The sequence below is a fragment of the Maribacter polysiphoniae genome, assembly GCF_003148665.1.
GTDB classification, from domain to species: Bacteria; Bacteroidota; Bacteroidia; order Flavobacteriales; family Flavobacteriaceae; genus Maribacter_A; species Maribacter_A polysiphoniae.
The window spans coordinates 288358-403700 of sequence record NZ_QGGQ01000003.1; the positions used below are offsets into that span (position 1 = coordinate 288358).

The window sequence follows — 115343 nt, forward strand, 5'->3', positions numbered from 1 at the left end:
AAATCGACCTGGTCAAAAGTGATGGTAGTGTTGGCCGTTCGCGTAACGTCCGATCCCGATTCGACACTGAGAACGATAGTATGCTGTCCGGGTTCCGATCCGGTATAGGAAATATTGTTGACCCCGGCACCCAAAGGAAATTGTTCCCCCGGACCGTAAGTTATACCATTAATGGACATCGACCCGTTTTGACTAGAGGAAAAGAAAGCCGTGTAACTGTCGTTCGCTCCGTCGGGAACTTCGTCGATATCCACAATCATACCCACCGGAATGTTGGAAAACTCAGTAGCCTTGGACGGGGTCATATTGACCGTAAAGTCGTTGTTGCCAACGACAACGGTAACCTTATCTTCAAGAATCTGACCGTTGCTGTCACGAAGCAAAAAGGTTATTTCGTAGGTTCCTGCCTGGTCCCCAACGAAATCATACGCAAAGCTTCCCGGACTTACCGAAAAATATTGGCTAGGGATTATTGGCGAATTTCCATTGTACAATTGTGCGCCGCCACCTGAAATAAAGTAATTCAGTTCATAGGAAACCCCATCGTAATCCCCTTGTTCGATAAGGCTCAATGAAATCGTACCACGCTGGCCTACCAATACCTCGTTACTATTGGCCGAGGCATTGAATTCCAGTTCAAGGGGATTGGCATCCAGATCGATCTCCACAGGTCCGACCGCTTGCCCGTAATTGTCCGTAACGAGAAAATTGATGCGATGCGGGCCCAAGGTTTCCGGCGTATAAAACAATGGGAAATTACCCAAGTCGACCGGATAGTCAGTATTGTTCCGGATCGTATTTCCATTGACCCCAGTAACCCTTCCGTTTCCTTCTTCTAGGTCATAGGTCAGGAAATAATCGATATTGGATGTGTTACCGTTCGATTTAATGTTGAAATTAAGCTGTGTCCGTTGGTTTACGAATACCTGGTTGCTTTCCGAATTTCCACTAAACGTGAAGGGAATGTTGGCAATCTCGATCTCGACACTGTCCCTTTTCCTCTGGCCATTGCTGTCTCGTATATCAAAATAGATTTTGCGCTGCCCCAATTCATCGTCCTCAAAAGTATAGTTATAATTCCCGGGATCAATGCCGCGAAAAGTCCCGGGGTCCATGACCCCGCCATTCTGGTCCCGTACGGTTCCCGCGCCTTGGCTATCGGAAGAAAAGGAATGGCTAATATCATAGGTAACTTCGCTTTCCTCGTCCTGTGTCTGCAAATCGATATTGATTGCCAGGTTGGTGTCCAGCTCCACCTGTGAGGATGCCGCGGTTGCCCTGAACGTGAAATTAACATTTCCGACCGTCAGCAGCAACTCGTTCGTCAGGGATGCCCCATCGGGAGCCTTGGCAACCATGGTCAATTTGTGCTCGCCCAAGGTTTCTGGTAAGTAGCCAAATTCGGTAACGCCCTTGGGCAACTTAAAGGGGTTTCCAGCATCGTAGGTAACATCGTCCAAATGAAGCTTGCCCGAACCATCTTCCAGTTGGTAGGTGATCTCAAATTCCTCGGTCGATTCCCCATTCGGAGCTACCGTGTTCTTGTCCCGTAGCAAGGTTACATTTACGGGATTCCGACTATTGATAATGAAATCCTCGGTACCCTTTCCCAAGAGAAAGCTGAAACTGGCGTACTTGACATTGTAGGCCAACTCCAACTCCTTTTGCAATTGGTTTGAATCCCAGGCCAATACCTTGACTTTGTGAATACCCGTATCGATGGGCATATACCGGTAGGATAGGTCAAAGTCCTTGACCAAAATGGTGTCATTTTCGCGGATGGTATCGTTTTCCGTACCTAAATAATAGCCTTTTCCGTCAAGGATATTATATTTCATGAAATAGGAAACGGTGGAGACCATCCGCTCTGGTTCCAAGCTGAAATCCGTTCTTGCAGTTTCAAATACAAAACCGTTTTCCTCGTTGTTACCATCAAAGGTAAAATCAAAGGAATCCTGGACTATTCCTTCAAAGTCCTTGCTACAGGCAATTATAAATATCATGCATAGCGAACCTATGGCGACTATGCGTTGTGGGGTATTGAATTTCATAACGTCGCTTTTTAAAACAAAAAATACCGTAGGCCGACGCCGACATACGGATAAAAATTTCCCACGTCCGAATTGACATGGTAGTATTCGTTGGCCTTGACCAATAGCGAAAAATCATTGCTCAAGCCTATTTCCATTTCAGCACCGAGATATAGGCCGTAAATAAATTGGCTTTTGCCATTGATAAGCGCACCGGTGGGCAGTTCATTGCTCCCGTTGTTGATGACCTCGTATCCGAACAGCCCACCTCCACCGAGGAAGAGACTAAAATTTTTTCTTCGAGGGGCCATAAATACACGATAATACAGCCCCGGCTGGATAGTGAAAATATTGTACGGAATATTTTGGGCACCCTTGTCCTCGGCAATTGCGGCCAAAACACTTATCTGAAAATATTGGAACCGATTGGGATGAAAATTGAACGTTCCCATAATACCATAACCATCCTCGACATAGCCACCGCTCACGCCGACCGAAGAAGCAAGGTTGCCCCGCATTTGGCCTGAAACGGCTGAACCCGCAAGACAAAACAGTACCGTAATGAAAAATAACTTTGTTCTCATCTATTTAAAATTTAGCCAACCAGTGATGACAGTTTTTTTATTATATCTATTGGAGTTGGTCATTATCTTATAAATGCGCATTATGGCCTTTCATAATTTAAATCTTGATGGGTTATTGATGACAAGTTGGTCTATATCCAAGGATAGGTTTCGATTGCCCTTTTCCTCATCTAGATTCACCATGAGGGACTTTCTCCGGTCAAGGGTAAACTTATCGAAGACCACCATGAAATAGTTCTCGGAATTCCCCTCGACTTTTTTGGGAACTTTGTACCTGAACAAGGGTTTGTGTTCCGTCTTGACATTGCTCGAACTATTCTTGTAGTTGGTGGCGATGCTGAACTTTATAAAATTGACGTCATAGTCTATATGTTCCTTGTTCTCCAAGCGAAACTGTAGGTATATTTCGTTATTCTCATAGTACACGTTCTCCAGCCAGAGAAATACATCATCGTATTTGGAAAAATATCGGATGATCTTGCCCTTGTTGAACTGGTTGTAATAACATCTCCGCCGTATATATTCCATTCTATCCAAGACATACAATTCCTGGGTAAGCGGCAAGGGTTCCCCATCGATTTCCTTTTCGAGCTTAATCTCCAATTTTTCCCCAACTGTTTTGGTAGTTGCTAAAGTGTCCTTTATGTCAGGATGTGAGGCAAAGTCGGATTCATCCAATTCAGTAGCACTTTTTTTATGGGATAGCTCTACGAGGTTATCGACCATGTCGGTGGTTATGGTCCATCGCTTCTTGGCGGGGATGTCCACAAGTTGCAGGATAAAATCATAGGCACGACCGTCACGGGTATAAATGGTATAGTTCGTAAAATCGGAGGTGTCGGGCGCCACATCGTTATAGATAAGCAAAACGATACGCTCTGAGGTTGCGGAAGCACTTTTCGTCGGGAAGGACTCCAAAAAATTCAGCTCCTTCCCATTGATGGAAAAATCATAAGGGGCGGGCAGTACCAGAATGGTCTTATAGTTCCTTGAAACCGGAATGGTGTCCATTTTCGCCATAACCGATAGGGAACCCGATAGCCCAATTATTGTAAGTACAGCTTTTATTTTCATTGTGTTGCCAATAAGAGTTCATAATCATCCATCAATAGGATTTTTTCTTTTTCCCGTAACCTTTTTTTTCGAAGGAAAGTCCCCAACCCTTGGGCGATGCCTTTTAAAACATTCGGTGCGCCGCTGGTGATTTCGTCGGTGGCCCCTCGCAGTGCATCGCCTCCCATTTCGGCCTTGTACTCCCTCCAGAGTTCCCCGGCCCTTTTGTTGTAGATTCCTTCCCTGCCATCGTTGAAGTCCCTGACGGAGATATCGACCGGATGGTGCTCGATATTGTCTATATCCAAATACACCCTGTTTCCCTGTATCGAAGCCATAGCGTAGATGAAGGTATTCTTCGGAAATCGTTTTTCGCTAAGGACCATATCTTCCATGAGTAGAAGCCTTACGTTCTCATTGGGCAAGATGAACTGGTCGCCATATACCGTTGCCCTAAAGAAAATCGGCTTTTTGGTAACGGGCATCCGTTCCCGTTGAGGCTTGCGGTTTCCGCTCAAGGATTCCCCGACTATTTTCCTTTTTCCCTCCAGCAGCATTTCACGGTAGGCCAAGCGGTTCTCCACGAATTTTTGCTTCTGCTCTTCAGCGGTCATCGCGCTCTTCTTTTCCCTTTCTGCGGTTTTCTTCCTATCTGGAAGGTTGGCCTGCACCACTTTCTGTGGTTTAGTATCCAAGGATAGCCCTTCCAATCGCTTCAAGATTCTTTGGAGCGAATCGTTTTGCGAATCATTCATTTGGGTCATGTCCGGTAAGGACGAAGATTTCCCTGCCTTTTTCTTTTCTGTTGAGTCCTTTAATTTCCAAGGCTCGGCGATAGCTTCGGATTCCAAGGTCGGAACCTTGCCGGGAAGTTCTGGATTGAAGCCATTCGTGGGATCGGTAGTGTTGCCGAACCCCATTTGGAAATCCTTGACGTTCTCAATGACAAAAAAACTGGTCAGTACCAGAATAAAAGGTAGGGCCATAGCAAAATTTCTGTGCCTTACGACCCATCGCTTCAAACGCTTTATGTTGCCACTGAATTTCATGTTACCTACGCTCGAGATCGGAATTGTCCACGACCTCAAAGTCGATAATCTTGATTCCGTTCAGGTTGTTCGGGGTAATGCCCGCTTTTTTCAGGTGCCCCTTAGTGACCAAGTTCCTATACGTTGTGGATTTGCCTTTTTCTATGGCCTGTTTGCCGTAAAAAGTAAACGGAAACGGATAGGTTGCATAGTCGATTTGAATCGAATCAAGTTCCACAAAGTAGTGATAGTCACGCATTACCACATCATGGAAGTATTTTTTTTCGACCAAACGGGCATATAAACGGTTGCCTGACCAATCGACCATGAACAAGGCTTTTTCCTCTATGTTTCTTTTGATCAGGTTCAGATCGGGTTCCAAGGAAAAAAACAGCTCATGAAAGTTTTGGACATGACCTTCGCAAAGGATTTCGAGGTTTTCCTTGGCATCCCTGATCGGTACCATGGGGAGGCGTTGCCCACCATGCAGCACATAGGCGTTATTGTTGGCACGCTCATGGGCCGATACTACGAAATAGATAGCGATCGCGAAGACCGCTATCATCAAGACCAAGCAGCTATAGACGAGCCTGTTGTTGTGCCTTCTACTTTGGGCGATATCATTGAATATCTCGTATTTTCCCTTCATAACCTTGTTATTGTGTAAGTGTCCTAACCGCTTTTGTGGCCCCGCCGCTCTTTGCATCGATGACCGTTTGTATTGCTTTTTTGCCGTAATGCTTGGGCTTGGAGACGATCCCGCCGCCCGATATGTTGAGTCCTTGCACTACAAAGTTGGCCAGTGTAGGGGCCTTGATATAGAAGAAGGAAGTCATTAGAATCAGGAGTGAGGAACTCAGTATCAACCCGAGGTCGTAGGCGCTGTTACGCAACAAATGGTCCACGAGTGCGTCGACAAGGTTGACCATGAACATATCCACTACATATAACATGGGAAGCCATAGGCAGAGGCTCATGAACTTTTGCAACCAGGCTTTCCAAAGGCCGGAAATGGCGGGAATGAACGAAAGCCCGATATTGATCGGCCCGAAAATGATAAGGATGAACAGGTAGATGGTGGCCAATGCCTTGATGCCCACGAAAATCAACGTGGAGATGATATGGGCAAAGGCCGTTATGGAACCTGCCAAACCGGTAAGTGCAAAGGATTGCAACGCATCGATATCCAAACTGAACATGTTCCATTCCACTGCATTATTGGCCGCCACGTCGATTTGCGCCAAGGCCACCTTTTGCCCGATGGTATCCCAGTTCTTTTGGGTGCTGACAAACGAGGAACCAAGGTTGTTGTAAAATTCAAAGATGGCGTGTGCAAACTCCGAGTAGTTGAAAAGGATGAACATCAACGGAAACCACTTTAGGGCCTTGAACACATCGGCGCGATCATTGCCCACAAAATGCATGATGGCGAAAATGCCCAACCCGATCTTTGCCATTTGAAAACCAATGCCCAAGGTGGGCCCCAAATTCGCAAAGGCATCATCGATATATTGGTCGAATATCGTGTTGACCGTTACCCTAAAACCTGTATCCGATTGCATAACGTACATCAATTGGTCTTGATCAAGGAATAGACCGCTTTTCGGTGTTCGTTTTTCTGTAAAAGGGAGGTGTTGACCTTTATGATGGTTTCCAGCACGCTGTCCATTCTGTCCAAGATCGACCGTAAGGCAGAAAGTCTATCGGCCGATTCGATGATCTCGCCCGTGGAGGCGATATGCGATCCTTGTGAGACCAAAGACGTAACCTGCACGAGGGCATCGGCCAACGCTTCGGTCGCCCTTTCCTTTTCCACCTTTTCCAGATTGGCGAACGAACGCAGGTTTTTCTGCGTGCCCTTATAGGCTTCCACAATTTTGTCCTTCAGGTCATAGAGTTCGGTCATTTCGGGACTTCCCATGACATAGCTGGCAGGAGTCCTTTTTGCCGTAAGGTCTTGGCTAAGGATTTTGGAGGCACTGGAATTGGCGGTAACGTTCCGTTCCATTTGTGCCAAAAGCTTGCCCATGGTCGAGTTCAAGGTGACCAGTTGCGAATTCAGCGTGGCCACATTTTGATTGAGGATGACCAGTTGGGCGTTGGCCGCTACATCGGTCACCGGAATCTGGGCGGCCCCGAAATAAGGGAGTAGCCCGATTAAAATTCTTAGGCATACAAGTTTTGGTTTTAAGTACTTCATCGTTTTCTATTTTTAGGGTTAATGTCGCTGCCGCTCAAATTCCCAAAACCGGATTCCGCCAGTTCGTTCTGCAGCTGTTTGTAGGCGTTGGCCGTTCTTTGCCAAACACGACCGTGTTTTTCGTGGAGACGGTTGATCTTTGCTTTTTCGTTGGGGTTGGTCTCGAACAGGCATTTGGTCGGCAACGAGGTCTCCAATCCGAACACCTTGACGCGGTCCTTCCAACAAATGGCCATTTCCCTTAGCTTTCGGCCCATGGGCAAATCTTTGTTGATGGAAAGGATCAGTTGCTTCTGTTTCTCGTTCAGGCCCAATAACCGTTGGATCTCCCCAAAGGAATTGCCGAATTCGCCGAGGTCCAGCAACACTTTGATATGGCTGTTGACCACGATGGTATTGCCGATGTACTTGGATTTGACAAAGTCGCTTACCTTCTGTGAGATAAAAATGGGTTGGCCCCCATATTTCCGGGCCATTCTGGACTTGGCGTCAAAATAATTGGCCATAATCGGATTGTCGAACAGGTTCCACGCCTCGTCAACGACCAATATTTTGTTTAGGGAAAGTTTTTTGGGATCCTTCAGTTTTTTGTCGAACACATCGATCATCAGGAACGCCAGGATCGGAAAGAGCTGCTCGTTTTCGATCAGGTTTTCAAGTTTGAAGTATACCAACCTTTCACGACCCAATTGGGCTATCCTTTTGTCCCTGCTGTTCAACAGGTATGCCCTGGGGCCATCTTGGGCATATTTGCCCAAGAGCAGTAAAAACAGATTGGGGTCGAAGACTTCCTTTCGTATGCCCTTGGAATCCATAAGCCGCTCCAAATGCCTTTCCGAATACCCATAAAAAGAATTGAAGGAGTTATCGGGATTATCCTTAAGGAACTGGTCCCTATAATATCCCTGTACCAACAATTCGATAATGGTCTGGATTACGGCACTGTCATGACCGTCGTCCGTTGTAGTATCCTTTCGCCCCAATAGAAGATAAACCAATGCGATAAGCTGGGTCAGCTTGTGCTCGGTAAGCATCTTTTGGCCGTCCTTTTCTACCATATCCCCTGAATCCAGCATAAAGGGGTTGAACGTAAAGGGCTTTTGGTCGTCGTTCTCTATGACGACGCCGTCCAGATGGTCCAGCAACTTGTCATAGGAATTCCCGTTCTCAAGAATGAGGATTTCCGCTCCCTCGCGATATTCGGAGAACAGATAGGCATTGGCATAAAAGGTCTTTCCGCCACCGGATCCCGAGGCGATGAGCATGCCCCGGTTAAAGATCCAGTCCTTTGCCTCGGGATCACGGTAGAGACTTACCAATAAAGGTTTACCCGTGGCCCTATCGACCATGCGTAGGCCGTGGGGGCCGTGCATCCTGTTTCGATAGCCCCCTTCAAAATACCAAAGGCTGGCCGCCATCTCCGAGGAAAAGGGACTGAAGAGTTCCATGCTCAGTCCGATGCCGTTGCCAAGGATACCCCCGAAAAAGAGGTTTTTTCGGTCCACGTTATTTTCCGTGGCATGGATGCCCAACTTCCGAAAAGCCGACCGGACGGAATTGCACATCGACCTAAAGGACTTTTTGGAATTGGAAAGGCCCAATACGTTCAAGTGATAATAGACCAGTTCCTTATGCTCGTTCAGGATATGCTGCTGGAAATCATAGATTTGGTCCCGGTAGGTGCTGTTCTTGTCCCCCTTGCGGTTTCGGGCATATTTGTCCAGACGTTTCGCCTTCGACCTAAGTTTGGCCATGGCCTTCTCCTTTTCGGGGATATAGATATATTGGTTGATAATATGCTCCTGCGGAATCCGAAAACCCAAGGAAAACAGGTTCCCTATAGGGAACAGGTTGTCCCCGGCACTATATTTTCCAAAATACTCATGAAAGGCCATATCCTCCTTGGAGAACTGGTCCAGATTTTCCAAAGTGAAGTATTGCCCTTGTTTGTCGCCGACCCGCAGCCCGTGTTCGGAAAAGTCGATATCCCTGCCCGTACCTTCCCCGTAGCCCGCTTCCAGATAACAATCGTAATAGCCCGCTCGACCGAAAAGTCCCTCGGAATCAAGGATTTTCGAGGTCATCAGACCCGAATCGTTGATAAGATCGTTGACGGCACCGACCCTGGCCTCGAAATCCGCCATTGTGTCCCCATCGAGGTATTCTTCGGGAACATAGCTTTGGCCATAGAACCGTCGCTCCTTTTTTAAGAAGGAATTGGCCCCGATAGGCGTGCGCCCGATATAGTTTTTCGGCACTTTATGGATGGCCAGATAGCACCGGTGCTCCAAAAAAGGCCTGTCCTTGAAATAGAGCTCGTCCTCGGTCTCGAAAAAATCCCGTTCCAACCGTTGTCGGTCCATTGAATAGGTTTCCCCGAAGAAGAGGTCCTGTTTGTGCAAAAGACAGTTCTCGCCCAGGATTTCCATGATACCCGAGACCATCCGGTTCAGGTTCAGATAGTCCTTACTATCCAAAGTGTAGATCTCGGGAAGTTCCAATTGCAGCGGAATGCTCAGGCAACCTCGTTCCTTTGATACCAAGATCGGTGCCTCATAACCATAAATGGGAAAGGCATCCATAAGATTCAATCTTTTTTCCATAGCACCAACATTTTTTTGTTGACATGGCCCTTAATGGTATCCGGCCCCTTTCTGTCCGCTTGGGACTTGATAAAGCCATTTTCCCCGTACGCCTTTGAATAGAAAAGCATGAGTGCGATATAGAGGGCCGCGGTACAGAAGGAAAGCAAAAGGCTAAGAAAGGTCGGGATGACCGTACTGAGGAACAGTCCAACCATCAGGGACAGGAACGAGCCCTTAAAGGCTTGATCCACATATTTGGCGCGAAGCCCAAGGAAGGAAACGTCCTTTTGCAGGGCCTTTGGAATTTTGACCATCTTGTTTTCCATGATCAGTTGGCCAAGTTTTCCCCGATCTCGATAAGGCCGTAGAAAATGACCAGCCCAACAATGGCGTTGCCCACTTTACGGGCCATGTCCTGGTTCTGTTCCCTGATGATGAGAAAGGCCAGTGCCGCGATGGCCAGAAGTACGCCTGCGGCAATCTTGATGATGCGGAAAATACTGTTCCCTATCTGTGCCGTACCCTGTTCCGCTTCGTTGACCTGATCGACCAGTTCATCGATCTGGGCAAAGCCGGCCGAATGGAAAGCAACAATAAGGAGTAGGGTCAGGAAGACGTTAATCGGAGTCGTCCACCTCCGGTTCCGGAGGGGACTCGGAATTTTTGATAATCTTGAATTTTTCATGTTCTGGAATTAAGGATTCATTCTGAACATCTTTATCGGACGCATTGAAAATATCCAACAGCTCGGAGCTGGTTTCATTCTCATCGACACGGTTGAGTAACTGGTCCATATCTTTATCCTTTGAAGATGTATTTTTTACAAATATATGTGATTTTTGCATATATGAATCATTTTCCTGAACATTTTTTTTGTTTTTGGATTTTTTAAGTATGACAAAGACCCATAGGTACCACAACAGGCACAGGATACCGATGACGGCATAGACGATATGTTCCCACTGCCAATTCAAATCTTGTCGATAATTCGTTGAAGTTCCCGAATGTTTTCTTGGTGGTAAAGCTCCAAGGCCTTTCGCATGATATCGTTGCGCGAGACCTTTTTTTCCAACTTGTAGCTGCATGCGCTGGCCAGTCGCTCATAGTCCTCGAAACAGGTCTTGCTCAATCTAAAGATAAATTGCTCCTTTTTGTCGGTATAATTGTCTTGCTCCAGCAACGTCTCGAAATCCATTACCTTCTTTTGTTCCCTACGGCTTAACTTTGCCAAGGGAAATGTACGTCCCGTGGCCCCATGGGTGTTACCATCTTTAACGTAATCATCGTTTCTTTCGTTTTTCCGGACCGTACTTTTTCCAACTTTTCCGACCGTGCCGTGCCGTTGTTCCCTGAGTCCCTCGACGGCTGACTTGGTATCCGTATTCTCTAGAATGGCCGATTCCAGCAAGTCCTTAACGTTTACTTTTTTGCCCATTTTTAATTTTTTGAAATTTTCATAACCTCTTCCATAAATCGTTTTAGCCCCAGTTCCCCGTTCTCTTTTGTTGCGGGAATAGGAATTAGGGTATTCCGGTATCGCTCCCTGTATACGGTCCGTTCCATGACGACCTGTTCCATCATCGGCATTCCCGCTTTTGCCAGGGTTTTTCTTACCGCATCGAACTTATTGACCTTGACCAGCTCGTAGCGGTTGAAGAACAGGTTGACGGAACGCAGTACCCGATTTTCGTTCCATAGATAGTTCTTCTGCAGTGTTTTGTAGAACACCGCCGTACTGTCGATTTCCAGTTCGTCAAGGAAAAAGGGAATGAAGATATGTTCGACATACAGCAGCCCCCTTACCATTTCCTCGTTAAGGTTTCCGGGGAAATCGACGATGATAAAATCCACGGTACCATAATATTTTTTAATCAACGGTTCCAAGGTCTGGACCGTTGCCCGCTCCACGGGAAATATCGGCATTTCGGTCGAACCTACCTGTCCAAGATCTCGGTTCCTCTTTTTGTACACAGAGTACTGGGGATTGTCCATGTCGATCAATACTACTTTCTTCCCGTACAGGTGGAAAAGGTTGGTGGCCAAGATGATATTCAGGGTCGTCTTGCCACAACCGCCCTTTTCCCCTGTACATGAAATTATTTTTGTTTCCATAAATATACTTTTTAAAACCATAGTATCATATGGCCATATGATACTATGAACATTTGAAACTATATCCCTATATAGCATTGAATATCCATTGCATTATAGGTTGCTATATAGCAATGATTGTATAATGCCATGGACATTGCTATACAGCAATTGAACAAAGCACAGGTAGATTGTTGCGGACAATAATGGGGATATTGAACCTAAATCTTTTTAACGGCAAGAAATTACTTCGAATGCAAAATTTACAAGGACGATTTGAAATCCTTCATGGCCTCTGAAACCCGTTCCTCCAGCTCAAGGTATTTCTCGCGAAGTCCTTCTTGGTAGACCATATTTTCCCCGAGATTACGCTTTTGCACGAACTCGTTATCGGGTAACAAAATCCAAATGGGATTATAGCCCAAACTGTAAAAATAGAGGATGATCTTGATGGAATTGACCATTGAGGAACCGCGCTCCACATTGGCCAAAGTTGTACGGTCCATGTTCAGGTAATCGCTTAGGTTGGTCATCGAAAACTGACTGAACCTTTTGTCCTCGACATCGTCCAATTCCACCAGTTCAAGACGTATTTCCTTTAAGCGTTCCCCGATATACCCCAGATCCTTGGAGTCCAGATTGATGATCGATTCAATGTCCATTATTCAAAATTTTCTATGGGATACGAGGAAAATTCCTCATCAAAATTATACTCCGTCTCTTCCTGCAAAGCTGCCAAACTTTGGGACAGGGACTCATCAAGTTCCTTCCCGAAATCGTCCATGAACTTTTCTACGGCCGCCTCGGAGTTGTCGATTGATCTTGCAATTTCACCATTTATTTTCTTTTCGTCAAATATGGCGCTCTCAAGCTCTTTTCCCGTAACTGCCTTATATTCCTCTTTCACCAGGCTGTCCACTTCATTGATAATCTTGTCAAATTCGGCTTGGGCCACACGGTCCATTTCCGTACGCACCAAAAATTCCTCCACAATATGGGCCAATAACCTTTGCCAATCGGCACCCCTTGCACCCGTATTCAGCAGTTCCAGAATATCCTCCCTAAAATCGAACAGGCGAAGCTCCTTGACCACATCCTTAAAAATTCGGCGTTTGGTACCATTGGTAAATGCATTTTTGGCCGTTTCTTCCAGACGCGTACCATAAAATTCGATGTACCCGATTTCCTTGGTAAACAGGCCCGAGACGTTCTTCGGTAAATCCAGCTCCTCTATGAGCTTCATCTGCGCTTGGAACAGTTCCCCGAAATTCTCCGGCTTGAAATCGTTGACAACGGGCAACTTGTGCTTCATGGCCCTTCGCTTGCCTTCGATGTCGGGGAGCAACTGGCCATAACATTTCTTTTCCTTGATCTGATGTTCGAAGGTGTCGGCCACCAATCCTGCGAAATGCCCAGTGGACATGGACGCGATCTTGCTTCTGGGCAAGAGTTCCATCATCTGTGTGCTCAGGTTGGTACTGACATCGGAGCTGCTCGTGTTCTTTGAGACCTTTTCTTGATGGATCTTTCCGAAAAGCTCGCTCAACCGTTTGGCCGTCTCGCCTTTGGCCGCGCCACAGATAAGGTTCGCACAGTTGTCATAGATGACATCGGCCAGTTCCCGGCCGTAATCCAGGATAAGCTGTCCGACGCTCTGAAGCCCCAAAATGGTAGCGATCTTGTTTTCCCTCCCGGTATCGATTATGGTCCGCAACAACATGATGAACAGGGTGGGTACCTCGTCGATAAGCAATGCCATGTGCCGCTTGCCCGGTTTGTTCACCCGTTTGAGGATGGTGTTCATGTACAGGCCCAAGGGTGCGGAATAGACTTCCTTCCGTTCGGGATTGTTCTGTAGCGACACGATTTTGGGATATCGGGGATCGTTCACCTCCAGACTGAAGTCATTGCCGGACATCACATAGAAGATTTCCTTGGTCGCAATGCTGGAAAGGCTTATCTGGACCGTACTGGTCTGGCCCGACAGTTGTTCCATGGCCTCCTTTTCCAAAGCGTCCCGAAAGGGGACCAATATCTGGCGTACTTCCACGTCCTCGGTCATGATCTCCATCAAAATGTCGATTTTTACCGTGGTCAAAATGGCCAAATGCCCGGGGGTACAGAGATACTTGCCCGTTTCTTCCGATTTTTTCTTGAGGTACCAGATACAGCCCCCTGTATAACTGATGGCACTGCGCGAAAAATAGTCCTGCCGTTTTATCCATTCGGGATTCAGGTTTTTCATAAGGGTCGTGGCCGTATCGATGGCATCGGATTGGTTGACCAGGCCATAGGGATCCATGGGGTTGTTCCGGTGGGTCATCCGGAGGTCGTCAAAACAGATCCGGTACAGTTTAGGAAAGGGCATTTTGGAATCGCTACCTTGCCTTTTTAAGGCTTCCTGTAAATAGCCATAAGCTTTACGGGTCAGCGTATCGAACTTAAAATCGTAGATGACCATGGCGAATTTCTTGTCGATGAACTGGGCCATGATTTCCTCGATAACGGAAAAGGACTTGCCGCTCCCTGGAGTGCCGATGACCAGCAATGCCCTGAAAAGATTGACAAAATTGATCCATCCTTTTCGTTGTTTTCCATGATGGGAATAGGTGTATGGGATATTGGCGGAATAGGGCGTATCGATTCGGTTGCCTGTCTGCTCGAAGGTTTCCTTCGTATCGTTAAAAGGGTCATTTTTAGCCGGGTTCATAAAGTCCAAGAACTGGAATAACCGCATCCCGTAGGTCATCAATCCCAAGTAGGCCAAGGAAAGAAGTACCATAGCGGCCCACATCCCCAATACGAAAATACCATGGCACCACCAAGAAACGAACAACAGGGCCAAGGACACGAGAAAGCCTGCAACATTTTTTTGACGATCCAACTCCTCCTTTTTAACCGGACGGTATATCATAATTCCGCCCATCAGAAGGCCCAACAGGAGCAGTCGGGCGACCAAGCCTTGGGATGGCAGTCCGGAACGAATCAGAAACGAGTACATACTGTCCAAGAATCCGTGATGCCCGTAGTGGTAAACATAAAGGGCATATTGTTCCCCGAATAGAATAATGGCAAAGTGGAAGGCGGAAAGGTACATGCCCATATAGCCCTTGTTCTTATCGTGCATATCCTTTTCTTTTTGGCGGTTTCCCTGGTCTTTTCACGGCGGTATTCAGCATAGGTTCACTGGCGGACAACCGGACTTTTTTTTTATTGAGATCAGTTCCTCGTTCCAATCCTTCGTGGTGGGGGATTTGTCCATTTTTAGCATGCCCTGCGCGAAGCATTGTGAAAGTGCCCCGACCGCCAGACTCCAATAGGTTCTGGAATGTTGGGGAAGAAGAACAATTTTTTCCAGATCCAGTTCCCAGAGCACCTTGTCGCGATAGCAGATGGGCTTTTGTAGGCCGTAGGGCATTCCGTAGGGGGGGCTGGAAATCTGTGCATTGATGTAGTCGGTATCCCGTTCCATGGCAACGACGGATTTGGAGAGATAGTTCAATTTCAAGCGCATCACGGGGCGTTTCCAATCCGTTTCGATAAACACCCCCTTTGACTTTCGATTGATCCAATGGCCCAGGACAATGAGGTCGTAGCGCATCCCTTCGATATCTTGGTCGAAGGCCAAATGAAGGGGGAGCGTATTGGATGGATCTACCTTATGATTCCATTGGAGAAACTGTTCCAGTTTCCGCCCGTCGATATGGCCCGACATGGAGATATAGAATGTTTTTGGGCGACCGTGTAGTTCATGGTAGGCCATGGCATCGAAACCGCTCTCCACACAGACTATTTTTTCCGCGTTGATGTTTGGATTTGAAACGAAAAGGTATTGATAACGCCCGTTGAGGAACAAGCGGAACTTTTTCACCTTTCCGTCCTTGCTGTCCCGATAGGGCCTATTGTAAAGGGTATAGTTCTTGATCTTGCCGTCCACATCGAACTTGGGAAGGGCGATATTGGCGATACGGCCGTTGCTGTCACTGATATGGAAGGCATTAAAAATCCTGCCCTTGAAGGCTTCGGATTTGAGCGTGTTTATGGAGAGCCCGCGAACTTCCGCTAAATAGTTCGGTCGGGTCAGGGGGCCGATACGATAACGCTCTTCCAGTCCAACGTACCTTTTATTCTTTTGCTGCAGCTTGACCGAGGGCGGTTCCGGGTAATCCCGTTGGATAATGTCCAGTCCCTGTTTTATGGCCTCGTAAAAATTGGGGGAGCGATTATGCAGATATTTGAAAAATCGTCCCTTGTCCAAAGAGTCGTTGCGGTTGAAATAGGTCACGGGGTTCCTTCTTGTCTGTAGGACGATGCGTTCCGCCTCCTTTCGGTATTCCTGTGAGCCCGAACTTTTCTTGAGCAGTTGGTAGCCCTGTGCGATCAGATATCCGGAAAAATCTACTTCGCTATCGATCTGGGCGATCAGCCGTTTGTAGTGCCCGGGATTTTCGGAATAGTTCTTCATCTCTATAGAATTCACTAAGCAATTGATATGTATTAATTTATGGTAGTTGGTATTGCCATAATTTGATTAAGTGTCTACCCGCCTGGCCACCTACGGACGGGTTATGGGCTTTCCTATGAACATGGGATTTGTTGGCCGCATTCCATATGGATATGCGAATGCGGGAGGCCTTGTTTTTGTGTATGGTTTGATGAAAAGTAGGCCGTCCATTACGGACGGCCCATAGAGGGGTCAACCGGTCAAACCTTTATACCCCGGCTCCGCGACTTTTTTTTTTCATCGGGATTTACCTCAAGCTTTTTGGCTTTTTCCAAATCGATATTTTTGGTGATAAAAGTTTCCCTACGCGGGGAATAGGACACCAAATAGGGTTTGGTTCCGTGGACCTTGCTCTTGATCTCCATTTCGAGTTCTTGGCCCCTGTTGAGCGCGTCGGCCTGTTTTACAGTCAACTTTGCCCCATAAAAATAGGTGTTCGGGGAAAGAGCCGCTTTGGTACGGATGTCCCGTACCTTGGGTTCGTAATAGGCCAGCTTTTGGAACACTTCCCCATCGTTGGTGCTTCCCTGAAAGAGGACGAATTCCTTTTTGTGCGCCATCCGATCGTATTCATCGGCACTGAAACTATGGTTATAGGCCCATGCCTTGTCCAGCGTTACCATTTCATTTCTCCGGTACTGGACATCCAATCTGGAACCTAGGTTCCTGTCATAGACCATCTGCACCATCTTGGCACTTTCCTTAAGCTCTCCCTCCGAGATATAGGTGGACTCGTGGAAGTGTTCCTTCCCCTCGGTCAGATTGTTGCGTACGCTTTGGGAAAGTTTTTCATAACTGATGTACTGTCCCTCCAATTGTTCCCTTACATCCCCATAGGCGAATTTCTGCTCTTTGGATTTAATGGGTTCAAAGTACTTCTCGTTTTTCGGAAGTTTGAACGACTGTCCGTCATTGGTCATTACGGATACCTTTCCGTCTTTTTCTCCGACCACGGTCGCCCGTTGCCATCGTTGGTTCACTTTTACGAAAACCTGCTCTGCTTGTTTTTCCATTTTTCAAGTTTTAAATTAAGGATTAATAAACAATTGTTAACTTTGTAATTCTGGATATGACATTTCCATTTTTCATGTCCGGAATTAAGGATTGAAGGGGGCGGGAGCGCCCCCTTTATTTATACGGCCATCTTAAAGGCCTTTAACATTCCAGTTCCACTGTAGACCCCGTTCGCTGCGAACTCCAACGTCCAATTGGCATGTACGGGTTTAACGATCTCTATGGTCCTGTCCATATAGTTTCGGTAATAACTCCAGAGAAAATAGCGAAGTGCGTTGACCTCAAAGGGAATACGGCACGATACCCATTGCTTTTCCCTGGTGAGCACGATACTCTTCCGGTTCAGAAGGGATTGGTCAGGAACCTTATTGTATTTGATATATTCCTTTGTCAGGCTACCGTTGTATTTTATTACCTCATTGTGCAGCTTTGCCAATGGCTTCTGCCCTTCGGGGTCGAACCGGATTGCCAAGTGGTCTTGGGCCACCCGGAATAAAAAGCGCGAATCGTTGATATAGGAAATAAGCATCAGATCATGGATATAGCCCTCGATTTTGGAGGAACCGGTAAAACTGAGTACCATTTTTTTCAGTTTGGTACGCTTTAAAATCTGCACCAGTAATTTTGAGGTCTCGTAATTGATGTCGGAGAGCGTGAGATAGACCACATCCTCCAATTGGAACCTTCGATGAAAGGCCATGGCTTCCATGGGGTTGCGGAGTACCACCAAATGCTTGATGGTATCGGGCACCTTACTGAACCAAACGGATTTGGAAATATCGCTTTCCGCTATCAGGGAAAGCTTCCCATCCTTGTCCATGGCATATCCCGTGACGGTATTGGCCAGGTTTCGATAGGGGAAATACAATCGGCCTTCCGGATTTTCGTAGATGCGATCTTGGAAAATGTCGGAACCTATGCCCGCTATGCTTTTCGGCCTTAAAGTAAGCTCCTCGGCAAACAATTCAAAATGGTTGAAACCGATGTCAACCAGTTCAAGAGAATTTTTGGAAGCGTTATTTAGAAGGAATTCCGGTTTTTTTTCAAGTTGCACATAGAAATCCTCGATTTTGGTCCATAGACCCGTTCTTGCTTCCGCATCCGTTCGGGAAAGCCGTTCCAATATAAAGTCAAAGGAGGTACCTTTTGTTTGGGGTTCGCTTGGCCTGTAATAGCGATATCCAAGGTCGGTCTTGATAACGATATAATGCTCCTTTCCCATGTTGTAGCCTATAAACGTATTCGTCTTACGCTGGAGGACAAATCCAAAATAATCTAGTAAGACCGGTAAATCCAGCGTTGCATCAAATTTTCTCCAGGTGTTGTTCATATTTGTAAAAATTGCATATATTTGTAATAATCACTACAAATATAAGTAAAATTTGCAATTGACAAAATTTTGTGCAACAACCTTTACAAATAAACTATGATCCATGAGCGTTGGGAGGAACATTAAAAAATCAGTAGTCGGTTGGATAAGGGGATGTGCCCGAAAGGTGGGCGACGTGACCAATTCGAGGGACAACGGTCATTTTACCCCACAGAACAGTAGTTACTGGATTTTTGTCGGGGTGTTCTTTCTTTGCATCACCGCCAATCGATTTTTTTACGATAACCCTCAAAAGCCGGAAGACCTTGGAATCCTAACAAGGCAAATAAGCCGACCCGTGACCGAGGCATCAAGGGAAGACCTGATCTATCAACGGCTCAATGACCTATTGCGCGATTTGGAAAATTTCGAACAAATGGACCGATTGAAACCATTTTTGCCCTTGCGCCCGGAAATCTTGGACAGCCTACCTTCGGCGGTTCCCCTGTTCCGGGAACACTATGTGCTGTCAAGTTCCTATGGTAACCGTCACCATCCCATCCATCAGGTTACAAAAAAACACTTCGGCATCGATCTGGCGGCCGAGAAGGGTACACCGATCTATTGTACCGCTGCCGGCAGGGTGGCCCATATCGAAAATGATCCCAATGGTCATGGTCTTCACATCATCATTTCACATGCCTATGGTTTCAGTAGCCTGTACGGGCATATGGAATCCGTGGCGGTCGAACTCGGGGAAGTACTCGATGCCCATGATTTTATTGGAACCGTTGGGAATACGGGGATTTCCACTGGACCCCATTTGCACTACGAGGTCATCAAGGACGGAAAGAGGGTAAATCCCGCATCTTCCTTCAATATAAAGTATGAGGCGTATTCCAATTTAAAAATCGATTGAACCGATAGCCATGAAATCGTATCTCACTATTCGCAATTCCATTAAACTCTTCCACAGGATCAAAAATTTTGTGTCCCAATTTTTGGACCCCGACTTCAGTGCATTTAAAAAATTTGAATTTAAGGCCGTTCCGACCGATCAATTGAACGACCTCAGAAAGTTGCGATATGTCCGTGATCTCAAATTGGCCGAATCGGGTTTTATCAATACGGCATTGAAAGAGCAGTTGGCCCTTTTAAAAAGTAAAGACCAGCTGTTCCAAAAAGACCGGAATATTACCCCTATAGGTCGCATATCCATCCATGAAAACGAAAATAAGTTGATGAAACTGTTATTGGGGTATCATAGGGTAGAGAATAGGACTTATATATCCTTTACCCATGTGAACAATTGTCCGGTCTGGCGCAACTATTCCATTTCGCTATTAAAGGAAAGGGTTCAACACCTGTATCCTTCCAGATCCGATCATTTGTTTATGAAGCACAGGTATTTCCAAAGGGATGTCGACCATTTGGATATGCAGACCAAAAACAGGCTGCTCCACCTTTTCAACGATACTTTAAGTAATATTTACTCATACAATCGGCATCTACAAAATGGCATCCAAACTCTAGGGCCGCCTGGCGATAAACTACCCAAATTTTCCAAAACGTTGCCTATTCAGGTCGAACAAGGTTTGGAGGGACTTTTCGTTCCAGCAACCCTAGGAAAAAACGTTGTCGTACTGGTGCCCTATCTAAAAGTCGCCAATGAAAAAAATCGCCTATATCTCTCGGTAGGCGAATTCCGCACATTACTTGGACAAAAATCAATAACCTTTTTGGCCGAGACCAAATACGGCGTTTCCCTAGGCATTCATGGGAACAGATTATTCCTAAAGGCTACGGACAGTGTGGAAGGTATCGATGTTTTAAAGCAATGGACATTGCTGGATGATTTTTTGGAATCCAAAAACGTCCCGAAACGGTTAAAGTACGAGGTCGTCAAAAACCTTATTGAGAAGAAGGACTATCTCATAGATGTGGACAAGATTCCCTTGCGGCAGACCAACGATACCCTACTGCTAAAAAAGCATTACGGTTCGGGCAAAACCTATTTTGCGTTGACTAAAAACGGCAAGAAACCAGAACTCAAGGAATATAGGCCCATTGCCAATCTAAAAAGCAAACATCCCGAATACTACCGTGGCTACAGGGAATATATGAACCGTACCAATCCCTTGGAACCATTGGGGACTAAAGAAAAAAGAAGAATTAAATTTTCCATTTGACACCATGCTTTTTGAGATAACGATTTTGGACACAACTGGACGCCCCTTACTACGGGATGCTTTCCTTATGGACAGTATTACCACGTTGTTGGATTTTACATCAGAAATATTACAACCATGGAGCGAAAGTGCTGAGCAGCAGGCCTATGAACTATTCATCCACTCCGAAAAGGGGCGACACGTTTTCTATCACTTCGATTCACTTGAAGGCGTGATGCTGTTCAAGAACGCCTTGTACGAACACCTTATCGAATTGAACGAAACTCTGCGTCCAAATATTGAAAACGCGAAAGATTTTACACTGTCAAACAAACCTTAAAAAATACAATCTATGACACAGGCAGAACTATTGCTTACCTCGGAAACCCAAAAATTCCGGGCCGAACATCCGGAAACGATCAAGGACTGGGAGCGTCAGCTTGCCAATGGGGAATGTGGTCCCGACCTTCATTTTTGTTTTTACGCGTTGGAGGCTTATCCGAACCTGACCGCCCGTTTGGATGCTGCGGAATACCGTTTTGATTTTGCCATCAATGCCTATATCCTGCACGCCAAATTACAGGGACAGTTTCTTGAGGACGGCCACATTGGGCCCCTTGCGCTGGAGCATGCCAATGAAGCCCTGTCGGATATCTATCGGGCCTTGAACGAAAAACACGCCGAGGGCAGGGCGGCCATCCTGAAATCGCTTCAATAGTCCGGGATGAAACAGGAACATTTGGCCCAGATCGTTGCCTTGATAAAGGCATCGAATCCCAAGAACTATTATATCAACAATTCCGGACTTGCCAAGTTGGGGGAGCTGTTGTTCTATCCCGCCTCCGGAAATGAAGAGCAAGGGAAACAGTTATTGCGGACGATTGAACAGGCTTTTCCAGAAACCTTTAAGGAAATTCTGGATTCGTTGCGGCGGTACCATCTGACCAGTTACTACACGCCCAAGACCATCATCGAATTTAAGATCGGTCTTCTAAAGAAAAATGGGTTTGAACCCAAGACCATACTGGAACCCTCGGCTGGCAATGGGGCCTATGTACAGGAATTAAAAAAGGTGTTCCCCGAAGCCCATATCACAGCTTTGGAACCTGATATCCTATCCTTTGAGATCCTTAAGGCCAATAACCAAAAAGACGACCGTGTAACCGTACTGAACACCACTTTTGAGGATTTTTTTCTGGATCAGGTGGAAAAGGCCCGTTTCGATTTGGTCATGACCAATATCCCATTTGGCGACATTCCCATCACCAAGGCGTATCGACACGATTACCTGACGGAAGGCCCGCTCAAAAACGTGGGCAATTATTTTAATTTTTATGCCCCTAAGATGGTACGCTATGGTGGGATCATGGCTTTGGTTACCTCTTCCGCCTTTGCCGAGCGAAGTGCCTACAATGGTTTTAGGGAGTCTATATTATTGGAGAACGACTTGCTCCTGGCCAACCGTTTCAACACGGACTTGTTCACCAACGAGGGCACCAAGGTCGTATCCGATCTATTGGTGTACCGTAGGACTTCCAACAAAAAAACGCTATCCACCGACGAAATGGATTTTGCGGAAACCGAAGCCGTTGAACTGGAAGGTCAATCCTTTCTGACCAATCGTTTTTTCAAGAACAATCCGGGAAATGTTCACGGTACGCCCAAGCTCGGCTTTTTCCACAACAGGCCAAGCATTATTGTTGAACCTAACGAAATATCCCTGTCGAATTTTCTGGAAGGACAATCCGATGGTTTCAAGTTCGAGGTCGGTCCGGCACCTTTAGATATACCGAAAAAACCGGAACCCTTGCCAAAGGAGGCCATAGCCGAGGAACAAACGGCAGCACCACCAACGCCTCCTATCGTCGATACGGTTTTACCTCCGATTGCCTTGCACGATAAAGAAGCCAAACAATACTCCCGGTTGTTTTTTGGTACCTACAATTTTAACAAGAAGGGCGAAGTTTTGTTTTACACCGACCCACAGAGCACAAGAAAGGTACCCCATAAAATCAGAGAATTGGTGGCGGACTATGCCCGTATGCGGAACGAGCTCGTACTGCTCAACCTCAATATCGAAAAAAGGGAACTTCCAGAGCAAGAAGTTGCCAGACGCTTCCAGGACTTGGACTACCAATTGGACACCTTCCATTTTAAGTGGGGATTCCTAAAGGGGCATCTCATATTTCTGAAGGACGACCATTATTTCGAGCAGGTCCGCCAACAGTTTGAGAAAAAGGAGGATGGAAAGGGTTATGGCAAAAATCCGTCGTTCACCCTGGAACGATTTCTAAAGGCTCCCCGCGCCAAAACCAAACCCGATGAAACCGCTTCTGCTGAAATTGGCACAGATACATCCGACTCAAAGGAACCCAGATTCGAGAATCCCGAACAAATGGCGCGCTACCAATTTGACCATAACGGACAGATCGATATAGCAGCCATCACAAGAGCCTTTAAGACCAACGAAAAGGAACTGTTGCTGAACGGGCTGGAAACCCGCTCCCTTTTTCTAGAGCCCGATAGGGAATCCGAAACGGGCTATGCAGTGGTGCCCTATTTCCTATTTTCGAGTGGCTATATCCAGGATAAGATCGAGTATGTCGGGAACCATCCTCCACCATTTGAAATCGAAACGGAAAAAATGGAACGGGCATTGACGGAACTGCTTCCCGCAAAGTTGGACCTGAACGATATCGAGTTCAATTTCGAAAGCCATTTTATTCCTATTTCCGCAAAGGAGTCCTTTTTGGAGGAACTCATAGGCGAGAAGGTACAGATCAATATGGCGCAGTTCAACTCCACCTTGACCTTGATGTTCCCAAGGGACTTTAACCAAGAGGCCCACGAACGATTCAGTGTGGTGCTCCGCCATGAGGTCAAGGCGAACTATAAACGGATATTGCAACATTTTGCGGAAAATAGGTATCCGGTCATTTTCACTTCGTACAAGGACCGATCGGGAAAGACCATCAGGAAACTGGACAAGGATGCCACCTTGATGGCCCAAAACCTTTACGAGGAACTGCAGCTCCATTTCAAATCCTTTATCGAGGGGCGGCAAGAGTTGAAGGCCACCATTGAGAACAACTATTATCAGGCCTTTTTGGCCGATGTCAATATCACCGTGCCCAAGGGATGGCTCACCTTTCCCGATACCTTGGTCTACCCGCCCTATCAACACCAGATCGATTCCACCCTCTTCGGGCTTACCAAAGGGAGTGCCCTGAACGATCATCAGGTCGGCAAGGGCAAGACCCTCTCCATGGCGATGCTGGCCCATAAACTGAAACAACATGGGAAGAGCAAAAGAACTTTGCTATTGACCTTAAAAAGCGTAGCCCCCCAGATCGAGGCCGAGATCAGGGCCAATTTTCCCCAACTGAACATCCTCCGATTAAGTTCGAAGAACATGGCCAAGGGCAAAAGGGCCAAGACCTTGAAAACGATTAAAAACCACAGGGCCATTGACCTGATCATCGCCGAGCACGGCCATTTAAAGCAGATTCCCAAATCAAGACATTTCGTCCTGCATATCCTCGGGGAAAAAATCGATATGATCGAACAGGACTTACAAACGGCAAGGGAATACGGAAATATCAAGGAATCCAAGAAACTGATTAAGGGCCTTATCAAAAGAAAGGAACATTTGGAGGATAAGTTGCAGGCGACCTTAAAAAAATTGGAGGAACGGTCCGGGGAATCGGAGACAACACTGACCGATCTGGGCATCGAGGCCCTGATGATCGACGAGGCCCATTATTTCAAGAACATCGGCTTCACGACCCGGCACCAGAACGTATCCGGCCTCAACAACCATTCGGACAGTCAAAGGAACCTGGACCTCGAAATCAGCATAAAATCCATCCACCACAGGATGGGTCCCGACAAAAACATCTTTTTTTATAGCGGCACCCCTCTAAAAAACTCGGTTACCGAACTGTATGCCTACCAGCGCTATCTTACCCCTGCGGCACTGAAGCGCAAGAACATCTTCAATTTCGATGCCTGGGCCTCGATTTTCCTGAAGCAGAGCGTAAGCATCGAACCGAACATTTTCGGGGATCCGAGGATGCATGCGCGATTTCGATACTATACCAATCTGCCCGAATTGAGCAAGATGTACAACTCCTTTACCCATATCTGTAGGGACAAACATTTCAAGACCCATGACCTTGAAGTGGACAGGGAATTTATCATTTTAGAGTCGACACCGGCCTATGAAGAACTCAAACAGGCCTCGCTCAGGTTTACAAAGGATCGCAACCAAAATGCCCTGTTCAAGGTTCCCATTTACAACGCAGACCAAATGAAGTCCGCACACATAACGGCACTTAATATCAACCGGTCCCTTTTGATCGACCCTTTGGCAAAGGACAATCTCGCCATCGATTTTTCGGAACTCGACCAGTTCAAACTCCAGCGTCTATGCCGGGATGTCGCCGGGCTTTATAAAAAAACAGCGGAGCACAAAGGGGTGTGCTTGGTGTTCTCCGACCTGAACGTTTGGAAACCTGGACAATACAACTCCTATGAAACGGTCCGCGAAATCCTTCGGGAAGACTATGGCATTCCAGCCCATGAAATTGCCTTGGCCCAAGAGGAAAAGGCGAAGAACAAAACGGATTTCATGCAAGAAAAGATACGAAATGGAGAGATTAGGGTGGCACTCGGTAGTACACAGGTATTGGGTACGGGCACGAATATCCAAAAACGGGTCGTAGGCATCTTCCATATGGACATTCCCTATTCCCCAGATGCCTTCGACCAACGTGCCGGACGGGGCCTGCGCAAGGGAAATGAAGTGGCCCAAATCTATGGCAATACGGTGGTGGAGCGATTTTACGGCATCAAGGATTCCACGGACATCTTTTCCTATTCGTTGAATACCCATAAAGAAAGATTTCGGGAACAGATCAGGGAGGCCGATCCGAACAAGCGCATTTATGACGACCTCGTTCCCGATGACAAGAGCCTGTCCTATGAACAGATGCAGGCCGCGTTGATTGGGGATATGGACCAGTTTCAACTCGTCAAGCTTTCGGATGACCTAAAGTTTCTACAATCGCAAAAGCGGTTGCACGAGCTCAACAAGGCCAATTCCTTCAAAGCCATCGAGCGCATCGAAAAGGAAAACAAACATATTGTTTCCCAAGTGGCCGATTTGGAGAGGGCGCAAAATACGATCAGCCAGCTGAACCTGCCCATGGATGAAATCGAACCCGAGGACATGGGCCAGTTGCAAAGAAGTTTGCTAGGTCTCGTTTCGGGTTCCGAACTCGAATCGAGTGTCCATAACATAAGGGAACCCAAAACATTTTTCAAAGGATTGGGCCTGGCGATGGTCGAACGGTCGAATTTGAACCTGAACATACAAAAGCACAAGCAAGTTGCCCGCTTGCAAACCCTGAACGCCAATTTGGTCTTTCAAGCGGAATATGTTCCCTCAAACAACAATTATCTCTATTGCTATCGGCTGGAGTTCAGGAATTTCCATATCGTTGGCAGAAAACAGCAGCGGTTCGACCCGGAAAAAGTCGCCCTTCAACTTTTCAAACTATGTCAAAAGATACAGCGGGAAATCAGATCCAAAAAATTCGATCTGGACTATAACCTACGTTCGATGGAAACCCATAGAAAGAAAACGGCCATTGGCTTCCCTCGGGAAAAGACGGCCAAAATGCAGGTATTAAGACAGGATATCAAAGACCTCAAACGAAAAAGGGCGGTGAAGGTCTGATCCTGCGCAAAACCTAATATTGCAAATCCAATATCTCGCCGACAATAAATGAGCGGCTATTTTAGAAGTTGCAACTAGCGACTATATTAGAGTACTGAGGTTGAAGTTGAACCGAAATTAATCTGAATTGGGTTGGTTGGTGGTAAGACCAACACTTTTTTCTATTTTCCTTTCAGTGTAATTTTTTTCAGCATATCAATTCAGTTTCGTTTCGTCCGTTGGCATTAGATATAATATTTAAATGCTAAAGGCGGTGTTTTTATGTCAGTACTCGCAGTAAGTATTTCTCCAATCTTGTCCGCAAATCTTAACGTTACAGGTTCACCATCTGCAAAAATGCAGGCATTATAATTCAATTTAGTTAAAGATAAAATATCCTTTAAAACTTGTTTTATATCTGCTTCTCCTTTATTTATTTCTATAAATAAAGGATTAGGAACCTCCATTGATAATGCAGTTTGTATTTTAGGAACATAGCCCACAGTCCATAGAAAGGCACTTCTCTCGTTAACTACATATGCATTTCCTCTTAAAATTGTATAATCTCCCTCAGTTTTGTATAATTTGAGTGGTTTTGTTTTTGAAATGGTTACTCCGACAAGATTAGTTTCTTTTGGTGTCACTTCTAAAAATGCATCCCATTCTTGATGATTAAACCTTGTTTTTGCGTGAATGAATACCTCTTTAGGATATTCTCCAATCTGTTCTTTATAGGATTGTAAGGATTGACTTAACAGAGCCTTCGCTTCTTTAGGTTCTAAATGATACTGTCCATTTTTAGGATTGTACCAAGGTCCAACTTCTCCTTTAAAAACCGTACCATCTCCATTATCTAAAAACATTTGAGCTGCACAACAAGCATTTCTTGGGTTTTTACTTTTTTCAACTTTTTTATAAACTAAACCAAGATAGCATACTCCATTTCGGACATCAGATAATTTCCAAGGTTTACCTCCAGCTTTGTAAAACGCAGCTGTTGAAATTGTCCAAGCCAAATGCCCTTCAATTTTAGAAAAATCTCTAATTGGCAGACCAAATGCATTTTTGAAATCGCGCCAAGCCAACGTACTTTCTCTAAAAATTTGTGTTGGTATGGTGTGTTTTAATAATCTTGCCTTAAATTGGTCGTGAAACTGTGCGTCATAATTATAAGTTTCAGCCTCTTTTTCTTGTTCTTTTAATTCTATGTTGATATCTGGGAATAGTGATGGTTCATACCTGAAAGATTTTGCTTTTGATTTAGACATTAGTGCCTTAGTCTGAACCATTTCTTTGGGAAGTACTGAATTTGGTCTGCAATATTTATAAATTTCATCTGGAACAATGACGAACCATACATCGACATTTTCATCTTCATTTTTATTAGCAGAAATGATCTTGTCTATAAAAAGGGAAACTAAGTCGTAAGTTCGCTTATGCGTACTGCTATTGTAAAGAAATTTACCAATATCTTCATTTGTAACTTCTTTAAATGTGATTCCTGTGGATTCCCATTTACAATCGAAAACAGCTTCAAAACCGGGAAACATCGGTCTAGTAATACTGTTACTATTATAGATTGGTTTTTGTATGTGGTCTAAATAATCTCTAAATATTTTCAGTCCTTGTTTAGTACCAATAACGCCACTCTTAATGCCATAAAGATTATTTAATGGACCAAATAAGGCAAGTCCATCTCTGGCGTCAGTACATTTTTGACCGTGTGCAAATAGTATTTTTGGTTCTTCGATGTATATAAGTTCTTTCATTCAGCTTCTAAATTTTCAATCAACTCTTCCAGCTCCTCGATATCTTCGCCTTGGTTAAAGCCCGATAATTCAGCTTCTTCTTCAAGAGTATTTTTTTCAGGAATATTATAGCTTACGTTACCTTTAAATTTTACTGGTTCATTGGATACAAAAACTTTCTCTTCACTACCCATTTCTAAATAAAAGGAAGTGTCATCGTCGGATAAATATTTAATAAATGCCAATAGTTTGGTTCTCCAAGTATTATTCCACCAGTTTTTACCTTGTCTTCTTCTTGATGAATGTTGAACGCTTGAAGAGTCAATCAATTTTTTTCCGTCTGCCGTAAAAAATATGTGTGATGAAATCATTAATACAGGAAAGGGATAAAGTTTTGAAGCTCCAGAAATTGCGAAATGCCAATTTTTATCTTTTTGCTTTCCGACTAACATGGTTTTCTCAAATTTGTCTTTTTCTAACTTACCTTTTTCGAGCCAATATGCGGTTTTATTAGACATTTCATATTCTTGAACTTCTTTATCTTTCATCCTTAATTCAAATGCTTTATTAAGAAGTTGTACTATTAGCCTTTTACATTCTGCATTTCTAATAAAATTAGAATCATAACTTCCTGATAAAATTTCCTCTGTTGGTATCCTAATTGTTTTGCTCTTATGATATGTTTCTGTTTTAGGTAAATGATATGTAAAGTCGTAGGCCCAAGCGAACGTACAGAGATAATTTTTGTAACGAACAGCAGGAAACGTCAGTTCTCTTACGTCAAATCTTTTAGGAAGCATCCAATTGTATTCGTGAAATCTTAACTCTTCAGGAAAGGACAATATCGAAAGCCAATTTGAGTCATAAATTTCTTCTTTTTCAATTACACTTTTATCGTGCAGAAAAATTTGTTGATAAAGTAAATTACTTTTTGAAGCGTCAGCAACTTCTTTTGGAACTTTTTGTTTTTCGAACGCTTCTAATATATCTTTCAAACCTCTTGCCCAAGACATTTTAAAATCGATAGCGTTAAGCCTAACAATATCAATATTAATATCATCGTAAGATAGTTGTTCATCAATTGCTAATGGAATAATGAACTTATCATCTTTCAGTTGCTTTTTTACTTTTGCTGCAACTGCTAATTCTTTAAGAACACCTTCGCGTTGATTTGAATAAGATGATGAAACAAGTAAAAATTTACAGGTATCTTCTCTTATAACTTTTTCGATATTGCTCCAGAAATCAACCCCTTTATCTAAAAAAAGAATGTCACACCAAACTTCGTATCCTAATCCAATTAGTTTTAACGCTAACCATCTAGTAAAATCATTGTCATCGGGTGTTGCGTGACTTATAAATATTTTATTTCTCATTCGCTAAATTGTCGTTTGCAGTAACTTCTTGGTTTACTATTAGTTAAAACTTTAAACTTTTTTGTTTTAAGTTAGCTTGACGTAAATAATTAACTTTTTTTTCTGCTACTTGAAGAACATCAAGTGAGCAACTACTTTCGTAAATTTTTTTTGCAATCACTTGACTAAGAAATTCAATCCTTAATTCATCTAAGTTTAAATTAAATACAGAGGCTAAAAGGTTTAATCGTTTTTCATCAAAATCCCTTTTTCCATTCTCTATTTTACTCAAATTTGCTGAATCTAATTCGAGTTTTGCACCTAACTGAGTTAACGTAAATCCCTTATCGGTTCTTAGTTGTCTGATGTATTCTCCAAAATGTTTCTTCATTTGACTTGAATATTTTGACTTGTCAGTTGATGACAAAATTAGTGAAGTATATTGATTAGTTAAAAAACCTTTCTTGATTGTTTGAAAATACCATAAGTAAGGAAAGAAGCAGTTCTTTTGTTTTTTAGCGTTGGATTGTGTCTGTCGGCAAAAAAACGAATGTGCTGCCTATGCTTTAAGTCATTGAATCTAGAAGCACGATTTACACAATATGTAGAAAAGTTTCGGCTATGCGCAGTGCGGAATCTCAAGACTCTTTCCTTTCCGTTCAGCACTTAGTTTATTAAATGTTCTCGGTTTCATGTTAGCAGTTCCGCCAGCATTACGCATGGCCATCGATGTCCCTCGTACTTTTATTTCGTTTCTTCAATTTCTTCCTCGTACATAAAATCCAAGAAAAGCAGTTCCGCCATTGACCTTTCGTCCTCAAATTTTAAGTCCCATCTCTTTTCCATAAATTCTAATAGCTTTATGCTTCTTTCCAAAATTGTGTCTGCGTTCCAATCAGGATAATTTGAAACTTCTATCTCTGAATGTGAACCGTCTGAATAACCTTGTCTGATTTTGTCTTTTCTATCATTGTATTTTGGGTTTTTCTTGTTAACAAAACAGTCATTTTGCAAGCTAGAATTGATGCTTTGAGACAAGGGGAGAAGATTTCCTAATGTGCCTTGAAAATAATGTCGTTCTTGTTTTTTGTATTCTCTAAAACTTTCTTTCCAACACTTCTTGTCAGGAGTTTGAGGGTAAATGTGCTCGATTGATATTTTATCCTTTTCTCCTTTTACAAACAGTTTCCAATCTATCTTTTGGCTACCTCTTTGTCGTACTTTTTCCATTTCATACTCATAGAGGAAATATCTTAAGCCGTTCCAATTGTAGAAACCACCGCCACTTTTAAACTTCTTCTCAATGAATTTTTGAAAGTATGTATAGTCAAAATAGGTTTCTTCTGATTCTTGGGGCGTGTAGAAACAGTAGTTCATTCGTTCATTCAATCTTTCAATTATCGTATCAATCGAGAGTTCATTATTCCTTAATTGTCTTGCTGCTCGATAGAATTCACTATTTCTATAAGTTGAAAAAGCTCTACTGAGTCGGAAGGTTACGAATATGAAACGTTCAATTGCTTGAAAAAGTCCAACTCTATCAACAGTTTCCATCTTTGACAAGTAAGAAACTGTGACTAATGGACGAAAATAAATGATTCCAATACGATTCAAACGGTCAATCCAAAGTCGTTCTATCTCTGGTAGGTCAGGATTATTTACTGGATGATTTGTGTTGTACCAATGAACTGCTGCGGATTTAAGACTATTTACATAGTCCTCAATTTCTTTCGGTGTAAGTTTAGAGCGAAGAACGGTTTTTTCTTCTCCATTTCCGTTTGTTTCAACTTCTTCTTGGTCAGTTTCTTCATTCTCTTTGATTTCCTCAAATTCTTGTATGGAACTTACTTTTACTTCTGTTTTTGCGTAGATATTTTGAGGAGTAAATTTTTGTTCAAGAAGAAAACGAATGTAATCGTCTCCTTTTTCCCTTGAGTATTGGAAATACATGATCCAATGAGCTACAAGAAAATCGTCATCATTTAAGGGATATTTCTTATTTCTGCCTAACTGATAATATACCTCTTTCCAAGCGTCATTGATTTTTTCTCTAAGTGAAGTTCGTTCGTCTGGTTTCAGTTCATCCTCTTCATATAGTGTTGTGAGGTATATTAGTCTGTTTTTTAGTAGTTCTAGGTTGGAAAGCTTTTTCCCTCGATTGTTCATTGTTTCAAAAGCGACAAAAACATCAAAGTCATCACTAATTTCATAGACGTTAAACATTAGGTTTTGCGTCAGCTTTTTAAAGAGTGATTCAATTTCGGACAGACCATACTCATTATAGAATTCGGCCAGATTCTCTTTGAAAAACTTCTTAGAATTTTCAAGGTTTAGTGTGTAAAAGGTTTCCTGAATACTTCCGCTGTTACGTTCAAGAAAAATCCTATGCTTTAGGAATTTGAAACTTGGATTGTCTGTTTCGTATCCAAATTTGTATGTCTTGATAATAAATTGTGGTGGTTTCTCAATTACAAGGTATGATTCTTTGATAGCTTTCAAGCTGAAAGAACCTAAATAAATATCATCTTCCTTATTCTCTGAATTTGAAGGTAGTTCTTTCAGCAATTCAGAAATAACTTGAATAAAAATCACAAAGGTTGTCAGCCTTTGTTGTCCATCAACGATGTGAAATGGTTTATAGCCTCTATCTTCAATCAGCCATTTTTCGTCATTCCAAGAAGACCAAGTTTGTCTATTCAATTTTTTCAAAGATAGAAGTCCTGTATAGTGAAATCTGTCATGTGGCAGGTTTACCACATCTTCCCAAAAGTCTTTTAATTGTCTTGTAGTCCAAGCGTATCCACGTTGGTAGTCCGGGATTTTGAAAATCCTGTTTTTAAATATGTTCTGTAATGATTCTAATTCTTGCATTTAGTTTCTTTTGTATGAGGCACAACAAGAATATATCATCAATCATTGAATATAAACGCAGTATACCTACAATAAAAGTATTGAATTAATGCGATAATTCTCCCAGACATAAAAACCAATTAATTGAGTTGAAGAAGATAACAGTAAGTGTTCCAGAAAACGGCGAATTTTACGGGACTGTTTAAACGTAATGCTATTGCTTCTGTCAAGGTGTCCCAACCCTGGTCTTTTTTAGTATTCTCGTTAATTGACCTTTTATAGGACATTTTAATAGATAAATACATTATCACTTCCTCGATCTCCAGAAAGCTATCGCCAATTATTTCCATAAAAATTTAATAGGCGCTCAAAGCTCATCCAGATAAGTACAACTACACCGCCCAACTCCAATAGGCAGACACCGGTTTCAACGCCCCTTCGGGGCGTATTCTGTGGTTAGGGGAAGGAGAAGCTGATTGTGGTTTAAACCCTTAATATTCAATGTTTTAAAGGTTCTTGGGGGTATCTTGTAACAACAATTAAAAGCAATACCTATGGAAACATTCTTTAAATCTTTGGGCAGGACGGGCATCGGGCAATTCTCCATATCGGTCTCCTTTCACGGTACGAACTGTGCGGTCTCCCTGCTCCCAAAGGCATCGGAGGGCGACAACGCCCTGAAAGCGATAAGGCCCTTCACGCTCAAGGGCAGTATCGAGGAAATCGATACCGTCTTTTTGGATCGGTTGGGGAAACCCATGCAGGAAACAAAAGTCCTGTTCGACAATGCCAACGGCTATCTCAGCAACCTGAAAAAGGCCGAAGAAAAGACCAAAATGGCGAACGACCGCAAGGAGAAAAAGAAAAAGGCCCTGTCCGACCTAAAGGAACTGGTCAAGGGCAAGAAATTTAACCCTATGGTCGAACACGAGAAGGCCGTGGATCTGGCCAACAAAGTACTGGAACTCGATGAAAACGACGCTTTGGCAAAAAAAACCATCGAGGATATGAAAGCCTATCAACAACCCACCTTTTTTTAACCCACAAGCATTATGGAAGTATTAGGATTGGAACGAAAATTTATGCTAAAGAACGTTTCGGGTGAATCCGTCTTGGACGACATCGACCCGAACTGGACACCGGATCAAATCAAAGACCACTATGCCTCGGTGTATCCCGAACTGACCAACGCCAAGATCGTGGACAATGGCATTGTCGAGGGTCGTCATGAAATTATGTTCAAGACCATAGCGGGAACCAAAGGATAGCGATGAATGAAAAAGAAGCACATACCATCAAAAGAGGAACTGTCACACTTCCACAAGGCCTTGTTCGGCATTCTGGATTCGCGGACGAAGCCGTCATCGGGAACACGAAGACCCAAACACATCCAACAAGGGGATTGTTTTTTTCTGACCTGACCATACCGATCTTGCCCCGATTCGAGGTATTCGCCGATGGGGACGAAAATCGATGGGACACGCTAGGCACACTAACGAAAAATGCGTTGGACACGCTTTCGGGCAAAGAAATCGCATTGATGAACGGTAGCCCTGAAATGCGGTTCTTCGAACAATTGCAACGATTGCACAGGGAAATTCCGGATGCTATGGTAAAGGAGGTATGTACACAAGAGGGAAATAATGGCATCCTTGTCATGAAACCCGTTTTTGAGGCGCACCATATTTGGGCGATTCCAATGGCCCCGATATTTTCGCTGCGAATCCGCAGTCCAAAATTGTTCGCTAGCCTGCTGTCCTTTGTGCATTCATTGCCCTTTGACAATGTATTCAAACGGATGGGCTACCTCTTGGAATGTTTGCTCGAATGGTCATTCGAGGTCTCGGAATCCGAATCCGACCCCAAGACAGACTGCTGTGCCGAGGAGCCATGCGTTCTGTGCTTTATCGAGGCACATGCTTCCGATTATGCAGAGTACGAGGATTTCGATTGGCTGGCCTGTATGCGTGGCTACCGTCCAAAGAACACCTTGTTCAAAATGATGCGGGATTTGCTGTTGGAAGCCCCTGCCATTGAATTCAATGCCTTTGCCAACCTTTGTTTCTTGGAAGACGATATGGATATGGAAGTTGACGACCTGATCGTCTTTTTGGATAGTGAGGATTCCCAACTGGAAAACGGCTATATCAACTTTGTAAACGAGATTGCGCAGTATGGCTACTCCCATGCCATCTACGATACCTCCCTTACCATTGGTAAAGAGACCAAGGCCTTTTTTATGCGGGAGGAAGGGCAGGTAAATGCCGTTTTCAATTTTATGGACCGTTTGAACGAACTCTTAAAAAAACTCTGATGGAAGAAAACACCCTACACGACCCGAAATTTCATTTTGAACCCAAAATAGCCATCATAGGCTATGAGGCCATAAACGGGTATTACGGACGAGACGAATGTTACTTTTCAAGGCATACCGTTCGAAACGGGAAATTGGGGGCAGGGTCTCCGCTTACCATGGATATGGTAAGGGACATGCTCAAATTGGTCGATGTGGACCAAAGTGAGTTTTCCTTTAAGGGTCGGTTGCCCAAACAATTGCTCTATTTTAGGGACAAGGGGACATTGCAATTGGTCTGGTATTGTGACCGACCCGTGGAAAGGCTACTTTTTAAAGAGCAATTGGACATACCTACGGGAACATACCCCATACCCAAATTGGTATTTTCCCTTTCGGGGGAATCGCTGTCCGTTTTCGCGATAACACGAAAAAAGCCGATCCATGACGATACGGAACTCTACCATGCCCCTTTTATGAATGTATACGCCTCTGGAAAGGTGTGCATGGGCGATGCGACATTGCACTATCGCCATTTGGACTTTTATGAGGACATCATGGCCTTTGTGGAAAAGCAATTTTTCCTGTCCGTGTTTACCCATACGAACCACGACCATCTGCTGAACGGAAACTACACTGAGTTGATGCTCCAGATGCACGAGACAATGCATTTCGAGGAAGCCCTTTTACTCCCGAACCACCAACTTTTACAGCATGTCTATGAAAACTGATTACCACTACGCCCCGAATTATTTTTTCGCTCCCACCCATCCCATAACCATTGCGTTGGTCGGGGCAGGGGGCAATGGTTCCCTCGTGTTGGCACGTTTGGCAAGGCTCGACCATGCCTTGGTGCAGTTGGGGCATCCAGGCATCTATGTGACCGTTTTCGACGGGGATATGGTACAGCCTTCGAACGTGGGCCGACAATTGTACGCCCCACAGGATGTTGGGGGCAACAAGGCCATTTGTGCCGTAACCAAGGTCAACCATACCTTCGGACTGCAATGGGATGCCGTTCCCGAACGGATAGGTGCGGACGATAAAAGATTGCACGCCAATTTGATCATTAGCTGTGTGGACGGTGCCGATTTTAGGTTGGAACTGGCAAAGGTGTTGGAACACCCACACTCAAGTTCCTATCCCTATGAGAACCAACATTATTGGTTGGATTTGGGCAACGGGAAATACTTTGGTCAGTATGTCCTCGGAAATCTGCAACACAATGATCGGCCTTCGAATAGGGAGGTGCAAAACCAAAAGTTAGATCATATAGTTGATTTGTTCCCCGACCTATCAAAAATGGAGGATGAGGTGGAACAGGGTAAAGGGTGTAGCTATGCGGACAAGTTGCAGGAACAATCGCTGTTCATCAATGATGCCCTGTCGTCAATGGCCGTCCATTGCCTCTACGAACTTTTAGTGAACAAAAAAATCAAATATCACGGGGCATTCGTAAACCTTGAAACAGGCAGGACGAATCCGCTCCCCATAAAATCCAATGTGCATGCTATCGCTTGAAATTCTATACGAAAAGCTTCCCTTTTTGGGATTCATCATTTTTATGTGGATCATTCTACAGGGAATGCTCAGGCTCAAACGTTTTTTGGGAATACCGTTACTGCTATTTCTTTTCATCATGGTCGGCATTCCATTTATCAAGGACTTGATATGGCTTTTCGGGGCAATGGAACTATCGGTCTGGGGATATTATATCGCTAAAAGATGGCCGAGGTCGTACTCCTGACCATATCATTGGACTGATCGATCTTATTTGTCCGTCTTTTTCTCTCCCTCCCCATGGTTTCTGCGGGAGTTGAAAACCCTCCACCTTCAAGCCTGACCAAGCGAGCACGCTGCGCTGGCTCGCATTCGGTCGTCTTTCCGGCTACTGATTTTCAAACCCCTCGAAACGGGACGCAAACGTATGGAAGCCCCTATCGGGGTCCCATACCTTTGCGGAACGTGTTTTGTAGTTCCATAGTGTACGAGAACTTTGTTCGGTGTGTGTACCGTTGATTCCCGTATTTAAGATATTTTACCGTTTTTTACGCAAACAAATTTGAAGGCAACTATTGTAGGAATAGATTAATAGCCAAAGGTATTCTGTAACAAAAATTTACTAAATTTGTTACAGATAAGATGAATGTGTTATGCAGAGTGTTGAGTCCAAAATAAAAAAATCCATTTCCAAAAAGGAGCGGGGAGAATTAGTGTTCCCCGATGATTTTCGGGGATTGGGTTCCCCTGAAGCCATACGGCTAGCTCTCCACAGGATTGAAAAAGAAGGTTATATAAAAAGAGTGGCCCAAGGAATCTATATACGCCCCAAGACAAGTAAATATGCGGGAGAGGTATTGCCAACGGCAGAGGAAATTGCTAGGGCAATAGCCAAAAGGGACAAGATCAGGTTGGTGCCTACCGGAGTGTATGCCTTAAGTGCATTGGGGCTTAGCACACAGGTACCCATGAAACTTGTCTTTCTTACCGATGGAGCTCCCCGGGAAATAAAATTGGGGAAGCGAAGCATAAAACTAAAGAAGACCACCCCCAAGAATTTATCGGCCAAGGGCGAGATAAGCAGACTGGTCATACAGGCCCTTCGCGAGATCGGAAAGGAACAATTAACGGACGAGGAAGAAGCAAAGATTATTGCCCTATTGAAAAAAGAAGACCAAAAAGACCTGCTTCACGATATAGCATTGGCTCCGGCATGGATACGGAAAATTATGGAAAAGAGCTTGGACAATGGATAAAATGACATTCTACGATATACCCAAAGAAGATCGGCTTGCCATCTTTAAAAATGTAGAAAACAAAACGGGTATCCCCGATTTTGCTGCTGAAAAGGACTGGTGGGTCGTCCGTACATTGGGAATAATATTTGAAATGGGGATAGCGGAACATTTGGTATTTAAAGGCGGGACGTCGCTAAGCAAGGCTTGGAAACTGATAGATCGATTTAGCGAAGATATCGACCTTGCCGCTGACCGTGGATTTTTTGGATATTCTGGGGAACTATCAAAAAAAGAATTGACCAAGCTCCGAAAAGAAACCAGCTCCTATATTTCAGGGAAATTTTATCCAGAGTTGCAGCAGCGATTCAAGAGCAATGGATTTAAGGATGTGGGTTTCAATATCATTCAGGCCGAATCAAGTGACCAAGACCCCCGTATCATAGAAATCTACTATCCCTATCTTACCAAATCCCCCGGATACATCCAACCAAGAGTACAGGTCGAGATTGGCTGTCGCTCCTTAAGGGAACCTTTTCGATTAAAACCGATAAACTCCTTTGTTGACGAAGAATATCCCGATGCCGAATTTGTCGAGTCTCCAGTAAATGTCCCATCCGTAACCCCTGAAAGGACTTTTTTGGAAAAACTTTTCCTATTGCATGAGGAATTCCAACGTCCCAAGGAAAAGATAAGGGTAGATAGGTTAAGCCGTCATTTGTACGATATTTTCCAATTATCGAAAACGGAATTTGCGGTCAATGCCATCCACGACAAAGGTTTATATGAAACCATTGTAAATCATAGATATGTATTCACAAAACTTGGTGGGGTCGATTATAATCTGCATCGACCTCAGGATATACGGCCCATCCCACCCCCTGAGTATGAGGACGATTGGAAGGCAGATTATAAAACCATGCAAGAGCAAATGATTTATGGGGATTCCCCAGCCTATGAAAATTTGGTCAAAGGAATCCAAGGATTTTTAGAAAAGATGAACGCTTTGAATTGGAGAATGGGAGTGGAATTTCCCTTGCCTAAAAGTTGAGAACAATCTATATTGATTAAATTTATACCATGTCGGAAACCCTATATAAAGTACTGGATTTCAGTCGGCCGATAGACCGACAGTCTTTCGTTGAGGTCATCAGTGAACTGGATGGTCTTTCCCCTTCCCACAAAAAGACCACGCTTTCGGACGAGCAACTGAAAACCCTCATCACGGCCATCTTTACGTATGGGCTTCATTATGACGAGGTATCCGAAGGGCAACGGGAACTGCTGTTAAAGGCAATTCTGGAAGGCAAACAACCACTGTTCGACCTATCCCAAACCTTTGTAAGACATCTGATGAACAATCTGGATAGTCCTGCGATGTTACAGTTGGAAGCACTCCAAAATATCGAATGTGATTTGAAACGGCCATTGTCCAATGAACCGCTAGCGGATTTTGTAGAAATGGAACTATTGGACCAAGCTACGTCATACCGAAAATGGGAATATGGCCGATTCTCCATAGCTTATTTAACAGCGCGTTTTTCGACGCAGGCCCAATGGAAAAAAGTGGAGAAAACCGTGAAAGAAAAGAAACCACGCCCCGAAGCTTATCTCAAAAATTTTGATAAGGAACTGGAAAATGCACGCTATAGTCTCGATGCCCACGAACAAGTACTGCTACATCTTGTCGTAAAGGCAAAGCTCTGGCCTGGGAAGACTACAATGGCCGATTATTTGTTGGCGGGTTCTATAGTGCAACAACACCTGCTCGGCCTCTCCCTTCGGTCCGAAAAACTTGCCAAGGTCTTGGTAAATGCTATAGAGCGAACTCCAAACATAAACAAACGCAGGGGCGGACCTAAATTATGATTCCGTCGGAAAAACTGCTCAGCTATCTGGAAGATTTGGCCAAGAAGGAACATCCCGAGGTCAACGGCAAGGAATATTCCCGGTCACAGGTTTTATTGGCCGAGCGTTTGGTACGTGATGTACAAAATGCAATCGGCATCGCTTCTCAAAAACCGAAACTTTCGCGTAGACGGGCCTTTATCGTCATCTTGGAAGAGCTTTATTACAATGTACCCAAATACCCCGAAGAGCTTACCCTTCAGGGTATCCACCGAAGGGCTTCCCAACGGTTCGAGTATATGAACAGGGACATAAAATCCTTTACCACACCCATGGAGGTGCATCCCAAAGACCCCTGTACTTTTTATGAGGACAACGCCCATGGCAAAGCTCGCTATAGATCTGCATTAAAGCATCTCGTATTGGAATCCCATAGATATTTTGAGGTTCCTGAAGCCGAGGCTTCTCTCAAAACCCTTTTCGAGGACGTAAAACTTTGTTGAATCCATTTACCGTACAACACTCGGTGTACGACAAAGTCCTTACTGAATTGCGATATGTTTTAGGTTTGGCCTAAGTTAATCGGAGGTCACGTAGCAAGCCATGTTTTTGCAAGCAAAAACCGCTCACTTCGTTCGCGAGGCTTGTCGGGGATCCTCCCCAAACCCCTGGATTATGGCACGGCCAAAAAAGGATATTGAATCATTGAAAGCGATACGGGTCAATGTACGCATGACGGTCAATGAATACCTTATAGTTTCTAGAAATGCGGCCACGTTGGGCATGGGCATACCGGACTACATCCGTAAAAAGGTAACGGGCAGACCGCTACCAAGAACCAAGGTGACACCGGAGGACAGACGATTGTTCGTCGAGTTGAGCCGGATCGGCAACAACATCAACCAACTGACCAAAAACGCACATTTGCGTATGCATTCCCCTAAAGACTTGTATCGTCGCTTGGGAGAGTTGCGGCACCTCTTGCATGAATTAAAGTCGAATATCACCAACAAATGATTGCAAAACAGATAAAGGGCAAGGATTTTTATGGACTGTTGGCCTACAACCAACAAAAGGTGGAACTGGGCCAGGCCACTGTGCTGGATGCGAATATAGAATTGGGCAGCCCGGTCGATATGACCAAGGAGTTCAATTTAATTCGGCAGTTACGCCCGAGACTTGGCAAAGCGGTCTATCATGTGTCCCTGAACCTGCCGCCGGGCGATAAGATGCGTGATAGTGAATTCGTTTCGATAGGATTGGATTATCTCAAGGGAATGGGGTTCGATGACAACCAATATATCATGTACCGCCATGACGACCAAAGCCATCAACACATCCATATCGTTGCCAATAGGGTAAAACTATCTGGAGCGCTGGTCAGCGATAGTAGGGACTACGAGCGCAGCGAACGCTTGGTACGCAAGCTGGAAAAGAAATTTGGTCTTTCAGAGCTACCGGACGCAAGCTTGGAAAGAGAGGCGGCACTAACTCAAAAAGAGATAGAAAAATCGCTCCGGACAGGCAAAGCACCGATTAAAAGCCTGCTTCAACATCATTTGAGGGAAGCGTTAAAACGTTCAGCTACTACAGAGGAATTCCTCTATGAATTGCTGTCAAGAAATATCCGGCCAAAATTCAATATCAGCAAGACCACGGGAAGGGTTTCCGGTATCTCCTTCAAATATGAAGAAGTGATTTATAAGGGCAGCAGCCTAGGCCGAAAATATTCATGGAACAACATCATAAAAAAGATCGATTATGAACAAATCAGAGACCGTGCAGTTATTCTCGAAAATAATCATCCAGAACAAGGAAATAAAGGAGTTGTTGCTCCGGATACAGGCCAATCAAGTAACACTATCGGAAAGGCAAAAGATGCTGAGGGAGGGACAGTCCAAATTGGTGGAAAACCAAAATACGATTTGGGAGGCACTCAAAAGGATGGCCTAGATGACGAACCTTTCACTCCGTTCAAAATGGAACTGGAAGATTTCGACCGCAGGAAGCGAAAGAAGAAAAGAAGGAGAACAGGGAAATAAAATAGGGTAGGGTATTATTGGAATTTAATGGGCAACCAGGTAAACATACAGCCACTTAATTTGACCGGAAAGGCATTTTGCGAAAAGCTTGGTGTATCCTATAATGGCCAAATAATGCAAGCTTTACGGGAACTGGGTCTAGTTAGCTTTTTTAAGGTTGGTAAAAAATATCTGTATGCTTATGAGGACATTGATTCGGTCAATCAAAAACTTCGCAGAGGGGAGATTTCGATTAAGGTTGACAATGGTTATTATATTACTTTGAACGAATAGAAGGAAAGGTAGAAAATGGCTTCACAAGATAACATTTTAAAAAAATTTACCTAGCTAAGATTTTGGGCTATATCTAAAAATGATTCGATAATATAATCAGTCTCTTTACAATAAGTGGATTTTGTAAAGAGTCAAATTTTTTTAATGTTACTTAATTGACTTTAAGGACAATTCAAGAATCATGATGAAAAGGCTTAATGTAAAGAGTTTGCAATCTTATCAATTATTATAGGTCATATTTCCTGCCTTTTATTAGGTATGTAAGTTTGAAAATCTAGATTTACATAGCATTTTTCTTCAATTACAAGTCCCCCTATTTAAAGTGCATTACTAGATTCTTAAAATTATCACTAACCCTTCAAATTATTCGGATTTTTTTTATCAGTATAATTAATATTGAAGCTTATATGAGCAGATTAGACTTAGGGGCTAAGCAAGAAAAAGTTCATAAAAATATTAATATGCGGGTGCGGAATTGGTAGACATGGTAGACTTAGGATTTATCCAAATAAAAGTTCTTAAAATATTGAAAAAGCGGGCGTGGTGGAATTGGTAGACACGCCAGACTTAGGATCTAGTGCTTCACGGCGTGGGAGTTCGAGTCTCCCCGCCCGCACTTAAAGCCGAAGATTTCTCTTCGGCTTTTTTATTTCAAAAGCTCACAGAAAATAGGCATGGGTATAACATAGGTACAACATTTCTGCATTCCTCATCTTATAACACGATTTAGTCTTAATTGATTTCAAATGCGAGCATTTTTAAGTTTTACAGCTTTGCTTAAATCTTTTAGCAAATATTTAGAAATAGATAATCCCAAAATTCATTTGCGTTTTTTGAAAGTGTGAAAATTTGTTAAAATTTTGATTGAAATTTATTACTTTTAAAAAATCAAATTTAAGTTTTCCCCCACTTATTTTTTTGATAATCTTAAGTCCACAGTTTTGTGAACCCTATGCCTATGTATAATACAAATGATTTCTATTGATGAAAATTAAATTTTTAAAGGCAAGTAATGGGGATGCTATCTATATCAATCTTTTAGATAAGAATGACCAACCAAGAAATATTCTTGTAGATGGCGGTCGTGAAGCTACTTACTTTGACAGGGTACGAAGAAATGGCCCTTTAAAAAGAGTAATAGATGACATTAAGTATAGGAAAGAAAATATTGATTTGCTCATTCTGTCCCATATAGATAACGACCATATTGAAGGATTTCTGAAATGGTTTGAGCAGGATAAAAAAGCACCTGATTTTATTAAAGAAGTATGGTTCAATTCTGGTGAAGCAATTGCAAGGTATTTGAAAAAACCAAAAAACGATGATTTAGATTTATTCCTTGCTGATGGGTCTAATGTCCTTACTGGTGTAGATGAAGGAATAGAATTTCAAAAGTATCTTGAAAAGCATAATCTTGACCGTGATGGCATCATTAAAGCTGGATTAGAATGGGAAGGTTTCGGTTTAAAAGTCAATATTCTTACACCTACGCATAAACAGTTAGAGAATTTACTTGAACATTATCAGGAAAAAACAGGTGATATAAAATATACCGCAGCAGGAAATGATTGGCACAAAAATCTAAGTGACATAATTTCTGAAGAAAAAAATCCATCTTTCCGATTTAGGCAAGACCGAAGTGAGAAAAACGGCAGTAGTATTACTCTATTAATTTCTTACAGAAATAAGAAGGTTTTACTGCTTGCAGATTCACATCCGAGCGAAGTATGTGCTGCTTTAAAAGATTTTGGCCATTCAAAAGAAAATGCCGTAAAGGTTGAGTTTATGCAAGTATCTCACCACGGCAGTAAAGCTAACAACAATAAAGAGTTGTTTGAGCTGGTAGATACCCAAAATTACATTATCAGTACTAATAGCTCAGGGCACGGCCACCCACATAAAAGTGTCATCGCAAGAATTGTATCTAAGAACCCAAAGGCAACCATCTATTCCAATTATGAGACAGTGGCCAATAATCTTCTCACTGAACAGGATAAAGCGGACTTCCCACAATTACAAGTCAAACTAATTTCAAAGTTTCAAATTTAAAATGAGCATCAATGATTTAAAAAAACATACTGTAAAGGTAGGTTCTGGAAGTGGGTGCGTGTTTCAGCCTATGGATGACGAATACACTTATATATTAACCGCAAAGCACCTTTTTCAAAATAAAAACGAAGAGACTGATGAATTAGAATATTTAAGTGATGGTGCAGAAATACCGTTAACTTTTTTGGATTTTGATGGCAATAAGTGGAATGTTCATTCGGAAACATTCACTATTTGCTTTGAAGAAAATTTCTTTCCTCATCAGAATTCTGATGCGGCAATTTTGAAAATAACATATCGTGCAGGTTTTGATAATATTCATATCAGAAAAAAGTGCCCACAAAACGAATTCTACCTAAGCGGATTTCCAGGAAGACTAAGTCACCAAGATACATTAGGTAATACCGTTGCAACATTTGCAGTTACAAGATTTAAACAATCTGGTGATTTTTTTGATGTTGCTGAGTTAAGTAACCATAATTTAACAAGAGATGAAATCCAAGGCTGTTCAGGTGGTGGTATTATGGCTGTTGATGGCAAATCAAATGTTTTTATAACAGGAATACAAAGTAGGATGGCCACTAATGTTGATTTATCTTTAGGTGAAATCGGATTTGTTCCTATAAGATACTATGAAGATATAGTTGAAATTTATAATGCTGCTGGAAAACTGGTAGAGTTGCTGCCGGTTTTTCTCAAATCATTTGTTTCACTTATTGGCGACACTTTTCAAATGGGCTCAGCACCAATACACAAGGAAGAAGCTGCACTTTCAGACCTTCTCACGGCAAAAGCTGAACTAATTCGACAAAGTGATTTAACACCTTTGGGTCTTAAGAGCTTTATGGGTGACGAACGTCTTTTGGTTAATTGTAAAGACAATGTTGAGCTTCGTCGCAAAAAAGTATGGACTTTTTGGTTAGAGCTGTTGGTGATTTTGAATATCGCTAAAGATAAACTACATAATGCCGAAGACTTAGATGCACTTACCCAAAACATCAGGTTTTTTTATTCCAATACCGATAAGGATTTTTTGGATGAGCATTTACAAGACCTATGGAAAGTTGATTATACTGATTTAGCTGATGGTGGACTTGTGATTTTTGCTTCAAATCAAAAAAGGCAGAGTGCGGTTACCAAGGGTGTACTCGATTTGTGTGATATAGTGCCAAACATATCATCAGCACGCAGAGAATTTGCGAAAGTACAAAACGAAGCTTTTGCTTCTGACGCTATAAATATTGCTGAAACACTTGATTTTCCATTTGACCGTTTTAAATATACCAATATAGCAACATTTAAGGAAGATGCAGCACTGGACCTTGATGAAAAATTTGTTGATATGAAACCAGTAGAGTGTTATCCTTTATTAAAAGAATTATATGAAAGACTCTTACCGTGATATAAGGGAAATATTCAAAAATGATTTTTCTGAGACCACAGTTGAAGTTACTACTGTGGAATTAGAGAAGGGTATAACCCATTGTATTTTTCTTAAAATACCCGATGAAAAATTCTTGTTAGAAAACTGGAAAGCTATAACAAATAATATAGCATTGAATTATCAAAATCATCTTGAAACAAGTTTTGAAAAATGGAATATCTATCTGTTCTTTTTAACGTCGCAAGCTATTGAAGATATTGATTTAAAATATACCATAGAGAACAACACCTTTTCCAGCCGAAAAATTGTTGAAGATGCCTCTCTGTCACAAGAAGCTCTAATTAAGAAACACGTCAACAATGAGCTGACCTTAGAAGCTGATGTAATTAGAAGTGAGTCCGTTGATTTCTTATACGACCCCATAATTTACGATGTCTTGAAAGATAAAAGAATTAAGAAAAAGAACATTTTGCCAGAACAATTAAATCTTGCGTATGATGAGTTAATCACTAAATTTAGAGAGGAAGAAGAATGAAATTCAATTCAGTAGAAATATCAGGTTTTAGGATTTATGACCGTCCAGAAGATGCCAACTTTAATTTTGTGACCGAAGATGGTGAAACTGCGGATTTTGTTTCGCTTTTTGCACCCAATGGTTTTGGCAAAACATCGTTTTATGATGCCGTTGAGTGGGCTGTGACAGATTATGTGGGGCGATTCTGGGTCACAAAAAATACCGAGAAATCGCTTAGGACAATGCGACGTCTTACGTCTGGGCAAATATCACTTTTTAAAAACCGGAATTCCACGAATGAGACTTGGGTAAAAATCCTTGACTCAGAGAATAATGTTTACAAAGAAAACCGCCTTAAAGTCGCTAAACAACGTGCAAACGATGCCAGCTCTAATAGTAAGGATGATAAGAATTTTGCAAGAGTAATTCTTTCGCAAGAATGGATTGCAAGATTTTTAAAAGAGGCTGACGGACAGATTCGCTATAAAAAATTTATGGAAAGTAATCCAGGCCTCAGCGAGGTCGATTTGTACTACCAAAATGTCATTGCACTTTCGGGTGCTAATAATAAAAAGATTGATGTTCTTGAAAAAGACATAAAAGAATTTAAGGGCAGGATTACGGAAACCTCTGATAAAGACTTGTTGGCTACCGTTAATAACCAAATAGCTGTTATCAACAATTTTGAGTTCAATGAAAGACTTGATGTAATTGAGATTACGACTACCAAAAAGCAAGTAACAGATTTTCGGGATGCTCTAACGGATAGAATTACAGACGATACCGAGTTTAAAAAATTAAAAAAATTACTGTCGCACATTCGATTGGCACAGAATGGCGATACCGATTTCCTTTCTCGTAAGCAGTACTTTGAAGCTATAGAGAACTTGGCAAATACGGTTAAGCAACAAATTGTAATAAATGAAAATCTGCTGGATTTCAAAAAACTCGAAGCTACCGCTAATGAAATAAAGCAAAAGGAAAAATCAAAGGCTGAAATTTTGACACGGTTAAAAGCACTTGAAGTTATCCAGAATTTGATTCCCGCTTATAACGATACACTTTCAAAAATCACGTCGAAAAATGAGGTCAAAAACCAACATCAGGAAAAATTAAAGAAACTTCAAACCTATATTGAAGAGAGCAATAGGAAGGTCATAGAGGCTGAAAGTGCCAACAAGAGGTTTGAAAGGCAGCGTTTGAAAATCAATGAGCAATTAGCCAAAATCCCTGAACTTAAAAACAACCTTGAGTCGCTTGTAACTTCAATTAAGTCTTTAAAAGAAAAAATTGAGCCTCAGCACAAAAAAGTTTCTAAATCGCAAACTGCATATTCTAAGCTTGAGGAAGAGATTGATGAACTTGAAAAGGTTATCCAAGAATTTGATTTGGGTCAATATTCGGAAACAAGCCTTGGTAAGAATCAAGAACAGATAAAGAACCTGAAACAGCTTGAAACTTTGGAAGCACTAAGGTTGGGGTTTAAGAAAGAGTTAGAGTCAATACAAGAGAACATCGATTCGCAAGAATCACTCAATAAATCCCTTAATGAGTTTATTGCTTCTGGTCTTGCCATTGTGAACCAGCAGGAAACCGACACTTGCCCGCTCTGCGAACAAACCTATGATAATTATCAAGCTCTGGCAGATAGAATATTAAACAACAATGCGCTTTCTACCTCTATAAAAACCTTACTGGATGAGCGCTCAAAAAAACAATCGGAAATAAATGAAAATGTAGGTACAGCAGATAAGCTATACGAAAACATCAAGCAGTTTTACGTAAATAAGTTGGCCGATTTACAAAATCGACTAAAACGTGCTGAAGAAACAAAGGAAAGTGAAGAACGTGTTCTCGATGAGCTAACAAAGCATCTAAATGCAGAAAATGAGAGGCTTCTCGACTTAAAATCAAATTTTCAAGATGAATCCATAGATGCCTACCAGAAAAAGCTTAAAGCAGAAATAGAGGTTGTACAGACTTCCAAAGCATCTGGTGAAGAACAAATCAAAAAAACCAAAGAAGCACATCAAAAATTAGAATCTGAGAAGATTGAACTTTCAGAGAAGATAGAACTATTGAATTCCGAAATCAATGATTTAGCAAATGATAAAGATTATAATGAAGTTGCCCAGTGGTTGGATATCAACGACCAGGGTGAAGAACAAATAATTGATTTTGTTAGTGCCAAGATCCAAAAAACCAAGGATGAATCCAAAGAGTTAGATGAAGCTCTTTCAACTCTAAAAAAAGAGATAAAAACGCTCGATGAAAAACTCAAAAAACTTAACGAAGAACAACTCAAGGAAAATTTAAATGAAGTAGAGAAAAAACTTCAGGATTTGGAATCCCGTGTTGGGGCTTATCAAAACCATCTTGAAGATAATCTTCTAATAAAAACAAGTAGCCTAACGAATGAAACGCTCAATAGTTCCCTAAAAACCCAGGAAACTGAAACAAAAGAAAAGATAAGCCAGCACGAGCAATACGTAATCGAGGTAAATAAACTTAAAGGCTACTCTGAAAACATTCTGCCATATTTACAATCCGAGCAGGCAAAATTAGATTTGGCCAATACACAAAAGGAACTGAAATTTTTGCACGATAATGTGCGCAAATCTCTAAATGCTGAAATTGAGAAAACCAAAAATCATTTGGACCAAAGAATTAAGGACTTCTTTTACGAAGATTTAATCAATGAAATTTACGGGAAGATTGACCCTCACCCAACGTTCAAAAATGTTAAGTTTATCGCAACTTTTAGTGGTGATAGCCCAAGTCTCGATGTTTACGTGAAAGGTGGGACAGAAGAGAATGATGAAAATAGTCTTATCCCGAATTTATATTTCAGTTCAGCCCAGATAAATATTTTGAGTCTTAGCATCTTTCTGGCTTCTGCACTTAATTCAAAAACTTATGACTGTATATTTATCGATGACCCAATTCAATCTATGGATAGCATAAATGTACTTTCTACCATAGACTTATTGAGAAGTATTGTTGTAAATAATAAAAAGCAAATCATTCTCTCTACACACGATGAGAATTTTCACAATCTTTTAAAAATGAAAATTCCTTCTAAACTTTTTAAGTCAAAGTTTTTGGAACTCGAAAGTTTTGGAAAGTTAAAATCAACCCAATTGGGTAATGAACCTCTATACTCAAAGGCCTGAAGCATTGTCGTGATTATAAGTTCACTTGGGAATGACTATAAATGTACTTGTACCTGTTTTTTGTATTTTAAGAGCAGTCTTGTAAAATTAGAGCTCTTTCTTATACTTTTATCCAAAGCGTATATTAATAAAATATGGGAGCTACTTCGGCATTAAAAGGATACAGGACACAATTTCTATACTCACTATACAGAATACTTGTCGACTATGATAAGGGCTACGTTTTTCGAATCGAAGGGGGGTATGAAGATATTGACATACTAGACAACCAAAGAGAATATGTGGAGTCTGTCCAAATAAAAAATAAAAGCGGAAACTTAAGTTTTTCTGATTTGTTTACAGCGAGTGATTCGTTTTTCAAACGAGCATCTAAGTTATCGGCTAAGAGTAATGGCGTAAAAATTAAGATTGTCTCCTTCGGAAGCGTAAGTGAAGAATTGAAGAATGATAAAATTCTTGCAAAAAAATTAAAGAAGAAGAGATTTAAGGATGAAACTATCAAGAGAATACTTGATACCTATCAACTACCAGAATTAGTAAATGAAGAGCATTTAACCTCTCAGGTTTTACAACGTTTAAAAGAGTTCAATGTTTTTACCGACCCTAGTATTGCTTTAGAACTTTTATTATTTTGGATTTACCGTTCTGGCGAAAATCAAAGGGATATCCTGGGTAAGGATTTTGTAAGTAATCTAAATAGAATTGGCCAATTTATAAGTGAACAAAAATCTTTTCAAAATCAATTTGGTAAATCCATACATCCAATTACCCTAAAAAATCTTTTAGATGAAGATGTCCAAACTCTGAAGAAGACATTTTACTATGGGATTTCTGCTAAATATGAGCATATTCTTGCTGATTTGGATGTAGTTCGGGAAGAACAATTGGACTTGATAAAAATTGCATTTCATAGGAGTAATATTGTTTTTATACACGGAGCTTCAGGTCAAGGAAAAAGTACATTAGCCTATAGATACATACATGATTATTTAGAATCAAATGCTGTATACGAGCTTAGACTTTCCAAGAACGAAAACGAGGTTTATCAGACTTTGAATACTCTTGAGGCAATGAGTAAAGGGTTAAACTTCCCCATTACTGTCTATATTGATGTAGAACCTCAAAACAACAATTGGAACAGCATTTTAAGAGAGCTTTCAAATAAAGAAAACGTCAACTTTTTAATCACAATCCGCCAAGAAGATTGGAATAGGGTGGTCTTAGGCGAGGACTATGAATTCCAGGACATTGAACTGGTTTTTAACAGAAACGAAGCCAAGGTGATATATGATTCTCTTTCCTCGTATCGGACTGATTTGAAGTTTACCGATTTTGAAGACTCCTGGCTAGAATTTGGGATGGGCGAAATGTTGTTGGAATACGTTTATCTAATTAATGAAGGAGATACACTAAGAATTAGGTTAGACAATCAAGTACGTCGGCTGGAGAAAGAGAAAAAGGTTGATGAACTAAAGATTTTAAAATATGTGTGCATTGCTGATACGTATGGCGCTAAACTTGACTATCTAGAGCTTCTGAAATTTCTAAAAATAGATAGAACCCTTTCCAATTCATACGTGCAATTGTTGGAAAAGGAATATCTATTAAAATACTCAAGAAACAAGAAATTTCTAACCGGTCTGCACCCAATCCGATCTAAGCTTTTGTACGATATTTTAATTGAAAATAATGATTTCGATGATAAAAACCAGTATATCAGTAATTTATTGAATATAATTGACGAAGATGATTTGCATAAGTTCTTATTGAATAGTTACATGAATGGCTATGCGGTTGAAGATTCCATACAATGGCTAAGTATAATTGATTTCAAATCCTGGGCGGGATTCCTTAATTCTTTTAACTCTTTATTATGGAAAGGAGCTCATGATTATACTTTGATTACAAACCAAGAGGTATTCGAAGATGCATATACACTTTTGAAAGGTGCTTGGTGGATATTTGTTTTTGTGGATTTCACTGAGATGCTGACATCAAAATCCCAACTTGATTTGCTTGATATTCTCCACAAGAATCATGAAGGCCCTAATAAAAGGAAGGCACAAATAGAGAGGTTAACCGCGCGACTAACACCAAAAGATGAGGTTTTTAAGTATTGTAACTCTTGGCTGCAAAATTACAGTCAAATTGACATAACGCCGACGGAAGTGGATGATTATAAAAATCTCGGTGAGTTATTGTTTTGGCTCGGGCATCTAAAACTACAAACTACCATACCACTTAAGGAAAATGACTTACTAGAATTTTTTGAACGTGGGACAGTAGATATAGAGATTAAATCTTTATTCCTTTTAGGTTTAAAATCATATAACTATTTCATTGATAAAGTGGAATTAAAGATTAAAATAGAGGAAATCTTCATAGCCAATTTCCGAAAACTCTTTAACATTCCATTTTTTACTGATAATGGGAAAGAAATATCGTCTAAATTCTTTTTTGACTTAACAACAGCTTATCATGATAATAAGCTGGAAAACAAACAATTTTCAGACGGCGGGATAATTGATGTTGATTTTGAAAACCTAATTGATTCTTCAAACATATTTCATGAAAGTACAACTAGGATATTAAATATGTTGAGACAAGCTTTTCCAGATAGAAATAAGTTTCAAATTAATGGAATTGGTTACAACCCTACGGGTATGGTTTCAGACCATGATCCTACCTCAAAAAACATTTCCATCGAAAATTTACCCCTTCATTTTCTTACCGGGTTAAATCGTTTGATTATCAATTTTGTTGATTATCAATACAGAACGGAGAATTGGGAAGAATACATAGAGAAAATACTTGATGACAGAAGAATACATTACAATGCTTTATTAGAGTTCAGAAAGGGCATTGTTATGTACTTTAAAAACGAAAATAATGGTCTTAAGTTCTTAATAGAAAATGAATCTTTAATAAAGCAGCCATTATCAGAAGTGGAAAATCAAAAACTGCCAAAAAGTGTTGCGGATAAGTGGTGTTATTTAGGTGACGACATAAAAAAGAAAGAAGACTACAAAAACGTCAAGGTTGCGTACAGTGCTTTTAAATATAGAAATTTCACCTCAATAAAAAGGGACTTTTTTACTAGTATAAGCAACTATATTAATCGTTCTTATGAGGAAATTTCAAATTCGTTAAAAAGACTTAATGGCAAAGGTGCAGAAATAGAAAACGAAAACCTGCGAAACTTAACCGAAGTTATTTTGAGTGATTCTTTCAAAAACCAAGTAGCTTTTCAAGAAGAACTTGCCGACAAGTTTGAAAAGTACTATGACTCAAAAGAATTGCTAACTCTTGCAGAAAAGGAGAAGAATTTGTTATTAACTCATATAACCATTTGGAAAGCATTTCTTTATTCTCCCCATAGATACCAACCAAGTATTTTGAAATCAGCTCGATTGAGATTTGAAAAAACTATTTTGGATTTAAGAAAACGAATATTGAAAGAGACTAGGAATCACTTTTCAGGTTCGAATCTTTACGGCGAACTGATTACAGACACTGATAACAAAAATTTAATCTTTTTGTTGAACGTAACTATTGAAAATTCAATGGATGCGGTTTGGTCCTTCGTCGATTTGATTTTAACAATCTTCGGTTCAACCCATCATTCATCTTTGAAAAACCTAATTTTATCCCTGAAATTTGAGACTGTAACTCTTGTTCAGCTAGTCGACGGTAAACCGATCCATGACAAGTTTTTTGAAGTTTCTACTTCAAAACTAAGTTATATTCAAACCAAAGTTAATGAGGGCTATGAGTTTACAAGCTTATTTGAAATATTTAATATCCCAAAGGACACAAACAAAGAATTTCTAAGAGAAAAGGATATTTTCTTTTGGAACGATATAATACCGGAAATCAAACTATATGAGGAATGTTATCAAACGATAGCTACTCTGCAATATTTAGATACACACCTAGAACAGATTAAATTAAGTTTTGAGAATGTTGATGAAATTGGTAACGGCATAGTTCAAAATTATTTTAGCAACATTCAAAAGGGAGTCTTAACCGATGTTGGGCGTGAAATAGAGCTAAGGATTGATAAATTGAGCGATCATTTAATTAACAACGCCGATAACGAATCCAAATTTGATTTTGAAGAATTAAAGTCAATTTGTAAAGACATAAATAAATTAACCAATGTAGATATGGCTCAATTTAGCCTATCAGACGTGCTTTCCAAGGTTCCAGAAATAGAAAAATTATATATGATTTTTGTTCAGGATAAAATTGACGAATTTAAAGATTTGTTGCCTTAGCACATTTAATATTTGGGAACTGGTGGTTATTTCGGAGTAATGGTGCCACCCATTTCGGTCAAATGGACTTATAATATCTACGCGACTTAGCACAATTATGGCACACGTTAGAGCATTAACTAGGGTACAATTCTTTCATCGGTTATCAGCCTGCTTGAATAAATATTAAATTCTTTATAGAGTGCACCTTTTGGAAAAGTGTTTTGAATATAAATGTCCTTAAAGGTTTTCAAAGAGGTAGAAGCTTCTAATTTTAGAATAAATGGTTGTGTTAATTGATGATTTTTATGAATGAGCAGCGTAAATTGACTACGATGAATCGCCGGCTAACCAAACAATCGATTCATTTCTTCCGCTTCCTCTTTGTGATAGAAATCTTTTAAATAATGCTGGGTTGTTGATAATTTGGTATGACCCAATAGTTTAGAAATCATCAATATTCCAGTATTGGATTTTACCGCGAAATCTGCAAAAGAATGTTTGGCCATATGCATACTCACCCCTTTTTTAATGCCTGCTTTTTTACACGCAATTCTCAATGATCGGTTGGCAGCGTTGTTTGAAATATATAGTCGATGTTCAATTTCTTCGGCCGATTTGTCTTCCATACCATAGAGTGGAGGGAAGACGAACGTTTCATCCTTACCTTTGTATTTCTCTATTATATCGATTGCCTTAGGGGTAACTGGCAAAGTTCTTTTCGCACCGGCACGAGTTTTAGATTTTCCCATGGTGTAGACAATCTCATTCCCGATGATATTTTCCCATTTGAGTCGGCATACGTCGGAGAAGCGCATGCCGGCGGTAAAAAAAGAAAATAAAAACATATCCCTAGCCTTAGACATCCCTTTGTGATGCGCTGGAATTTCTAAATCTGAAAGCTTTTTGATTTCATCGAATGTAAGGGATTCTTTCTCCGTATTCTCGGTAACAATTTGATAACCTTTTATTGGGTTTATTTTGATGATGCCAATGGCAACTGCCTTATTCAGAACCGCATATAGCGATTTAAAGTTGGAGGCAACTGTATTTACTTTGTTTCCTTTCTCAAGCATCCATTGTTCATAATCTTTAGCAAACTGAACTGATAAATCTGAAAATGAAACGTGATTTGCAAACTCCTTCAACTTTTTTATATACTTCTGCTGGGTATTGGCCGTACGTATTTTTCCTTTTAGTCTGGCCTCATCCACTATCTGTTGATAGAAATCCAAGAAGGAACTGGAGTCGTACTTTTGGGCATTTTTGTAAAGGAAAAGAAGTCTTTTCGCTGAAATGCCCTCATTTTCATAATACAGTTTCTGAAGTGAAAGTAAAAGGGTGTTTAAACTGGTGTTTAATTTTTCCTCTATAGGATGACGCTTGATTTTTTTTCTTTTATCGTCCCATTGAGTTCTTCTAACGGAGATTCCTGAATCTAAATATTGTACATCCCTATTAGAGGTCTCCATCTTGAGCCTTATCAATTGCGTGCCATTTTTCTTGACGTAAGAAGAAAGATAGAAATTAAGGTTCATTTTAATTAGTTCGATATTAGTTCGAAAACCAATCAAATATAAACAAAAATAAAGGAATATAAACTTTTTATGAGTTGTTGAAAAACAGTGTTATAGTAGTAGGTGTAAGGTTTAATGCTACTTATTCCTGCATGGTATGATATACGTTTTGTACATCATCGTCCTCTTCAATTTTTTCCAGTAATTTTTCAACGTCGGCGACTTCCTCTTCACTAAGTTTTTTAGTCACTTGAGGAATACGCTCAAATCCTGAGGATAAAATCTCTATTTCTTTGTGTTCCAGTTCTTTTTGAATGGCCCCGAAACTTTCAAAAGGCGCGTAGATCAAAATACCATCATCGTCGACGAAAACCTCTTCCGCACCAAAATCGATCATTTCAAGTTCAAGTTCCTCAGGGTCGATTCCTTCAGCATCTATTCTAAAATTGCAGGTATGGTCGAACATGAATTCAACAGAACCCGATGTACCTAGACTACCGTTGCATTTATTGAAATAACTACGGATGTTAGCAACGGTCCTTGTATTGTTGTCCGTTGCCGTTTCAATCAATATGGCGATACCATGGGGGGCATACCCCTCGAAAAGTACCTCTTTATAATCACCTAGACTTTTATCGGTGGCCCTTTTGATGGCCCTCTCGATATTGTCCTTGGGCATATTCACGGATTTGGCATTCTGTATAACCGCTCTAAGCCTTGAATTGGAGTCAGGATCAGGGCCGCCTTCCTTTACGGCCATTACAATGTCTTTCCCGATACGTGTAAACGCCTTGGACATCGCGGACCATCTTTTCATTTTACGTGCCTTCCTGAATTCAAAAGCTCTTCCCATAATTTGTGATGTATATTGTTAAACGGCTGTAAATTTAAGAAAATTTACAAAGTAATGGCCCATAATGCATTCCAAGAATGACGGGAAGTACATGTTCTTTTCCATATTTTTAAAGGAGTCTTCTGAATTATGGTTTCAGTGATTTCAACGAGAGGTGAAAGTCCTTGTGCATCAGCCTGTTTCGTACAGGAGGAATCCCTTATTGCCCAACTGGCGTTATTCACTATCAATAATCCCCTCAATACTTTGTGCCAATTGAAAATCTTTCTGGGTTACACCGTTGGCATCATGGGTGTTCAACCGAATGTTTAGGGTGTTGTATACATTACTCCAGTCAGGATGGTGGTTTTGGGCCTCACATTCAAAGGCAATACGGGTCATGATGGAAAAGGTTTCCTTAAAGTTCTTGAACTCAAAAGTGGTTTCGATGGCGCCATCGATATATTCCCAGCCCTTTAGTTCCTGTAGTTTTTGTTGAATCTCTGTTTCACTTAGCTTTATCATGGTTCTGGTTTTGACCAAAGTTATAAAACCATACGCTTAAAGTGCGACCTTATATCGAAATATGATGATCTATGATTTCTTGATACGTGGTTTGAAGGTTTTTGGGGAGTTTATTGGTTTTGGCAAGAACAGCCAGATAACGATCGTCGTTGGTGGTGTAAACCCTTTTAAAGATGGAGTTGAATTTACCGATACGTTCAACAACTTCCTTGATGAAGTCTTCATGATGTACCAAGTCCTTACTCCCTAAATGATAAATTCCACTTTTGTTTTGGTTGATCAAATAATGGATTTGCTGGGTCAATTTATCATCATGGGTGACATTCATGATTAAATTGGGAAAGACTTCAATGGGTTCATTGCTCCAAATGAGGTTCTTTATTTCCTTTATACGGGGTGAAGAGTTGCCAAAAACCATGGGGACCCTTAAGATTGCCATTTTGTCGCTTGGCAAGCGCATCATCATGTTCTCGATTTTTATCTTAAGCCTACCATAAATACTTTCCGAAAGTGTTTTGTCATTTTCGTATGAGGGATATTTGCTGTAAGCATCAAATACATTGGCCGATGATAGAAAGATCAATCTACAATTGTTTTCAGCTACGTATTCCACCAAATGTTGGTGCGCCTGTATTTGGGAGGCAAAATTCCCACGTACGGCGGAAATGACGATTTGTGGACGTATCTTTTCTAAAACCGGGAAGATATCATCGGCTTCCAGGTCGTATTTTATAAACTGCTGGTTGCCCTCAAATGATCTTCTGGCGGAATTATAGGTTCCGTAAGTGTCAAAATAGGAACGCAGCTCACGGTAAATGGCATGGCCGATAAAGCCACTTGCACCCAGTATTAGAATCTTTTTTGAATCCAATTTTAAAAAATTGATTGAGAGGTTTTTGTTGTAAGCTTTTCAAGCGCCTGCATACCAAGCTTTGAATTCCCTTTGCGGTTTAACCCTGGCGACCAGGTGACCACAGCGAATTTGTCCGGGAGTACTGCTGCTATACCTCCCCCGACACCACTCTTGCCAGGAAGCCCCACTTCGAAGGCAAAGTCACCCGCCTCGTCGTAAAATCCACAAGTAAGCATCAAGGCATTAATGCGTTTAACTTGATTAATGTTCAGGTGCGTTTTTCCACTCTGGCACTTACCGTGGTTCATGAACAGATAAAATGCATTTGCCAATTGCCTACAGTTCATTTCGATGGCACATTGGTGAAAATAAAAATCAAGGACCTCGTCCACGTCATTTTTAAGATTTCCGTAGGATTTCAGGAGATTGGCTGCAGCAATATTGTGGTATCCGGTTTTCTTTTCGGAATCAGCTACTTTTTCATTGAATGCGATGGAATCGTCATTTGTTATTTGTCGAATAAAATCCAGGAATTGTGCTTTGGGATTTTCAAGGTTGGAAACCAGGATATCCGCAACGACAATTGCACCTGCGTTGATCAAAGGATTTCTAGGAATGCCATTTTCGAATTCCAAAAGGGCCAAGTGGTTAAATGGATCCCCCGATGGCTCTACATTTATGCGTTGCCATATCGAATCACCGACCAATGCAAAACATTTTGCCAGACTTAGTACTTTGGAAATACTTTGAATGGAAAACAGTTCCTCGGCATCGCCTGCAGAAAAACGGTTCATATGGGCGTCAACCAAATGGATCCCAAATTTGTTAGGGTCGATTTTTGATAGTTCAGGAATATAAGAAGCAACAGTTCCCTTGTCCTTTACGCCTTTTAAATCGGAAGCGATTGTTTCTATTATCTCCTGATAGTTTAGCATTAATTTTTATAAAAAGGTAATTTAACTACAGTGGCCGGTACCGCTTTTTTTCGTATTTGAATATTGATCTTGCTACCTACTTCGGAGAATATGACAGGCACGTAACCCAGTCCAATCCCTTTTCCCAAGGATGGTGACATGGTTCCTGATGTCACTTCACCTATGGTTTTTCCATGATTGTCAACAATGTCATAACCGTGACGTGGAATACCACGTTCATCCAATTCAAAACCAACTAGTTTTCTTTCGGGGCCATGTGCTTTCTCTTTTGCCAGGGCTTCACTATGGACAAAATCCTTTGAGAATTTTGTGATCCAACCCAAACCTGCCTCAAAAGGGGAGGTTTCATCGGTTATGTCATTTCCATAAAGACAATAACCCATTTCCAAACGAAGTGTATCCCTAGCTGCCAGCCCTACGGGTTTTATGCCATAATCGGCACCGGCCTCAAAAACCTTGTCCCATACTTGTTGCACCTCGCTGTTCTTACAGTATATTTCAAATCCGCCAGAACCGGTATATCCCGTGGCCGATATGATTACGTGTTCAATTCCGGCAAAATCACCTACGACAAAATTGTAGAATTTAATGCTACTTAAGTCCACGGAAGTTAGGCTCTGCATTGCTTCCACGGCCTTTGGTCCCTGAATGGCCAAAAGGGAATAATCTGCTGAAAGATCTTTCATCGCAGCATTGTATGGTTCATTGTATTTGGAGATATGGTTCCAATCCTTTTCTATATTGGATGCATTGACCACCAAAAGATAGGTCTCTTCCTTGATTCTGTAAACAATCAAATCATCAACAATACCACCTTTCTCATTGGGAAGACAGCTGTATTGGGCTTTTCCGATACTAAGTTTCGATGCATCGTTGGAGGTGACTTTCTGAATTAAATCCAAGGCATTCGGACCTTCAATCAAAAATTCACCCATATGGGAAACATCAAAAACACCGACTCCTTTTCTAACGGTTTCATGTTCGGCAGTTACTCCTTCGTAGGAAACAGGCATGTTATATCCTGCAAAAGGCACCATTTTGGCACCTAAGGCTTCGTGGGTTTGGGTAAGGGCGGTATCTTTCATAATCGACTATTTAGTGCGGCAAAGCTATTGAATAATTTAGGGATAGAAAAGGAGTTGCTTTCGATTTGCCCAATCGCCAATGTTTTATTTTGTGTATACAGCCTTGAAAAGGCGTTTAACGTTGATGTTTCTTGTTTTTTATCGACTTTAACATAGTTTATAGTCGGAAATATAATCGTCTTGACTAAATTGGTTAACCAATTTAAGGTACATGTGTTTAAGAGTTGTTTATTTTATGGATAAAGGATTTATTTTAGGGAGATTACAAACATTTTTGATAATGCTATTCGCTGTAGTGCTTGTTTCCGGTTGTTCGGATAATGGTACTGATGACGACGTTGTCGCTGAGGATATCGTTAAAGAGCCTGAAACTGAAACTGAAACTGAAACCGAAACCGAAACCGAAACAGAAGAGGAGTCCACTCCCGAAATCCCAGGCAAGGTATTGGGACTTACCGCTGCCGATTGGAAATTGAATAGTTTCAATGGTATCGGGGCTGAGGCGGTTTATGAAGATGACATCCTGGAGGCCTTAGGGAAGACATTCGATGATTATGAGGATGTTGATTATTTTTATGTGCAAGATGGTTTTGCCTATTTTAAGTGTTATAGAGGTCTAGGGGGGTCAAAAAATTCAAATAATCCCAGGGTTGAACTTCGGGAATTGAAAGATGGGGAAAACTATTATTGGGATGGGGATACTGGTACGCACAGTATGGAATGGACGGTGCGGGTAGATCAGTTGCCCAAAAGTACCAGTGGCACTGACGGGGTGCTTTGTTTTGGACAAATTCATGGCCCTAGCGAAGATCAGGGGTTCAATGATGACGGTGTGGATGTAGATGATACCATACGACTTCAATTTCGAGGGGAACCTAACCAGAAAACCGGGGATGTTGATTTAAAGATAAGCGGTTATATTACAGAAAATCAAGGGGGTTCTATTAGTTTACCCGGGTATAGGCTGAATACGGTTTATGATTTTAAACTCGTTATGGAAGAAGGAAACATAACGGTTTTTGTAGATGGGGAGGTGGTTTTTGAGAGAAAGTTGAACACTTCAGGGGATACCAGTTATTTTAAGGTCGGTAATTATCTGCAATCGGTTAAAGAAGCTACCTATGAGGCGTCTTCATTTGGCTTGGTAGGAATCAGCAAATTGAAGGTCACACATAACTAAATATCAGGATTGGTATAAAAAAGCCTCTTATTGATTTAAGAGGCTTTTTTTATTGTGTATTCCTGAATTTATTGACGCGCTATGAGATAGTTCTTTAGTTCCTCATATTGCTTTATTTTGATGGACTTCTTCTCCCGGTCCATTACTTTCTCAATCTGTGGGGGAAGTTCCAGGGTGTGGCCAATGGTTTCCTCAACAACATCCAAGAATTTTACGGGATGTGCCGTTTCCAGAAAAACCCCATAGGTTTCAGGATGGTGTTTTCGATATTCCTGAACCCCTAAATAACCTACGGCACCATGAGGGTCCGCAATGTATTGGGAAGTTTTATAGATATGCAGCATCGCTTTTTTGGTTTCTTCGTCGGTGAACGGGTAAGAACTTAGATTTGCTTTCAATACCTCGAAATCGTCGTTATGCAAATGTCGAATACGAATGAAATTACTAGGGTCACCTACATCCATGGCATTGGAAATGGTAGCGGATGAGGGTTTAGGATTGTATTCCCCAGTTTGCATAAACTCGGGAACCGTATCGTTTACATTGGTGGCTGCCACAAAATGTTTGACGGGCATGCCCAATCGCTGGGCGACCATACCCGCACAAATATTCCCAAAATTACCACTAGGTACCGAGAATACCAATTCCTGTCCTTTCGCTTTGAGTTGCTTATAGGCAAAAAGAAAGTAAAAGAGCTGGGGTAACCAACGGGCTACGTTGATGGAGTTTGCCGAGGTCAGTTGCATTTTCTGCAAAAGAACATCGTCCAAAAAGGCTGTTTTTACCATTTTTTGACAATCATCAAAGGTTCCATCTACCTCTAAGGCGGTAATATTCCGGCCTAAGGTAGTCAGCTGTCTTTCTTGGATGTCACTGACTTTACCACTAGGGTAAAGGATTACCACTTTTACACCGTCGACTCCAAGAAAACCGTTGGCAACGGCCCCTCCCGTATCTCCCGAAGTGGCCACCAATACGGTTACCTCATTGCTCGTGCTCTCGGAAAAATATCCTAGGCATTGTGCCATAAAACGGGCACCCACATCCTTAAAGGCCATGGTAGGGCCATGAAAAAGTTCCAGTGTTGCTACATTATCCTCAATTTCAACAACGGGAAAATCAAAGTCAAGGACGTTTTTAATGATCTTCCGGAGTTCATCATCGGGAATATCAGTTCTTACGAATTGATGTATGGCCGTAAAGGCTATTTCCTCATTGGATAATGTTTCAATATCCTCAAAAAAACTTTGGGGTAAAGGTGTAATGCTTTCAGGAAAGTACAATCCCTTATCGGGAGCTATTCCCTTGATAACGGCATCTTTGAATGAAACATTCGGGGCTTTTTTGTTTAGGCTGTAAAAATTCATGGTTTCAGTGGAGTCGCTTCCTTATGCTAACTAAGGGAACGAATTTATATGTTGTTCTATTTAATTTCTCTTATTCCTTCGGTGTTGATCTTTGAAATATGCACATCATGGTCAATCCCGATTTTTTGGTATACATCCTTCATGGCCTGGGCTACTTTTTCAGCGGTAGCCTCGCCTCGACTAAAAGCGAAAATCGACGGTCCGGATCCCGAAATACCACATCCTAATGCCCCAGCGGCCAAAGAACTGGTTTTGACGTCATTGAATCCTGGAATTAGAATGGAGCGAATGGGCTCTACTATGTGATCCACCAATGATCGACCTATCAAATCATAATCCTCGGTAAACAGGCCTGCGATCAACCCTCCTAGATTCCCCCATTGTTTAATGCCCTCTTTTAAGGTGATATTTGTTTTTAATATTTTTCTCGAATCAGAGGTTTTGATCTCTATCTGTGGATGAATCACTGTGGCAAACAATTCAGCCGGACAGTTAATGGGGACAATATCCAAGGGGGCGTAACTGCGAACCAGTGTAAACCCACCAAATAGGGCAGGGGCTACATTGTCGGCATGTGCCACACCGCTCGCCAATCGTTCGCCTTCCATTGAAAATTCCACTAATTTGGAAGTGGAGAAAGGTCTTCCCAATAACTCGTTCATGGCCCAGACCGCCCCCGTAGAACTGGCAGCACTACTTCCTATGCCGCTGCCCGCCTTTATTTTTTTATAGATCTCTATTTCAAAGCCGCCTTCATAGTCACTTTCTGCCAAAAAGGCCAAACCTGCAACGCCGGCCACATTCCTATCGGTCTCCATCGGAAGATCTTGACCTTCCAATTTAGTGATGAAGATGCCTTTTTTTGAAGTTTTGCGAATGACCATTTCATCACCGACCGAATCCAAAGCAACGCCCAGGACATCAAATCCACAGGATATGTTGGCAATGGTAGCGGGACAGAATATTTTAATTTCTTCCATTTCTAAAAGTTACCGATTCGTATTATATCCGCAAAAATACCAGAGGCTGTTACATCCGCACCGGCACCTGCCCCTTTAATGATCATAGGTTGGTTGGGGTAGCGTTCGGTAAAGAACAATACAATATTATCACTGCCCTCAAGATTGTAAAAATCGTGCCCTTTGGGTATTTGTTGTAATCCTACGCTTGCCTTGCCATCTTCGAATTGGGCAACATATTTTAATTTGCTGTCCTTTTCCACAGCTTGTTGGTACAATTCCTGGAAAGAGGATTCGTTTTTGGTCAAGGTGGCGAAGAAATCCTCGTTGTTGGTGGTGTCCAAGCTTTCTTGGGGTAAGAATGGATTATTTTGAATGTCATCGATTTCCAATTGGTTTCCACTCTCCCTCGCAAGTATGAGTATTTTTCGCATTACATCGATACCGCTTAGGTCTATTTTTGGGTCCGGTTCGGTATACCCTTCTTCTTGGGCCTGCTTTACCACATCATGAAACGTGGTCTTGTCGTTGAAATTATTGAAAACAAAATTTAGACTCCCGGAAAGTACGGCCTGTATTTTTTGGACCTTATCCCCTGAAGCGATGAGGTGCTTAAGGGTGTCAATGATCGGTAGTCCGGCACCCACATTGGTTTCGAACAGGAATGGGGCATTGTAGGTCCGTGCTAATTGCTTAAGGTTTAAGTAGTTTGAGTAGTTTGATGAACAAGCGATCTTATTGCAGGTTACCACCGAGATACTATTGCTTAGATAGGAGCTATAAGTATTGGAAACTTCCTCGCTGGCCGTATTGTCAACAAAAATACTATTGCGATAATTCAGTTTGTTCACTTTTTCGAAGAATTTGGCCTTGTCGGCTTTTTCTCCCCCGGTCAATAAGGTTTCCCAATTTTTCAAGGAAATCCCGTCTTCATCGAAAACCATGGTTCTCGAATTGGATATACCAATGACCCTTACATTCAGTTTAAGGTTTTCCTTTAGGTATTTTTTTTGCTGTTTTATTTGGTTTAGGAATTTTCCGCCGACATTCCCAACGCCCATAACAAAGAGGTTCAATTGTTTTATGTTCTCTTCAAAGAATTCCTCATGGAGTGAGTTCAAGGCTTTTTTTACATCATCCTTATTGATAACGGCCGAAATATTTCGTTCAGAGGCACCTTGGGCAATGGCCCTGATGTTCACGTTGTTTTTTCCTAAGGTGCTGAACATTTTCCCGCTCAATCCCTGGTGGCTTTTCATATTGTCTCCTACCAAGGCGATAATCGCAAGGTTCTTTTCAACCACTACGGGATTTATCTTGCCGCTGCCCATCTCATATTCAAAGGCATCATTCACTGCTTGTTCGGCTTGGATGACGTCCTCGGCAGAAATACCTACGCAAATTGAATGCTCGGAAGAGGCTTGGGTAATAAGGACAACACTGATATTCGATTGGTAGAGTACCTCAAAGAAACGTTTTGATATTCCAGGAATACCCACCATTCCAGGTCCTTCAAGGGATAATAGGGCAATGTTCTCCACATGGGTGATTCCGCGGACGGTTTTTCCTTTTTCGTTTTTATTCTTGGTAATGATGGTACCCTCATTCCCAGGGTCAAAGGTGTTTTTTATTTGAATTGAAATTCCTTTGGCCAGTACCGGTTGAATCGTTGGGGGGTACAATACCTTAGCCCCGAAATGTGAAAGTTCCATCGCTTCCTGATAGGAGATATGTGGAATTGCCTTAGCTTGCTTCACCAATTTCGGGTTTGCCGTATACATACCACTAACATCAGTCCATATCTGCAATAATTCGGCATTCACGGCAGCTGCGACTATGGCAGCCGTATAATCCGATCCACCGCGACCCAAGGTAGTGGAGTCCCCGTTTTCCGAAGAAGCAATAAAGCCGGCCATGACCACTGTCCTATGTTTGTCTGTCGAAAAGAAATCTTGACAAAGGGTATTGGTCAAGCTGAAATTCACGACAGTCTTATTGTTTACCGTATTGGTTTTAATGATTTCACGGCTATCCTTATGGATTACATCCAGTCCTTCCTCTGTGAAAAACTCAGCGATAATGTAAGAGGATAATAATTCCCCATAACTGACGATCTTGTCTGAAAGTTTTGGGGTTGTCTCACCAATTAAAAAAGCACCCTCTAAAAGGGTTTCCAAGGTGTTGAGTTCACTTTTTACCTTGCTTAACACCTTGCTCTGTGATGTTATTGGGATAAGCTTTTTGATGGTACCCAGGTGTCTTTGCTCAATTTCCTTTAAAAATGACTGATAGGTGTCATCCTGTATGGCGGCAAGGTTGGCTGCATTCAACAATAGGTCTGTTATTCCACCTAAAGCAGAAACCACCACGATATTCTTGTCACTTTCCGAGTTTGAGACAATATTTTTGACTAAGGTTATATTTTGGGCATTGGCGACCGAAGTGCCTCCGAATTTTAAAACTTTCATGATGTATATTGATTAACTGGTACTGAAGTATTTTGGGCGATAAATCGCAAAAACGGATAGATGATATGTAGCATGTTACCCCAAAGGGGTCGTACGCAAAATGGTGGTATTGCATCCATTGGTCAATGGAGAAAATAAGGTTGCTATGTTCGAAATGTTCAAAGGCATAGTTCGTTGTAAGCTTCAAAAGTAGTATTTTTGGGCTGCTAATCAAACGTTTCGATCAATTTTTGCGGAATTGATAAAAATTACCAAAAATTCTTACTGAATGAAATTTTTTAATGCAGGGCAGATCTACGCTGCTGACAAATCCACAATTGAAAAACAGGGAATATCCAGCAATGAACTTATGGAGCGTGCTGCCGTGCAAATATTCAATTGGCTTCATTTGCGAATGCAGGGAGCCCAAGTAAAGATCCATCTTTTTTGTGGAATTGGCAACAATGGGGGAGACGGTATGGCCTTGGCAAGGCATTTGAAAGAACACGGTTACAATATTGAGGTTAATGTGGTGAACTACAGTGACAAACGGTCCAAGGATTTTTTAATCAATCTTGATCGTTTAAAAGACCTTAAGATCTGGCCTAACTTTTTGGAAAGGGATTGTGGGTTTGCTGAAATTGGAAGGGATGATATCATTGTCGATGCGATTTTCGGCATTGGTCTCAACAGAAACCCAGATCCATGGGTTGCCAAACTCATCCAACATTTGAATCATTCAGGGGCGTTTATATTGGCTGTGGATGTGCCTTCGGGTGTGTTTATGGATAAAGCCATAGAGGATACCAACGCGGTAATCAGAGCAAACCATGTATTGAGTTTTCAGGCACCCAAATTGATTTTCTTCCTGCCGGAAACCGGGGTTTTCAGTAATCAATGGGAAGTTTTGGATATCGGTCTTGATCCGGAATATTTGGCGGCAACTGAAACTGAATACGATTTGATGGGCAAGAATGAGGTATTGCCTATGTACGTGCCACGGGAAAAATTCTCGCATAAGGGGACTTATGGACATTCAATGATTATCGGGGGGAGTTATGGTAAGATTGGGGCCGTTGCATTGGCTGCTAGGGCAGCTTTGACCGTAGGTAGTGGATTGGTAACGGCTTATGTACCCCGTTGTGGTTATGTTCCCATTCAGACCTTACTTCCGGAGGTGATGGTGATTACCGATAAGGATGAAGATTGTATAAAGTCCATAGAATTCGATATTCGACCAACGGTGGTAGGTCTCGGGGTAGGTCTTGGTACCTCGCCGGAAACTGCGGAGGCGCTTTCTGGTTTTCTTGATGGGATCGAGTCCCCTTTGGTTATTGATGCCGATGGATTGAATTTACTGTCAAAACATAAGGAATTGCTTAAGAAATTACCGCCAAAAACTATATTGACACCCCATCCTAAAGAACTTGAACGATTGGTGGGTAGTTGGAAGGACGATTTTGAAAAGTTGAAAAAGACCAAAGCGTTTTCAAAGAAACACGACGTGATCATTGTCATTAAAGGAGCCCATAGTATAACGGTTTATGGAGGTCATGGCTATGTGAACACAACGGGTAATCCCGGTATGGCAACTGCCGGTAGTGGTGATACTTTGACAGGGATTATTACCGGTTTGGTGGCTCAGGGGTATGCCCCCTTGGATGCAACGATCTTCGGCGTATACCTTCACGGTAGGGCAGGTGATATCGCCTTGGAACAAACGGGTTACCAAGCATTGACGGCCTCAAAAATAATCGATGCCATTGGTATGGCATTCATCGATTTATTTAAGATGCCGGAAGTCCCCGAACAAGAAGGGCAAGAAGAATCCTAGGGAAAATGGGTGTGTCCAAGTTTATTTTGCTGATTTCACCCGTTTCCTGATCCATGACAAGGCGTTGTCAAATTCAATGAAAAACTTCATTGGTTTTTTGTAAAATAGTTTTTCGATTTTAAAATTGTGCATGTCTATTTCCTTAACGGAAACAATTGCAAAGCCTTTCATATTCTCTAATTCCCTCAGATAGGTGTATATCGTTGGGTCGATCGCATAAGAATTTTTACGAAGGCTAATGTAGCCGAAGGGTTTGTCCCTAAAGTGTATTTCAGAAATACCTATGATCTGGTATGCCCTTTCGAGGGTTAAGGTTGCACCTTCCTCAAATTTTGCTACCATATAGTTATCGTAAACCTGTATTACCCCAATTTCTAAATTGTATTCTTTTACAATGATGGTTTTCTTAGTTGATCCCACGCTCATTTCATCTAAATTATAGTGTCTGTGACGAAAATAGATTTAAGTATATTGATTAAATAAAATATTAGACTAAAGGCTTAAATATCGTGTATACTGTCATGTCAGAGGGGGGCTTGTGTTTTATTTCCTACTTTTAAAACCTTTGGGTAAAGAAAAGGGAGTCAACAAATGTGACTCCCCTTAATCTTGAATTTATAACGAAAAACTAGGTTTTGGAAGATTCCTCGGCCTTCTTGATTTTTATGGTTAGGCTTTCATTTTTCTTATCCAGGTCCATGAAGATGCTATCGCCTTCATCTAGTTTTGAATTCACGATTTCCTCAGCTAGGGCATCCTCAATATATTTTTGGATGGCTCTTTTCAAAGGTCGGGCACCGTATTGTTTGTCAAAACCTTTTTCAGCAATGTAATCCTTGGCTTTTTCGGTAAGGTTCAAATTATAGCCAATATCCTTGATTCGCGCATAAAGTTTCGCTAATTCGATATCTATGATCTTGTGAATATCTTCCCGTTCCAAAGCATTAAAGACAATCACATCGTCAATTCTGTTAAGAAATTCAGGGGCAAAGGCTTTTTTCAAAGCATTTTCAATGACGCTTTTTTGATGTGTATCTGCCTGTGATTTTTTAGCGGCAGTACCAAAACCGACACCTTGTCCGAAATCCTTCAATTGTCTGGCCCCGATATTGGAGGTCATTATGATAATGGTGTTCCTGAAATCGATTTTCCTTCCAAGGCTATCTGTTAGGAAACCATCATCCAACACTTGTAGCATCATATTGAATACATCTGGATGCGCTTTTTCAACCTCATCCAACAAAATCACCGAATAGGGCTTGCGTCTGACTTTTTCGGTCAACTGTCCGCCTTCTTCATAACCTACATATCCCGGAGGAGCCCCTACCAGTCTTGATATAGCGAATTTCTCCATGTATTCACTCATGTCAATCCGTATCAAGGCATCTTCGGAGTCAAAAAGCTCCTTGGCCAAAACTTTGGCCAATTGGGTTTTTCCGACACCTGTTTGTCCTAGGAATATAAATGAGCCAATCGGCTTGTTCGGGTCTTTTAGTCCGGCACGGTTTCTCTGTATAGCCTTGGCTACTTTTGAAACGGCTTCGTCCTGACCTATGACATTCGCTTTTATAAGTTCTGGCAATTCGGCCAGTTTATTGCTTTCGGTTTGTGCTATCCTATTTACGGGAATGCCACTCATCATGGAAACAACATCGGCAACATTGTCCTCTGAAACAACCTCTTTGTGCAGTTTACTGTCCTCTTCCCATTTTTCTTGGGCAGCGGCGAGTTCTTTTTCCAACCTTTTCTCATCATCGCGCAATTTGGCAGCCTCTTCGTATTTCTGCTTTTTGACCACGCTGTTTTTAAGTTCCCTTACATCCTCAAGCTGTTTCTCTAACTCCAGGATTTGTTTGGGTACATCCATATTCACGATATGCACCCTGGAACCGGCTTCATCCAAGGCATCAATGGCCTTGTCCGGTAAAAACCTATCGGTCATATAACGATTGGTCAACTTGACACAGGCTACAATAGCCTCATCGGTATAGGATACATTGTGGTGGTCCTCATATTTACCTTTGATGTTTTGAAGGATCTCTATGGTCTCATCAACCGTCGTTGGCTCTACAATGACTTTCTGGAACCTACGTTCCAAAGCACCGTCCTTTTCGATATATTGTCTGTACTCGTCCAAGGTTGTGGCTCCGATACATTGGATCTCCCCTCGCGCCAAAGCGGGTTTGAACATGTTCGAGGCATCCAAGCTTCCGGTAGCTCCGCCGGCACCTACTATCGTATGTATTTCATCAATAAAAAGAATTACATCGTCATTTTTTTCCAACTCGTTCATGACGGCTTTCATCCGTTCTTCGAATTGGCCTCGATATTTTGTTCCCGCAACAAGGGAAGCCAAATCCAAGGTAACGACCCTTTTGTTGTAAAGGATCCTCGATACCTTTTTGTTGATGATGCGCAACGCCAAACCTTCGGCAATGGCACTCTTACCTACGCCGGGTTCACCGATAAGCAGTGGGTTGTTCTTTTTTCGTCTACTTAGTATTTGTGAAACCCTTTCAATTTCTTTTTCACGCCCTACAACAGGGTCCAATTTGTTCTCTTCGGCCATTTGGGTCAAGTCCCTGCCGAAATTATCCAAAACCGGGGTCTTGGATTTTTTGTTGCCTTTTTGGCCTGCCGTAGCCCCAAAAGAACTTTCCTTGCCACTACTTGGTTCGTCGGAGTCGCTTGGGAAAGATTCCGAAGTTGGGGAATCTACAATATCGTCATCGCTAGTTATCATAAATTTGAATTGTTCTTTAACGCCATCATAATCCACCTTCATTTTGTGAAGTAATTTGGTAGTTGGGTCATTTTCATTTCTGAGAATGCACAACAAAAGATGGGCTGTATTTATCGAAGAACTTTGGAAAAGCTTTGCTTCAAGAAAAGTCGTTTTTAAAGCGCGCTCTGCCTGTCTTGTTAAATGTAGGTTTTTTTTGTCCTTTTGTACCCCGCTTGGGTTTGGGTTGGAAGGGCTGAGTATTTCTACTTTTCTACGCAGGTGGTCCAAGTCAACATCCAAAGCATCCAAAATGCTAATTGCCTTACCATTTCCATCGCGTAGTAGACCCAGCATCAAATGCTCGGTACCAATAAAATCATGTCCCAATCTTAATGCCTCTTCTTTGCTATAAGCAATTACATCCTTTACCCGAGGTGAAAAATTATCATCCATATATTATCCTTTCAACAATAAAATTAGTAAAACTATACTAATCTAGACCAAATACCATACCCAATAATCGTTAAACATGACCTAAATGACGAAAAAAGCCCCTATTTACAAAATAATTAACGTGTAAATTATCAACTAAAGCCGTGGGGGCAAGTGTTAATAAATTCTTGGATAAAGTGTTTGATAAGTGTCTTTATGGCTGTCAAAATACGTATATTGCCTTGCTTTTTTAAAGAAGATAAATAGATAAAATATTAGAATGGCAGAAGGAGAAAAATTGATTCCTATTAACATTGAAGACGAAATGAAGTCTGCCTACATTGATTATTCAATGTCGGTCATTGTGTCACGTGCCTTGCCAGATGTCAGGGACGGATTGAAACCTGTTCACAGAAGGGTACTGTATGGTATGCATGAATTGGGCGTTAGGTCAAACAGTGCGCATAAAAAATCAGCTCGTATAGTCGGTGAGGTTTTAGGTAAATATCACCCACACGGCGATACCTCTGTCTACGACACTATGGTGCGTATGGCTCAAGAGTGGAGTTTGCGTTATATGTTGGTCGATGGCCAAGGTAACTTTGGTTCTATCGATGGGGATAGCCCAGCGGCCATGCGTTATACTGAGGCCAGAATGAGGAAGATCGCGGATGATATGTTGATAGATATCGACAAGGATACCGTTGACCATCAGTTGAATTTTGATGATTCCTTGCAGGAACCTAAAGTGTTGCCTACCCGTATTCCCAATTTATTGGTGAACGGTGCTTCCGGTATTGCGGTGGGTATGGCCACGAACATGGCTCCCCATAACCTTTCCGAGGTTATTGATGGAACAATAGCCTATATCGATAACAATGATATTGAAATTGATGAGCTCATTACCCATATTAAAGCACCGGATTTCCCTACGGGAGGTGTTATTTATGGATATGATGGGGTTAAGGAAGCTTTCCATACCGGACGGGGAAGGGTGAAAATCCGGGCCAAGGCCAGAATAGAGGAAGTTCAAGGACGTGAGTGTATTATCGTCACTGAAATACCTTACCAAGTCAATAAGGCGGATATGATCAAGAAGACCGCTGATTTGGTTAACGATAAGAAAATAGAGGGTATTTCTACCATTCGTGATGAATCGGATAGGAACGGTATGCGTATTGTATACATACTTAAAAGGGATGCAATACCCAATATCGTATTGAATACCTTATATAAGTATACACCGCTTCAATCCTCATTCAGTGTGAACAACATTGCTTTGGTGAACGGTAGGCCACAAATGCTTAATGTTAAGGAAATGATCCACTATTTCGTGGAACACAGACATGAAGTTGTGGTCAGAAGGACCAAATTTGAGCTTAAAAAAGCGGAAGATAGGGCACACATCCTTGAAGGATTGATCATAGCTTCTGATAATATCGATGAAGTAATCTCGATTATTAGGGCATCTTCCAACGCCGATGAGGCCAGGGAGAACTTGATGGAACGATTTAAGTTGTCCGAGGTTCAGGCCAAGGCGATTGTGGAAATGAGGCTTCGTCAGCTTACCGGTCTGGAACAGGATAAGTTACGGTCAGAATATGATGAGGTCATCAAGACCATTGAGGATCTTAAGGATATCCTGGAGCGTAAGGAGCGCAGAATGCAGATTATTAAGGATGAGTTGATCGAGGTCAAAGGAAAATACGGTGACGAAAGACGTTCTGTAATAAACTTTGCAGGTGGCGATTTGAGTATCGAGGATATGATTCCCGATGAGCAAGTGGTCATTACCATTTCACATGCTGGTTATATCAAAAGGACACCATTATCAGAATATAAGACCCAGAATAGGGGAGGTGTTGGCCAAAAAGCATCATCGACGCGAAATGAGGATTTTCTGGAACATCTATTTGTGGGGACCAACCACCAATATATGCTGTTCTTTACCCAAAAAGGAAAATGTTTCTGGATGCGTGTTTACGAAATACCTGAAGGTAGTAGAACATCCAAAGGAAGGGCAATACAAAACTTGATCAATATAGAGCAAGATGATAAGGTCAAGGCCTTTATCTGTACACAAGACCTCAAGGATGAGGAATATGTGAATAGTCACTATGTAATCATGGCCACCAAGAAAGGTACCGTGAAAAAGACTTCCTTGGAACAATACTCTAGACCACGGCAGAATGGTATCAATGCCATTAGTATTAAAGAGGATGACGAGTTATTGGAAGCTAAATTGACAACAGGTACCAGTCAGATATTCCTTGGATTGAAATCAGGGAAAGCCATAAGGTTTGAGGAAGGAAAGACAAGACCTATGGGACGTAATGCTTCTGGGGTTAGGGGTATTCGCTTAGCCGATGAAAAAGATGAGGTCATAGGAATGGTTTCGGTCCATGATTTGGATGAGGAGATTCTTGTGGTTTCCGAGAATGGATATGGTAAGCGTTCCAGTATTGAGGATTATAGGATCACGAATCGGGGAGGTAAGGGTGTTAAGACGATATCCATTACCGAAAAGACCGGTGGACTTGTAGCCATTAAGAATGTTTCCGATTCCGATGATTTGATGATCATCAATAAATCAGGTATCGCCATACGTATGAGCGTTGAGGATTTACGTGTTATGGGTAGGGCTACCCAGGGTGTTAGGTTGATCAATATCAAAGGCAACGACAGTATTGCCGCGGTGGCAAAAGTGATGAAGGATGATGAGGCCGTGGAAGAAGTCGATATAATGGATATAGAGGTCAAATCCGAAGATGGCACGGCTATTGATAATGATAGTCCAGAAGGGGCAAATGATGGTCCTGAAGCGACAAATGATAGTCCTGATGAAACAAAAGAGTAATCAATAAACACTAATATTTTAATTAAATCGAAATGAAGACCAAAATTTTTATACTTGCGGCCATGTCCTTTTCAATGGTGGGATTTGCGCAAAAAACAGAAATCAAAGCCGCAGAAAAAGCCCTCAAAGGGGGAGATGCGGCCAGTGCCAAATCATCTCTTGAGGCTGCAGCCGGCTCGATTTCCGGAGCAGACGCAAAATTGCAGGCCCAATACTATTATTTACGCGGTAAAGTCTATACCGACCTAGCAAAAAAAGGTGATGATACAGCTTTTGAAACAGCGATTTCCTCCTTTCAAAAAGCCGATGAGGTAGAAAAGAGCAGTGGCAAAGTCAAATATGGTAAATTGATTACCCAGGAATTATCTGCCCTTGCGGGTGAAATGGTGAATTCTGCCGTTGAGGATAATAAGGATAAAAAGTTTAAGGAAGCAGGGGAAAAGCTGTACATGAGCTACAAACTTAGCCCTAGGGATACCATTTACCTTTATTATGCGGCGAGTAGTGCTGTAAATGGAGGTAATTATGAGCAAGCCTTAACCTATTATAACGAACTTAAGGAAGTTGGTTACGATGGTGGTGGCATTGAGTATAAAGCTACCAACGTTGCTACAGGTGAACAAGAGGTTATGGATAAGGTTCAGAGAGACTTGATGGTAAAGTCAGGTACCTATAAAGATCCTGTAGATGAAAAAGCCCCTTCCAAAAAAGCGGAAATCGTAAAAAACATGGCTTTGATCTATACCCAATTAGGTCAAGATGATAAGGCATTGAATGCCTATAAAGAAGCCCGTGCCAGCAATCCAAAGGATGTTAACCTTATTTTGAATGAAGCCAATTTACATTATAAATTGGGTGATAAAGAAAAATTCAAAGCCCTAATGGCGGAAGCAGCGACCGTTGCTCCTGATAATCCAGATTTGCATTATAACATCGGTGTAATCAATATGGAGCAGGGAAATCTTGAAGAAGCAAGGGAAGCCTATAGAAGGGCCCTTGAAATCAATCCTGGATATACCAATGCGCAATTGAATTTATCAACCACTTATGTGAATGAGGGAAATGGTTTGATCGATGAGATGAATGCCTTGGGTAACTCTAGGGCCGATATAGCCCGTTACGACGAGTTGAAACAACAGAAGGATGATTTGTTCCAGGAAGGCGCCAATGTTCTGGAAGAGGCCTTAAAAACAAACCCAGACAACCAAGGTATCCTAACACAATTGAAGAATATCTACGGAGCTATGGGAGACAATGAAAATTTCATGAGATTGAAAAAACTTTTGGGAGAATAACAAAATCCTTGATAATAGGAAAAAGTCCTGGCAAAATTGTCAGGACTTTTTTTATATGATCTTTTTGATAACCCTCAGTTGATGGGTGTAGGTTTTGGTGTCATAATTGAAAATCCCCGTATGGTCCAATCGATCTATACGAACCTTTCCATGCACATGAATGATGTAATTGTTTTCCATAATGATGCCTACATGGTCAATGACACCTTCATTATTGTCGAAAAAGGCCAAATCCCCAGCCTCACTCTCTTCGATAAAACTTAAGGCAGAGCCTTGGGTAGCCTGCGCTGTAGCATTCCTAAGCAAATGATAGCCATTGATTTTATAGACCATTTGGGTAAAACCAGCGGCATCTATTCCGAATGGCGTTTTTCCGCCCCATAAATAAGGGGTGTTCAAATATTGAAGGGCCGTATTGATTAGGTTCGGTTTTTCCTGTTTGGATGTAATTAAGGCACCTTCGTGAATGTGGTTCCACTTTTGTTGAAATACAGAACCAAGGACAATCGGCAATAGATTGTTCTTGTCCATTTCGATATAAGAAACCAGGTCAATCGTAAAATGTGGGGATTTGTCCCTGGTTAATTCGTCGTATAGGGTTTCTTCAATGAAGGTAAGTTGCAGGTTTTGAATCCATCCTTCACATTTGTCAAAAGCAGTACGTATCCTACTCCAATGTTTCCGTTGTTCAAGAACCTTGTAATGTTCCCCATACAACAATTGGGATACCATCTCCGCTGTTTCTTCTGCACTGGATCGAATAGGAACAATGCTCAAATGACAAATACCGTACTGCATAGGATTTAATTGCGGTAATAAGTTAGTTTCGCTCTAGAATCATGGCCGAAGCCCCGCCACCTCCATTGCAAATAGCGGCAGCACCGATTTTGGCATTGTTTTGTTCCAATATGTTTAATAGGGTTATCAATATCCGTGCTCCGGAACATCCTAACGGATGGCCCAAAGAGACAGCACCACCATTGATGTTTACATTTGAATCGTCTAATCCCAATAGCTTCATATTGGCTAAACCTACTACCGAGAAGGCTTCATTGAATTCAAAATAATCAACGTCATCCAAACCGATTCCCGCTTTGTCCAAAGCTTTTGGTAAGGCTTTTGCCGGGGAAGTGGTAAACCATTCCGGTGCTTGTGCAGCATCGGCATAACTTTTAATGGTCGCTAAGGGAGTCAGATTCAATTCCTTGGCCTTTTCCAAACTCATGACCACTATAGCTGCCGCACCATCATTGATGGTTGAGGCATTGGCTGCGGTTACCGTCCCATCTTTTGTAAATGCAGGACGAAGCGCAGGTATTTTTTCGATTTTTACGTTCTTGAATTCCTCATCTTCGGAAACAATAATCGGTTCCCCTCTTCTTTGGGGTACTTCCACAGGTATGACTTCCTTGGCGAATTTACCCGATTTCCATGCCTCCGCAGAACGTTGGTACGACTTAATGGCGAAGTTGTCCTGGTCTTCCCTTGTGAATTTGTATTCCGTGGCGCAGGCATCGGCACATACACCCATGGCATTTTGGTCATAGGCATCGACAAGACCATCTTTTTGCATGCCATCGATAAACGTGGTCGGACCAAATTTTACACCTGTTCTAAGGTGTGCGTAGTGCGGAATAAGACTCATGTTTTCCATACCTCCCGCTACGGCAATCGATATATCGCCTATGGCGATGGCTTGGGCAGCCAGCATTACCGATTTCATTCCTGAGGCACAGACTTTGTTTACGGTTGTGCATGGTACCGTATTGGGGATACCTGCGAATATTGCTGCCTGCCGGGCAGGTGCCTGGCCTGTACCGGCCTGTACAACATTGCCCATAAAAACCTCATCGACTTGTTTGGGGTCTAACGTGATTCTTTCCAAGGCGCCCTTAATAGCAATGGCACCTAATCTGGGTGCGGGTATTGTGGATAGGCCACCCATAAAACTTCCGATAGGTGTTCTAACTGCGGAAACTATGACAACATCATGCATAAACATAAGTTTTTATTGTTGCGAATTTAATAAATTAAAGTGCAATCAATATCCATGTTGTGGCAAAAGCTCTATTATATTTTCTATTTTTGAGGTTAGATACGAACTATATACCCGATTGTTGGACAGACTATACAAAAACCAATCCGTCATTTATAAATACTTCCTTTACGTTGTATCTATTTTTTGTATTGTCTTCTTTTTCCCCAAGGGAGGTAAATTCAAATATGAGTTTCAAAAAGGTAAACCTTGGCAATATGAGAATTTATATGCCCCTTTCGATTTTTCGGTAAAGAAAACCCAAGAGGAGATTGACTCGGAAAAGCAAAAGGTCATAGATGGACAGGTGCATTATTATCGTTACGATGAGGCAACTGCCAAATCGGTATATGAAGAATACGATACTGCCTTTAAAAAGACCTTTAGGTCCGAGGAACATAATCTTGCGGAATTATCACTGTTGAGAAAAGTAGGGGAGAGCATTCTAGACGTTGTCTATGAAAACGGAATTCTTCAAAAAACAAATTCCCAAGAAAAAGGGAAACAGGTTTATCTTATTAAAAAGAATGAGGCCAATCAAATCAAATTCGATGGTTTATATCGGATCAGTGATGTTGAGGAGGTCATGGACAGTGTTTTGAGGGCAAGACAATTAAGGCGTTTTTCCAATGCGTATCAGTCGCTTTTCTTTAATTTGATAAAGCCCAATGTGACCTATGATGAAGAGTTGTCGCAAAAGGCATTGGACGATGAACTTTCAAAAATATCCTTGACCAGGGGGGCCATTGATGAGGGCAAACTGATTATCGCCAAGGGGGAAGTTGTTGAATCCGATAATTATATCATTCTGGAGTCCTTGAAAGGTGAGTTTGAGTCCGAACTTTGGGCTTCCAACAACTACTATTTTATCCTAGGTGGATACACCGTGCTTGTGGCATTGGTGTTGATGATGCTTTTCCTATTTCTAAAAAAATACAGACGGGATATTTATGAAAATGGGACAAAGGTCACCTTTATATTCATCAATATACTGCTTATGGTATTTGTGACCACACTGGTGGTAAAATACAACGAAGCTTATGTTTTTGTGGTGCCCTTATGTATTCTTCCCTTAATTCTTAAAACGTTTTTTGATGCAAGGCTAGGATTGTTTGTCCATGTACTCACCGTGCTTATTTTGGGTTTTGTGGTGCCCAATAGTTTTGAGTACATCTTTATTCAGATTATTGTGGGCATAGTAACCATTCTTACAGTGTCTGAGCTTTATAAGAGGGCGAATCTCTTTATTTCGGTAGGGCAGATCACCTTGATTTATATTGCAGGGTATTTGGCGTTCCATATTATCCACGAGGGTAATTTTGATAATATCATCTGGTTGACCTTGGGCTTGTTTCTCTTGAACGGAATGATTACGTTGTTCGTACAGCCATTGATTTATATTTATGAGAAGATATTTGGATTGGTTTCGGATGTATCCTTGTTGGAACTGTCCGATACTAATTCTAAACTGTTGAAAGAGCTCTCCAACAAGGCGCCCGGGACCTTTAACCATTCCTTGCAAGTAGCGAATTTGGCCGAAGCGGCAGCCAATGAGATAGGTGCGAATGCCATGTTGGTGCGTGTGGGGGCCTTATATCATGACATAGGTAAATTGGGTAACCCTACCTATTTTACGGAGAACCAAATTACCAACGCAAATCCACATGATGATTTAGAGCCAAGGGATAGTGCCCGGATTATCATTAACCATGTGATCGAAGGAATTGAAATAGCCAGAAAGAACAATTTACCCGATAGGGTCATAGATTTCATACGTTCGCACCACGGTACCACCTTGGTGTATTATTTTTATTCCAAACAAAAGGAATTTAGCGATGAGGTGAAGGAAGGGGATTTCAGGTATCCTGGGCCAATACCTTTTTCAAAGGAAACGGCAATCCTGATGATGGCAGACTCTGTGGAAGCGGCATCCAAAAGTCTAAAGAACCCTACGTTTAAAGTTTTGGATGAATTTGTAGATAAGATTATCGGAGGCCAAATGGCGGCGAATCAATTCTTGAATGCGGACATCACATTTAGGGAGATCGAAACGATTAAAAAAATCTTTAAACATAGGTTGACCAATATCTATCATTTAAGGGTAGAATACCCAGAATAAGGCATTTATGAAATTCATAAAAAAAAAGTACCAAAATAGTTGCTTTTTAGTATTGGAAAAATGTACATTTGCAACCGCTTTACAGCAAAGTTCATTAAAATATATTCAGGAGAGGTGCCGGAGTGGTAACGGAGCAGATTGCTAATCTGTCGACGCGCAAGTGTCGCATGGGTTCGAGTCCCATTCTCTCCGCAATTTTTTTGAAAAGATAACCATATCGGGGTGTAGCGTAGCCCGGTTATCGCGCCGCGTTTGGGACGCGGAGGTCGCAGGTTCGAATCCTGCCACCCCGACAATTTAACATATCAATTGTTACTAAAAACCTGTTAATCGTATGATTATCAGGTTTTTTCGTTTTTTAAGGAATCAAATGAAATGATTTAATCCGTCAACAAAAGTCAACAAATCGGATAACAAAACGGATTTAACATTTGTGTTGACCTAATTGTTAAAATCGCCTTTTCGGTTCGGTAATAAAATGTATCTTTATAAGTGATTTGGCTTTCGTCTGATAACAAAACAGTTGTTAACTAAAAGACGAAACAAATGAAAACATCCTCAACCTTCAGTATTTTGTTCTGGGCGGACTTCGCTAGGGCAAATGACAATCAAGCATCACTCTATGCTAGAATAACCGTAAACGGAAAACGATCTACCATCAGTCTAAAACGAAAGGTTTTAATCTCTGATTGGGATGCCCATCGAAATAGAGCTCGTGGGAACAGTCAAAAATCCAGGGTACTCAACAGCTATTTGGATGAATCCTATACTTTTCTATTCGAGTGCTATCGGGAATTAAAAGCAGAACGAAAATTGATTACGGCACAAGCTGTCAAAGCGAGGTACTTTGGTGAAGATGATGATAACCGTTCCATTATGGATATTGTCAACTACCACAATGAGGATATGGAAGGCAAGCTGAAATGGGGTACCCAGAAGAACTACTTTACCACACAACGTTATATTTCCAAATTTCTTCAAAAAACATATAGGACTAGCGATAAGTATTTACAGGAACTCGATTATGACTTCATTATAAAGTTCGAGAAGTATTTACGGAACTATATTCCGGAGGACCATCAAAAACCGATGGGCAACAATACCGTGATGAAGCACATTGAACGATTTAGGAAACTGATTAACTTATCACATAAGTTGGGGTGGATAGAGCGTGACCCATTTATCAATTTCAGATCAAAATTCATAAAAAAGGAACGTGGCTTTTTAAGTTTGGATGAACTTCTGGAAATCGAAAACAAGCAACTGAACATTGCGAGACTACGACAGGTAAGGGATTTGTTCGTTTTTAGTTGTTATACAAGTTTAAGTTATATCGATGTTATCCATTTGAGCGAGGATAATATCCGTACCGGTATTGATGGTGAACTATGGATTTATTACAGACGTGAAAAAACGACCAAACCCATACGCATACCGTTATTGCCAAAGGCTTTGGCTATTATCGAAAGTTACAAGGGTAATCAGAAAGCCGTTTCCCAGGGTAGGTTGTTCCCTAAAATATCCAACCAAAGGCTCAATTCCTATTTGAAGGAAATTGCCGATGTCTGCGGCATTAAAAAGAACTTAACGTTCCATATAGCTAGGCACACATTTGCTACTACCGTTACTTTGAGCAATGGAATGCCAATTGAAACGGTTTCAAAATTGTTGGGCCATTCTAAAATATCGACCACCCAGATTTATGCCAAGGTCATTGAACGAAAGGTAAGTGACGATATGCAAAGGTTGAGAACCCACTTCAATCAATTGGAAAGTGAGCCAACCTCCAAAACCCATCACAATGTATAACCTATTTTAAAGGGCAAACAATGGAACTATCTATAATAAAAACCAAAACCCATAATTTTCAGAGGGAAAAATGATGTCGGAGTTAAGCAAGCAATACCAAAGCTTGAAATGAAAGGTCTTATTTTAGTAGGGACAATTTTGGGGAGGCCTTTTAGGGTAATAATCCCATTGGAATAGTTTTTCACCTTTGGGTCTAGGAGGCTTTTCAATATGGTGTCATAAAGTAATTTCAGCCCGGTGGGATTGTCTGTAAGTTTTACAAATTCTGGATAAGAATCCAATTTATCAATCAGGGAATCCCTATGTGAAAACCAAATATATTTTTTTTGAGCCCACTCAAGGTGTTCTCATTGGGAATTCCCATTTTTATGGTCGATTCATGGTCCTGATTAAGTATGTTATACCTAACTGCAAAAACCACAATGTCGCTAATTTGCAACAAAAATTGTATATTTGTCGTAAAAGAGCAACATTATGAACTCTAAGAAAGCTATACTACTTCCGAAATATCAAAAGTTTTTTGATCAAATAGGTGAAAATATCAAACTGGCACGAAAGAGAAGAAAGCTAACGACTGAGCAGGTATCAGAACGTGCGGGCATTCACAGAGCTACCCTTTACCGTATAGAAAAAGGCGACCCGGGGGTGGCCATTGGGTTATATTTTAATGTGCTCAGGGTAATGAATCTTCAGGATGATTTTTTGAAGTTGGCTAATGACGATGCATTCGGAAGAAAATTACAAGACTTAGATTTATTGTAAATGATGGCAGAGGGGAAATTTGACATATATGTTTTCGCAGACTGGGCAGGCTTGGAAAATCCGACCCTCATAGGTACGCTATCCGCTCATTTTGCCAAGGGTAAGAAGGCCTTCAGTTTTGAATATGACAAAAATTGGTTAAAAAATGATGCACAACGGCTTTTGGATCCAGATATCGAATTTTATTCCGGACCACAATATCCTGCCAACAAAGAGAATTTCGGAATTTTCCTTGACAGTATGCCGGACACTTGGGGCAAAACCTTGATGAAGCGTAGGGCAGTACAAGATGCAAGGGCAAATAAAGAAAAACCGAAGATCCTTTATGAGATTGATTATCTACTAGGCGTGTTCGACGAGAGCCGTATGGGAGCCTTGCGTTTTAAAACGGATTTGGATGGGCCTTTTTTAGACAACGATGCCCAAACCCCTACACCACCTTGGTCATCGTTAGGGGATTTGCAGGAAGCAGCTGAACAACTGGAAAGTGATGACCAAAGTGAAACTATCAGGAAATGGATCGCCGTTTTAATTGCACCTGGTTCATCTTTGGGTGGTGCCAGGCCCAAAGCCAATGTTTTCGACACACAAAAGAATTTGTGGATTGCCAAGTTTCCATCGAAAACCGATACCATTGACAAAGCCCTTTGGGAGTTTTTGGCTTATCGATTGGCTATAGCTTCGGGAATAGAAATGGCAGAATCCGAGGTTAAAAAAATTAGTGGGCAATACCATACCTTTCTTACCAAGCGATTCGATAGGGAAAATAATAAACGGATACACTTTGCCTCGGCAATGACAATGACCGGTAATACTGAAGATTCAATTAGAGATATCTCGCCAAGCTACCTTGAAATTGTCGAATTCATAGAAAATTATGGTGCGGAGGTTGAAGCTAATTTGCATCAACTTTGGCGGCGTATCGTATTTAATATAGCAATTTCCAATACAGATGACCACTTACGAAACCACGGATTTATATTAACTGAAAAAGGATGGATTTTATCGCCTGCCTATGATTTAAACCCATCCATCGAAAAGGATGGACTTTCCCTGAATATCGATATGGATGATAATTCCCTGGACTATGATCTGGCAAAAAGCGTGGGCGAATACTTTCGATTGAGCGAAGATGAAATGCAGGCTATTCTGGATGAAGTTCTTTTCGCAGTTCAGGACTGGAAAACCATAGCCAAGGAAATAGGAATAAAAAATACGGAAATAGAATTGATGGCTGGGGCCTTTAGAGTAATATAATAAGGTAATTTGATGAATTTTCGAAAAATGACGCCTTGAATCCTAAAAGTGATTTTTCCTCTAAAGGATTTAAAAAAAAGTTAAATCTGGTAGTATTGAAATGTTTCCATTTTGGAGGGGTATTCAGCAATTTTATAAAAGAAGAGGTTAATCTTAAGCGTTACGGGTTTGGTGTCATAAGAAGCAATGAATTTTACCTAGGCAATCTCGCTATCCGGTTTTTTATTTAAAACCTTGAAATCGGATTCCTTTGAATTTCCATCCGACACAAAATTCTGTGTGTTCATCATTCTGTCAAAACCTTGGGGTGTTTTATGGTATTTTTAAGATGTTGTAATTTTTTGTACAACAAGTTTTGGCAACTATTTGTGCAGTTTCAATAAAGGAAGGTTCTTTCGGTTCCGTTCAGGTGAAAAAACAATGGAAATAAGAAGTGAATTTTTTCATAATATTATTAATTTGGGTTATTGATATACCTACGTGATATATTTAGTTTTAAATTTCGTTCGCCATCCTTCTCGTTTAATTCCAAAATTACCCTATGGTCCTTAGACAATGAAAATTTGGGCATCACATAAACGAATCGCATCATCTTTCCCTTTGCGATTTTGGACGGTAGCTTGTGTATGTATATGGGTTTTTGATACAAAGTTTGTAAAGACTTCTTTTTTCCTTTTTGTCGAGTCTCGATTGAAAGATTCAAGAAACTCAAATCATAATCCAACGTAGAATTATTCTCAAGCTGGATAACGAAGTAGAGTTCTTCTCTATCAAAAACAATATTCTCCACACTCAGGACAATGTCTTCGTTTTGCTTCATAATTCTACCAATACGTTGCTTTCCGTCAAGAAGATATGCGCAGTATTTTTGATAGTAAAAGGTGCTGATACCAATATCCTTTTCAGAAGTTTTAACCAGAACCGAATCAGTTTCAATTGGTTTTTCATTCCCAATATTACTATAAATCGGGATAAAATAATTCAGTTTTGATATCCGCTCCTTATATTTTAAAATATAGGAGAAAACCGAACCATCTTTATTGATGACCAGTAAATTACTTTCCTTTCCTGGCTTTGCCTGTAATAACCCAAAATATTGTTCTTTTTCACGGTTGTATGTGAATACAAAATTAGAGGCTCCTGTGATGCCCTGTCGAATAGGTTCTGGAAAAAATAGCGCTACGTTCTTGGTGTCATTGGCATAAATGGTATCAAGGACTATGTTTGTTTGCGCTTTAGTAAAGGTAGAAATAGACACAATCAATATTAGGATTATTGTTCTCATAATTTTGGTTTTAGAATAAGTTCATAATTGTTCAGTACGGTTACTTTTACTCTTCGGTTAGAACGCCGAAGTACTTGTGTAAGTCCACCCACTTGTGGGACACTAGGAATATTGAAATCGCTGATGACATCATCCAGCACTTCTCTCGTGGCTTCTGCCTGGAAACTATTCTCGACATAAATTCCTTCCTTACCGTCTTGGTAATCGTAAGCCTTCAGTTTTACTGCTTGATGATTTATATGCTCAATGTCTATGATTGTGCGATTGGGCTTAAAGCTGATAAAGCCATAGATAAGTGTGTTTTTGGGTATTCGTTTTCCATATATGGTAGCATCGTTTGTTAATCGCATCTGTAAGCGATAATTAGCTTTCACGGTCTGCGTTCCATCTACGCGCACATAGATGGATTCATCAGTGTTTTTTGTATTCAAAGCTTCATTTGCTATGGGATGGGAAGCAAAAAAGAGTTGATGCTCCAAGGACAGTTCCTTGGAAGTGATTTCCGATTCCTTATCATCAATTTTTACGGTGTCTTTTGCCATTCCCTTTATGGATTGGGTAGTATTGTCTTTTGGGTTGATATTTTCATACGATTTACTTGAATATCGAATTTGACCATGCTGGTAGATGCTGTCGACCACCCTCATCTTTTCCTTGTCCATTAATTGGGCATCATAAACCCCTGTGGAGTCCAACAGTCGTTCATCATAGATACTTGGGGCATTGGTATGCTTAACCTCTTTAAGGTCATTAAGGGCATCTAATTTAGAGTCGTATTCCTTTAGGTTATCCTCCAGTTCCGGTACGGGAATCTGGTTATTGTCTGTAGTAGGTTTCTTATCCTCTCCCCATACCAGCATTGCATAGCCTACTAGAAAAAGTAGAATACAGGCCAGTACCATGGAAAAAACTAATTTGTTCTTTTCTATTTTCATACTGTTGTTTTTTTAATTGCCCATTATGGGCTTTCATCATTTAATTTCTTTAAGGTGTTTTCAAAAAAATCGGTAATCAACAATCCATGGGTATTCTTTGGAAAGTTTCTATCGACGTGAATCAACTTTCCCGTAGTAGTTAATTCATAAGTGTCGGTAACTGTACCCCGGTTGATTTCAAAAATGGTTTTCGTTTCAAATCCGTAGGGTTCATTTTGTATATCTACTTTTGATTCTATAAGCAGTACTTTCTGGACCAGGGAATATTGCAGTAAGCGGTTATAAACACCATCAGCTTTTTTCTGGCGGTACAAAGCATCTACGGAACTATTACCCAACCATAGGGCCTTTTCCAAATTCTTTTCATAATTGCTGGCATCAATGTTATAGAAATACGTGTGGAAAAGTTCTAGATTGGCTAATACCTCAACTTTTAAATTTTCTTGTTGGGACACTAATTTCAAGGGAATTACACTACCGTCTGAATTGACTACAAAGGCATTGTTGGCTGTTTCTTTATATAGTATTATGACCATTAGTACGGAAACGATACATGTAAGGACAGCTCCGATAACTACCGTCAATACGATAAAGCGATTTTGTTTTAAGATGATGTAAATATTTTTATAGGGTGTTTTCATATTCATGTAGGGATATTGTTACTTAATGAGCCTTGGGCATTCAGCCAATAAAGAGTTTAAAAGTGAATGAAATTGCCCGTTTGTACAGTTTGAATTTCAACAGCACGATAAATCCGATGGATCCCAATTGTAAAAGTGGAGCGAATAAATCGCCCCCCCAATCCGTACCAAAAAGATCGCTCCAAAAATTGGTGTTGATTTCGGTATAGAGATTGTTCACGAATACATTGACCAGAAAAAAAGCAGGTACCAACATATAGACCCCTGCATAGAGTTTGAAAAATGTATAGGCCAATGATCTGAATTTTTCAAAGACGGCCAAGCTGATGACCAACGGAAAAAAGGCCTGCATAACGCCCAAAAGGAAAAAGCGTTCCGCTAGAAACAAGGGGTAGATAAACAAATCCAATAACCACAGGATGACCCCAATGATAAAGGAGAGTATCTTCAGGCCATACAAAGGGGTAACGAGGGCCTCATAGAGCATCGCCATCGCTTTTTTTGTTGCTTCTAGGGCACCTACATCCTGTTCGATGTCGATATCCATCATCTGCAAGGGGAGGAGTGCGGGTGCCGTGTCTCGGTATTGACCCTCGATGGCCACGAGCAAGGCATCGAAAACACCCAAAACCTGTGTGGAGAAAATAACCAATAGTACGATTGCAAAGTTCTTGGCAAGCTCCGATGGTGTAAGCCCCCAAGTATAGCCCTCGTTATTGGCAACACCCTCATTATATTTTTTTAGGATATTGATCAAAAAGAACAATACTGCCAGCGTTTTCATGCCGGCAATGGTGTACTGCGAGAAATCACTGTTTTTTATCGTTTGAAAAACGGTGTCCACATATTCCAGTCCTATACCCAAAAGAATCATGTCTATTAGTAATTGGTTTCTCTATTGTTGATTGTGTGCTGCATCTCTCGAAATGCAATTATCTCTCGATAGCGTCTGGTCTTTGCCTCAATTTCCGCTACCATTTCCTTGGATTGCAATTCCTGTTTTTTAAGGACTTCGGTACGCTCCGCATCGGTCATCTTCAAATTATCACTGGACAATATTTGGTCGATATATTCCATACCCTCTATAGAGTTTTGAAGGATGGCATCGAAAGAATCCGATATACGGGTAACTTCATCAGGTTTTATAAAAGGGGAATTCAGGATTTGTCTTAAATCATTTTGAACAACTTCGTACAGCCGTTGGTTGTTCTTGGTGAGTTCCCTTATCGCTTTCAATTGTTTGATGACATTGTTTACCTTGTCAATGTTCTCTTTTTGTTGTTTTAGAAAATCTACAGTCTTTAAAAGTTGAGAGGTCTGTTTTGCAGTTTCAACAAGGGATTTGGTCAAACTAATAAAATTGGTATTATCATATACAGGCATCCCTTGGGCCATAGCGTGGCCATTCATTACAATGGCAAATAATACGGATAACATTGTTTTTTTAATGATGTGTTTCATTTTTTTGATGTTTGGTTGTTAATATTAAATGCCGTCTAGGACTACTTGATAAATTCCTTGATGGCCGCTTCCATGGAGCCCGTCTTTTTATAAAGCGTCATTATGGCGTCGTTTTCTTTTCCGTCCGTCAGGTAGGCCGCATATACTTCGGGCGGTACCTCCAATCGAAAAATGTTACTTTCTTTACCTATCTTAATGAACATTTCGGTGTATTTCCGTGTTCCGGTCAGATTGTTCTTAATGGATTTTAATTGATTCAGATCGTGGCTGGAAAGATTCAAGCGTTTCACGATTTCGTCATATCCCTTTTCGTTGTTTAGGCTGTATATGACCTGTGTGTTTTCAAGAATGCTTGCCGAAGTCGAATTGTTTGGTAACTGATTGATGGATTGCAGAATGATGCCGATGGCACCGTTTTGTTTCCGGATGGCCTGATAATAAAATTCCACACTCTCCAGTACATTGTCGAACTTCAGTTGCTTGGCAAACTCGTCGAAGAGGATAATGCCCTTCTCGGCCCTATTCTTCCAAATAGTCCGTTGAATGGCCGTTTTTATAAGCTTCAACATCACGGAAAGGATTTCCTTGTTATCCTTTACTTCATCGAGTTCAAAGATGATAAGTCGCTTGTCCTCGATTTTATAGGTCTGGTCTTCGCTAACGTCAAAAAGAAAGCTATATAGACCATCGCCAACATACTCGGACATGATGTGCAGGAAGTTGGTGATGTTGAAGTAATCGGGATGGATTTTAAGGGTTTTGAGAAGTGTTTCCTTATGTTCTTCTATGAAATAGTAAAAGCTACTGAGCGAATGACCAATTGCGGATTGTTTGTAATAGTAGCGTAGGATTTTCTTGATGGAGACCGATTGTGCCTTGGTTACGTCCAGATCCGAACCGAAGAGCTCTAAAAGGAAAACCGATAAGTCTTCGAACCGTTCTGGCGTTAGGTCATTTTTATCACTGATGAAGAACGGATTGATACCTAAATTCTGGCCGCTTTCATATCGGAGTACGGTGTATTTTTCAGGATAAAGTTTGGCGAACTTGGTGTAGGACCCCCCAAGGTCGATAATGACCAGACGTACACCACTCTCGAAATATTGACGTAGGACGTTGTTGGCCAAAAAGGACTTTCCTTCGCCCGTAGGTGCAAAAATAGCGAAGTTCCTAGCCTTGATACGTTTCTTTTGCTCATCCCAAACATCTTTTAAAACCGGTATATTGTATAGTCTATCATTGAAGATAATACCTGTTTCGTCTGATTTATAGTTGGTATTATTGATAAGCAGGCATAGGGCATGTTTCAAGTCTGTGACATATAAATCCTCGTTGGAAAAATGAGAGGAGAAGGCACAAAAGCTGTTTAAAAAATAATTTAACCGTTCTTGCCCCCTAGGGTAGTAAGGAATGATATCCAGATCTTTGAACTCCGCCTTGATTTGGGAAGTAATGCCCTCTAATTTTTTAGGTTCTTTATGCCAATAGATGATATTGAGCTGACCGCGTATGACCCGCGAGTTATCATCAGCATTGATATTATCAAGAACGTGCTGGATTTTCCCTAGTATTACTTTGTTTTGGGAACCGAAGTTGGAGCTCTTTTTAAGTTCCTCAATTTTTTTGTCTAACAGTTTACGCCATTTCTGTTTGTCATCCAGATATAGAATTTGGTTGACGATATGGTTTTCGTTCAAGCTCAGACCGAGTCCGTCGATAAATCCCTGATGGAAAACAAAATCGTCGGAAGTAAAACTTTCATTCGTTTTACTGCTGAGTACATTTTTGCCAAAACATGATTCACTATTGACGGCCAGAACATCAAAATGGTTTTCACCAATATTGATTTGACCTTTATCTAGCAGAATGTCGGTATCAAAACCATCATTGAAACCATTGAAATATACATGCGTAAGCCTAAGTATTTCATTGGATAGGAGAGGGGTAAGTTGAATTTTTCGGCTATTGTTTATAAAAGAAACAGAATCGTTTATAGCACCAAGGAATCGGTTTAGGTTGTCATCCAGTCCCTTCGGAAAGGAATTAGGAACTTTCTTAAACGGATTGACATATTTAGGATTGTTTAGTGCTTTATTCTTGGTCAGGATAAAGAACAGGTGACATTGATGTTCGACATATGCCCTCCCTTTGAAATATTCGGAGGTTGCTTTTGCCAAGAAAGTACAGGAGGGAAGTTGTTTAGAGGTATATGATTTTTTTAGATAGATGTCCTGTTTGTGAACGACGGTACCGACAGGTAGTGATTTAATGGCCTGAAACCAGACACCATGAAGATCCTCAAAATCCTTTTCTGAAAGGGAATAGATTTCGGGCAAGTTCACTTTGTAGCAAAGCACCACATTGCCATTGTTGGCAAAGAATATGTTTTTTCGAATGTCTGCAATAGGATGGTTCGATGCCAGATTAATCTTTCTCATAGTCGAATAGCGTTGCTTTTTTGTTGGTGATAATTTTGGGAAAGGGATGTGTAAGCTGGATCGGTTGTGGATTTTTGGCCAATCGGATAAGTACGATATACAGGCAGCAGTTCAATATAAAGGCACCTAGTATGATGCCCAGGCCAAATGAAAAGATAATGACCAGCAGCGAGGCTACTATGAATACCATCATGAGGGCGAACAATGATATCGGTAACCCAAAAATCATTGCCCGCTTTCTAATGTTCTTATAAACTTCGAATTTTTTCATAAGGATTATACTACAATGCCTATGAGATAGGTAAAGATGCCAACGACCGCTCCGGCAATAAGTACAAAGACCAATACACGGGTTATTCCTTTTTTAAGGTCTGCATTTTCGCCAAAGAAATGACCTGCATTAAACAGGAAGCCAATTAAAAAGATGACACCTAGAATTATTGGGAAAATGGTTCTTATCGTATCGGAAACATCATTGACCGAATCTTCGATACCCCCGATTTGGGCAAAAATGGAATTGGTCATAAGCAAAAACAGAAGGGTTGGATACAGTGATTTTTTCATATTGAAATGGATTTAAAATTAAACTGATTTCTTTATTTGAAAATTACTGTATATTGTAATTCAATACATTGATAATCAAATAATTGTGAATAAAATATTAATTGATATGGATTGTTTTTGTTTAATGGGAATTGGCATCAAATCATATGGGAAATGGTAGGGCCTATGTTGATAACTCTAAAATTTCGAAAAGGGGTAATGCCCAAAAACGTCAGATTTCGACTTTTTCCAATACTTTCTTTTGCGATTTTACTGTTCGAATGCCATACAATTTTTGGTCAACAAAAAGTAGTGGTAATAGATCCAGGACATGGAGGAAAGGATTCTGGTGCCATAGGGTTAAATGGAATTAAGGAAAATGAGGTAGTACTGCATATTGCCATGGAGATGTTAAGGTTAAATAATGAATTAGATAAGCCCTTGGATATTTATTTAACCAGTTATAGCGATACACTTATTTCTTTATCGGATAGAACAAAGCTGGCCAAAGCTCTTAAAGCTGATTTGTTTGTGTCCTTACATTGTAATCATTCGGATAATCCAAATGCAAGAGGTATTGAAGTTTATGTTGGCAAGAACGAATCTGAATATTCAAAAAAATCTGTTTGGTTTGCCTATCAATTACAGACCCCATAAAAGGGCCTTACATAGACTATTGGATTGTTAAAAAAGGGAGGGTTGCCCTTCATAGGCTCCCCTTCCTGAACACCCCTGAAGAACATGACCTGTCCAATTGATTTCCATGTACTTTCCATTAAATAAAAATCATACTTTAAATTTGCTAGATTATACTACTCGTAGATATTCACTAATCCATCTCGGTCCATTTTATTTTCTTTTATCCTTTGTTTTGGAGTCAAACGCAATCAGGTTAAACAATTGCCGCATACGGGAACGTACACGGTTTCCATAGCGGTCCTCCAGTTCCTTGGCATTGAGATTGGTGGTGGCATGGGTAAGAATATGGTGGTTTGCAAATAAATCATAACGGGAAAGCAGGATTTCTCCCAAGACGTTACAATCTTTGCCAAAGTGTCTTCCGGTGGGTTCTACACCCAAATCGTCGAAACAATAAAATTTTTTATCCCCGTAATTTTCAATGATTTTGTAACCGATATTATTGAAAGCAAAGGCAATGTTCCTGGAGGGGATGACCTCATAGGGTCTCTGGTGGGGAACAATGTGCCGTAACAATTTCATTAGACTGGTCTTTCCACATCCGACCGGACCAGAGAGTAGAATACCTTTATCTATGTCGATTCCTTTTTTACGGCAATGCTGCTTATCTCTAATAAAATAGGAGCAGAGCTTTAAAAGAATCTCCCGATCTTCTTCATAGATCTTGAACTTTTTGCCAAATAGCATTTTGCCTTTGGCATTCAGATAGACAAGAATTTTCGGGAAATCATATACCACATTTTGTCCATCGAACTTACCAAGTGAGTATACCACACTGCCTTCTGTAATTTTAGAGGGGTTGTCCATAGTCTTTCGATTTAGTGGTTCGCAAGTTGTCTGGGTTTAGGGATGGCTGTTCTTTGTTTTTAGATTCGAATAATTCCGTTCTATCCATCCAGTTTGTGGCTAAAGCCCGCCAATCACGAATTGCTTGCCCATCGCTTGTTTGCCAGTTCCGGGTTTCATAGTGCTCAAAGAACTTTTTTCCCTCATCAGCATCAAAACCATTTTCTTCAAAAAAATGAATAACCGCCTGACAGTCCTTCGGCTGGTTTATTTGGTTTTCTTGTTTGATATTGTTTGTATTGGATACCAAGGCTTGTCCATTGGTGGGACGGTGCCGGTACATTGCTTGTCCGATATTGGAATGGTTGTATCCCTTCAGCGGTACACCCATGGGATAGTACTGTTCCGCAAGTAGTTCCAATTTGGGATTGTACTGTCCCGTAACAGGTTCGTCACCGGGCTCAATAATGGCCATCTTAATTTTGCTGCCTTTGTAGGGATTGTTTGATGGAAAATAAGATAAGTATTGCCAATTATCCAATTCGACAATACATCTATGGTAGGTAGATTTTGAACCAATTTTGGCCACACGCATCAGTTCCCTACGGTTTACGTAGAATTCATCTAGAAAACGGCAGCTGTTCCATTCTTGGAACAGTGCCATATATAAGCTGATGTGGGTAGGGTTTAAACGATCATCAAAATAAAATTTTTCAAAAGCTGTATTCAGTAGCTTTATATAGTTCATAGCTTAGGAATTTAAGCCATGGTGAACGTGGTTGGCATCCATCACTTTTTGGATTTCATCGGTATCGTAGTAGATGATGCCGCCCACTTTAGTATAAGGTAGTGTTCCATTGATACGGAGGTTTTGAAGGGTGCCTGGGCTTACTTGTAGTAAATCCATGACCTCTGATGATTTCATGTATTTTTTAATTCTTCCCGAAGCCTGTGTGGCAAGAAGGTTTTTAATGTCGTCGAGCAATTCCATTTTGAAATCGCGTAGATCGTCCGTAGTGATAATATTTGTCGCCATATGAAATAAGTTTAAAAACAAAGCCGTCAGGGTTATCGCTTTTTGATGACGGCTTTGCAATGATTTGACTTTCGTTCTACAAAACTGCTTCGGTTTTTAAGAACTTCTTCCATAGCTATGACAGAGGTGGGTAGTTTTTTTCGTCATTTAATTTAAGGATGTTTGCCCGTAATTCATATGGTCAATTTTGACCATTCCATTATTTTCTGATCGGGGAGGGGTCAATTCAGAATAACCCATCTTGGGTCATAGTTGGGTATGGATGGTATGCTTATTCATCCAAAGATTCCATGCGTTGGTTCAACATTTCAGTTAGTTTGTCCATGAACTTTGTCCTACTCATTTTTCTTGACCTTATTTCAATAAATGTGTGGTAATAATTTCCCAGGTCAACATTGTAAAAATGTTCGAAATGGGAGGCCAGTTCCTTGATGTCCGCAGTTCCGCTATTGATGGAATTACTGGCATGGAGCGCATAAAGCAATTCAATTAAATCGGTCTTGCTTCCGGTCCAAAAAAGTTTTGAAGGTTTTTGCATCGGCGTATTTACAGGTATTTCAATGATTTTGTCCAAATGATCCACTTCCCGCTGTAGGTATACGATAAGCATATCGTAAGCCATAATGGTCGCGACCGTACCATCTTGACATGTTGAGAAATGGTCATCGATAAAAAAATGAAAGGAATCCGAAGGAAGTCTTAGGTCGCGGTTGCCTCGAACAAAATAATGCTCGTCCATTGACATGGCACCGCGTCTATAGTAATTATAGAATTCCAGGTTATCATTAAAAAATGTCTGTAGCTTATCTATTTGATACCTCAAATACTTGATTTGGGAGGTGTTATTGCCTCTTGGTCTTTTGCTTTCAATGGTAAAAAGCTTTCCGTAATAAATAAGTTTGCTAAAAATTTGGGGCTTTACATGTTTGAAGAAATGGATCTCATCCCCTTGTGTGGTGAAGGATTTTTTCTCAACCTCAATATGTAGTTTCCTAATGTATTTTTCTACCAATACAATGCCTTTTTCAGCCTTAAATAGAATATCCCCTTGGCCATTTTCCAACTTATCCAGTTGGGCCTCGAATTCGGTTAGCAATTTTTGGTATTTCATGTGATGTTGGATTTCTCACTGACCTTCCATTATTCCAAGTAGTTCCAGGGTATAATTGTCAGCGGTCTGCAGGTAAGCATATTTTTTGATCACCTGGGCCCCCAATTTCTTTTTCTCGAAAGAAGCGGTCATCCCCATGTCTATTTTCGAGAACCCTAACGCAATGGCCCGTTCAATGGTCATTAATAACAATAGTCTGTAGGTACTGAAATCATTTCGATAGGCGTAGTCCATTCCAATAAATGCAGGGACGTAGACCTGTCCTGAATTCTTATAACAAAGCATTACTCCAATTAAGGTTTCAAGTTGATCAGAAGGACGTACCATAATGAACTCCCAAAGAGGATGTTCGTTCATATGATCAAAGAGTTTTTCAGGAAAAGAAAATGTATTGAGTCCTTGGTTATTATCGTGTACGTTGCCGTATAATTTTTTGATTTGTACTATTTCTGAGGATGTAGCCTTCTTTACTAACTTTATATTAACCTTTTCCAGAAAGGGTCTAATGTCCTTGCGATAATGCTTTCGGTTTCGACTGGATAATTTGGAAAGGAAGTCTTGGAGATCTACGACACCCTTCAAGTCCACCATACAGGTATCGGGCATTTGAACCCGTATGAAACCATTCCCCTGAAGATTTCGATGCCAAGGAGTTTCCCTTTCAAAATCACGGAGCACTATCATCTTTGCGTCAAGATCGAACTGTAGGTCTTCCAGTAGGCGGATCAATGTATTCATAGCGTCTTTGGCCTTGGGATGTTTCCCATCCCAATACAGGTGGTCTCCTTCTGTAAATAAGGAACCCATCGAGACTACCATGGAAGTCAAATGATACGGGTCTTCATTCCGTTCCACTTCTATCGCCTGTGAAACCTTTTCTTTGGCCAACATATCATCTTTCCACAGGGCATGGGTCAAGAAGGTTGCCAAGATGATTTTTTCATTTTCATCTTTGATGAACACATAGCGAAAGGCCCAATTGTATTCCTTTCTATTATTATCTTGGAATACATTTTCAAGAAAATTTAATCCATCCCAGTCGTAGACCCCTTGACCTTTCATTAGGTTATTCCATAGCTTTTTATCGACTGCCCCAATAGTTTCCTTTATTTCAATTTGAAGGTCAACGTTCAAAACCTTTTCACTTAGGACTTTTGGTTGAAGATTAAAAGCGTGGAAAACACGTTCCGGAGTCGTTCTGGTTTCAGCTAGTGCTTTAGGATAATGATACTCCATTGCAGCTACCAATGCTTTGATTTCTTCCTTTTGATTATGTCTGGATATGGTTATTCGGACACCCGTATTCTTTACAGGCACAGCTGGGAAAATCCCTAGGTTCACATAGAATCCTTCCTTCATCAAACGGTTGACAAAATTGTATCCCGTTTTTGGCATTCCTGTTCCAATGTAGAATACAGGGGATTCATTATGGTCTATCAGTGGTAGATCGGTCTTTGCCAGAAATTCGTTGAAACAATCGATTCGCTCTTTCAGCTCATCTTGCAGGCCGTATATATCCTTGGACAAATGGATTTTGGCCGATGCGATTGCAGCAGCCACAGATGCCGGTTCCAATTGGGCCGAAAACGTCAAGGGCCCACCAAAGGTCTTGATCTTTTTGTATAGTTCTATATCGGAACATGCCAATAGGGCACCGCTAGCCCCAAACGTTTTGCTCAAGGTTCCAAAAAGAAGTACATTGGACGGCAACGCGCCTAGTTGGCTCAACACATAGCCCGTTCCATTTTTTCCGACCCAACTCATGCCATGGACATCATCGAAGTAGAATCGTAATTGTGGATATTGTTTGCCCAGTTCCATTAAATCGTTTACCGGGGCGAAGTCCCCGTACATGGAATAAATCCCATCGGCCATGTACCATATGTGCTTTTTGGAGTGGGTGTATTTTTTCAGTTTATCCTCAAGCATTTCCAGGTTGTTATGCCGAATCATTTCGATAGGAACACTACGTGTCTTTAACATCTTGGCAGCATTCTGTACGCTCCAATGTACTTGATGGTCCAAAATGATGACATCATCATCATCGACGGCACTTGGTATTACCCCGATGTGACCAAGGGTGCTGTTTTTGGTGATGATGATCGGTGCTTGATACATTTGCGTTATAAGCTCTTCAAGTTCTTTATATAAGGGATTTGAGATGTAGGATTTTGATAATGGAAACTGTGTGCCATAATTTTCGATGGCCCGAATAGCGGCTTTTTTGAGCCGTTGATCCTGTTCAAGACCTAGATATCCCGTAGTCCCAAAATGGAAAAGATTTCGATTCTTGACCTTTATCTTCCTTCCAGAAAAGGAATTGCCTTCCGCATACAAATGCAGGACGCCTTCTTGTTTGGCATCCGTAAATACCTCGTGAACCGTATTCAAGAAATTATGATGTTTGATCTTTGCCATACTGTTGCGTTTTAAAGTGGAGTAAAATGTAATAGTATTTGTAGGAAAATATCCTTTTTTGATATTTTAAAATCCTTTATGGATAAGTGTTTATCCTTGACAAATAAGATTTCTTTCTTTATTAGTCAACGAATATTAAAACTATGGTCAATTTAAGAGTTGTCGATTTACTAACTTTATGGTATTAACCAGTTTTCTATTACAATGTCTTTTTTTAAAGAAAATGAATATGCAACATACCATATTCAAGATAGTATCTTGTATATCGTATATAAGTCGGAGGTTTCTATCGATTTACAAGCCGCAATTCGTATTGTTGAAGATCGCCTTAGGTTACAGGAAGGCTTGGCCTATAAAGTCCTATGTGATGTAAGGGGTATCTATGAAATGGATAAACCAGCTAGGGATTATTTGGCCATTGAAGGGTCTATCCTGGTAACCGTTGTAGCGTATGTTATTGAACCTACGATTTCAAAAGCGCTATCAGCGTTTTATTTACGAATCAGTAGTCCACCCATACCTTCAAGGGTCTTTTCTGATATTGAAGCTGCCAAGCTATTTCTTCTTACAAAATGACAAGGTAAACTAAGGGGTTTAGGAAGGTGAACATTTCATTGAAAACAGAAAACCGATCATGGATAAATTGCGAAAAATGGACCTGAACAAGATCAACAAGATGTTGATGGAAATGGCCAGCGGCAATTTTTTCTATAGATTGGAGCGTACTGGCAACCATGACAACTTGGAGTCCATTATCCTTGTTTTGAATATGTTGGCCGAAGAAATCCAAGAAATCCTGATACACCAAGGATATGCAAATTTGAATGGTATCGTTAAGCATTTGATTCAATTGAATTTTCTGTTGGATATGCAAGGCGTCATTAAAGGGGTGAATAAAAGCACGTGTTTGACCTTGTCCTACCTGCATGAAGATTTGCTCAAGAAACGTTTTGATGCATTGCTCAATACAAAGTCCAAAAAAAGATGGACCAAATATCTCAAAAAAATAGGTAAGAAAGGTTTTTATGAAACTTCAATGGAACTTACGTTTGTTTCGAAGGAAGGCCTATTGCTGCCGCATACCTGTCACATTGGTTCCTGTGAAGGCCAACACACCCAGGACAATGGGATTTGGGTCACTGTTATACTTTTTTCCAAGGACCGGAAAGAAAGGGACGAGCTTCAAAGGCAAGATATCATATCCTACAAAGAGAAGAAGACCACAGGTTCAGGCAATGAACTGAAGACCACAAAGAACCGTCCCAAATTGAGTTTTGAGGATATTCGAAAAATCAGGGAGGGAAGAAATCTTATCCTCAACAATCTAGAGAAAGATTTGCCCTCGCTACGCGATTTTGCACTTCAATTAGGGACCAATGAATTCAAGCTCAAGTATGGTTTTAAGGAGCTTTTTGGAACCAGTGTCTATCGGTTTTTGTTACAGGAGCGACTGCGAAAAGCCAAAATGTTGATTCAGTATACTGACTTCACCATAAAGACGATTGCCTATAAAACCGGGTTCAAGAGCATTCCCCATTTTTCAAGGGTCTACAAGAAAACGTATGGTTATGCCCCAAGTGAATTGCGGAAAATATCTAGAAAAGACCCTTGATTGATAAAATACTTCAATTACTACCTAACGGATATTAAACGCTCCTTTACGAGTAAATAGGACCCGCTATTTTTATCATATCAATATAAACGATATGATTCACATAGAGAAGATCAAGCAAACCATTGCATGTAGTATCAGCATGGTATTGGCTACCCTGTTTTTATTTGCAGCCACGACCAAGCTTTTGAATTATCGGGAATTCAGTTTACAATTGGCCCAACCTTCTATATTAAGAGGTTACACGGATATCGTGGCTTGGATGGTACCGGTAGCCGAACTTGTGGTCTCGGTCTTACTTTTTTTTAAAACATTCAGGCTTCAGGCCCTTTTTGCCAGTTTCGGTTTGATAGTCCTCTTTACCACCTATATCCTATTGATCTTGAATTTTAGCGATGTTGTACCCTGTTCCTGTGTCGGAGTCATTCCCGCTTTGGGATGGACGGATCACATCCTATTCAATATTGCCTTACTGGCACTTGCAGCACTTGGAATCTTTTATTCCAAAAACATGGCATCAGAATAAAAAAAATACTACGTAGGGACAGGATAAGCCGAAAACCTGTAAAAAAGAGTAGGCATTAATTTTTAAATATAATCGTATGAAAACTAAATTTTTTAAGTTCGTATTACCTGCATTGGCCATCGTTATGGCCCTTGGCCTTGCCTTTGCATCGGAAGCCGAAACAGAAAGTCGAATTGCCTATTACGACCATCCCATCCTTGGGGTGCAGTCCACTATGGTTGAGAATGAATGTGGAACAGGTAATGCAATTGCCTGTAAGTTCAACGGTCATCAATTGTATGCGGAACCCGCGTTGACCAATGAATTACGTAAAGACTGAGCCTTGGTTTGACACAGATGTCAAAAGAAAAGGTGCCTTGTATAAGGCACCTTTTTTAACTAATTCAAAATAACAAACTACCATGTCAGAAAATATTTTGTTTCTGAATCCATGGATACTTTTCATAGTCAGGGGAAGGCCTGGCATTTTAGTTACAACATGTCCTTTATTTTTTTCAAGCTTAATTTCCAATGACCGGAGGAAAGGGCATTATCACTTTTTTTTATGTGATTTTCGATATCCTTCCTTAAGGAAACCAATTGTTGTAGCAGTAGTCCCTTGGAATAATCGGTATAGTCCATGGCTTTCCTGTCAGGATCAACGTTTATTCGTTCTTGTTCCAGTATAGCCTTCATCTTATCCAAATAGGTCATTTGAATTTCCTGCTTTCTACGTCCAATAGGCACCAGATCTTTCTGTATTTCAATAAATATCCCTGATTGCAATGCTGTCAGATAGTTGCTCAGGGTTTTCTGATAACCAGCTACGGTTTCTAAATATTCGAAACGCTTCAGCCTTTGGGGCCTTAAGAGTTCGTACAGTAATTTTTGCTGGTACGATACTATATAATCTGGATGGCTACTATAGTTGATTCTGGTGCTGAAAGCGGGATTCGTTAACCATTCTGGAGGGTCGAAAGCATTGGTCAGGATATAGGCAAGGGCCTCTTCCTGAGATTTTAGAGCCAATGGGGTGTATATTTTACCAGGTTGATCCAAGGATTTGTACTGGATGTCATAACCACCAATCAAGGAAACTACTTGGCGCATTTGTAAATACCATAATTCCATACATTTTTTGTAGAGGACTTCCAGTCTCACATTGTCCTTTGTGTTGGAGCATGCTTGGGGTAATAGTGCAATGGTCCTTTTTAAATTTTTCATTGCCAATTGGGTACTTCTAACCGGGTCATTGGTTTCCACAACTTCATTGGTGTTAGCAGGACCGACCACTTCGAGAGGACTGGTATTGTAGCGATACCATGGAATGGAATCCTGAAGTCTGACGATGCGCTCCAAAGCGGCTTTCTCGTCCATTCCTTCGGCAAATTCCGAGTAGCCCCATTGAATCGTGTAAACATCCGTTGGTCCCACTTTTGATATTAGGAAGTCAGGAGGTATACTATCCTCGGGTTGGGGAATGTTGTTGGCTCTGGTAGAGTTCATGACACTTGGGGTAAATCCCATAGTTTTCAGCCAGTCGATATCGTTCATCTTCTTTACGGGATACTGGGCCTCCCCATAGTTATTGTCCATTATCCCTAGGGCATGTCCCGTTTCGTGTGCGGTCAGTTGTTGGAACAGCTCTCCTAATAGGCTGTCGGGAAACGGCAGTTTTTGTGCTCTTTTATCCAATGGTGCGGCTCTGGTAAAGTAGAAGTTCTCGAAGGTATGACGGGCGGCACCTAAGACAATATCGCTCCTCAGGATTTCCCCGGTTCTGTAATCCTTGATAAAGGAAGCCTTACCTGCATCATCCTCTTTTTCGTTACCCCTAAAATATTTTTTGGGTGACCAGTATACAATGTTGTTATGGATGTTATGCCTGTCCCATTCACTTAAACGATCGGTTTCCTTGACCACAATGGCATCTTTAAATCCTGCGGCCTCGAAAGCCGGGAGCCACTCCCTGATTCCAGCTATGACATAAGCTCTCCATACTTTTGGAATTTCGGGAGCTAACAAAAAAGTGATGGGTTTGACCGGGACACTTATTTTTTGGTTCTTATATTTCTTTTCAAGGCGCCATCGACTAATATTGGCAATATCGTTTTGGGTACCTTCGGTGTCGATTCCGTAACCAATACCGAAAACTTCCTCGTTATAATACCCCATTCGGTAATCATGGCGTCTGGCTTTCATCGGTTCCCCCAATGCGCAGAAACTTAAGAAAATAGGGAAGGAGACCTTTGATCCATCTTTTAGGATACCATGACTGGTTTTGATCAATACCTGATCGTCAAGATCCTTGGCTCCAAGTAGCATGGAAATCTGGGGAATGGTATTTCCAGAAAATCCTCCAGGGAATTGAGGCCATTCTATATCAAGATGCAATACAAGATCAGTGATGTTGATACAATAGCTATCCGGGTCACCTTTTTTGTTTACTACTGGGAATATGGCGAGGATATTTTCCATTAGAGGAACTTTTCGTTTAAAGGGAATGATGATTCCTGCCGTGGATTTTATGCTTTGGGGCTTGAGTACTATTTTATCCTGATGTCTTGACCAGACCACCTGCATGTATTTGCGTCTGTAATTTCCTTCGTATCGAACGAACAGCATTGGCTTGTCCAATATAGGTTCAGGAATATTCAAATAGAGTTGGTCTCCCTCTATAAAAGAGCTTAAAAAAAGGCTTTTAATGGGCTTTGCATCGGCTAAGTTGTCTATAGTCCTTGTTCTGGAATGGGATGGATACCAAAAGATCAATAGGAACAAAAATTGAATGATTATATTTTTTTTCATGGTGTTGCATATTTAAAGGGTGTTGACCTTTTTTAGGCCATAGCGTATAGTATATGATGCATGATATCGGGTATTTTTAATACCCGGGGTTTTGCGGTAAAAGATTCGGATTGATTTCCAGTTCCGTTTCAGGAATGGGAAGCAGTACATCCGTTGGTTTCCAGTTCGTCTTCAAGTCCCCTAGGGCTTCTTCAGCTGTCCCCGTCCTTTTAAGGTCGAACCAACGTAATCCTTGCTCGGTAAAAAGTTCGACACGCCGTTCTTGTAAAATGGCGTCCAACAGGTCACCTGTCGTACCTACAATGGTATCGGGTAACCCCGCCCTATTTCTGATGGAATTGAGGTCCTCTAGTGCTCCCGGATTATCCCCCGATCGTGCCCTTGCTTCCGCGCGGATCAGGTATTGTTCCGCCAATCGGAACACAATGGAATATTCCAAGGATTCCGTTTCGATCAAGGTGGCCTTGTATTTATGGGCAAACCGTAGGGTAATGGTGTTGTCTGTATCGGATAGGCTATCGGTCCAATGCGTCTTTCGCAGATCACCGGTTTCAAAGGCCGAAAATAAGTCATCGGTCAAACTGTAGGTCTGACCGGGAATGAATCGGATGACGAGTTGGTTGGCCACTTGCGTATTCTTTGGGTTCTCGCCGTCTTTGAGCTGCCATATCGTTTCGGGGGATTCCTTTAGGAAAACGTTCTCCAGGTCCGTTTCCAACATAAAATTGTCGATGAGTTCCGTTGCGATCGATGCTGCCCGTTCCCAGTTTTCTGCATATAGGTTCATCCGCGCCAACAAGGCCTTGGCGGCCCATTGATCCGGTAGCACCCGTTCATTCGAAGAAACATCGACACCCTCCAAGAGGTCCACGGCCAAAGTGAGGTCGGATAGGATGTTATCCATTACCGTTGTCTCGGTGTTGCGGACCACAATGTTGTTGTCCAAATAGTCCGTAGTGGTGATGTAAGGGATATCGCCGTATAGGGCCACCAGGAGGCTGTGCATATAGCATCTAACAAATAACGCCTGTCCCTTGTATTGATCTTGTTCCATTGCGGTCAGCTTATTTGAATTCTCGACACCCTTGATTACATCATTGGCGCTGTATATGAGGTAATAGCCTTGGCTCCACCAACCCGTGATAACGTCATTGCCAGGCAAAACGTTATGAAGGTTCAATTGTGAATATCCGGTATCGAACCCATAATAATCCAATTCGTCGCTGTAGATGCCCAACCCCGTGGTCAGACCGAAATTACCGGAAACCATGCCCTGTTCCCGCATCTTATAATAGATATTAGCCAAGGCGGACTCCACTGTCGCCGCATCATTGAAGACCGTTTCGGAAACCAAAATATTTTCTGGGGGTCCCACTTCAACAAAGTCCGAGCAACTGAAAAGTCCCAGTGCTAGCAGGAGCAGGGTAATTCGAGGCATCCTAACTGTCTGCTTGAATAAGTGTTTCGTATCGAGGTTTCTACTGATTGTTATTTTTTTTCTGTATTGCATAGTATCATGATTATGGTTAAAAGCCTAATTGAAGTCCGAGGGTAATCTGTCTCAACTGTGGTAATCGGGTATTGGAAGGTTGTTCGGGATCTGGCCCCTTGTAGTTGGTTAGGGTCAAGAGGTTTTGCCCTTGCACGTATACGTTCAGGTCCAGCCCATTCCCTAAATCGGGTACTTTATAATTGATCGAAATATTCCGCAATCGAATAAAGGAGGCATCGGAGACGGCCGCATTGCTGCTTTTCTGAAGGGCACCGGTATCCTCTCCGAATGCCAGACCACCGGAAGCCCTTTGGATGGGATTCATGTTCCCGGGCTGTTGCCATCTATCCAATAGGGCCGTGCTTGAATTACCCCTATATCCCGGGGTGGCTCCAAAAGCAATTTCATTGAATGCCTTTTGATTTTTAAACTGAAGGAAAAAGTCTAAGGTCACATGGTTAAAGGTGATGGTATTACCCAGACCCCCATAAAACTTGGGTCCGAAGTCTTCCACCCATTGCTTGTCCTCCAAACTGCCGATAGTCCCATCCCCGTTATAATCCTCGAATTGATAGCTACCTGTTTCCGGATCCACGCCCAAGGCATTGTACAATTTTACGATGGTCAAGGGTTCCCCTATGATCAGGTGGTTGGCGAACGTGGACGTTTCCAAGCCTTCAAAGGCCACCAGTTTATTTTTGGGTATCGTCAAATTGAATGTGGTCGACCAAGTAAAATTCTTTTTTTTAAAATTTACAGTTCGGATATCCACCTCGAATCCTGAGTTTTCCACGGTGGCATCAAAATTTCCGGTCAGTTCGGAAAAGCCGGTCGTTGCGGCCAATGGAATTCCGATAAGTTGGTTCGATGAACGGTTTCGGTACCAGGAGCTGTTGATCAAGATCCGGTCTTTAAAAAAACCGAGTTCCAGGGCCGCCTCCAGTTTTTTGTTCGCCTCCCAGCCAAATAGGGGATTGAATATGCCCGTTGGCTCCAAAAGGACGATCCCATTATAGTTGAATCCACTGACGTTATAGGTGTCCAGAAACTTATAGTCCCCAATGTTATCACTACCGGTGGTACCAAAACTACCCCGTAGCTTTCCATAGCTTAATAGGGGGTTTCCTTGAAGGCTATTTTCTTCCGAAAACAGCCATGCCATGCCTACCGCACCAAAATTCCCGAACTGTTTTCCGGGTCCGAATCGGGAGGACCCGTCCCTGCGGCCTGTGAAATTCACGATATATCTATCCCGAAATTTCAGGTTCAGGCGACCGAATAGGGCATTGTACTTGTATTCGCTATCAGCATCCTGAAGCACTTCCAAGGTGTTGGCGGCCGTCAGGTTCCGCAGGAGTTCGTCATTGGGAAAACCTGTTCCCTTTTGAATGAATTGTTCGGTGTTTTCCTCTTGGAATGTCGTTCCGACCAGGAAATCCAACTTGAGCTCTTGCCATTGTTTCCTCCAATGCAACTGTGGTTCTACGATCCATGAGTTCCTTTTGGATCCATTGGTGGTCAACGAGGCATAATTTTGGGATGTTAAACCCAGATTGGGATTTCTTGCCGAACTTGGCAAGGTCCTATAGGAATCCAGTCGATAGCTGTTAAAACCCAGACTGGATTTGAACTCCAAGTTGGGTATGATTTCATAAGACACCAATGCATTGGCGATGAGGGTATTTGTGGTCACCTCGAATGTTTCTTCTAAGGAGGCCAAAGGATTGTCCCAGGTATTGTTTTCCCAATTGATATTACCTTCAGCATCATAAAGTTCCGGGGCATTGGGCTCCAATGTGTAGGCCTTACTGGTAAAGTCGGTCCTAGGCATCCTATTTTTCCCATTGGTGTAGCTGGTAGAAAGATTGAACTTGAACCGATGATTACTGGATTTGTGGTTCAGGTTGCTGTGAAGGGTCGCTTTTTTATAATTGGCATCCCCAAGGAATACGGTGGTCTCCTTGTTGTAGGCCCCACTGACCAGAAACTGCGTATCCGATGATCCTCCGGAGACGGAGAGTTGGGCACTGTTTCTATAGGCGGTGCCTCCGATAAGCTTTTTTTGCCAATCCGTATAACGGTCGTTGTCCCAAGATTTAATATCCGGCCAAATAAAATCGAATGCTGGATCTTCCAAAAACGGACCAAAACCATCGTTCGTGATTCCTTCCCTTCGTACTTCCAGATACTGTTCCGTGTTCATAAGCTCCAAGAAATTGGATACCCTCCCCAGGGAAGTACTTAAATGGGCATTGAACCGTGTTTTTCCCGTTTTTCCCTTTTTAGTGGTAATGAGCACCACACCATTGGCCGCCCTGGAACCGTAAATTGCGGTGGCATCGGCATCCTTTAATACCTCGATGCTTTCAATATCATTTAGGTTGAGGGCATTTAAGGGACTGATGTTTCCCCCAAGGATTTGACCGGAAACATTCGATGAACCGAGGGACTGGGCGTTGTACGGTACACCATCAACAAGGTAAAAGGGGTCGGAAGCTCCATCGATAAAATTCCGACCGCGTATTTCTACATTAAAACCACCCCCTGGTACCCCTGACGATTGGATGATGTTCACACCCGACAAATGCCCTTGCATGGCGGCCAGAGGATTGCCCACTGGCTGTTGTTCCATGGTTATCGCCTTGATCGTAGAGATACTACCAGTGCGTTCTTTCTCTGTGACGGTGTAATACCCCGCATTAAGGACAACCTCGTCCAACTGGGTGATGTCCTCCTGAAGGGTTACGTCGATTTTTTTTCTACCATTGATTGGAATCGTTAGGGTCTTAAAACCTATTGCGGAAAAGATAAGTTGGCCATTGCCTGCTGCACGAATGTTGTATGTACCGTCCATTTTTGATATGGTCCCTTTGTCCGATTGTTCCACGAGTATGGTCACCCCCCCGATGGGTTGTCCATGGGTATCGGTAATTAATCCCGTAATAGTGGTCTGTAGGTGGTTTTGATTCGTAATACTTTTTATGGAGGTGGTATACTTGGCCTCGAGTTTAAGGCTAAATAGGGGGGAGAGCAAAGCATACACGGTAAGAAGTAAACTCAGGCCGTTCGTTAATCGTTGTTTTTTATTCATCATTCAAGTTGTTTCGTTAGACATTGGTATTGGAGTCCAGCAATGTCCCGTAAAAGGGAATTGACGGAACTGATTTCCCTTTCGGAACCCTGGGCTTAAGGTCATGACAAGGCATTTCCTTTTGATAACAAGCACAGGTTGTCCGGTCCAAGTATTGTTAAGACTTGGAAAGGGAACATGTTAAAATGAATTTTAATGCGTTTTATGGCCGGCTACCATGAAGTATTCGTTATCGTCAGCTATGGGCAAAAGTAATGTCGTCAACCGGAATTCAGTGTGGTAGAAAACCCATAACTATTAGCAAGGATTAAATTGGATTTTTGGGCTTTTTCTTGAAGAGGAGATCAAATACGGTTTCTTCATTCCCATATCTGGACGGGAACAGTAGTATAGCCCCTAATCTAAAAAACAGCACAATCAATTTATTTTCCATTTCAACCTTGATGGTTTAGCGAAACCAATAAAAACAAATCTTCAAAAAGCGCTAAGAATAGTTGGGCGTGAAACTCAACTTATCTGTTAGTGGTACTGGTATACCTTGCACCGATAAGAGAGCCCACGCCCGGGTCGTGAGCCTATCTACTTATCATCTCAGGTGCAAAAATTACCAGTTTTCTAACAGAGACTCTAAGCGAAAGCTTCAAATATGTTCTATACGAAGAATCGCAAATTTATGTAACTATAAGTAAATATAATAAAAAAATCAATAGTGGGTAATAATACCCACGTTTTTTTATTGAAAACTGAAGACATTGTACATCCAAGTGATTATATGGAGATTGATATGGATGGTACAAAGTTTTTATTACTTTTTGGTCGCAACATGAAAAGGTTAAGAAATTCTCAAAATCTAAGTTTACGACAAATGGCTACACGTTGTAATATTGATTACAGTGATATTGGTAAAATCGAGAAAGGTAATAGAAATATTCAAATGTCTACAGTATTGGAACTTTCGAAAGGTCTCGGGGTCCACCCAAAAGAACTGTTCGATTTTGAGTTTGAATGGAAGCCTGGGGATTTTGAGTAAATAAAATTAGGCACATACGTGCTATACTTCTCCTTTTAAATGGTTTTGGCCTCCCTGTGAATCCGTTCAAAGTTCAATTGGATATCCATGTTGGAGCACTGCTTTCTTTTATCAGGCATTTCTCTTCGAATAGGTTGTAATTTGAATTGTACTTTTTTATCCTTCCCATCTGCAAAGGCGATGAACTCGCCCTGTTTCAATCGAAAAAAAATATCCGCCCTACGTTTGGAAACCTCCTTTTCCCCTTTGGTAATACGGCTTTCAAAGCTAAGTCCACTGTTCTTGCTGATACTTCGTGTGGGCTTTTTAATGATTTCAAAAAAACGTTCGTAATATTTGGCGGTATCGGGGTCATTGACCTTTCCAAAGAACTGATAGGACAGGTTGCTTAAAATGGCCTTGCTTGCCATGTCCCCATATAGCAGATCGTTCTGCACCTTATCCTGCATGACATAAACGGTACAAATATCGAAACTCCTCAAGGTAGCGGGAATCCGGTGCATATTGGGTAGTTTGATGGTCGGAGCCTCTTCCATCAAGAGAAAGGAGGGTTTCATACCACGGACACTCATCTGTTTGACTAGGGTATGCATGACCATGGCAATGATAGGGGAGTAGGCCGCATCGTATTTAGGATTGTTGACCAGCGATACCACGGCCGGATGGTCCGGGTTGTTGATGTCCAAGGATAACTCATCCCTGGAAAGCACGTAGAACACTTTTTTGGAACTTATTTTTTTAAAGGCGTTGGAGAGGGTACTTTTTATCCCTGCGGTCTGCTTTTCGGATTCGATACCATGGATAAAGGCACTGGCCATACTTCGGGAGGTCAGGTCCGATTTAAGTAAGGCCACCAGTTTTTTGGTACTTGCCGAATGGAAGAGGGCGATGATATGGGGGAGGGTGCAATACTCCGGATAGGCGGTTTTCATTTTCCATACCATCCCGCTTAAAAGTCCCTCTACGGCATCGGAGAAAAATTTATTGCTCCCGTGGTTCTGGGTAAGGTCCTGTTCCAACAAGTTTTCCATCAGTACCCTGGAGAGCTCATTGATACTTTCCTCATTGGGCAGATATTTAGGGGCGATGGGATTGACCCGGTAATGGATATCGTCAAAGGCAACGGTATAAAAAGGTATGTTGTTGTCCCTGAACAAGGGATAGGCGATCTCGGTCAGATCAAAGTCCTTATAATCATGGATTACCCCACAGAAGCCGTTTGCACTGAAATGTTGCAAAAAATTATAGACGACGCTTTCCGTCTTGCCACTTCCCGCTGAACCGATGACCGAAGTTCCCCTGCGGATATTATCCGTGGTGAAGCTGCCGAACCTTAACTTGAATCGTACCTTATATTTTTTATCCGTCCGTTCATGCACTTCCCCGAACAGAAGGGCATAGAGTACCGTACCCACGAATAACAGTGGTAGAACGATATAAAGGATGATATGTTCGGCCTGCCAGCTCATATACCAATGGAGCCTGATTCGATGGCCTTGCCAATCCCTTTTTTCAATAGATTGATCGCTTTGAGGGTCAACTGGAGTTTACTGGTCGGAATGTGCAACAAGGCGGTACTGACCCCAGCTTTTTCCAGGAGTTTAAACGCCAAGGCCTTTTCATTGGTCGGCAGTTTCGTGATTATGGAAAAATAAAGCTTCGGATTCTTTAGAAAGGTCTTCCTTGCCGTATAGGTCTCTACGTAGTTTCGGTTATAACCGAATAGCCCATCAAAGGTCTTCTCCGCATTTTTATAAAAGGTGTCCCTGTCAAAGCCCCGTTTCACGGTCTTACCGTTCATCTCAACATCGGAGGCCTTGTACTTGCTTCCGGGAGAGAGGCTGTACCGGTTAGAGACATCCTTGCGGCTGACAATGATATGGATATGGCTCTGTGGACCCGGCTTGGGCATTCCCCTGACGATGCGCTTGCCGTTCAGTTGGTGGGGGGCTTCCCTTTCCAGGCGCACCATATCCCTTTGCAGTTTTTTGATATTCCCTATAAGTTCCCCATTTTCGATACGACGGATTTCTTGTTTCAGGATTAGGATTTTTGTGGCATAGGGTTGGTTTTCGATAATCTGTGCATCGCTTCCTTTATAGGTGCGTTGGTGTTCCACTTTGGCATAGTATTGAATATCGTCTACGGTCACGGGTCTACCATTGATTTCCCTGTTAAATGCCTTCGCATACGCTTTCATTACTTCGCGGGTATAGCATTTAAGGGTTTTAGGGGAATTCCCTATGGCCTGAAGTTCGCGCCTACTTGGGTTCAGGGTGATGGAATAGAACTTGGGCTCCACCTTTTTGAGTTTGGCCGTGTTCCCATCTATTTTATTGATGACCTCCATCGCTGATATTTCTTCCCTGTCTTGGTCAAAGAAATGCTCCAGTTCGTTTATGGGTTTCCCCTCGTTTTCCTTTTCGAGATAGTCCACAAAGGCACTGGCGCTTTGGGCATAATTACCTTTGACCTTTTGTGCGGTAATGGTGATGTACATGTTAAAGTCCTTTTTTTAATTCTTCAAATTCGTTTTTGTCCATATCCAGTTTATAATGTCCTTTGCCAAAGGTTCCCTTCACGAAGGTCATTTGCTCTAGGAGATGCAGCATCCGTTTTTTATAATTGCCAAGTTGTTGTTGCATTTCTTCATAGCGGTTTCGGTAGTGGTCCAGTTCGTTGTCCCGGGAAAGCGGTTCGGGCGATCCAAAATCAAAATCTTCCTCCTTTTCCTCCGTATCTTCCATGTTGGAAATTACTTGGAAGAGGGTATCCAACATCGCCTTTGTCGGTAGGGTCTGGTGCTTTTCAATATTTTTAAGGATGGCGATAACGGCATTGATCCGCTTGTTGGTCCTGTTGTTGTTGATACCCAGGTCATCGTTTGGAGAGAGGTCGTTCCATTCAAAAAAATCCATGACCCTCTCCAAGGTATGGGTATGCGAATCCGATACCAATCGGGAAAAGTTCCGAAAGCGCATGGCAACATCCTTTTTGATATTAATGGCCGAAAAACGATATTTTTGATACGGATCCTTCATTTTTACTGTAAAATTTCAACTGTTTACGGGCGTTCTGGCATCATTTGCTGTAAAAGCCCCAGGCCATCGCTTTTGTAAATATATTTAAAGTGTTGTATATCAGAATATTATATATGTATAAACCCATGTAACAGCGCGCAGCGTGTTACCCTCTTGCTTCTCCATTTTTCGTCCCAAGGGGACCAAAAATTTCCGAACAACCTCACTATCGTGGGTTGCCCATATCATATTTCTCGAGTTTGGCCATCAAGGAAAGTCAAATTATAATCAAGGTGATGGCCACTAGAAAATCAATGCTTTTCTAAGGCTATAAAGATATGGAAATTAGGGGATTGGGCATCAAAAAAGCCCTTCATAATAAAAGGGCCCGTTTGGTGTGTTTTGTTATTTGGATAAGGAAAACATAGTTATAATTGTATGGATTTCATAAGTCTTCCATTTTAATATTCACTGGGTAGCATGAGCGTATCATTTACAAAAAATAAACGCAGTTCATCCAAAGGGAAATCGGTAAGGTGGTATCGATGCGTTTCCAATATATTACCGTTTCCATCGCTGTAAATCATTTCGGCTTCATAACCTGTTGAATCCTGTTTTTCTTTCGATAGCCTTTTAAAATCTATCGTGATGAAATGGCTTTTGTTCATTAAACTTTTGGCGATTACGGAAGTATCCGTAATCAACCAAAAGCATTCCGCCACCTGGGCCAAATAATTCAATCCGTTTGTAAACCGGGTTTGTATCAATGGGATTTGATAGAACATTTCAGAACCGTGAAAATGTTGCAATCCCTCTAGTATTTCGTTAACCTGTGCTTTCATTATTACGTCTTTTTAGGATTAATTAATGATGAAAGAGGGTGTTCCTGTCCAAGGCACACCCTCTTTATCTTTTTACTTACTGCCCATCAACAGGATTTCATCGGCTACCACTTCGGTAACATAGCGTTGGTTGCCGTCATTTGCGGTGAAGGTGCGTGTCTTTAATTTTCCCACCACACCGATTTCCTTGCCTTTATCGGCATACTTTTCGATAATTTCGGCATTCTTACCCCAAGCGACAACGGTGTGCCAATTGGTGTCCGTTTGCTTTTCGCCTTTATTGTCTTTGTAGTTTTCATTGGTAGCCAATGACAATCGGGCTACTTTCTTACCGCTTTCAAGGTTCGTAATGGTTGGCTCTTGTCCAACATTTCCAATTAACTGTACGTGGTTTCTAATAGTACTCATAACTAAAAAATTTAAAAGATTAATAATTCCCTTTTCAATCCAGATTGAATTTTAAGGGGTGTTTGTTCTTTTCCTTTGTGCATCGCACAATGGATAGAGTGGGTTTTGTCAAGACTTTTATGGAATAAATCAGGTGTGTTTGCGACGTAGTAAAATGCTCGCATTTTCAAGGAAGTAGATACCTTATTTTTCACTAAAACTTGTACAGTCTTGACAAGTTCCATAAGGGCATTAGCAATTCTTTTAAACGCAGTTGCGTTTGAGCGTACCGACAGTTAAGCGAAATAAGCAGCTGTGATTAAATTAGAATCGGTTATGTCGTGCCTGTTTTTCGACGCCCCGAAAAACAATAGTGGCTTTATCCATTATAAACCCCTTAAAATGTGTAAGGCAGCGGTTCGGTTTTTAAGAATTTTCGAGTGATGGCTCAAGAAGACTTCGCCGAAAATTCGGTTAGGAAAATCGAAGTGATGACATTCCGATGAAAAGCGGACTTAATTCACAATTTTGGCTCGGTAATGAAGTGTTCCTTCCCAGAGTATCGGGAAGGGTCAACGAAATGGACAGCTGAAATTGGGGATTGTGTCCAAGACTTTTTTAGTGAAGCTCTTTGCCTGGAATATGATGAAAGGGAACGTGCTGAACGGATCATGAAAACGGATTGTTCTTCCTGGCGGCATTTAAAGCAAACCAAATTATTATAATCTAGGAGGAGACCATCCCTGATTGGGGATGGTCCTAAAATAGGAGTTGAATACAATTTTAATCCAGATTCGATTTTACCAAGGATAACCATTGTCCCTAGATTGACACATATGGAACAAGTTGAATTGTAATTATTGAAAAAAGGGCTCCATAAAATGGAGCCCTTAAATTATGGAGCATTTAAACACTAACCATTAACTAAAAATCAGCTACCATAAGTTTATTATAGAAATTTAGTAATTGCTCATCTAATGAATGAATCAAGTCATACCTTTAGTTGATACTTGTAAAATATAATCAGGTATTAAAATCAAATTATTAAAATTCTTTATGGGAAATATTTCTGTAGTAATATTGATGCTTGATATCTCGTCAAATTTATCACATATTACTGGGGTGACCAATTAAATCCTTTAATAAGATCCTATCATTTTTAAAGGGGTAATGGGTAACCATCGACGACTATATGTACAATTGGTGTTTTTGCATTTAAGTGTAGCACTGACTGATTAATAAAGGAATTCCTTTATATTCCAAAGGTCATGATAATGACCAATAGGAGTATAGCGCCAAGAAATAAGGCGCCGGAAATAATCAACACTTTCCCATCCCGTCCTTTTCTATACATGTTTAAAGGTTAGAGAATTGGAAGTCTGTAAATAGTCTGTATAAAAAGACATAGAGCACCATGGCGAACATGGCCAAGGTAAACCAGGTAAAAGCTTTGAGATAGTGCCTTACGACGTAATTTTGAATGTTCTTGAATGTCTCTAAATAGATAACTTTAAAAAGTAAAATTGTTTTCATATAACAGGGGTTTGTTTTGTTACAAAGGTTGTGTGGTTATTGAAATATTGAATGATTTTTTCGTCAAAAGGGGGGGAAATTGGGACCGAACAACATATGGGTTAAGGAAAGTACGTGAAGCCCTACAATAATCAGGGAGATGTAATTTGATCTTATAGGTCCAAAAGTAATTTTCTAGGATATCCTGTCCCTCTTCCGATACATCGGACAGTATGGAATTCGAATTTATTTTAGATTTTAACTCCCAAATAAAAGTACGTTTAGCGAGTGCCAGAGCATTAATATCCTCAAAGAAATTGAATAGGGACATGGAGTGTCCGAAATTGCATGTGAACAGGGAATCGACGAGGGTTCTATTTACCAATGGCACAAGAAATAAGGTGGTATAGTGGCCTACATGAAACGGTAGAAGGAATTCGAGGAGGAAAACAGCAAGCATGATCGGATGAATGCCGATTTAAGTCTGGATGAACCTATGTTAAATAACGAAATGTCAAAAAAGTTCAAGAACCTTCCGATGGGAAGCACCAAGCGAATACTTCCTAGGGAATACAGAAACCTTTTCGGGGAAGAATTCTTCCCTAAAACGAACAATAGTAACAAAAAATCGTTGAAATTGGGTTTTCCCAAAAGGGTAAGGCTGCAATGTTGATTAAACCTTTGCTTATCATTTCTTTTCATGCCCATCCGGAAACTCCATCCTATTTTTGGTATAAAGCCAACGTTTTTATTGGATGGATTCCCGTCTGTTTTTTATTCCATAAATCAGCACTTATAGAATATCCTACAGAAGACCCCATCAAATCATGCCATGGCTAAAACGACAAATTGTATTGGCATGGTCACTTCATTGTAAACTCTCGAGAAATACCTAAACGCCATTAAGTGCCTCCATCAATTCCGTTTTTTTGTTTCGGCTCAATGGTATCAGTCTTCCAGCAACTTCAACTTTTTTACTATTGAACTTTTCGACCTTTTCCAGATTTACAATATAGGATTTGTGGATTCTCAGGAATTTATCCTCTGGCAACTGTTGTTCAAAGGATTTCATGGTAGAGAGTATTACGATATTGGCCTCATCCGTTACCAGTTTGACATAATCCCCTAGCGCCTCGACCCATTTTATATTGTTCAGGACAACCTTACGCTTTTTCAAATTACTTTTCACGAAGATATATTCAGCATCCCCGTCAACCTTGTGCATCTTCCCATAATTGGCCATTGCCCTTTTTACGGCATTATTGAAACGGGTCAGGGTAATCGGTTTGTGCAGGTAATCCGTTACGTCATAATCAAAGGCCCGAAGTGCATAATCCGGTTTGCCGGTAATCAAGATTACCTGTGGCGGGTTCACCAAGGATTCTAAAAGATCAAAACCATTGATGATCGGCATTTCCACATCCAAGAAAATAAGGTCGATATCATTGTTGTTTATCCCGTTCTTTGCCTCAATGGCATTGCTGTACTCCGCTACCATTTCCAGGTTTGGGTGGTTGTCAACTAATTTGGCCACGGCCATCCGCTGTATGTATGAATCGTCTACAATTATACTTCTCAATTTCATTCGTGGTAATCTTTGGGGTTAAATCATCAGCAAGGTATATGAACATCATTTTTCACCGCAATAAAAGATGTGAATAGGGGATTAAATGTTGTGTAGATGGAAATAATAATGGTTTTAATATTTGGCTAAGATTATTATATGGGGACCGTTATCCTTGGCCAATATCTTACGATGGGGTTTATATAGATATCACTTATTTTTATTTCATATTTTTGTTTGCAAATTCACAGTATAATTTCGCAGAAACCTTCTTCGATTTTTGGTCGGGCTTTTCGATAGTCAATAATATAGTAGTGTTCCCTCAAATCAGGAGTGAGAATTGGTTTTTTGATTTCCGTAAGTGCGGGGTATGGGAATCTTCGATTGGAATAATTTCAAGATTTTTGTATTCATCCAGGGGCAATCAAACCCATCCATAGCCGAACAACTTAACGACTGAAAAGGAAACTGTTCTTTGAATTGATGATATCAGCCAAAATCACGCGTTGTCAATTCTCCAATTTCTTTCTACCTCAGGCGAAAGACAATGCAAAAAGAAACTGTGATTGGAATTTTGGGCAGTATTGTTGTATAACGCATAATTATTGTCAATAAGCCCTTTCTAAATAATGATTTCGATACGGCTCTATTCTATTGGCGTACACATTACTGAACCTGTCAGATTGTTTACATCGGCTTCATGGTGTTTTTCGTAATGGTTATCAAATGTCTTTTCGGTAATGAAAGGGCTTAAGGAATTATTGTTATATGGTAAATATGGTATTAGCTACGTAATGATCATCATTTTTATTTAAACACAAATGAATTTTAATGGGTGTTTGCTTTCTCCATTAAAACTTCCTTAGACTTCCCGATTACAAATGGACTTGATTCCACGTTTTGGCTAGGGGGCGAAGTATTACTTCCCGGCAAAGGGGGGAGGGGTAGTGAAGTGGAAAGCCAAAAAGGGGATTAGGTCCAAGACTTATTTAGTGAAGCTCTTTGCCTGGAATATGATGAAAGGCAACGTGCTGAACGGATCATAAAAACTGAATATTCTTTCTGACGGGTTTTAAAGCGAACTAAACTATTATAATGTAGGTTTGGATTTAAGGAGACTCTTTTTTTTCGATTCCATAAAACGTCAATCAACCAAACTACAAAAGGAGAACAAGAATGGGAGGTTCTTGGAAAGACCGCATGATTATTGATAAGTCAAACTCTTATTTCAGGTCCTTTTCAAGCTTTTTTACATAAAATCGTATACGCTGATTATTAGAACATTTTTAAATTTATATGTTTTGTATAACTAACAGAATTATTTAAAGGATTAATGTTTTTTAGGACTTTATCAGGAATCCGAATCTTAGGATTCCATCTTAGAATAGTTCAAAATTTCACACAGCCAACATAATAAAATAAACCTTGTTTTGAGCCAATTTCGGTTACCCATTTTTTATTTGGAACTGTTTATGTAAGACCTTATTTATGGTGTCGGGCATTCATTATGATAAAAGGATTTTTCATTATAATACCCCTTCATCATGAGACAGTTCTTTAATCTAAGCTTTACTTTTAGTTAATGTTCCTGACTTAAATATTTGATTTATTTGTGTCCATGCAGGAACATAAGATTAACCGTATTTCTTCCTTCGATTTGATGGAGAGAATTAAGAATTCCGATCAATTGGCTCTCCGAATCCTATATGGTAGGCTTTGGGAACGTATGTATGTGTTGGCTTTTAGTATGCTACATGACGAAGCTGTTTCTAAGGATATTGTCCAAGAGATTTGGATAGATCTCTGGGAAAGAAGAAATAAGATTCTTAATCAGAACATAGAAGCTTACATCATTAAGGCAACAAGATTTAAGGTTTTCAAAGTTTTGAGGGATACAAAGATGAATATCGTACCAGAGGAATTTTTGGAAGGATTGAGTACTTCTGATGCTGATGGGACTTTGGAAAAAATATATGTTAAGGAAACAGAGTCCAAGATCCATAAAGCCGTGGAAAAGCTTCCGAAAAAATGCAATCAGGTATTTCTCCTAAGTAGAAAAGAAGGTTTGGCAAACGCTGAAATTTCGAAGATGTTGAATATCTCCCAAAGGACCGTGGAAACCCATATTTCCAATGCTATAGTCCGTATAAAGCGGGAACTTACCATATAGGAGCCAAACCCTATGTTTCCCTTTTTTTAAAATAATCAATTTTTTTTACGTGTGACGGTGATGTTCTGGTATATAGTATTAGAACATTAGACATGACCGAAAAACAATTCAAAGAGCTTCTAGATAAATATCTGCAAGGAAAAACTTCGCCGAAAGAGGAAAAAATACTAAATGATTTCCAAGACTTCGCAATTTCACATTCAACAGCAAGTGTTTTTAAAAACGATGACAATAAGAAAAGGATCGAAGAAGAAGTCTTTGGTAACATTGAAGGTCATATAAACAAAAAAGTTTCTACAGGAACATGGATGAGGATAGCGGCCTCGA

The 115343-nt window shown here is 41.3% G+C and carries 101 protein-coding genes and 3 tRNA genes (2 of these 104 only partly in view); 43 read left to right on the forward strand and 61 right to left on the reverse strand.

Going from position 1 to position 115343, the window contains the following annotated elements; translation table 11 throughout:
* The 18 genes from LX92_RS08860 to LX92_RS08945 form a co-directional block, all read right to left on the reverse strand.
* Positions 1-2051: the 5' portion of a TraQ conjugal transfer family protein gene (locus LX92_RS08860; RefSeq protein WP_109649932.1), read on the reverse strand. The gene continues 1306 nt to the left of window position 1, outside the view; 2051 of the gene's 3357 nt are visible here — the first part of the coding sequence; its start codon is at positions 2049-2051; the stop codon falls past the left edge of the window.
* 11 nt (positions 2052-2062) lie between these two features.
* A complete protein-coding gene (locus LX92_RS08865; protein ID WP_109649933.1) occupies positions 2063-2614 on the reverse strand; it encodes a conjugal transfer protein TraO in 552 nt (183 codons plus the stop codon).
* A gap of 90 nt (positions 2615-2704) precedes the next feature.
* Positions 2705-3688 (reverse strand): DUF4138 domain-containing protein, encoded by a 984-nt coding sequence (locus LX92_RS08870; protein ID WP_109649934.1) that lies wholly within the window; start codon positions 3686-3688, stop codon positions 2705-2707.
* Complete coding sequence (gene traM / locus LX92_RS08875) at positions 3685-4653, reverse strand: conjugative transposon protein TraM (RefSeq protein ID WP_165357347.1); 969 nt, start codon at positions 4651-4653, stop codon at positions 3685-3687. Before traM (LX92_RS08875) ends, LX92_RS08870 begins: the two co-directional genes overlap by 4 nt.
* Positions 4654-4717: 64 nt before the next feature.
* Positions 4718-5344, reverse strand: a complete 627-nt coding sequence (locus tag LX92_RS08880; protein WP_109649936.1) for a hypothetical protein — start codon at positions 5342-5344, stop codon at positions 4718-4720.
* A 7-nt stretch (positions 5345-5351) separates the two neighbouring features.
* Positions 5352-6257, reverse strand: coding sequence for a type IV secretion system protein (locus tag LX92_RS08885; protein ID WP_165357349.1), 906 nt, complete (start codon positions 6255-6257; stop codon positions 5352-5354).
* 8 nt (positions 6258-6265) lie between these two features.
* Positions 6266-6895: a hypothetical protein gene (locus tag LX92_RS08890; RefSeq protein WP_109649938.1), complete on the reverse strand. Its 630-nt coding sequence runs from the start codon at positions 6893-6895 to the stop codon at positions 6266-6268.
* Complete coding sequence (locus LX92_RS08895; protein WP_109649939.1) at positions 6892-9498, reverse strand: TraG family conjugative transposon ATPase; 2607 nt, start codon at positions 9496-9498, stop codon at positions 6892-6894. Before LX92_RS08895 ends, LX92_RS08890 begins: the two co-directional genes overlap by 4 nt.
* Positions 9483-9806, reverse strand: coding sequence for a DUF4133 domain-containing protein (locus LX92_RS08900; protein WP_109649940.1), 324 nt, complete (start codon positions 9804-9806; stop codon positions 9483-9485). Before LX92_RS08900 ends, LX92_RS08895 begins: the two co-directional genes overlap by 16 nt.
* A gap of 2 nt (positions 9807-9808) precedes the next feature.
* A complete protein-coding gene (locus LX92_RS08905; RefSeq protein WP_109649941.1) occupies positions 9809-10165 on the reverse strand; it encodes a hypothetical protein in 357 nt (118 codons plus the stop codon).
* A complete protein-coding gene (locus LX92_RS22420) occupies positions 10098-10325 on the reverse strand; it encodes a hypothetical protein (RefSeq protein ID WP_162987837.1) in 228 nt (75 codons plus the stop codon). The genes LX92_RS08905 and LX92_RS22420 overlap by 68 nt, the downstream gene beginning before the upstream one ends.
* A 125-nt stretch (positions 10326-10450) precedes the next feature.
* Positions 10451-10915 carry a hypothetical protein gene (locus LX92_RS08915; RefSeq protein ID WP_109649943.1) on the reverse strand — a complete coding sequence of 155 codons (465 nt, stop codon included), beginning with the start codon at positions 10913-10915 and terminating at the stop codon, positions 10451-10453.
* A 2-nt stretch (positions 10916-10917) separates the two neighbouring features.
* Positions 10918-11592 carry a ParA family protein gene (locus tag LX92_RS08920; protein ID WP_165357353.1) on the reverse strand — a complete coding sequence of 225 codons (675 nt, stop codon included), beginning with the start codon at positions 11590-11592 and terminating at the stop codon, positions 10918-10920.
* Positions 11593-11834: 242 nt separating this feature from the next.
* Positions 11835-12233: a hypothetical protein gene (locus LX92_RS08925; RefSeq protein WP_109649945.1), complete on the reverse strand. Its 399-nt coding sequence runs from the start codon at positions 12231-12233 to the stop codon at positions 11835-11837.
* A complete protein-coding gene (locus LX92_RS08930) occupies positions 12233-14698 on the reverse strand; it encodes a type IV secretory system conjugative DNA transfer family protein (RefSeq protein WP_109649946.1) in 2466 nt (821 codons plus the stop codon). Before LX92_RS08930 ends, LX92_RS08925 begins: the two co-directional genes overlap by 1 nt.
* 45 nt (positions 14699-14743) lie before the next feature.
* Positions 14744-16036: a toprim domain-containing protein gene (locus LX92_RS08935; protein ID WP_109649947.1), complete on the reverse strand. Its 1293-nt coding sequence runs from the start codon at positions 16034-16036 to the stop codon at positions 14744-14746.
* 239 nt (positions 16037-16275) lie between these two features.
* Complete coding sequence (locus LX92_RS08940; protein ID WP_109649948.1) at positions 16276-17088, reverse strand: hypothetical protein; 813 nt, start codon at positions 17086-17088, stop codon at positions 16276-16278.
* Positions 17089-17207: 119 nt separating this feature from the next.
* Positions 17208-18419, reverse strand: coding sequence for a hypothetical protein (locus tag LX92_RS08945; RefSeq protein ID WP_109649949.1), 1212 nt, complete (start codon positions 18417-18419; stop codon positions 17208-17210).
* 103 nt (positions 18420-18522) lie between these two features.
* Between LX92_RS08945 and LX92_RS08950 the strand changes: the two genes are divergently transcribed.
* From LX92_RS08950 to LX92_RS08970, 5 genes are read left to right on the forward strand one after another with little or no spacing between them, the layout of a single operon-like run.
* Positions 18523-19317 carry a M23 family metallopeptidase gene (locus tag LX92_RS08950; RefSeq protein WP_109649950.1) on the forward strand — a complete coding sequence of 265 codons (795 nt, stop codon included), beginning with the start codon at positions 18523-18525 and terminating at the stop codon, positions 19315-19317.
* A gap of 10 nt (positions 19318-19327) precedes the next feature.
* A complete protein-coding gene (locus LX92_RS08955) occupies positions 19328-20587 on the forward strand; it encodes a hypothetical protein (RefSeq protein WP_109649951.1) in 1260 nt (419 codons plus the stop codon).
* A gap of 4 nt (positions 20588-20591) precedes the next feature.
* Complete coding sequence (locus LX92_RS08960; RefSeq protein WP_109649952.1) at positions 20592-20906, forward strand: hypothetical protein; 315 nt, start codon at positions 20592-20594, stop codon at positions 20904-20906.
* 12 nt (positions 20907-20918) lie between these two features.
* Positions 20919-21284 (forward strand): hypothetical protein, encoded by a 366-nt coding sequence (locus LX92_RS08965; RefSeq protein WP_109649953.1) that lies wholly within the window; start codon positions 20919-20921, stop codon positions 21282-21284.
* Between the two features lie 6 nt (positions 21285-21290).
* Positions 21291-26306, forward strand: a complete 5016-nt coding sequence (locus tag LX92_RS08970) for a helicase-related protein (RefSeq protein WP_109649954.1) — start codon at positions 21291-21293, stop codon at positions 26304-26306.
* Positions 26307-26530: 224 nt separating this feature from the next.
* On the opposite strand, the gene LX92_RS08975 is transcribed toward LX92_RS08970, so the two are convergent.
* The 4 genes from LX92_RS08975 to LX92_RS08990 form a co-directional block, all read right to left on the reverse strand.
* The gene (locus LX92_RS08975; RefSeq protein ID WP_109649955.1) at positions 26531-28054 is read right to left on the reverse strand and encodes an argonaute/piwi family protein; all 1524 of its coding nucleotides are present in this window, start codon (positions 28052-28054) and stop codon (positions 26531-26533) included.
* Positions 28051-29409, reverse strand: a complete 1359-nt coding sequence (locus tag LX92_RS08980) for a toll/interleukin-1 receptor domain-containing protein (RefSeq protein ID WP_109649956.1) — start codon at positions 29407-29409, stop codon at positions 28051-28053. The genes LX92_RS08975 and LX92_RS08980 overlap by 4 nt, the downstream gene beginning before the upstream one ends.
* A 43-nt stretch (positions 29410-29452) precedes the next feature.
* The gene (locus LX92_RS08985) at positions 29453-29779 is read right to left on the reverse strand and encodes a helix-turn-helix domain-containing protein (RefSeq protein ID WP_109649957.1); all 327 of its coding nucleotides are present in this window, start codon (positions 29777-29779) and stop codon (positions 29453-29455) included.
* A 353-nt stretch (positions 29780-30132) separates the two neighbouring features.
* Positions 30133-32259, reverse strand: coding sequence for a DUF262 domain-containing protein (locus LX92_RS08990; RefSeq protein WP_109649958.1), 2127 nt, complete (start codon positions 32257-32259; stop codon positions 30133-30135).
* Positions 32260-32792: 533 nt separating this feature from the next.
* Between LX92_RS08990 and LX92_RS09000 the strand changes: the two genes are divergently transcribed.
* From LX92_RS09000 to LX92_RS09090, 19 genes are all read left to right on the forward strand, one after another.
* On the forward strand, positions 32793-33278 hold the full coding sequence (locus LX92_RS09000) for a PRTRC system protein E (protein WP_109649960.1): 486 nt from the start codon (positions 32793-32795) through the stop codon (positions 33276-33278).
* Positions 33279-33290: 12 nt separating this feature from the next.
* Positions 33291-33506, forward strand: a complete 216-nt coding sequence (locus LX92_RS09005; RefSeq protein WP_109649961.1) for a PRTRC system protein C — start codon at positions 33291-33293, stop codon at positions 33504-33506.
* Positions 33507-33508: 2 nt separating this feature from the next.
* On the forward strand, positions 33509-34552 hold the full coding sequence (locus LX92_RS09010) for a hypothetical protein (protein WP_109649962.1): 1044 nt from the start codon (positions 33509-33511) through the stop codon (positions 34550-34552).
* A complete protein-coding gene (locus LX92_RS09015) occupies positions 34552-35262 on the forward strand; it encodes a hypothetical protein (protein ID WP_109649963.1) in 711 nt (236 codons plus the stop codon). The genes LX92_RS09010 and LX92_RS09015 overlap by 1 nt, the downstream gene beginning before the upstream one ends.
* Positions 35252-36052, forward strand: coding sequence for a PRTRC system ThiF family protein (locus tag LX92_RS09020; RefSeq protein WP_170117816.1), 801 nt, complete (start codon positions 35252-35254; stop codon positions 36050-36052). The genes LX92_RS09015 and LX92_RS09020 overlap by 11 nt, the downstream gene beginning before the upstream one ends.
* A complete protein-coding gene (locus LX92_RS09025) occupies positions 36039-36278 on the forward strand; it encodes a hypothetical protein (RefSeq protein ID WP_129654155.1) in 240 nt (79 codons plus the stop codon). The genes LX92_RS09020 and LX92_RS09025 overlap by 14 nt, the downstream gene beginning before the upstream one ends.
* A gap of 406 nt (positions 36279-36684) precedes the next feature.
* The gene (locus tag LX92_RS09030) at positions 36685-37287 is read left to right on the forward strand and encodes a DUF6088 family protein (protein ID WP_109649966.1); all 603 of its coding nucleotides are present in this window, start codon (positions 36685-36687) and stop codon (positions 37285-37287) included.
* Complete coding sequence (locus tag LX92_RS09035; protein ID WP_109649967.1) at positions 37280-38317, forward strand: nucleotidyl transferase AbiEii/AbiGii toxin family protein; 1038 nt, start codon at positions 37280-37282, stop codon at positions 38315-38317. The genes LX92_RS09030 and LX92_RS09035 overlap by 8 nt, the downstream gene beginning before the upstream one ends.
* A gap of 29 nt (positions 38318-38346) precedes the next feature.
* Entirely contained in the window at positions 38347-39135 is a 789-nt protein-coding gene (locus LX92_RS09040) for a hypothetical protein (RefSeq protein ID WP_109649968.1), read from the forward strand.
* Positions 39132-39617, forward strand: coding sequence for a hypothetical protein (locus tag LX92_RS09045; protein ID WP_109649969.1), 486 nt, complete (start codon positions 39132-39134; stop codon positions 39615-39617). Before LX92_RS09040 ends, LX92_RS09045 begins: the two co-directional genes overlap by 4 nt.
* Positions 39618-39789: 172 nt before the next feature.
* Positions 39790-40131 carry a plasmid mobilization protein gene (locus tag LX92_RS09050; protein WP_165357355.1) on the forward strand — a complete coding sequence of 114 codons (342 nt, stop codon included), beginning with the start codon at positions 39790-39792 and terminating at the stop codon, positions 40129-40131.
* Positions 40128-41156 carry a relaxase/mobilization nuclease domain-containing protein gene (locus LX92_RS09055; RefSeq protein WP_109649971.1) on the forward strand — a complete coding sequence of 343 codons (1029 nt, stop codon included), beginning with the start codon at positions 40128-40130 and terminating at the stop codon, positions 41154-41156. Before LX92_RS09050 ends, LX92_RS09055 begins: the two co-directional genes overlap by 4 nt.
* Before the next feature lie 27 nt (positions 41157-41183).
* Positions 41184-41429 (forward strand): hypothetical protein, encoded by a 246-nt coding sequence (locus LX92_RS09060; RefSeq protein WP_109649972.1) that lies wholly within the window; start codon positions 41184-41186, stop codon positions 41427-41429.
* Positions 41430-41963: 534 nt separating this feature from the next.
* Positions 41964-42045: transfer RNA gene (locus LX92_RS09065), tRNA-Leu, on the forward strand.
* 368 nt (positions 42046-42413) lie between these two features.
* Entirely contained in the window at positions 42414-43478 is a 1065-nt protein-coding gene (locus tag LX92_RS09070; RefSeq protein WP_109649973.1) for a ComEC/Rec2 family competence protein, read from the forward strand.
* A gap of 1 nt (position 43479) precedes the next feature.
* A complete protein-coding gene (locus tag LX92_RS09075; RefSeq protein ID WP_109649974.1) occupies positions 43480-44880 on the forward strand; it encodes an ABC-three component system protein in 1401 nt (466 codons plus the stop codon).
* On the forward strand, positions 44861-45397 hold the full coding sequence (locus LX92_RS09080) for an ABC-three component system middle component 1 (RefSeq protein WP_109649975.1): 537 nt from the start codon (positions 44861-44863) through the stop codon (positions 45395-45397). Before LX92_RS09075 ends, LX92_RS09080 begins: the two co-directional genes overlap by 20 nt.
* Entirely contained in the window at positions 45394-48549 is a 3156-nt protein-coding gene (locus tag LX92_RS09085; RefSeq protein WP_109649976.1) for an AAA family ATPase, read from the forward strand. Before LX92_RS09080 ends, LX92_RS09085 begins: the two co-directional genes overlap by 4 nt.
* A gap of 134 nt (positions 48550-48683) precedes the next feature.
* Positions 48684-52826 (forward strand): ATP-binding protein, encoded by a 4143-nt coding sequence (locus LX92_RS09090; protein WP_109649977.1) that lies wholly within the window; start codon positions 48684-48686, stop codon positions 52824-52826.
* Between the two features lie 326 nt (positions 52827-53152).
* On the opposite strand, the gene LX92_RS09095 is transcribed toward LX92_RS09090, so the two are convergent.
* The 6 genes from LX92_RS09095 to gcvT form a co-directional block, all read right to left on the reverse strand.
* On the reverse strand, positions 53153-54343 hold the full coding sequence (locus LX92_RS09095) for a tyrosine-type recombinase/integrase (protein ID WP_109649978.1): 1191 nt from the start codon (positions 54341-54343) through the stop codon (positions 53153-53155).
* Positions 54344-54464: 121 nt separating this feature from the next.
* Positions 54465-55175 (reverse strand): YebC/PmpR family DNA-binding transcriptional regulator, encoded by a 711-nt coding sequence (locus LX92_RS09100; RefSeq protein WP_109649979.1) that lies wholly within the window; start codon positions 55173-55175, stop codon positions 54465-54467.
* Between the two features lie 216 nt (positions 55176-55391).
* Positions 55392-55679 carry a 4a-hydroxytetrahydrobiopterin dehydratase gene (locus LX92_RS09105; protein ID WP_109649980.1) on the reverse strand — a complete coding sequence of 96 codons (288 nt, stop codon included), beginning with the start codon at positions 55677-55679 and terminating at the stop codon, positions 55392-55394.
* A gap of 49 nt (positions 55680-55728) precedes the next feature.
* Complete coding sequence (locus tag LX92_RS09110) at positions 55729-56550, reverse strand: sugar nucleotide-binding protein (protein WP_109649981.1); 822 nt, start codon at positions 56548-56550, stop codon at positions 55729-55731.
* A gap of 2 nt (positions 56551-56552) precedes the next feature.
* Positions 56553-57467: a glutaminase gene (locus tag LX92_RS09115; protein ID WP_109649982.1), complete on the reverse strand. Its 915-nt coding sequence runs from the start codon at positions 57465-57467 to the stop codon at positions 56553-56555.
* Complete coding sequence (gene gcvT, locus LX92_RS09120) at positions 57467-58552, reverse strand: glycine cleavage system aminomethyltransferase GcvT (RefSeq protein ID WP_109649983.1); 1086 nt, start codon at positions 58550-58552, stop codon at positions 57467-57469. Before gcvT ends, LX92_RS09115 begins: the two co-directional genes overlap by 1 nt.
* A gap of 280 nt (positions 58553-58832) precedes the next feature.
* Between gcvT and LX92_RS09125 the strand changes: the two genes are divergently transcribed.
* Positions 58833-59732, forward strand: coding sequence for a polysaccharide lyase family 7 protein (locus tag LX92_RS09125; protein ID WP_170117817.1), 900 nt, complete (start codon positions 58833-58835; stop codon positions 59730-59732).
* Between the two features lie 68 nt (positions 59733-59800).
* Here LX92_RS09125 and thrC read toward each other — a convergent pair whose 3' ends face one another.
* Genes thrC through thrA form a run of 3 tightly spaced genes read right to left on the reverse strand, consistent with a single transcriptional unit; the run spans position 59801 to position 64526 of the window.
* Positions 59801-61099 carry a threonine synthase gene (thrC, locus tag LX92_RS09130; protein WP_109649984.1) on the reverse strand — a complete coding sequence of 433 codons (1299 nt, stop codon included), beginning with the start codon at positions 61097-61099 and terminating at the stop codon, positions 59801-59803.
* 56 nt (positions 61100-61155) lie between these two features.
* Entirely contained in the window at positions 61156-62079 is a 924-nt protein-coding gene (locus LX92_RS09135; RefSeq protein ID WP_109649985.1) for a homoserine kinase, read from the reverse strand.
* Positions 62080-62081: 2 nt separating this feature from the next.
* Positions 62082-64526, reverse strand: a complete 2445-nt coding sequence (thrA, locus tag LX92_RS09140) for a bifunctional aspartate kinase/homoserine dehydrogenase I (RefSeq protein WP_109649986.1) — start codon at positions 64524-64526, stop codon at positions 62082-62084.
* 268 nt (positions 64527-64794) lie between these two features.
* Here thrA and LX92_RS09145 point away from each other — a divergent pair, with 268 nt between their 5' ends.
* Complete coding sequence (locus LX92_RS09145; RefSeq protein WP_109649987.1) at positions 64795-66339, forward strand: NAD(P)H-hydrate dehydratase; 1545 nt, start codon at positions 64795-64797, stop codon at positions 66337-66339.
* 21 nt (positions 66340-66360) lie between these two features.
* On the opposite strand, the gene LX92_RS09150 is transcribed toward LX92_RS09145, so the two are convergent.
* Entirely contained in the window at positions 66361-66765 is a 405-nt protein-coding gene (locus LX92_RS09150) for an STAS/SEC14 domain-containing protein (RefSeq protein ID WP_109649988.1), read from the reverse strand.
* Between the two features lie 202 nt (positions 66766-66967).
* Positions 66968-69517, reverse strand: coding sequence for an ATP-dependent Clp protease ATP-binding subunit (locus LX92_RS09155; RefSeq protein WP_109649989.1), 2550 nt, complete (start codon positions 69515-69517; stop codon positions 66968-66970).
* Positions 69518-69776: 259 nt separating this feature from the next.
* Here LX92_RS09155 and gyrA point away from each other — a divergent pair, with 259 nt between their 5' ends.
* Both gyrA and LX92_RS09165 read left to right on the forward strand, forming a co-directional pair.
* Complete coding sequence (gene gyrA, locus LX92_RS09160) at positions 69777-72353, forward strand: DNA gyrase subunit A (RefSeq protein WP_109649990.1); 2577 nt, start codon at positions 69777-69779, stop codon at positions 72351-72353.
* Positions 72354-72385: 32 nt separating this feature from the next.
* Positions 72386-73648, forward strand: a complete 1263-nt coding sequence (locus LX92_RS09165) for a tetratricopeptide repeat protein (RefSeq protein WP_109649991.1) — start codon at positions 72386-72388, stop codon at positions 73646-73648.
* 51 nt (positions 73649-73699) lie between these two features.
* Here LX92_RS09165 and LX92_RS09170 read toward each other — a convergent pair whose 3' ends face one another.
* The gene (locus LX92_RS09170) at positions 73700-74446 is read right to left on the reverse strand and encodes a C40 family peptidase (RefSeq protein WP_109649992.1); all 747 of its coding nucleotides are present in this window, start codon (positions 74444-74446) and stop codon (positions 73700-73702) included.
* A gap of 22 nt (positions 74447-74468) precedes the next feature.
* Positions 74469-75644 (reverse strand): acetyl-CoA C-acyltransferase, encoded by a 1176-nt coding sequence (locus LX92_RS09175; RefSeq protein WP_109649993.1) that lies wholly within the window; start codon positions 75642-75644, stop codon positions 74469-74471.
* 121 nt (positions 75645-75765) lie between these two features.
* On the opposite strand from LX92_RS09175, the gene LX92_RS09180 reads away from it, so the two are divergent.
* From LX92_RS09180 to LX92_RS09210, 6 genes are all read left to right on the forward strand, one after another.
* Positions 75766-77802, forward strand: coding sequence for an HD family phosphohydrolase (locus LX92_RS09180; protein WP_223308333.1), 2037 nt, complete (start codon positions 75766-75768; stop codon positions 77800-77802).
* 108 nt (positions 77803-77910) lie between these two features.
* Positions 77911-77994, forward strand: a tRNA-Ser gene (locus LX92_RS09185).
* 26 nt (positions 77995-78020) lie between these two features.
* Positions 78021-78095, forward strand: a tRNA-Pro gene (locus LX92_RS09190).
* A 253-nt stretch (positions 78096-78348) separates the two neighbouring features.
* On the forward strand, positions 78349-79611 hold the full coding sequence (locus LX92_RS09195; protein WP_109649995.1) for a site-specific integrase: 1263 nt from the start codon (positions 78349-78351) through the stop codon (positions 79609-79611).
* A gap of 474 nt (positions 79612-80085) precedes the next feature.
* Positions 80086-80373 carry a helix-turn-helix domain-containing protein gene (locus LX92_RS09205; protein ID WP_109649997.1) on the forward strand — a complete coding sequence of 96 codons (288 nt, stop codon included), beginning with the start codon at positions 80086-80088 and terminating at the stop codon, positions 80371-80373.
* A complete protein-coding gene (locus tag LX92_RS09210) occupies positions 80374-81630 on the forward strand; it encodes a HipA domain-containing protein (RefSeq protein WP_317047061.1) in 1257 nt (418 codons plus the stop codon).
* A 454-nt stretch (positions 81631-82084) separates the two neighbouring features.
* On the opposite strand, the gene LX92_RS09215 is transcribed toward LX92_RS09210, so the two are convergent.
* The 8 genes from LX92_RS09215 to LX92_RS09250 are packed head-to-tail and all read right to left on the reverse strand — an operon-like array spanning position 82085 to position 88954.
* On the reverse strand, positions 82085-82915 hold the full coding sequence (locus tag LX92_RS09215; protein WP_109649998.1) for a DUF4138 domain-containing protein: 831 nt from the start codon (positions 82913-82915) through the stop codon (positions 82085-82087).
* Positions 82912-83850, reverse strand: a complete 939-nt coding sequence (gene traM, locus LX92_RS09220) for a conjugative transposon protein TraM (RefSeq protein WP_109649999.1) — start codon at positions 83848-83850, stop codon at positions 82912-82914. The genes LX92_RS09215 and traM (LX92_RS09220) overlap by 4 nt, the downstream gene beginning before the upstream one ends.
* A 23-nt stretch (positions 83851-83873) precedes the next feature.
* Positions 83874-84491, reverse strand: coding sequence for a conjugal transfer protein TraK (locus tag LX92_RS09225; protein ID WP_109650114.1), 618 nt, complete (start codon positions 84489-84491; stop codon positions 83874-83876).
* Between the two features lie 40 nt (positions 84492-84531).
* On the reverse strand, positions 84532-85365 hold the full coding sequence (locus tag LX92_RS09230; protein WP_109650000.1) for a hypothetical protein: 834 nt from the start codon (positions 85363-85365) through the stop codon (positions 84532-84534).
* Between the two features lie 5 nt (positions 85366-85370).
* Positions 85371-85952 (reverse strand): conjugal transfer protein, encoded by a 582-nt coding sequence (locus tag LX92_RS09235; RefSeq protein ID WP_109650001.1) that lies wholly within the window; start codon positions 85950-85952, stop codon positions 85371-85373.
* A 41-nt stretch (positions 85953-85993) separates the two neighbouring features.
* Positions 85994-88390 (reverse strand): TraG family conjugative transposon ATPase, encoded by a 2397-nt coding sequence (locus LX92_RS09240; protein WP_109650002.1) that lies wholly within the window; start codon positions 88388-88390, stop codon positions 85994-85996.
* On the reverse strand, positions 88377-88661 hold the full coding sequence (locus LX92_RS09245) for a hypothetical protein (RefSeq protein WP_109650003.1): 285 nt from the start codon (positions 88659-88661) through the stop codon (positions 88377-88379). Before LX92_RS09245 ends, LX92_RS09240 begins: the two co-directional genes overlap by 14 nt.
* A 5-nt stretch (positions 88662-88666) precedes the next feature.
* On the reverse strand, positions 88667-88954 hold the full coding sequence (locus LX92_RS09250) for a hypothetical protein (RefSeq protein ID WP_109650004.1): 288 nt from the start codon (positions 88952-88954) through the stop codon (positions 88667-88669).
* A 198-nt stretch (positions 88955-89152) separates the two neighbouring features.
* On the opposite strand from LX92_RS09250, the gene LX92_RS09255 reads away from it, so the two are divergent.
* Positions 89153-89590, forward strand: a complete 438-nt coding sequence (locus LX92_RS09255) for an N-acetylmuramoyl-L-alanine amidase family protein (protein ID WP_109650115.1) — start codon at positions 89153-89155, stop codon at positions 89588-89590.
* Positions 89591-89782: 192 nt separating this feature from the next.
* On the opposite strand, the gene LX92_RS09260 is transcribed toward LX92_RS09255, so the two are convergent.
* The 5 genes from LX92_RS09260 to LX92_RS09280 form a co-directional block, all read right to left on the reverse strand.
* A complete protein-coding gene (locus LX92_RS09260) occupies positions 89783-90439 on the reverse strand; it encodes an ATPase (RefSeq protein ID WP_109650005.1) in 657 nt (218 codons plus the stop codon).
* On the reverse strand, positions 90423-91166 hold the full coding sequence (locus LX92_RS09265; protein WP_109650006.1) for a hypothetical protein: 744 nt from the start codon (positions 91164-91166) through the stop codon (positions 90423-90425). The genes LX92_RS09260 and LX92_RS09265 overlap by 17 nt, the downstream gene beginning before the upstream one ends.
* A 3-nt stretch (positions 91167-91169) precedes the next feature.
* Complete coding sequence (locus tag LX92_RS09270) at positions 91170-91454, reverse strand: helix-turn-helix domain-containing protein (RefSeq protein WP_109650007.1); 285 nt, start codon at positions 91452-91454, stop codon at positions 91170-91172.
* A 271-nt stretch (positions 91455-91725) separates the two neighbouring features.
* Positions 91726-92565: an RteC domain-containing protein gene (locus LX92_RS09275; protein ID WP_109650008.1), complete on the reverse strand. Its 840-nt coding sequence runs from the start codon at positions 92563-92565 to the stop codon at positions 91726-91728.
* Between the two features lie 15 nt (positions 92566-92580).
* Positions 92581-94983, reverse strand: coding sequence for a bifunctional aminotransferase class I/II-fold pyridoxal phosphate-dependent enzyme/GNAT family N-acetyltransferase (locus LX92_RS09280; protein WP_109650009.1), 2403 nt, complete (start codon positions 94981-94983; stop codon positions 92581-92583).
* A gap of 204 nt (positions 94984-95187) precedes the next feature.
* Between LX92_RS09280 and LX92_RS09285 the strand changes: the two genes are divergently transcribed.
* The 4 genes from LX92_RS09285 (at position 95188) to LX92_RS09300 (ending at position 97440) form a co-directional block, all read left to right on the forward strand.
* Complete coding sequence (locus tag LX92_RS09285) at positions 95188-95559, forward strand: DUF7793 family protein (RefSeq protein WP_109650010.1); 372 nt, start codon at positions 95188-95190, stop codon at positions 95557-95559.
* 58 nt (positions 95560-95617) lie between these two features.
* The gene (locus LX92_RS09290) at positions 95618-96595 is read left to right on the forward strand and encodes a helix-turn-helix domain-containing protein (protein ID WP_109650011.1); all 978 of its coding nucleotides are present in this window, start codon (positions 95618-95620) and stop codon (positions 96593-96595) included.
* 94 nt (positions 96596-96689) lie between these two features.
* Positions 96690-97121: a MauE/DoxX family redox-associated membrane protein gene (locus LX92_RS09295; protein WP_109650012.1), complete on the forward strand. Its 432-nt coding sequence runs from the start codon at positions 96690-96692 to the stop codon at positions 97119-97121.
* Between the two features lie 76 nt (positions 97122-97197).
* Positions 97198-97440 carry a DUF6520 family protein gene (locus LX92_RS09300; RefSeq protein ID WP_109650013.1) on the forward strand — a complete coding sequence of 81 codons (243 nt, stop codon included), beginning with the start codon at positions 97198-97200 and terminating at the stop codon, positions 97438-97440.
* A gap of 152 nt (positions 97441-97592) precedes the next feature.
* Here LX92_RS09300 and LX92_RS09305 read toward each other — a convergent pair whose 3' ends face one another.
* From LX92_RS09305 to LX92_RS09315, 3 genes are all read right to left on the reverse strand, one after another.
* Positions 97593-99908: a zinc-dependent metalloprotease gene (locus LX92_RS09305; RefSeq protein WP_109650014.1), complete on the reverse strand. Its 2316-nt coding sequence runs from the start codon at positions 99906-99908 to the stop codon at positions 97593-97595.
* A gap of 76 nt (positions 99909-99984) precedes the next feature.
* Complete coding sequence (locus LX92_RS09310; RefSeq protein ID WP_109650015.1) at positions 99985-101418, reverse strand: RagB/SusD family nutrient uptake outer membrane protein; 1434 nt, start codon at positions 101416-101418, stop codon at positions 99985-99987.
* Between the two features lie 16 nt (positions 101419-101434).
* Positions 101435-104494, reverse strand: a complete 3060-nt coding sequence (locus LX92_RS09315) for a SusC/RagA family TonB-linked outer membrane protein (RefSeq protein WP_223308332.1) — start codon at positions 104492-104494, stop codon at positions 101435-101437.
* Between the two features lie 706 nt (positions 104495-105200).
* Here LX92_RS09315 and LX92_RS09320 point away from each other — a divergent pair.
* Positions 105201-105521, forward strand: a complete 321-nt coding sequence (locus LX92_RS09320; protein ID WP_244915928.1) for a helix-turn-helix domain-containing protein — start codon at positions 105201-105203, stop codon at positions 105519-105521.
* Between the two features lie 35 nt (positions 105522-105556).
* Here LX92_RS09320 and LX92_RS09325 read toward each other — a convergent pair whose 3' ends face one another.
* From LX92_RS09325 to LX92_RS09345, 5 genes are all read right to left on the reverse strand, one after another.
* Positions 105557-106990, reverse strand: a complete 1434-nt coding sequence (locus LX92_RS09325; protein WP_109650017.1) for a type IV secretory system conjugative DNA transfer family protein — start codon at positions 106988-106990, stop codon at positions 105557-105559.
* Positions 106987-108021 (reverse strand): MobB family relaxase, encoded by a 1035-nt coding sequence (gene mobB, locus LX92_RS09330; RefSeq protein WP_109650018.1) that lies wholly within the window; start codon positions 108019-108021, stop codon positions 106987-106989. The genes LX92_RS09325 and mobB overlap by 4 nt, the downstream gene beginning before the upstream one ends.
* 1 nt (position 108022) lies before the next feature.
* Positions 108023-108562 (reverse strand): BfmA/BtgA family mobilization protein, encoded by a 540-nt coding sequence (locus tag LX92_RS09335; RefSeq protein WP_109650019.1) that lies wholly within the window; start codon positions 108560-108562, stop codon positions 108023-108025.
* Positions 108563-109002: 440 nt separating this feature from the next.
* Positions 109003-109383, reverse strand: coding sequence for a DUF6876 family protein (locus tag LX92_RS09340; RefSeq protein ID WP_109650020.1), 381 nt, complete (start codon positions 109381-109383; stop codon positions 109003-109005).
* Between the two features lie 72 nt (positions 109384-109455).
* Positions 109456-109791, reverse strand: coding sequence for a single-stranded DNA-binding protein (locus tag LX92_RS09345; protein WP_109650021.1), 336 nt, complete (start codon positions 109789-109791; stop codon positions 109456-109458).
* Positions 109792-110309: 518 nt separating this feature from the next.
* On the opposite strand from LX92_RS09345, the gene LX92_RS22285 reads away from it, so the two are divergent.
* Positions 110310-110495, forward strand: a complete 186-nt coding sequence (locus tag LX92_RS22285) for a hypothetical protein (RefSeq protein ID WP_146197817.1) — start codon at positions 110310-110312, stop codon at positions 110493-110495.
* Positions 110496-111126: 631 nt separating this feature from the next.
* Here LX92_RS22285 and LX92_RS22425 read toward each other — a convergent pair.
* From LX92_RS22425 to LX92_RS22905, 5 genes are all read right to left on the reverse strand, one after another.
* Positions 111127-111303, reverse strand: coding sequence for a DUF6747 family protein (locus LX92_RS22425; RefSeq protein ID WP_170117818.1), 177 nt, complete (start codon positions 111301-111303; stop codon positions 111127-111129).
* 19 nt (positions 111304-111322) lie between these two features.
* Entirely contained in the window at positions 111323-111742 is a 420-nt protein-coding gene (locus LX92_RS09355; RefSeq protein WP_109650023.1) for a hypothetical protein, read from the reverse strand.
* Positions 111743-112174: 432 nt separating this feature from the next.
* The gene (locus LX92_RS09365) at positions 112175-112867 is read right to left on the reverse strand and encodes a LytR/AlgR family response regulator transcription factor (protein ID WP_109650025.1); all 693 of its coding nucleotides are present in this window, start codon (positions 112865-112867) and stop codon (positions 112175-112177) included.
* 224 nt (positions 112868-113091) lie between these two features.
* The gene (locus tag LX92_RS22730) at positions 113092-113172 is read right to left on the reverse strand and encodes a hypothetical protein (protein WP_223308351.1); all 81 of its coding nucleotides are present in this window, start codon (positions 113170-113172) and stop codon (positions 113092-113094) included.
* A gap of 320 nt (positions 113173-113492) precedes the next feature.
* Positions 113493-113630 carry a hypothetical protein gene (locus LX92_RS22905; RefSeq protein ID WP_262509840.1) on the reverse strand — a complete coding sequence of 46 codons (138 nt, stop codon included), beginning with the start codon at positions 113628-113630 and terminating at the stop codon, positions 113493-113495.
* 834 nt (positions 113631-114464) lie between these two features.
* Here LX92_RS22905 and LX92_RS09375 point away from each other — a divergent pair.
* On the forward strand, positions 114465-115016 hold the full coding sequence (locus LX92_RS09375; protein ID WP_109650026.1) for an RNA polymerase sigma factor: 552 nt from the start codon (positions 114465-114467) through the stop codon (positions 115014-115016).
* A 92-nt stretch (positions 115017-115108) separates the two neighbouring features.
* A protein-coding gene (locus tag LX92_RS09380) for a FecR family protein (RefSeq protein ID WP_109650027.1) crosses the window boundary here: on the forward strand, positions 115109-115343 show its start. It continues 692 nt past the right edge of the window; 235 of the gene's 927 nt are visible here — the first part of the coding sequence; its start codon is at positions 115109-115111; its stop codon lies beyond the right edge, outside the window.

Excerpts from the sequence above, each read along its gene's own strand:
- LX92_RS09210 (WP_317047061.1), top strand. The coding sequence starts at position 80,374 with ATGATGGCAGAGGGGAAATTTGACATATATGTTTTCGCAGACTGGGCA.
- LX92_RS09125 (WP_170117817.1), top strand. The coding sequence starts at position 58,833 with ATGCTATTCGCTGTAGTGCTTGTTTCCGGTTGTTCGGATAATGGTACT.
- LX92_RS09290 (WP_109650011.1), top strand. The coding sequence starts at position 95,618 with ATGGATAAATTGCGAAAAATGGACCTGAACAAGATCAACAAGATGTTG.
- LX92_RS09295 (WP_109650012.1), top strand. The coding sequence starts at position 96,690 with ATGATTCACATAGAGAAGATCAAGCAAACCATTGCATGTAGTATCAGC.
- LX92_RS08895 (WP_109649939.1), bottom strand. The coding sequence starts at position 9,498 with ATGGAAAAAAGATTGAATCTTATGGATGCCTTTCCCATTTATGGTTAT.
- LX92_RS22285 (WP_146197817.1), top strand. The coding sequence starts at position 110,310 with ATGAAGTGTTCCTTCCCAGAGTATCGGGAAGGGTCAACGAAATGGACA.
- LX92_RS09305 (WP_109650014.1), bottom strand. The coding sequence starts at position 99,908 with ATGAAAAAAAATATAATCATTCAATTTTTGTTCCTATTGATCTTTTGG.
- LX92_RS09245 (WP_109650003.1), bottom strand. The coding sequence starts at position 88,661 with ATGAAAAAATTCGAAGTTTATAAGAACATTAGAAAGCGGGCAATGATT.
- LX92_RS09090 (WP_109649977.1), top strand. The coding sequence starts at position 48,684 with ATGGGAGCTACTTCGGCATTAAAAGGATACAGGACACAATTTCTATAC.
- LX92_RS08880 (WP_109649936.1), bottom strand. The coding sequence starts at position 5,344 with ATGAAGGGAAAATACGAGATATTCAATGATATCGCCCAAAGTAGAAGG.
- LX92_RS09105 (WP_109649980.1), bottom strand. The coding sequence starts at position 55,679 with ATGATAAAGCTAAGTGAAACAGAGATTCAACAAAAACTACAGGAACTA.
- LX92_RS08870 (WP_109649934.1), bottom strand. The coding sequence starts at position 3,688 with ATGAAAATAAAAGCTGTACTTACAATAATTGGGCTATCGGGTTCCCTA.
- LX92_RS09170 (WP_109649992.1), bottom strand. The coding sequence starts at position 74,446 with ATGCAGTACGGTATTTGTCATTTGAGCATTGTTCCTATTCGATCCAGT.
- LX92_RS09030 (WP_109649966.1), top strand. The coding sequence starts at position 36,685 with ATGCAGAGTGTTGAGTCCAAAATAAAAAAATCCATTTCCAAAAAGGAG.
- LX92_RS09010 (WP_109649962.1), top strand. The coding sequence starts at position 33,509 with ATGAATGAAAAAGAAGCACATACCATCAAAAGAGGAACTGTCACACTT.
- LX92_RS09230 (WP_109650000.1), bottom strand. The coding sequence starts at position 85,365 with ATGATTCTTTTGGGTATAGGACTGGAATATGTGGACACCGTTTTTCAA.
- LX92_RS09260 (WP_109650005.1), bottom strand. The coding sequence starts at position 90,439 with ATGGACAACCCCTCTAAAATTACAGAAGGCAGTGTGGTATACTCACTT.
- LX92_RS08890 (WP_109649938.1), bottom strand. The coding sequence starts at position 6,895 with ATGAAGTACTTAAAACCAAAACTTGTATGCCTAAGAATTTTAATCGGG.
- LX92_RS09150 (WP_109649988.1), bottom strand. The coding sequence starts at position 66,765 with ATGAGCGTGGGATCAACTAAGAAAACCATCATTGTAAAAGAATACAAT.
- LX92_RS09315 (WP_223308332.1), bottom strand. The coding sequence starts at position 104,494 with ATGATGAATAAAAAACAACGATTAACGAACGGCCTGAGTTTACTTCTT.
- LX92_RS08950 (WP_109649950.1), top strand. The coding sequence starts at position 18,523 with ATGAGCGTTGGGAGGAACATTAAAAAATCAGTAGTCGGTTGGATAAGG.
- mobB (WP_109650018.1), bottom strand. The coding sequence starts at position 108,021 with ATGTACATCACCATTACCGCACAAAAGGTCAAAGGTAATTATGCCCAA.
- LX92_RS09070 (WP_109649973.1), top strand. The coding sequence starts at position 42,414 with ATGAAAATTAAATTTTTAAAGGCAAGTAATGGGGATGCTATCTATATC.
- LX92_RS09005 (WP_109649961.1), top strand. The coding sequence starts at position 33,291 with ATGGAAGTATTAGGATTGGAACGAAAATTTATGCTAAAGAACGTTTCG.
- LX92_RS09265 (WP_109650006.1), bottom strand. The coding sequence starts at position 91,166 with ATGAACTATATAAAGCTACTGAATACAGCTTTTGAAAAATTTTATTTT.
- LX92_RS09275 (WP_109650008.1), bottom strand. The coding sequence starts at position 92,565 with ATGAAATACCAAAAATTGCTAACCGAATTCGAGGCCCAACTGGATAAG.
- LX92_RS22420 (WP_162987837.1), bottom strand. The coding sequence starts at position 10,325 with ATGCAAAAATCACATATATTTGTAAAAAATACATCTTCAAAGGATAAA.
- LX92_RS09020 (WP_170117816.1), top strand. The coding sequence starts at position 35,252 with ATGAAAACTGATTACCACTACGCCCCGAATTATTTTTTCGCTCCCACC.
- LX92_RS09355 (WP_109650023.1), bottom strand. The coding sequence starts at position 111,742 with ATGCTTGCTGTTTTCCTCCTCGAATTCCTTCTACCGTTTCATGTAGGC.
- LX92_RS08915 (WP_109649943.1), bottom strand. The coding sequence starts at position 10,915 with ATGGGCAAAAAAGTAAACGTTAAGGACTTGCTGGAATCGGCCATTCTA.
- LX92_RS08865 (WP_109649933.1), bottom strand. The coding sequence starts at position 2,614 with ATGAGAACAAAGTTATTTTTCATTACGGTACTGTTTTGTCTTGCGGGT.
- LX92_RS08935 (WP_109649947.1), bottom strand. The coding sequence starts at position 16,036 with ATGAAGAACTATTCCGAAAATCCCGGGCACTACAAACGGCTGATCGCC.
- LX92_RS08885 (WP_165357349.1), bottom strand. The coding sequence starts at position 6,257 with ATGCAATCGGATACAGGTTTTAGGGTAACGGTCAACACGATATTCGAC.
- LX92_RS09345 (WP_109650021.1), bottom strand. The coding sequence starts at position 109,791 with ATGAGTACTATTAGAAACCACGTACAGTTAATTGGAAATGTTGGACAA.
- LX92_RS09075 (WP_109649974.1), top strand. The coding sequence starts at position 43,480 with ATGAGCATCAATGATTTAAAAAAACATACTGTAAAGGTAGGTTCTGGA.
- LX92_RS09215 (WP_109649998.1), bottom strand. The coding sequence starts at position 82,915 with ATGAGAACAATAATCCTAATATTGATTGTGTCTATTTCTACCTTTACT.
- LX92_RS09300 (WP_109650013.1), top strand. The coding sequence starts at position 97,198 with ATGAAAACTAAATTTTTTAAGTTCGTATTACCTGCATTGGCCATCGTT.
- LX92_RS09270 (WP_109650007.1), bottom strand. The coding sequence starts at position 91,454 with ATGGCGACAAATATTATCACTACGGACGATCTACGCGATTTCAAAATG.
- LX92_RS08920 (WP_165357353.1), bottom strand. The coding sequence starts at position 11,592 with ATGGAAACAAAAATAATTTCATGTACAGGGGAAAAGGGCGGTTGTGGC.
- LX92_RS09340 (WP_109650020.1), bottom strand. The coding sequence starts at position 109,383 with ATGAAAGCACAGGTTAACGAAATACTAGAGGGATTGCAACATTTTCAC.
- LX92_RS08900 (WP_109649940.1), bottom strand. The coding sequence starts at position 9,806 with ATGGAAAACAAGATGGTCAAAATTCCAAAGGCCCTGCAAAAGGACGTT.
- LX92_RS09375 (WP_109650026.1), top strand. The coding sequence starts at position 114,465 with ATGCAGGAACATAAGATTAACCGTATTTCTTCCTTCGATTTGATGGAG.
- LX92_RS09250 (WP_109650004.1), bottom strand. The coding sequence starts at position 88,954 with ATGAAAAAATCACTGTATCCAACCCTTCTGTTTTTGCTTATGACCAAT.
- LX92_RS09240 (WP_109650002.1), bottom strand. The coding sequence starts at position 88,390 with ATGAGAAAGATTAATCTGGCATCGAACCATCCTATTGCAGACATTCGA.
- LX92_RS09040 (WP_109649968.1), top strand. The coding sequence starts at position 38,347 with ATGTCGGAAACCCTATATAAAGTACTGGATTTCAGTCGGCCGATAGAC.
- LX92_RS09015 (WP_109649963.1), top strand. The coding sequence starts at position 34,552 with ATGGAAGAAAACACCCTACACGACCCGAAATTTCATTTTGAACCCAAA.
- LX92_RS09225 (WP_109650114.1), bottom strand. The coding sequence starts at position 84,491 with ATGAAAACACCCTATAAAAATATTTACATCATCTTAAAACAAAATCGC.
- LX92_RS09100 (WP_109649979.1), bottom strand. The coding sequence starts at position 55,175 with ATGGGAAGAGCTTTTGAATTCAGGAAGGCACGTAAAATGAAAAGATGG.
- traM (WP_165357347.1), bottom strand. The coding sequence starts at position 4,653 with ATGGCCCTACCTTTTATTCTGGTACTGACCAGTTTTTTTGTCATTGAG.
- LX92_RS09205 (WP_109649997.1), top strand. The coding sequence starts at position 80,086 with ATGAACTCTAAGAAAGCTATACTACTTCCGAAATATCAAAAGTTTTTT.
- LX92_RS08930 (WP_109649946.1), bottom strand. The coding sequence starts at position 14,698 with ATGCACGATAAGAACAAGGGCTATATGGGCATGTACCTTTCCGCCTTC.
- LX92_RS08990 (WP_109649958.1), bottom strand. The coding sequence starts at position 32,259 with ATGCAAGAATTAGAATCATTACAGAACATATTTAAAAACAGGATTTTC.
- LX92_RS09135 (WP_109649985.1), bottom strand. The coding sequence starts at position 62,079 with ATGGAAGAAATTAAAATATTCTGTCCCGCTACCATTGCCAACATATCC.
- gcvT (WP_109649983.1), bottom strand. The coding sequence starts at position 58,552 with ATGAAAGATACCGCCCTTACCCAAACCCACGAAGCCTTAGGTGCCAAA.
- LX92_RS08905 (WP_109649941.1), bottom strand. The coding sequence starts at position 10,165 with ATGAAAAATTCAAGATTATCAAAAATTCCGAGTCCCCTCCGGAACCGG.
- thrA (WP_109649986.1), bottom strand. The coding sequence starts at position 64,526 with ATGAAAGTTTTAAAATTCGGAGGCACTTCGGTCGCCAATGCCCAAAAT.
- LX92_RS09165 (WP_109649991.1), top strand. The coding sequence starts at position 72,386 with ATGAAGACCAAAATTTTTATACTTGCGGCCATGTCCTTTTCAATGGTG.
- LX92_RS08975 (WP_109649955.1), bottom strand. The coding sequence starts at position 28,054 with ATGAAAGAACTTATATACATCGAAGAACCAAAAATACTATTTGCACAC.
- LX92_RS08970 (WP_109649954.1), top strand. The coding sequence starts at position 21,291 with ATGAAACAGGAACATTTGGCCCAGATCGTTGCCTTGATAAAGGCATCG.
- LX92_RS09280 (WP_109650009.1), bottom strand. The coding sequence starts at position 94,983 with ATGGCAAAGATCAAACATCATAATTTCTTGAATACGGTTCACGAGGTA.
- LX92_RS08985 (WP_109649957.1), bottom strand. The coding sequence starts at position 29,779 with ATGAAGAAACATTTTGGAGAATACATCAGACAACTAAGAACCGATAAG.
- LX92_RS08960 (WP_109649952.1), top strand. The coding sequence starts at position 20,592 with ATGCTTTTTGAGATAACGATTTTGGACACAACTGGACGCCCCTTACTA.
- traM (WP_109649999.1), bottom strand. The coding sequence starts at position 83,850 with ATGAAAATAGAAAAGAACAAATTAGTTTTTTCCATGGTACTGGCCTGT.
- LX92_RS09115 (WP_109649982.1), bottom strand. The coding sequence starts at position 57,467 with ATGCTAAACTATCAGGAGATAATAGAAACAATCGCTTCCGATTTAAAA.
- LX92_RS09365 (WP_109650025.1), bottom strand. The coding sequence starts at position 112,867 with ATGAAATTGAGAAGTATAATTGTAGACGATTCATACATACAGCGGATG.
- LX92_RS09175 (WP_109649993.1), bottom strand. The coding sequence starts at position 75,644 with ATGCATGATGTTGTCATAGTTTCCGCAGTTAGAACACCTATCGGAAGT.
- LX92_RS09235 (WP_109650001.1), bottom strand. The coding sequence starts at position 85,952 with ATGAAACACATCATTAAAAAAACAATGTTATCCGTATTATTTGCCATT.
- LX92_RS22425 (WP_170117818.1), bottom strand. The coding sequence starts at position 111,303 with ATGAAAACAATTTTACTTTTTAAAGTTATCTATTTAGAGACATTCAAG.
- gyrA (WP_109649990.1), top strand. The coding sequence starts at position 69,777 with ATGGCAGAAGGAGAAAAATTGATTCCTATTAACATTGAAGACGAAATG.
- LX92_RS09325 (WP_109650017.1), bottom strand. The coding sequence starts at position 106,990 with ATGAGCTGGCAGGCCGAACATATCATCCTTTATATCGTTCTACCACTG.
- LX92_RS09060 (WP_109649972.1), top strand. The coding sequence starts at position 41,184 with ATGGGCAACCAGGTAAACATACAGCCACTTAATTTGACCGGAAAGGCA.
- thrC (WP_109649984.1), bottom strand. The coding sequence starts at position 61,099 with ATGAATTTTTACAGCCTAAACAAAAAAGCCCCGAATGTTTCATTCAAA.
- LX92_RS09310 (WP_109650015.1), bottom strand. The coding sequence starts at position 101,418 with ATGCAATACAGAAAAAAAATAACAATCAGTAGAAACCTCGATACGAAA.
- LX92_RS09195 (WP_109649995.1), top strand. The coding sequence starts at position 78,349 with ATGAAAACATCCTCAACCTTCAGTATTTTGTTCTGGGCGGACTTCGCT.
- LX92_RS08965 (WP_109649953.1), top strand. The coding sequence starts at position 20,919 with ATGACACAGGCAGAACTATTGCTTACCTCGGAAACCCAAAAATTCCGG.
- LX92_RS09335 (WP_109650019.1), bottom strand. The coding sequence starts at position 108,562 with ATGAAGGATCCGTATCAAAAATATCGTTTTTCGGCCATTAATATCAAA.
- LX92_RS08945 (WP_109649949.1), bottom strand. The coding sequence starts at position 18,419 with ATGAACAACACCTGGAGAAAATTTGATGCAACGCTGGATTTACCGGTC.
- LX92_RS09050 (WP_165357355.1), top strand. The coding sequence starts at position 39,790 with ATGGCACGGCCAAAAAAGGATATTGAATCATTGAAAGCGATACGGGTC.
- LX92_RS09080 (WP_109649975.1), top strand. The coding sequence starts at position 44,861 with ATGAAAGACTCTTACCGTGATATAAGGGAAATATTCAAAAATGATTTT.
- LX92_RS09095 (WP_109649978.1), bottom strand. The coding sequence starts at position 54,343 with ATGAACCTTAATTTCTATCTTTCTTCTTACGTCAAGAAAAATGGCACG.
- LX92_RS09145 (WP_109649987.1), top strand. The coding sequence starts at position 64,795 with ATGAAATTTTTTAATGCAGGGCAGATCTACGCTGCTGACAAATCCACA.
- LX92_RS09255 (WP_109650115.1), top strand. The coding sequence starts at position 89,153 with ATGCCCAAAAACGTCAGATTTCGACTTTTTCCAATACTTTCTTTTGCG.
- LX92_RS09035 (WP_109649967.1), top strand. The coding sequence starts at position 37,280 with ATGGATAAAATGACATTCTACGATATACCCAAAGAAGATCGGCTTGCC.
- LX92_RS08925 (WP_109649945.1), bottom strand. The coding sequence starts at position 12,233 with ATGGACATTGAATCGATCATCAATCTGGACTCCAAGGATCTGGGGTAT.
- LX92_RS09085 (WP_109649976.1), top strand. The coding sequence starts at position 45,394 with ATGAAATTCAATTCAGTAGAAATATCAGGTTTTAGGATTTATGACCGT.
- LX92_RS08980 (WP_109649956.1), bottom strand. The coding sequence starts at position 29,409 with ATGAGAAATAAAATATTTATAAGTCACGCAACACCCGATGACAATGAT.
- LX92_RS08955 (WP_109649951.1), top strand. The coding sequence starts at position 19,328 with ATGAAATCGTATCTCACTATTCGCAATTCCATTAAACTCTTCCACAGG.
- LX92_RS09000 (WP_109649960.1), top strand. The coding sequence starts at position 32,793 with ATGGAAACATTCTTTAAATCTTTGGGCAGGACGGGCATCGGGCAATTC.
- LX92_RS09155 (WP_109649989.1), bottom strand. The coding sequence starts at position 69,517 with ATGGATGATAATTTTTCACCTCGGGTAAAGGATGTAATTGCTTATAGC.
- LX92_RS09285 (WP_109650010.1), top strand. The coding sequence starts at position 95,188 with ATGTCTTTTTTTAAAGAAAATGAATATGCAACATACCATATTCAAGAT.
- LX92_RS09025 (WP_129654155.1), top strand. The coding sequence starts at position 36,039 with ATGCTATCGCTTGAAATTCTATACGAAAAGCTTCCCTTTTTGGGATTC.
- LX92_RS09045 (WP_109649969.1), top strand. The coding sequence starts at position 39,132 with ATGATTCCGTCGGAAAAACTGCTCAGCTATCTGGAAGATTTGGCCAAG.
- LX92_RS09055 (WP_109649971.1), top strand. The coding sequence starts at position 40,128 with ATGATTGCAAAACAGATAAAGGGCAAGGATTTTTATGGACTGTTGGCC.
- LX92_RS08940 (WP_109649948.1), bottom strand. The coding sequence starts at position 17,088 with ATGGAAAAACAAGCAGAGCAGGTTTTCGTAAAAGTGAACCAACGATGG.